Here is a 115,343-nt window from a genome sequence, read left to right on the forward strand (position 1 = left end):
TAATGCCGCATAGGGCACTTCATCCGCTGGAGCTTTGGCGGCATCTGCGGCAGCGGCTTCTGCAGCCATCGCCGCTTGCTCGGCCGCCTCTTCGGCGGCCTCTACAACGGATTGCCCATTTGCGGGGCTCACAGCCAAGGCAGCCGCGAAGACAATTGCATATTTGAGATTCATTCGACCAAGAAGCTCCCCTTTTGAGCTGGCGGTAGCCGACAGCTCCGATATTTACCCGATGCGTTTCGCAGTCCCAACCGCGATATTCAACAGGCGATTGCATGTAGCACTGTGCAGCCTTAGGGCAGCCTGAATGGATCTAGAACGCTCCCCGCTTGCCCTGCCCTTCCCTGAGATTCCCGCAATCAGCGGCGTGACCTTGCGCGTGGCGCGGGCGCGCTACAAAGAGTGGGACCGCTGTGATTTGACCTTTGTCGAGGTGGCAGAGGGCACTAGCGTCGCGGGCGTCTTCACCCAAAGCGCCTGCGCCTCATCCGAAGTGGAACTGGGCCGCGAGCAGGTCAAATCGGGCCACGCGCGCGCGCTGGTCGTCAATGCGGGCAATTCCAACGCCTTTACCGGCTATCGCGGACGCGAAGCGGTTGAAGCCATTCAGGCACAAGTCGCGCAGGGCCTGGGATGCGAGGCGGGCGAAGTGCTGGTTTCCTCCACTGGCGTTATCGGCGTGCCCCTACCCAAAGACCGCGCGCATGCTGGCGTCGAAGCGGCTTTGACCGCCGAGCCCTGCGGATGGGAGGACGCGGCCTCCGCCATCAACACGACCGACACGTTCAACAAGGGCGCTCACACTAGCGCCATTGTCGGCGGGACACGCGTGGAGTTGGCGGGTATTATCAAAGGCTCCGGCATGATCGCGCCCGACATGGCGACGATGCTGGGATATGTGTTCACCGATGCGGATGTCGCTCCGGCCTTCCTGCAAGAACTGCTGAGCGCTGCCAATTTGCAGACCTTCAGCTGCATTACGGTCGATGGAGACACCTCGACAAGCGACACGGTCTTGGCTTTTGCGACGGGCAAGTCCGGTGCGCCTCGGATCGAGAATTGGGACAGTCCCGGAGCCGACGCCTTCGCCGCTGCCCTCACCGATATGTGCCGCCAGCTCGCCCAAGCCGTGGTCCGCGACGGCGAGGGCGCCTCCAAATTCATCACCATCCGTGTTTCGGGAGCCGCCGACGATGACAGCGCCCGGCGCGTAGGTCTCGCAATCGCCAACTCGCCGCTCGTCAAGACCGCGATTGCAGGCGAAGATGCCAATTGGGGCCGCGTTGTCATGGCAGTCGGCAAGGCGGGAGAGCCTGCGGACCGCGACAAGCTCTCCATCGCGTTTGGAGGGGTGTGGGCCGCAAAGAATGGCTTACCGGTCGAAGACTATAACGAGGCACCCGTGGCTGAGCACCTTAGAGGTCAAGAGATCGACGTCGCCGTGGACCTGGGGATCGGCGATGGCCGCGCATCGGTTTGGACCTGCGACCTCACCCACGGTTACATATCGATCAACGCTGACTACCGGAGCTAAAGCGTGGCTGAACTCTCCGCCCTCGATGCCGAAATCCGCGACCTATTCCGCTTTGCCGCCGAACGTTCAATCATGCCGCGCTACAAGATGCTGAAGGCCGAAGAGATCGAGATGAAGGGCGAGAACGACCCCGTCACCATCGTCGACCGCGAGGTGGAGGCATTCCTGACCGATGCCCTCACCAAACTCGCGCCCGATGTGGCCGTGGTGGGCGAGGAAGCGGTGGCAGAAGATGCCAGCGTCATGGAGAAACTCTCCGGCCCGTGCTGGATCATCGATCCGATCGACGGCACCTCCAATTTCGCAAGCGGAGAGGGTCATTTCGGCGTGATGATCGCGCTGGCAGATGCGGGGGAAGCGGTTGCAGGCTGGATCTACGACCCGCAACGCGACCGGCTGTGCCATGCCCGGCGCGGTGAAGGCGCGTTCGTGGATGGAGAGAAGGTCACGGCCAAACCCTCCGGCGATAGCCGCGCAAACCTCGCCGCGATGAAGGGCTTCATGCCCGATGATGCCCGCGCGATTTTCGAGGCCGAGATCGAACCGCACTATTCCATCGTCCAGCCCCCACGCGCGGCGTGCGAGCAATATCCGCTCACCGTCTTTGGCGGGCACGACCTTGCGATTTACGAGCGCACCCTTCCCTGGGACCACGCCGCGGGATGTCTGTTCCTGAACGAAGCGGGCGGCGCGTGCCTGCGCCCCGATGGCTCAGCCTACCGGGTCGATGACGGACGCAAAGGAATGGTCGGAGGGGCGAGCCGCGCTCTGTTCGATGACCTCGCTGAGCGGCTTATCAAAGCGGGCTATATGCCTGCGGATTGACCTGCTACGGACCTGCGGCTGCCAAATGGCAGAGCAACGACAGGAGGCCATCATGGCACGCAAGACCAACGATTTGACCGACCTGCCCTGCTTTCGAGCGCACTTCTAAGCGCCGTCGGGGCTACCCTTCCGAAACAAACGTGAAGCGCGGTTTGCGCTTTGTGCACGGCGACAAGGAGTTGGTCGAAAAGCTCGGCCGCAACGATCCTTGCCCGTGCGGATCGGGAAAGTGCTTTCAAGAAATGCTGCCTTAAATCAGGCCGCTTTCGACGGGTCTGAGCGCCATGACTATTGGCGCTAACAAAAAAGGGGCGCCGCAATGGGCGCCCCTTTCATAATCCAGTGTGATCGGATCAGAGCTCGCTTTCGATCCAGTCTTTCAGCTGGCTCTTCGGCTTCGCGCCGACAGCACGGGCCACTGGCTCGCCATTCTTGAACAGCACCATCAGCGGGATCGACTGGACGCCCATTTCGGCGGGAATTCCGGTGTTTTCCATGATGTCCATCTTGGCGATAGTCACCGCCTCGCCCAGTTCCTCGCTGATTTCCTCAAGCGCGGGGGCGATCATCTTGCACGGGCCGCACCACTCGGCCCAGAAATCGACCAGCACGGGCTTGTCGCTGTCGAGCACATCGGATTGGAAGCTGTCATCGGTGACGTTGACGGTGGCCATTATGGCTTCTCCTGAAAGTTGGTCCCGCGTGGTTTCGCGGCTTGAAAGACAATTTAGCCCGCTTTGCGCATCACTCAAGACCTGTGGGCGCATAGTTATCCTGTGTCTGTCCCAAACGATCCTTGTGCAACTCCAGCATCGCCCAGGGGAATTCGATCAGAAGCGGCGTTTGGGTATAGAGGACGGCACATCGCACCGCCTTGCCCGGATAGATCGCGGCGAGCGCGGCGTGATAGGCAGCCATCTGGCGCTGAGTGCTGGACGGCACTTCTTCAAGGCTGCGCGGAGGGCGGCGAGTGGTCTTGAAATCGACCACGGTTACGGCGTCCTCGCCAACCAGCAAGCGGTCCGCGACACCGGTCACAACCACACCTCCTACAATCGCTGTGAGCGGCACTTCGGCAAGCGCTCCGGGCGCGAAGATGTCGGCAAAATCGGGGTGGTTCAGGGTCGCGAGAGCGCTCTCCAGCATTTCTGCTCGCACGCCGGCGCCCAAGTCCTGCGCCTGCCGCTCCAACCAGTTGTGCGCCGCTTCCTTTCGTTGGTCATTCGGGATGTCGGGCAGCCGCTCTAGCAGCCGGTGGATGAGCACACCGCGCCGCGCGGCGATACCAGCGACCGCTGGATCGAGTGGCGGGTCTGCGCCTTGCTCCTCCCCCGCATTGGACGGCGCGAGCGGCTTGGGCGGACGCGGCTCTTCACCAATCGCGGCGGTCGCCCATGCTGGGAGCTTGGCAGTCTCCGCCGGAGGCGCAGGCGCATCCGCCTCAAACATAGGATCGGCGCGCACGCCCCACTCTCGGACCGCGCCCCAAATGTCGTCTTCCAAAGGCGGTGTGTCGAAGACGGGCAGCAGTTTCGCATACCAACTGTCTTCGTGCGGCTCGCCCTTCTTCGCCTGCCGGGGCCCGAGCGATCCGCCGATGAACAGCGCCTCTTCCGCGCGCGTCATGGCGACATAGAGCAACCGCCAATGCTCCTGCATCGCCGCGATGTTTGCGGCTTCCTCAGCCTTGGCGACCGGGCCAACGCGCTCGCTGGCGGAGAGGTTCGGGAGCGGCACAAGCGGTGCCTTGTCACCCGCGATCTCCAGCGGATCATCTGGCAGTTCGAGCGATCCGCTCGTTCCCGGTTCACCCGTCGCATCGGCGAGGATCACGATCGGACGCTGCAAGCCTTTCGAGCCATGCACGGTCATCACACGCACCTGCGCATCGGCCTCATCCGCGTCGCGCTTTAGCTCTCCGTCGCCCGCGTCGAACCACTCGACAAAGCCAGCAAGGCTCGGCGTGTGGGCAGCTTGGTAGGCAAAGGCGGCGTTAACCAGCTCGTCTATCGGATCATTCGCCTCGCGCCCCAGCCGCGCGACCAGCTTGGCTCGACCTTGCCAAGGTCCTGTCAGCAGCCAAGCGAGCAGCGCCTGCGGGGTCTCGAAATCGGCGAGCCTCAAAAGCCCGCGCAAAGTGTCAGCGGTGGCTTGAACAAACGGATCGTCAGATGCGCGCAAATGGTCCCACAGCCGCACTTTGGGACCGCGTGGCACGAATTCCAGCAGATGATCCTGCGACCACCCGATCAGCGGAGAGGCGAGCAGGTTGGCAAGGCTCAGATCATCCAAAGGCTGCGCGGCAAAGCGCAGGGCCGCCATCAGGTCTTTCACCGCTAAGGGCGCTCCCAATCGCAACCGGTCGACACCCGCAACCGCGACACCGCGCGCATGCAGCTTGGCGACAATCTGATTGGCGAGATCCTTGCGCTTGCGGACGAGCACCATGATGTCCCCTGCGCCCGCATGGCGCTTGGTCCCTTTCTCCAGCACAAAGGGTTCGTGATGCGGGTTCTTCGGATCAACCCAGCGGCTGACCTGACGCGCAATGCGGTCGGCCATTTCGGTGTCGTGGGCAGGGAGCCAGTCTCTACTATCCTCGACATCAGGATCGTCCGCCGGGCCGATCACCGGCTGCCACAGGGCGACCAGCCCTGCGCGGTCATCGCCTTCATGCGGGTCCGGCGCTTTGGGCAGGCCAAATGCCTCAAACCCGAGCGCGTCGATCACAGCGTTCACAAAGCCCAAGACCGGTGCAGAGGTGCGGAAGGAACGGCCCAATTCCGGGTCGTCAAATTCGGGCAAGCGGCGGCTTTCACGCAGCTCGAGGGCATTGGCGCGTGCATCGCTGATCGCCGCCTGCACCCGGCCCTTGGCTCGCTCGAAATTGTCAGGACTCGTGCCTTGAAAGCCGAAGATCGCCTGCTTGTAATCGCCCACGGTGAAGATCGTACGGATCTTGTCCCCGCGCGCGCCTTCGCCGGAGAAGAAGTCGTCGATCAGTGCGAAGACGATGTCCCATTGCGCGGAATTCGTGTCCTGCGCTTCGTCAATCAGGATGTGGTCAAAGCTGCGGTCCAGCTTGTAGCGGATCCACTCAGCCGCCTCTCCCTTGCCTAGCAGGGTGGCCGCCTTGCGGATCAGGTCGTCGAAATCGAGATAGCCCTCCCGCACCTTAGCCGCTTCCCACCGGACCGCAAATTCGCGGCCCATCTCAAGCGCAGGGGTGAGGAATTCGGCGAGGTTCACCAGTGCAAGCCGGTCCTTGTACAACGCGACGGCGGCAGAGACCTCGTCCTGCCAGATCGGCAGCAGCGGCTCTGCGCGTGAGGGCTTGTCCATCTTTCGCGGAGCGCCGCTCTGGATCAGCACTGTCTTATAGAAATTCTCTACCAAATCAGTGCGCTGTGCCGGGTCGGCAGCAAGCCAGATCGGCAGAAAGTCGGCCGTCGCTTGCCCGTATTTGGTCTCCCAACCCTGCATCAACGGCAGCATTGCGCGCAATTGCGCATCAGAGAAAACATCCGGATGCAGGACCTCGTCCGCCCAGTCCTCCCCCGCATCTGCCGGGATGCCAAGCAGCCCAGCCACACGCGGAGCCATAGGCGGCGTCCAAGCCGCCGGTCCCTCCCACAAATGCGCAGCCCCAGCGCACCGCATCAACCATCCGCGCAGGGCATCTGGCTCTTTGACGCGGGCGAAGTGACTGACTTTGGCGTTGAGCGTCTCGTCGCCCTCCTCCAGCATCTGTGCCAGCACATCGCGCGCGAGTAACTCGCGCTCACGGTCCTCCATCGGGCGGGCGCCGGGGGTGAGTTCTGCTTCCTCGGGAAAGTTTGCCAGCAGCCATTGCGAGAAAGCGTGAATTGTATCGATCCGCAGGCCCCCTCCCGGACAGTCCAGCACGCTCGCAAACAGCGTGCGCGCATGGGCTTGGGTTTTCGGATCAATCGGAGCGCCAAGATACTTCAACTCCTTGGCGAGCGTCCCCGAATCCAGCCGCACCCAGCGCGCGAGCACCGCGTTGATGCGGTTGGCCATCTCCGCCGCGCCTGCCTTGGTGAAGGTGAGGCACAGGATCTGCGAAGGCTCGACCCCCGGCGTCAGCAACAGGCGCAAAACGCGCGCGGAAAGCACCTGCGTCTTGCCCGTGCCCGCTGAAGCCGAAAGCCAGATATTGTCGCGCGGGTCGGCCGCTTTCAATTGGTTGCCCTGAAGGGGGAAGACAGCGCCGCTCATGCGTCATCCTCCGGGCCTGCTTCGGAGAGCCTGATCTGCCATTCCTCGAGCCGCATCAGCTGGTCGTACTCGGCATAGCCGGGGTAATCCGGGTTCTCCTTCGCCGTGAATGGCGCGTCGCCGGTGAGGTATTTGGAGATCGCCGTGTGCAGGAACGCTTCGTGCTTGGGCAGGAATTCCTCAAGCGTCAGGCCCGAGGTTTTCCTGCCCGTCTTCAATGGCTCGTCCTTGTAGCCAAAATCGCCATCTTTTTTGGCGAGCGACCAATATTCGTAAGCCGCCGTCTCACCTTTTACGCGGCCATCTGCGAAACCGGCATCGCGAGCGATCAGGCCCAGCACGCCCATTTGCAGCGCATAGCCTGCCTCAACCTGTGCGGCCTTAGGCGGGCCGCCCGTTTTGTAGTCAACAATCGCGAGGCTGCCATCAGGCAAGCGGTCGATCCGGTCGGCGCGGCCAAAGACCTTGATCCCGTCGACCATCATCGCCCCGTCGGCCTCGGAGACCAGTACCTGACGCCCCTCCTTCGCCGCCTCGTCGATCCAAGCCTCGAACTTCTCGAGAGCCGCCAGCAGGCGCGGTTGCCACAGGCCTTTGAACAGCGGATGGACCTGCGCCTCAGCAAATTTTCGCGTCGCAAAGTCGCGGATTGGGAGAGCGGGATTGGCCTCGCGCGCTGTGTGCCATGCCTCAAGAATGTCGTGCACCAGAGTGCCGCGCAAAGCCGGGTCGCCGAACGGGTCTCCGGTCAGCGGATCAAGCGTCTTCAGCCCCAATATCTCACGCGCATAGAATTGGTACGGATCGCCCAGTAACCGGTCGAGCGCAGTGGCACTGATGGTCACATCCTTGCGCTGCGCCGCAGTTGGACGCGGTTTGGGGCGCGGATAGGCTGGCGCGGGCTCAGGCGCACGGTCGAGCGGACCGAGCATCGCAGGGATGCGCGTCTCCTGATGATCCTCAACCAGATCGCCGAGCAGCGCCTGCACACGCAGCAGGAATCGAGAGGGCAAAGTCGGACCATCGCTGTCACGCTGCGCTCGGCTCAGCACGACTTCGGGGGCACCCATCGCTCCGGCCAGATCATGCGCGGCAAGGCCGATGCGGAATTCTGACCCTGGAATGCCGAGCGCGCGCAGGATGCCGGGCGCGAGCAAAGCGTCTGCTCCCGGCGCTTGCGGCCAGCTGCCTTCGTTCAGACCAGCGCAGATGATGAGGTCCGCCCTCGCCATGCGCGATTCCAGCAGACCGTAAATCGCGACGCGCGGATGCCCGCCATAAGGAGGGCGCACCGCGACCGCCTCCATCGCGTCGCGCAAGACGCCGGCAATGTCAGCGCGCGAAATCGTGGTGCCAACGGCGCGGGCGTGGAGACGCAAATCCTCCACCAGATGCGCCAGCGCTCGCCCATCCTCACGCGCCCAAACCCCGTCACCCGCAAGCGCCTGTGCGCATTCGCTGAGGCAATCGAGCGCCTCCACCAGAGGAACGTCCTGCGGCATTTGGGTAAGCGGGGCGAGGATCGGTTCAACCTCAACCCACCATTCTCCAACGCCCGCCTTCTTCGCCGTTTCAGCGAGCGGTCCAAGCCCCGGCGCGAGCGTCTCGCGCCGCAATTGGCGGTCGAAGCGGCGCAGGTTCTTGAGCCAATCTGCCCGCGCCTCTCCCCCGTCCTGCAAACGCACCAGCGGATGGCCAAGAGCGGCCACCACCAGTGCGGGGTCGAGGCCATTGGCCGCGATATCCGCCAGCAACCCCATCAACCGCCCCGCTGAGGTGAGCGACAAGGCTCGCCCCGCCGAATCGTCCGCTTTGATCGACCAGCGATCGAGATGCTGTGCGACCCGGCGCGCCAAGGAGCGATCAGCGCTGATCACTGCGACACGTTTCTCGGGCGTCTCCAAAGCCTCCCGCACCAGCAGCGCGATGGCCTGCGCCTCCTCCTCAGCGGTGGCGGCTTCCATCAGGCGCAACCCATCGAGGCGGCGTTTATCGGGCTCCAGGTCAACCCAAGACCGGCTCGCCTTGGGCGGGAGGAACAGCGAGCTGATCGCGCGGCTGCGCTGTGGCGGCGCGGCTGTCATGCCTTTGCGATGCCAGGGGCGCACTTCCGCGCGCGCAATGCCCATGCGTTCGAGCAGTAATTTGAGGTGATATTGCGGATGGGTCAGCGCATCCTTCGCGCCGAATTTCTCCGCTCCCGGCTCCGGCGCAGCGCCTGCGCGGCCAAGCTCCTCCCAAGCTTCGTCCGACAGTTGCAGATCAAGATCGGGCAGCACCACCGCCCCGTTCTCCAGCTCCGCAATCGCGCGCAACATCCGGGCGAGCGCGGGCGAGGCGCTGGTCACACCGGCTGCGAGGATCGGTGTGGCGGGAGGTCGCTCGCGCCAGCGCTTTGCGGCTCGGTCGAACAGCATGTTGCGGCGCGTCGCAGCGTCGATCTCTCCGCGCTCTTCAAGCCGGGTGTTCCAGCGCGCCGCCACCCGCGCAAACAGTCGCAGCGAGTTTTGCCAATGCTCGGAAAGATCGTCCAGCGTATCAAGCACCGGCTCGCTGAGCAGATCAGCGGGAGTCCTCTCCTCCACCAGCAGCCGGTCCATTGTCTGAGCAATCTCGCGCGCGACCCTAAGCCGAGCTGCGCCGGGAAGCGTTGGTTGCTTTTGATCTGCACGCTCGGCCGCGATGAGTTCGGCGAGTTCGAGCCAGCGCCGCGTGGGCTCTGCCGCCGGAGGAATGTCGCTAGCGCCGAGCGGATCGAGCAGCGCACCCAGGCTCTCATCCAGATCAAGATCGCCGACCGTGACCATGCGCGGCATCAGCATTCCGCCAACGCCGCTTTCGCCCGAGTGGCGCACGAAGGCCTCGGACAAAGTGCGCGCGGCGCGGCTGCTGGGGACGAGCAAGGTCAGGCGCGCAAGGCCGACACCTTCCTCAGCGTATCGTGGCACAATTCCGGCGACGAGCGCATCGGCAAAGCCGCGATGCGCGGCGATGGAATAGATGTTCGGCCCCCGGGATTCAGACACGCTTCTCAGCCACGTCTAAGCGCGTCTTCGGTCGGCGCTATCGCTTGCGGAGTGCCTACCTCAAACCACTGACCGGTAAAGGCAATGCCAAACAATCGCTCCTCCTCAATCGCGCGATTCCACAGAATGTTGGTCGAAAACTTGCCCTCCGGCGCGTCGCGTAAGAGGCGGTGCGAAACCAACTGGATACCGGTGTAGATGAAAGGCGCGATCCGGCCCTGCGGACGACGCTTCAGCCTGCCGACCGGGTCCATGTAGAAATCGCCCTGCCCGCTGAAATTGGCCGCCTGCGCATGGCTCACCAGCAGCAATAGCGCGTCCATCTCGTCCGGGTTCCACCGCTCGGACAGGTCGGCAAAGGCGTTGCGCGGCCCCTCAAGCCAGATGTTGTCGGCGTTGAGGCAGAAAAACGGATCGGGCAGCTTGTCCTGCGCTTTGATCAACCCGCCGCCGGTTTCCAGCAGTGCATCCCGCTCATCCGAGATCACGACCTTAGGCGATGCACGCTCCAGCACATGCGCCTCCAGCGCGTCGGCGAGATAATGGACGTTGACCACGGCCTTCGTCACTCCAGCCTCGCCCAAGCGGTCGAGCGCGTGGTCGATCAGCGGTTTGCCCGCAACGCGCACCATCGGCTTTGGCGTAGAAGCGGTGAGCGGTCGCATGCGTTTACCCATGCCCGCGGCCATGACCATGGCGGTGTCGGAGACGAGTGTGCTCAAGGGATCGTCCCTCCGCCGCTTTGCCGAAGTTCGTCAGAAATGTTCGCGGCAAACCACTGCGCCACAGGCGCAAGCGCGGGGTGCGCCAAATCGCGTTCCATCGCCGCCCAGACGCGAGAGATCATACCCAGATATTTGGGCTTCCCGTCGCGCTTGGCGAGGCGCACAAAGATGCCGACGATCTTAGCATTGCGCTGCGCACCAAGGCGGGCATAGTCGGCAAGGAAATGCTCATCTGCGCCCGCTTTACTTGTGTAGTAGGCGAGCATCTCAGCCTCCAGCGACTCCGACACATCGCGCCGTGCATCTTGTAGTAGCGAGACGAGATCATAGGCCGGATGCCCGACCAGAGCGTCCTGAAAGTCGATCAGGCCTTGGCTCGCCGGGTCGGAGCCGGGCAGCATGATATTCTCGGCATGGTAGTCGCGAAGGACGACAACGCCGGGGCTTTGGCGCGCCTCGATCGGGGCCAGAACCTGCTCCCACGCCGCATCAAAGCCCGCCACATCAAGGTCGAGGCCCATGGCGGGCGCGTACCACTCCACCAGCAGCCGCGCCTCTCGCAGATAGACCGCCATGTCGTAGGGCGCGAAAGGACCGGCGGGCTTTGTGTGGAGGTCGCAAAGGGCATCGATTGCGGTGGTGTAGGCGATGCGCTCATCTGCCGGGTGCTCATCCAGCCACTCTCGCATGCGGTCATCGCCGAAGTCTTCGGTCAGGACCCAGCCCGCTGCAGCGTCCTCGCCAAGGATAGCGGGCGCGCGCAAGCCCTGCCCGGTCAGCCAATGTGCGACATCAAGGAATGGCTTGGGATCTTCCTGTGGCGGAGGCGCATGCATCAGCATCGCTGTCGCGTCGCCATCGCGCCGAAGTCGGAAATAGCGGCGGAAGGAGGCGTCTCCGGCCAGTGGCTCAATCGCAGCCTTGCCCCAACCGGCTTTGGTGACGAATTCGCGCAGACCTTCGGGTAGTTCGCTCATGGCAGACGGTCTAACCAATCCGCCCCTGCTTTCACAGTCGCAATCCGACCTTCTTCTTGCGTTTCCAACAGGATCGAGAGGCAGCTCGCCTCATGCCCGAAACCGCCCGCATGATCGGGCCACTCAGCAATCAGGGCCGCGCCCTCGCGATATTCGTCGAGGCCGATTTCCTGCGCCTCGTCGGGATGGTTGAGCCGGTAGAAATCGGCATGCACCACAGGCAGCCGTAATGGCGGCGCGTCGTAGGTTTCGACAATGGTGAAAGTGGGCGACGGCACCTCACCGTCATAGCCAAGCGCCGACAGGATCGCGCGCGCTAGGGTGGTCTTGCCCGCGCCGAGGCTCCCTTCAAGCGCGACGACATCTCCGGGACGCAATTGCGCTGCAATCCGCGCGCCAAGCTGCGACGTTGCCGCCAAGTCAGGCAGGGGGTGATGCGTCGGATCGCTCACGGAAGCGTAACGATCGCCTGCGTGCCGACGCCTTTCTCGCTTTCCAGTTCGAGCGTCCCGTCATGCGCTTCGACCAATTGCCGGGCGAGTCGGATGCCCAAACCGCCACCGGCCGCCTCTTCTGCACCAGTTCCAAGCGTTCCTTCGGCCCGCGCCAGCTCATCAGGCGTCATCCCGCTGCCATTGTCGGCGATGATAATCCGTCCACGCCATGGGTCGCCCTCGCTCGGTTTGGGAAGGTGGATTTCGATAAGGCCGCCTCTGGGCGTCCAGGCGATAGCGTTATCGAGCAAATGGCCCAGCGCACGCTCCATCTGACGCGGGTCAGCGTCAACCACGCGGCCACGTCGCCCCTTCAGGTCAAGTCCCATACCAGCACCGATAATGGTGTTCTCCCGCTCCCGCACCAGCTTGGTCATAAAGGCGAGGAGGTCGATTTCTTCCTTTTGCGTTGGCAGCAGGCCCGCTTCACTTTGCGACAGGTCGAGGACGTTTTCGACTTGCTCGGTCAAGCGCTCGACCGAGGCAAGGATCGCCTCGACATAGTCCTGCGCCGCCGGTTCAAGCTCACCCGCAGCGCCGCTTTGCAGCAGTTCCGCAAACCCTCCGATTGAAGTGAGCGGGGTGCGGAATTCGTAGGACATATTGGCGAGGAAACGCGCCTTCACCGCATCCGCCTCCTCCAATGCCACAGCACGTTCGCGCAAGGCCTTCTCCGCCTTTTGCGAGTCGGTAATGTCGAGGACGCTCAGCAGCCCATTGCCATCGGGCAGCGGGACTCCAGCAAAGCGAAGTGTGCGGCCATCGGCGAGCGCAACCTGCCCGCCTTGCTCACGCCGGTCGAGTGTTGCTGCACGCACGACCGCGCCGATCTGCTCTGCCTGTTTCGGGTCGACGAGATTGGCCGCGATTGCCTGCAGCAGCCCTTCCGCACTTGGGTGGGTATCGAGGAACTCCGCGTCGAGCCCCCAAGTGCCGGCAAAGCTGCGGTTCCATAGCTGCATCGACCCATCAGGTGCGAAGATCGCGAGCGCTTCAAACAGGCTGTCGAGCGTCGCGGTGCGGGTGCGCAAAAGCGTGTCGCGCGTGGCAGAGAGCGCAAGTTGCTCGGTCCGGTCCTCGGCAATGATGACGAGACCGCCGTCCGGCAATGGTTGTCCGACGACGCGCAGGTGTACACCGCCCGAAAGCGGCCAGTTCTCCTCCTGCATGTCGGAGGCATCGAACCACGCCGCGTGCTCGCGTCGCCATTCAGGGAAGTCGCGAACCTCTGGCGTGCTGCCATGGTCGCGCGCCTCGGACAGGAAGCGTTCAAAGGGGATGCGCGCCTCGACCGTTTCGTTGGTGAGGCCAAACTGGCGGCGGAAAGGTCGGTTGGCAAAGCTGAGCTTCTCATCCGCGCCGAATTGCGCGACGCCAACGGAAAGCTGGTCGAGCATCGCGCGCTGGGCTTCGCGGAACGCGCGGAATTCCCGCGTGACCTGCTGTTGCTCTTCTACATCGAAGGCGTATCCCGCCACACCGTCGCGTCCTAGAGGCAGGTCGGAAACACGCACGGAGCGGCGCTTCCCGTCGATCGTCACCGCATCGATCCGCTCCGCCTCTTGCTGCTTCTCCAGCGCCTCTCCCGCTATCTGCGCAGGCGTCCGGCCATCGCGCGGCTCAAGCAGTTCGATCTGTCCTTCGATCACCGCTTCGAGGCTCTTTGCCCCCACCGCCTCAACATAGGCGCGGTTGACGAGGCGCAGTTTCAGGTCGGTGTCGCGGAACCACATCGGCATAGGCGCGGCCTCAATCAGACCGATGAGCGCGCTGAAATCCGCCTGCGCGCGGTTTGCCACATCGGTTAGCCGGGCAAGCTCCTCCTGACTGTTGGTGAAGTCGAACACCCACACGATCGCCGCGCCTCCGGGCGAGACCTGCGGGTCCGCCAAGACGCCCTCCAACGCCAACGCCCGCTTCGATCCGGGAGGGGTCAGCGAGTGGGTGAAGGGCGCCGCGCTCGTCTGCGTTACGCGCACTTTCTCCCACACCTCATCGACCTGAGCCTGCGTCAGGCCAACACCCTTTTCGCCCGCCAGCTCACTCAGGTACTGAGGCATCGCCTCCAGCCCCAGCCAGCGGGCGAGACGCTCTGGCGCTTCGATCCGACCATCGACACGAACCAGCAAGGGAATCGCAGGCGCTGCGTCCAGCAAATGCTGCATACGCTTGAGAGAAGTACGCAAAGCCGTATTACGCCGCGCCTTCGCCCCCGCGCGCAGCACCAGCACCGCCGCAGCCACCGTCCAGGCGGCTAGGACCAGCGCTATCGCGATCAGTTGAATGGGCGAAAATTCCATGGCAGTGAGCTATTGCGAGTGGGCGGCACTTGCAACGGGTTTAGACACCAAAAGCCCCCGCAAATACGAAGCTTTGCGAGGGCTCTGGCGATCAGACGCAATTGCACGCAAAAGATCAGTAGCGATAATGGTCCGGCTTGAACGGGCCAGCCGCTGGAACACCGATGTAATCGGCCTGCTTCTGAGAGAGCTTCGTCAACTCCACGCCCAGCTTTTCGAGGTGCAGCGCGGCAACCTTTTCGTCGAGATGCTTGGGTAGGACGTAGACGTCGTTCTCATACTCATCCGACTTGGTGAACAGCTCGATCTGGGCCAGCGTCTGGTTGGTGAAGCTTGCGCTCATTACGAAGCTGGGGTGGCCGGTGGCGCAGCCCAGATTCACCAGACGGCCTTTGGCAAGGATCAACAGGTTCTTGCCATCGGGCAGCGTCACCATGTCAGTGCCTTCCTTGATCTCTTTCCACTCGTAATTGTCGAGCGCAGAGATCTGGATTTCGCTGTCGAAGTGGCCAATATTGCAGACGATGGCCATGTTTTTCATGTTCTTCATGTGCTCGCCGGTGATGACGTCTTCGTTGCCGGTGGCGGTCACAAAGATGTCGGCGCGCTTGGTCGCTTCTTCCATCGAAACGACTTCGTAACCGTCCATTGCGGCTTGCAGAGCGCAGATCGGGTCGATCTCTGTGACCATTACACGCGCGCCGCCATCACGCAGCGAAGCGGCCGAGCCCTTGCCCACATCGCCGTATCCCGCAACGCATGCGACCTTACCGGCCAGCATCACGTCAGTTGCACGGCGGATCGCATCGACCAGGCTTTCTTTACAACCATACAGGTTGTCGAACTTCGACTTGGTCACGCTGTCATTCACATTGATCGCCGGGAACGGCAGCTTGCCCTGCTTGGCGATCTGGTAGAGGCGCATAACTCCCGTTGTGGTCTCTTCCGAAACGCCTTTGATGTTCTGGACGCTCTTAGTGAGGTAGCCAGGCTTCGCCTTAACGTAGGCTTTGAGCGCGCGCTGGAATTCAATCTCTTCCGCGTTGGCAGGCGCAGGCAATTCCTCACCCGCTTCGATCCGTGCGCCCCAAAGCGCAAACATGGTCGCATCGCCACCATCGTCGAGGATGATGTTAGCGGTCAGATCCGGGTCAGCGTCGGTCGACCAGTCGAAGATGCGGCCGACATAGTCCCAGTAGTCCGCCAGCGTTTCGCCCTTCACGGCGAAGACCGGAATACCCTGCGCCGCGATCGCCGCTGCTGCGTGGTCTTGCGTTGAGAAGATGTTGCAGGTCGCCCAGCGCACTTCCGCGCCCAGAGCCACAAGCGTCTCAATCAAGACAGCGGTCTGGATCGTCATATGCAGCGATCCGGTAATCCGCGCGCCTTTGAGCGGTTGGGCTTCACCATACTCTTCACGCAGCGCCATCAGGCCCGGCATCTCGGTTTCGGCAATGGCAATCTCATCGCGCCCATATTGGGCCAACGAGATGTCCTTGATGATATGCTCTTGAGTGAGCGCAGCGGTCGCCATCAGTGTCTCCATCGGGGAAGTGAAATCGTTGTGCTGCCCTCTAGCGATGTCGTCACTGACAAGCAAATATAAAGTTATCTTTATATGTGTAACTGCGCAGTCATGCGTAGGGTTCAGCTGCGGGAAAATCGCCTGGCAAACAGGTCTTGCGCCGTCCTGGACAACTGCCAGCCATCCTGACTCGTAGCGAGGCTTAGAGTGACCTGCTTAAGGTCGGAACAGCCCAGCGTCGGATGCCCATCGCCATAAGCGTTCGCCATCGCCACCCCGATCCGGTCGAGCGCGCTGCGGCTACCCTCCTCCCCATGTTGCGCGACAAGCGCCTGGGTCAGCGTCTGGTGGGCCTGTTCCAAAGTGCGGCGATGCGCGCTTGCAAACATTTCATATTCGCGCTGGAAGTCATGGGCGGTCGCGCGACACCTTAGAGACGTCACCATCAGCATAATGTTGAGCCGCTGGATGTTCTCGGCATTGTCGGCGATGGAAAGGCGATCATCGGGCACCTCCAACACATCTTCGTAGGGCAAATGCATCGCGGCGGCGGCTTGCGGCGCGGCGAGCATGGCGGCGCCGGCCAGAGCAGCGAAAGAAAGGCGGAAAGCGGTCATAGTGGCATCTCCTTGAAGGGAGTGGATGGGCACGACCAACGCCTTTCTGGCCCCGCATGATTTACCGCTTCTTCAAGCCACGCAGTAAAGCGCAATTAACGACAAAGACCCTGAGTTGCACTGCAAGCATCGCTTAATCATTGCCCCCGTCCCAGCGGGCCCTATATCGGGAAGACAAGCGCTCAATCCGCCGTATGGATGAGCGCAAGCGACACAAATTGGAGTGACGAGCGATGACGATTTCGGTGGGTGACAAACTTCCAGAAGTGAACATGGTCAAGGCAACGGCGGAAGGCCCTCAGCCGGTTTCATCAGCTGAATATTTTGCCGGCAAGAAAGTCGCGCTGTTCTCCGTTCCTGGTGCCTTCACGCCGACTTGCTCGGCCAAGCATCTGCCCGGCTTCGTTGAGAAGGCCGCGGACCTCAAAGCCAAGGGCGTCGACGAGATCGTTGGCACCGCTGTCAACGACGCCTTCGTGATGGGCGCATGGAACGCTTCCGCGGGTTCAGACGACATCACCATGCTCGCCGACGGCAATGGCGACTTTGCCGAAGCGGTTGGCCTGACCATGGACGGATCAGGCTTTGGCATGGGCAAGCGCGGCCAGCGTTTCTCGATGGTGATCGAGGATGGCACCGTAACCCAGCTCAACGTCGAAGCGCCGGGTGATTTCAAAGTGTCGAGCGCGGAGCACATGCTCGGCCAACTCTAAACCCGCGCAAAACCAAGAAACGCAAAGCCGGCGTACCCCAGCGGTGCGTCGGCTTTTTTGCGCCCTCTTCACCACCTTGCAAGAAATGCAAGTTGATGAAGTGCATCCGCAGATCGCTGTATCTAGATGCGCCTGAACCAAACGCACGAAACCCCGCCGGGATGGGCGGGGTCGTGACAAGGCAGCTATTCGATTTTGAAAGAACGGACACCGCAATAGCAGGCAGATCTCATGTAGGAAAATCCGCCTGCGCTAATGGGTCCACCCCGACTTTCCGCTAGCCCTTGCGCCTCTGGCTTGGCATCAAGCCCATCATGACGACACAAACCGTAGCCATCCTGACCGCCGGAGGTCTCGCCCCCTGCCTGTCCTCTGCGGTTGCGGGATTGATCGAGCGCTACACTGAGGTCGCGCCGGATATCCGCATCCTTGCCTATCGCAACGGCTATGCCGGGCTGCTGACCGGAGACTTTGTCGAGGCGACGCCTCAGGTTCGCGCCGATGCAAGGCGGCTGCATGCCTTTGGCGGCAGCCCCATTGGAAACAGCCGGGTCAAGCTCACCAATGTCGAGGATTGCGTCAAGCGTGGGCTGGTGCAGCCGGGCGAGGACCCGCTCGCAGTCGCGGCCGAGCAATTGCAGCGCGATGGCGTCGATATCCTCCACACAATTGGCGGCGACGATACCAACACGGCGGCTGCCGACCTCGCCGCTTTTCTCGCCAAGAAGGCGATCAAGCTCTCAGTCGTCGGTTTGCCCAAGACGATCGACAATGACGTCATCCCCATTCGCCAGTCACTCGGTGCGTTTACTGCCGCCGAGCAGGGGGCGGTCTTTGCGCGCAACATTATCGCCGAATTCTCTGCCAATCCCAACATGCTGATCGTGCACGAGGTGATGGGACGGCACTGCGGCTGGCTGACCGCGGCGACCGCTCATGCGCATCACGAATGGGTCAAAACCGCGCCCTTTGCCGAGTGGGCCGACAATGCCGCCGCGTGCTGGGATGTGCACGGTGTCTATGTGCCTGAGGCCACAATTGACATCGGCGCAGAGGCCAAGCGCCTTCGCACCACTATGCAGGCGCATGGCGGCGTGAACTTGTTCATCTCCGAAGGCGCAGGACAGGACGAGATCGTCTCTGCCATGGAGCAAGCGGGCGAAGAGGTGCCACGCGACGCCTTCGGCCACGTCAAGCTAGACAAAATCAACCCCGGCCAATGGTTCGCCGAAAGCTTCGCTGAGGAACTCGGCGCCGAAAAGGTACTGGTCCAGAAAAGCGGTTACTTCTCCCGCTCCGCCCCCGCCAACGAAGCCGACCGCAGACTTATAGAACAATGCACAAGGCTGGCCGTAGACGCAGCCATTCGCGGTGAAAGCGGCGTTGTCGGAGAAGACGAAGAGCGCGGTGACGAACTGTCCGTGATCGGTTTTGAGCGGATCAAAGGCGGCAAGGCCTTCGACACAAGGCTGCCGTGGTTTGAAGCGCTGCTCAAGGAGATTGGGCAAGCCAAGGGATCGTAAGCAACCCGGAAGAGGGCAAGCAGAGGATTTGCTTGTATTGACGAAACTCAGAAAGCTGCCGCTCCTACCGCGTAAGAAGGGTTTCCAATTGCCGATTTATGTGCGCGAACGAGTCAATGACCCCGTCAAATACGTGATCAAGAGCGCGACCGTATCCTTCATTAATTACAGCGACTTCGAAGCCTAGCTTTTCAAGAAGTGCCAATGCTTCGCCCGCATGATGAGCGTCTGCAATCCGAAGATCATTGTTGATGAACAACGGAGCAATTGCCGTGTTGCGAGTTTTCAAATCGTCTTCTTCAGGCCCCGATGCGAAGGCTTCAAAGCTCTCACCGTCACGGTTCAAGCGCTCAAGGATGTTAGTGAGCGCTTGAAGCAACCTTAGGCTAGCAAAGTCTTTCACGTGATCGCCATCATGACCAGCGTGAATAACTAGCCTTCTGAGAAATGCGTTAGGTATCTCTTGCCAAAATTCGTGAACACTTTTGCATCGCGATAGGAAGGCTTGTTCAGTCATATCCAGGGGTGCAACTTGAGCAAGCCGGCTCAGTTCAGGATAATTAAGCCAGCCATTTGCGCGCAGTTCAGCACGAGAAATCGTGACAAGATCATTCGCACCCTCTGGCTCGCCTAGATCTTGCCCAAGAGCGGATAAGAGCTCTGCCAGTCGCAAAATTTGCTCCACATAGCGTCCTGTCTTTGCGACGATGTGCTCTTCATCCTTGTCGAACTCTTTGGCCTTTTGTGGATCAATCGCATACTTATGGGCGTGGACGATTTCTCGGTCTGGCTTGGGTTTGTAGAGCTCACGCATTGGCACCCAAATCATATTTCGTCCCACTCGTACGCAACCCGTGAAACTCCATTGTCCCCTGTAAGATGGGCTGCAACGCCAAGCCTGATCGACCTTCAGCGGCACCGTCTCGTAAAAGCCGCTTTGCTCATATTTTTCTAAGAACCGATCATCCAGATACATCGGTGTGATTGCCGTTAGCGCATTGGCTCTGCCATCTGTCATCGGCCCCTCGATGCCCGGCCAAAGGAGCCCACTGGCAGTTGGCTCGGCGCAGAGTTCTGGGCCAATCGCGTGGACAATCGCCCAAACTTGAATGAGCAATCCATCCTCATGCTCGCGAATATCGAGATCATACCAGCCCTTGTCCGGCGTTATTTTCGCGTGACGCTCTCCATTCATCAGATTTCTGATTTCTGGGCAGTCTGGCAGCAAAGACTGATAGAAGAACAAGCGAATGCCATATGATCCACGCATCCAGAGATATCGTCGAAGATACTCGTTCGACATCGACCAATTCACATTGCGTTTTGAAGTGTAGTGATACTCCGTCGAGACCTCGCCGTCTGCGACGCCAAATTCCGGAAGTGTCAGATCATCATAAACGAGTTTCTGATGCTCACCACCTAGCAAGCGGGGGGTCAGCCCTAAAGCTACCATTACCTTTTCGGCGAGTTGATACCCATAGTATGATCCGTCACCTCGCGACATTACAATGTAGTCGAGGCCCGAAACAGAGATATCGAAGTCGTTTAGACCACCGGCGTGTTCTATGAAGGGATTTGAGTGATAAACCACACCGTTGCCGGTCTCATCATATTGAGCAACGTTTCCTGGCCCAGACTTTGGATCGAGTGCCAGAATCATATGAACGTATTCACGCTCAGGCCCATAAGGATCAAACTCGAACCGCGTCGTTACATCGACGCGTAACTCTGGCCTGTTTCCAACTGGTTCAAGCAGCGAACGTAGACGAGGCGGCAGAAATGCAGAGTCAATAGGGAATTCATTTAGATAGTCGATCATTGCTCAATCTATGTTTGAAATTGGAGCTTGCACCAATGGCAAGCTATCCCCCCACTCACCCCGGCAACGCATACGTAACCGTCGACTGCGCGGCGATGTTCTCCGGTTCGTCCTGCCATATCCTGACATCGACTGTCGCCAGCCTGCGTCCAAGCTTGATGATTTGTGCATCGGCGTAGAAATCGCGCGAGGCGAGCCCTCGCAGGAAGCTCATATTGAGGTTGCTTGTCACCGCCATCGGCACGATGCCGATATGGGCGAGGATCACGGCATAGGCCGCGCGGTCGGCGAAGGCCATTTGCGTGGGGCCGGAGACGATTCCGCCGGGGCGCAACATCGCCGCTTCAGCAGAGTGTCTCAGCCGCATGAAGCCGGGCTTTAACTCGGTAAAGTCGTGAAAGCTGCGATCCTGCCCCGGAAACGCCTCAACAAAGAAGTCGGCGAGCTCTTGCGGAGTGAGGACGGGTTTGAACGATTGGGCCATGCGCGATCACATGGCCCGAAATCATTGCTCGCTCAAGTGACCGCTCAGTAGCCCATCAGGCCCAGCACTTCCTTGCGGCTTGCCGGGTCTTCAAGGAAGCAGCCCATCATGCGGCTGGTGAGCATCTCAACTTCGTGCACTTTCACGCCGCGGCCGGTCATGCAGCCATGCTCTGCCTCAATCACGACAGCGACGCCGCGCGGTTCGAGATTGTTCCAGATGCACTCTGCCACCTCAGCAGTCAGGCGCTCTTGCACCTGAAGGCGGTTGGCATAGCCGTGCAGCACGCGCGCCAGCTTGGAGATGCCGACGACCTTATTGTCGGGCAGATAGGCGATATGCGCCTTGCCCGTGATCGGTGCCATGTGGTGCTCGCAATGCGACTGGAAGGGAATATCCTTCAGCAGCACGATCTCTTCATAGCCGCCAACCTCTTCGAAGATGCGGCTGAGGTGGATGGCGGGGTCTTCCTGATTGCCGCGGCAATATTCCAACCACGCACGGCCCACGCGCTTTGGCGTGTCGAGCAGGCCTTCGCGGGTCGGATCATCGCCCGCCCAGCGCAGCAAAGTGCGGATCGCGTCCTGCACGTCTTCGGGTACGTCGGGCTTGTTCAAGGGATTGTCCGGGTCAAATTCATCAGCATCATGCGGGTTCATATAATTCACAGCATTACCTCTCTGTAGCCGTTTCCGGCCTATTCCTGGCAAGCAAATGGACCCGGTGCCGGTCCGACCTACTTCCTTGTCATTGATCCCAAGGATTAAAGCGCTGCGAGTTCAATGTGTTCCCTGCGAAATTTGCAACAAACACCTATGCGGTTGCAAGGAACGGAGCGTGCAGCCTCTCTCGGCCTCCCCATGGGTAGGCATATAGGGAAGTTTTCCAGATTTTGCATCCCCTTGCGCCGGAAATTGAACCGCGCCGGAGACAGAACCAAAAAAGGGACCACCCTCTTGGGGAATCCCTTTTTTGGCGCGCCAGGAAGGATTACTCCGCCGCTGGCGCGGCTCCGTCGTCTCCGCTGCGCTCCGACTCCGAAGTTCGCCTCCTCCCTATGACCCACCAAAAAAGCCCACACCTTGCGGTATGGGCTTTTTTGGCGCGCCAGGAAGGATTCGAACCTCCGGCCGCCTGATTCGTAGTCAGGTACTCTATCCAGCTGAGCTACTGGCGCGCATTGGAGGGCGGCTATTAAGCGGGTGAGAGCGGCTTGGCAATCCCCTGCGTGCCCTGTTTTGCGACTTTCGGTGCGATCACGCGAAAAGCTGGGCGGCTAACTTCGAATCAAGCGGCGGTTTGTCGAGCGATGCGATTCTTTCCTGCGCGAACCAATCAACCGCGCCGCCTTCCAACGCCTGCGGCTGCCCCACCCAATCGCTGATTCTGTAAAGCAGGATGACAATCGGCTGAGCGCCCTCTCGCCCGGTCTCTTCGGCGAAGGCGACGGGCTCACACGCCTCCTCTCGCACCGTGATCCCTAACTCCTCGTGCAATTCTCTTATCAAAGCTTTGACTGGAATTTCAGCATGTTCGACCTTGCCACCCGGAAACTCCCATAGTCCGCCATGCATCTTTCCATAGGGCCTGCGATGCATAAGCCAATCATCACCTGGCCCCTTCAAAGCACCCGCCACCACCCAGATCGGCTCACCACTCATGTCGGAATATTTTCCATCTCGATGCGTCTTCTCAACCTTTTCTTAACGTGGCCACGCGATTTTCATGGCTGTCAGTAACGTACACACGGAAGCCACCATGAATTTGATCACGTTCCTTAAGCACATTGGAAACGACGATTCGGGTGCCACTGCTGTTGAATACGGTCTGATCGTGAGTTTGATCGTCATTGCCATGATCGGTGCTCTCAACGGCGTAGCCAATGAGACTGTCGAAATGTGGAGTGAAGTCAGAACCGCGTCTGAAGAGGCAATGAACTAGAAAATTAGGAATTCCGAAAGCTTCGCAATTAGGAATTTCTCAACAGCTAGCCATTATCTCGATGAAAGTTCGCTCGAAAAGTTTGACGGCGGACACGGGTACCGAAGACTGAAACCAGGAGACTACAAATGAAATTCTTTAACAAGCTCGCTCGCGACGAACAGGGTGCAACTGCTATTGAGTACGGCCTGATCGCTGCTCTTATCGCTGTTGCTGCTATCACTGCAATGGGTTCGCTGGGCAACACCCTTTCGGACACTTTCTCGGAAGTTCAGACCGAAATGGCTGGCTAAGTCGAAAGACTAACCGAAAAAAGAGGCGGCGGGGTTTTCCCCGCCGTCTTTTTTTGTGCGTGCTGTGTTTTGCGGTGTGCCAGGCCACCCGCTCCCTAATCACCTACCGCGCACGACGAGCTTCACTCGCTGCCCTGCGATCAGCCCTTCATTCGGGCCCAGTCCATTGAGCACACGGAACCGCTCCACCTGCGCAGTATCATAGGCCATCCGCCTCGCAAGCCCGCTCACCGTATCCCCGCGCTGAACCGTCACAACGTCAATGACGCGCGGAATCACCTGTGCCGCTTCGCTCGAACTGATTCGCCGCATCGATTGGAACATCGCTGAAAACGTATTGCTGCGTCCCGCCGGGGTCACAGCCATGAAATGGTAGGCGCGATCATTCGCGAACTCATAGGCGAAGATCACCACATCAACCTGATTGCCGTTGTTGTTGACCCGGGCCGTCCCATAGGCTGCGGGCAAGCCATTGACTGTCGTGCGCTGAATACTCTCCGGCGCGAGGGTGCTGTTCTCACCTCCCGCTGCACGGAATTGCTGACGCACATAGGCATCGAGGTCGCCACTATACGATGCCAGCGTCAGCTGCGCTTGGCCGCCCTGCCCGTTCACACTCACCGCGCGGGTCGAGTTGATCATATAATAGCCCTGCGGCGCGTCGAATGTCAGACGCAGATCCGGATGGATGAAAGCATTGCCCTCAATCACGCCCTGACGCGGATTGTCGCCATAGATCATCCCGTCAATCTGAGAGAGAAATGTATCGCGATTCAGGCGGTTACCCGGCTTGTCACTAGCATAGGCATTGGCCAGACGGACGCGGGCGACAGGCTCTGGATGGGTGCTCGCCCAAACCGGAGGGCGTGCGTTCTCACGGCCTTGGAGCCGCGCGTCCAGCTCGACCTGAGCGGAAAGACGCTCCAGCAAAGTCGCCATGGCGCGCGGGTCGTATCCGCCGCTGCTGATAAAATCGATGCCGAGCCGGTCGGCCTCTTCCTCTTGCTCGCGAGAGTGAGCCAGCGTCAGATATTGCGGTGCCTGCAATGCGCCGCGCGTCAGGACATTGCCGACCTGACTGTCGCCCAGCAGGACGCTCGACAGGATCGCAACGCCAGTGCCCAAAATCGTGTTGCGCTGTGCCCGTGATTGCCTGCGCGCAGAGTGCCGCGCGACGACGTGACCAACTTCATGGCCCATCACCGCGGCGAGCTCAGCCTCGTTATCCATCAGGGAGATCAGCTGGCGGGTTGAATAGATGTAGCCGCCCGGCACCGCGAAAGCGTTGTTGACCGAGCTGTCGAGCAAAGTGACTTCGAAACTGTCGCGCGAATTGCCCGATTGCACGACCATGTCCTTGCCAACCCGCTCTACATAGGCAGCCAGCGGACCTTCAACCTCACCGCCAAATTCGGACACCAATTGCGGGTGATATTGCGCGCCTTGCTGCGCCTCTGTCTGCGTGATCGGAGTTGAGGCGGAGGGGATTGGTCCGCCCGCTCCCAAGCAACCGCTCAGCGCGAGGGCCAGCGGCGCAACGCCCAACATCCCGATTTTCTTGCGTGTCATGGTCATGGCTTCTCTCCCGCTAAAGCTCTGTTTGAGCGATAGTTAACGGGAAATCGCGACCTGCGAAAGCCCCGGAGGGCGCAATCCCGACGCAAACCAAGCGCAAGTCAGCCAGCTTTTACGACAATTTACGAAGGAGCGCTTTGCGCGCCTAACCGCCGATTTGGAGGAAGCGATCTTCGCGCATCTGGCGGATCGCATCGCTGTCCATTGCGCTCAACGTGTCGAGCTCCTCACCAATCGCTTTGCCGAGCAATCGGGCCATGCCCTGAGGATCACGATGCGCGCCGCCGACGGGTTCTTTGACGATCCGGTCGATGACTTTGAGGCGCTTCAAATGCTGCGCGGTGATCTTCATCGCTTGGGCCGCTTCGGAGGCCTTCTCCGCCGTGCGCCACAGGATCGAAGCACAGCCTTCCGGAGAAATGACTGAATAAACAGCATGTTCGAGCATAAGCACACGCTCAGCGCTCGCCAGCGCAACCGCGCCGCCAGAGCCGCCCTCACCCACAATCACGGAGACCATCGGCGTCGGCAATGCCAAACACGCCTCGGTAGAGCGGGCGATGGCTTCGGCCTGTCCGCGCTCTTCGGCTTCGATGCCGGGGAAGGCGCCGGATGTGTCCACAAGCGTCACAACCGGCAGGCCATAACGCCCAGCCAAGTCCATCAAGCGGATGGCTTTGCGATAGCCCTCAGGCTTGCCCATGCCGAAATTGTGTTTGATCCGGCTTTGGGTGTCGTTGCCCTTTTCGTGGCCAATCAGCATCACTCGCCGGCCCGGCTCGCCATCTTTGGTCTTCAGCCGCGCAAAACCGCCCATGATCGCATGGTCATCGCCATACAGCCGGTCTCCGCCCAAAGGCATGAATTCGGTGAAGGTATGCTCAATATAATCACGAAAATGCGGACGCTGCGGATGGCGTGCGACCTGCGTTTTCTGCCACGGAGTGAGCGAGGCATAGGTTGAGGCAAGCAGCTCTGCGCTCTTGGCCTCTAGCCGCTCAATCTCAGACGCGACATCGACCTGGTGATTGGCATCGAGCGAGCGCATTTCCGCAATCCGCTCTTCAAGGCTTGCAACCGGTTTCTCGAATTCGAGGTAAGAAATCATGGGTTGGCGCTAGTCTCTAGAGGCTCGCGCGGCAAGAGGGTGACGCGAATTTACGAGCTCCACAAGGCGGGCTGCATCCACATGGGTGTAGATTTGCGTGGTCGCGATATCCGCATGACCAAGCAGCGTTTGCAGGACGCGCAGATCCGCTCCGCCCTCCAGCAGATGGGTCGCAAAGGCATGGCGCAGGACGTGCGGGCTGATGCCTTTGGGGTCGAGATCGGCGCGCACCGCCAGCTCTTTCAGCATCTGGAACAGCCGCACACGGGTCAGGTGCTTGCCGCCGCGCGAGGGGAAAAGGAATTTGTTGGGCGGGTCGCTGGGGCGGATTTTGAGCCACGCACTCAAAGCCTCGCTCGCCCGGTCGCTGACCGGGACCATGCGGGCCTGCCCGCCCTTGCCCATGACGGTAATCAGCGGCGCATCGCGCGGGACAGCAGTGAGCGGCAGGCTGACAAGCTCTGTCGCGCGCAGACCCGATCCGTAGAGCATCTCTAGCAAAGCCAATTGCCGCACCGAGACGCGCGCGCCGGTCGACGCCTCTAGTTCCGCGCGTTCCAGCAGCGCCTCGACCGCGTCATGGCTGAGAACCTTGGGCAAAGGCCGACGCGTTCGCGGATTGGGCAGCGCGCCGGAGGGATCATCGCTGCGCCACCCTTCATCCACCGCAAAGCCAAAGAATTGCCGCAAGGCAGAGGCTTTGCGCGCCACCGTCGATGGGGCAAGCGCGGTCCATTCGCCCGCCAGTTTCGCGACCTGTGGGCGTGAGGCTTTGGCGAGGTCTCCGACCGCCTCCTCCGCGCCGTCCAGATCACGCCGATACGCCGCCAGAGTGTTCACCGCAGCGCCTCGCTCGGCTGCGAGCATATCGAGGAAAGCCTGGGTCGCTTGGGACATTTGCGGCGTTACCCGCGCGCGACCGCCTCTGCGGCGATCATACGGGCTTCGGCTTCGAGGCCGACGGCGGTAAGCGCGGAGGTGATGTGGTAGAGGTGGAGCGGCGTCATCTGCGACCAGCTCTCCCCTTGCATGCCCAGCCCGGCCAGCATTGCAACCAAAGCAGGATTGCGGACCTCAGCGGCGCGCGAAATCGCCCGCGTCCAGCGAGATTGCCGGGTCAGGTCAACGCCAGCGCGCTCGCCAAAGGCGTTTGCCGAGCCGCTTGGCAAACGACCAAGCCCTGCGAGGCCCGCAGCGAGAAACGCCGATTTGCGCTGCTCGGCGCTGTCATCATTGTCGAGGAACGCGTCAAAGCCCTCTTCGCTCGCTGCGATACTTTCGGGATTGCTGAGCGTCACGAGAGCCCATCCGAGCGAGCCTTCCTCAACCGCAGGCCTCCACGCAGCCGCATCGCGGTCGAGACCGGCGGTCAGCATCGACGCGATCAAATCGCCCGAGGCATCGCCATAATCGCTGATCGGAGGAATGCGCGCAGCGGCATAGGCGGTCAGGATCAGACCGGGAAATTGCGCACTCTCGTCATCAGACGATGTGCTCCAAATCGCGCGCATCGCTGCGATTCGGTTTTCTGGATTGGTTGCCGTGTAGGCCTCGCGCAGCAGCGCCGCCCGCTCGCTAACATCGCCGCCCAAAGCTTCGTCTGAATAGGCTTGGGAATACAGGTCGACCAAGGCGCTTGATGACAGCACGCCATAGCGCGCTGCGCTCTCTGCAAAGGCTGCGCGTTGGCCCAACGGCAGACCCGCTGCACTTGCGCCCGACAGCTTGTACAGCCGCGCGCGCGGTCCTTCCAAAGCAGCGCTCAACAATTCGTCGGGGATGCCCTCTCCCACAGCGTTGGCGATGGCAAAGCGCCATGGGGTGAGCTCTTCAACGCCCTCCCAACTGACCGTCGTCCCGCCACGGCCACGTCCTGCCGCCCCGGCAAAGCGTTGGGCCAGCAGAAGGTCGATCTCAGGCGCGATCTCCTCCGATTGCGCTGCGTTGAGCTGCGATCCTGCAAGCGCACCCTCGCCCGCATAGGCGTTGCAGATCGCTTGCAGCATGGTCCATTGCGCATCCTCGCGCAGATCGGGTTGGAAACGAACCGCCGGACACACGCCAACCAGATCATTGCCTGCGATATAAGACGTTAGCGCCTGCGCGGTCAGGTCAGCGTCCCAATTTCCGGTATCCACGTCCTGCAACAAAGCGCGAGCCACTGCATATTCGCCCATCGAATTGAGCACGCCCGCTCTCAGCGTCGCAAACTCAACCGGGTTCATGCCCTCAGGCGCGGTCAATCGGCTCGCCACAGCGCGGCGCATCAGAATATGGCCCCAGCGTGAGACAAACGGACCTTGCGTGCCATCCAGCACAGCGCGGACGAGGCTTTCCGGCTGATTGGCGAGCGAACCGGTCGGGAAACCCCCTTCCTCAGGGGCAAGCACGCCCACCCGCGACATGGCGCGACGGGCAGCGGGAGGAATGTCAAATTGCGGCTTCAGGCCGAGCAGGTCATCAAGCTCATCAATGGAAAGCTCTTCCAGCTCCTCCAATGTAGGCAACCCTTCTAGATCCGCCTCTGACACGCTCGGAACGCTGGGCAAATTGCCCGACGGCGGAGGCGTGGAGCTGCCAAAAGGCGGCGCATCGGGCGCTCTTGGCGGTGCAACGGCAGGGCCGGTCGGCGCAGTGGTCGGTGGCGGAGCGGGAGCCGGTGTCGGCGCGGGCGCTGGATCGTCAAAACCCGGCGGAAGCAGGCTTTCCGGCGCGTCTTGTGCGCTTGCGAGACCACTCAGAGTAGCCCCGCCAGCAGCGGCCACCAGTCCCAGAGCCATCGCCGATCCAAGCAGAAGGGACTTGCGCATCACGCCTCTCCCCCGCCGATCGCCACAGGCTGAGAGATCGGACGCAGCGGCTCTTCGCCTGCATCAATATAGGCCAGCGCCAACACGCCGATCACGGCCAGCCCGGCATAAAGCGGCCAGCGCCCGGCGCGGTTCTTCGCGTTATTGGCCCCCAATAGCACCGGGGAATGCTGCTTGCGTGAAAGCTTAGACATATTGCGCGCGCTCTACCCCATCTATAGGCCGTCTCGCAATGACTGCTGACACACACCCACACCAAAAGTCCACTGAGCAGATGGCCGAGCGGATCGATCGCCCGATCGTGCTGGTCGGGTTGATGGGTGCGGGCAAGTCCACGGTGGGCCGGCGGCTGGCAGCAATGCTGGATCGCGGCTTTGTCGACGCAGACGATGCGATTGAGGAGGCAGCGCAGCGCAGCATCCCTGAGATTTTCGAAGAATTTGGCGAGGCCTATTTCCGCGATGGGGAACGCCGCGTGATCGCTCGGTTGATCGAAGAGAACCATGGGATCATTGCAACAGGGGGCGGCGCTTTCGTCGATCCGGAAACCCGCGCGCTGATCTTGGACAAGGCCATCGCGGTGTGGATCGACTGCGATATCGACACTTTGGTCGAGCGCACGTCGCGCCGCGACACGCGGCCTCTGCTGCGCAATGGCGACCCGAGGCGAATCCTCACCGACCTGTATGAGCAGCGCGAACCTTTTTACAAACAGGCGCAGATCCGCGTGGGCAGCGATGACAGCCCGCACAATGACACAGCGCGCGCAATTATCGAGGCGATTGACCAATGGCTGTGATTGAAGTGGCGCTGGCCGGGCGCAGCTATGATGTGCGGGTTGGCGAAGGATTGCTGGGCGATGTGGCCGACCAAGCGCGCGCATTTCTTGAGCCCTATAAGGGACGCAAAGTGCCTATGGTCGCCGACGTCAATGCGCGCAAATTCCATGGGGAGACACTGGAGCAATCCTTGGCCAGCGATGGCTATGAGATTGCCTGGTTCGATGTCGCGGTGGGCGAGGGTTCGAAGAGCTGGGAGACCCTCTCCAAACTCACCGAATGGTTGCTCGCACTGGGCATCACCCGCTCCGATCATGTCTTTGCGCTGGGCGGAGGGGTCGTGGGCGACCTCACCGGCTTTGCCTGCTCGATCCTGAAACGCGGCTGCGGCTTTGTGCAATTGCCGACGACCTTGCTTGCCCAAGTGGATAGCTCGGTCGGAGGGAAAACCGCGATCAATGTGCCTGCGGGCAAGAACCTGATCGGTGCGTTCCACCAGCCCTCACTGGTTTTGATCGACACCGCCACGCTCGACACTCTGCCTGACCGCGAAATGCGCGCGGGCTATGCTGAGGTGATCAAATACGGCCTGCTTGGCGATCTGGCGTTCTTTGAGTGGTTGGAGGCGAATGGTGCCAAAGTCCTCGCCCGCGAAAACGAAGCGCTCACCCATGCCATCGCCACCAGCGTTGAAGCCAAGGCGCGGATTGTCGCCGAGGATGAGCGGGAGACTTCGGGCGTGCGCGCTCTGCTCAATCTGGGACACACATTCGGCCATGCGCTGGAGGCGGAGACGGGCTTTTCCGACCGGCTCCTACATGGCGAGGGTGTGGCGCTGGGCATGGTGCTGGCAGCACGCTATTCCGCAAGGCGGGGTGAGCTGACCGGACAGGATGCGGGCCGCGCGGCGGCGGCGATTGCTGCGTCGGGTTTACCGAGCGAGATCAGGGGGCTGGGCCTCACTTGTGACGGCCAGCGGCTGGTCGACCACATGCTCCACGACAAGAAGATGGAGAGCTCCGGCACCCTCCCCTTCCTGCTGCTCAAGGCCCTTGGGCAGGCCTACATGGCGCGCGATGTAGAGCTGGCGGACGTGGCGGCGTTCCTTGACGGTGAGTTGGCATGACCCGCTTCATCGACCTCTCGATCCCGATCACCAATGATGTGATCTCAGATCCAGACGTTATGCGGCCCAAGGTCACTTACATGACCCACGAGGACACGTGGGAGCAGATCGCGATGTTCTTTCCCGGCCTTGAGAAAGACGACCTGCCTGATGGCGAAGGCTGGGCGGTGGAGATGCTGGAGCTGTCCACCCATAACGGCACCCACATGGACGCGCCGTGGCATTTCCACTCGACCACCGATGCAGGCAAGAGCCCTGCGCCGAGCATCGACGAAGCGCCGCTAGACCGGTTCATGCGACCCGGCGTGAAGCTCGACTTCTCGCACTTGCCGCACGGCCATGTGGTGAACGCAGCTGAGGTTAAGGAGGCACTCGCCAAGATCGAATATGAGTTGCAACCGCTCGACATCGTGCTGGTGCAATCGGGCGCGGTTTACGGAACGGAGAACTTCACCGATCAAGGCGTTGGGCTAGGCGCAGAAGCGACCCTCTGGCTGACGCAGCACGGCGTCGAAGTCGTCGGCACCGATGCGTGGAGTTGGGATGCGCCTTTCAGCCACACAGCGAGGCGCTGGGCAGAGAAACGCGACCCTTCGATCATCTGGGAAGGCCACAAGGCCGGCCGCATCCGCCCCTATTACCAGATCGAAAAGCTCACCAATTTGGAGGCGCTACCGCCCTACGGCTTCACGCTCAGCTGCTTTCCGGTAAAGATCGAACGGGCCAGCGCCGGATGGATCCGGGCGGTGGCTCTTATCGAGGAATAAGCCTCAGCTCGCCTCGCGGCTTTGGAACTTGGGCAGTTTGCTGTCCATGCTGATGATCTTGGAATCGCCAGCCTTTTGCGCCTCGGCCAGCATCTCATCATGCTCTGCAAACAGGCGCTCTACATCGGCGCGCTTTTCAAGCAGGTGATGCGCGATACCGGGAGCCAGGCTCTCGCCATCGCCAATCTGACCAAACAAAGCGGCGAGATCGCTCTCGGTCGCCGCAATGGGCGTTTTGAAGAATTGACCTCTGCGGTCAAAGTATCCGGTGCCTTTATTCGCCACGATCAATAACCCTCCCGAGGTTCAAAATTGGGCCTGTGCCGACTCGGACAATCCAAATCGGATGCAACAATGTCCCCTACAAACGCGACTTTCGCCAAGCCATTTTGTGGACAATGCCGCTTTGAGACACATAAACGTCGGATTACTACAATTAAGCGCGAATTATCCAACGCAGCACTGGCGCAAAATTACTGACGCTTTTTAGAATCTTACGCCGCTATTAAGGATAGAAGCCTCTATTCCAGCTCAAGAATCACCGCATCGACCGGCAGACTCTCGCCTTCAGAGGCATTTATCTTTGCGATCGTGCCTTCCTTCTCTGCACGCAAGATGTTCTCCATCTTCATCGCTTCGACGGTGGCCAGCGGCTGTCCGGGCTGAACCTCTTCGCCCTCACCCACATGCAGCTTCACCAGCATGCCGGGCATCGGGCAGATGAGCATCTTGGAGAGATCAGGCGGGGTCTTCTCGATCATCAGGCTTTCGTGTTCCGCCAAACGCAGAGGGATCGCAAGCGCCCGCGTGGTCGCGCCGCGTGTGGTAATCTCCCAATGCGCGCCGTCGCGTTCAACGATCAGGCCGTAGGTCTCACCGTCCTTCGTCGCAGTCGCCTCGACCATGCCGGGCATCCAGTCGCAGTTCCCCTCTACCTTGACGCCATCGACCATCGCGTGGCCCTCGCCCAGGATCACTTCGTGGCGGCTAGCCTGTCCTGAGCCTGTCGAAGGGCCGATCTTGACGAGCCACTCGCTGGTGACCGGCACCGCCCCATCGAGCTGGCCGGAAATTTGCCGCGCGCGGGCTGTCCAAGTGAATTCGTTCCCCGCGCAGATCGCGGCGAGCATGCGCTGGAAGTCCTCAGAGATCGGCGCTCCGGTGAAACCTTCGGGATATTCCTCTGCGATGAAGCCGGTGGTCAGCTCGCCCGAGCGGAAGCGGTCGTGCTGCATGATCGCGCTGAGGAAATCGACGTTGTGGCCGAGACCCTTGATGCGGAAAGCGTCGAGCGCTTCGATCTGCAAATCCGCCGCCTCGTCACGCGTCGGCGCCCAGGTGATCAGCTTTGCGATCATCGGGTCGTAGAACATCGAAACCTCGCCGCCCTCGAACACGCCATCATCGACGCGAACGCCGCCTGTCCCTTGCGCGACGCCGCGGCGGTGCTTGCCTGCCACGTCCCCATCATCGGCCCATCCGGGAACGCTAGGCGAGTATGCGATCAGGCGGCCGGTTGAAGGCAGGAAGCCGCGATAGGGGTCTTCGGCATAGACGCGGTTTTCAATCGACCAGCCGTCGATGCCGATATCGTCCTGCGTCATCTCCAGCTTTTCGCCAGCCGCCACGCGGATCATCTGCTCGACCAAATCGATGCCGGTGATTGCCTCGGTCACGGGATGTTCGACCTGAAGGCGCGTGTTCATTTCGAGGAAGTAGAAGCTCTCCCCCGACTTGTCCGCGCCGCTCACTATCAGTTCAACCGTGCCTGCGGAGTGGTAGTCCACCGCGCGTGCCAAGGCGACGCATTGTTCGCCCATGGCTTTGCGCATTTTGTCGGTCACGAAGGGCGATGGCGCTTCCTCGACCACCTTTTGGTGACGGCGCTGGATCGAGCATTCGCGCTCGTTCAGATAGAGGATGTTGCCGTGCTTATCGCCCAGGATCTGGATTTCGATATGGCGCGGGTCTTCGATGAATTTCTCAATGAAAACGCGGTCATCGCCAAAGGAGTTCAGGCCTTCGCGCTGGGTCGCCTCAAAGCCTTCCTCGACGTCCTTGTCATTCCAGGCGAGGCGCATCCCCTTGCCCCCGCCACCAGCAGAGGCCTTCATCATCACCGGATAGCCGATCTTGTTCGCCCATTCGAGCGCTTCGGCTGTCGTGTCGATCGCATCGGGAGAGCCGGGGACGGTGTTTACGCCCGCATCTTTCGCGAGACGCTTCGATTCAATCTTGTCGCCCATCGCCGCGATGGCGTTCGCCGGTGGGCCGATAAAGGCGATGTTCTCCGCCTCCAGAGCCTCCACAAAGCTCGCACGCTCTGACAGGAAACCGTAGCCGGGATGTACGGCTTCCGCGCCGGTTTCCTTGCAGGCTGCTATGATCTTTTCAGGGATCAGATAGCTTTCAGCCGCAGGCGAAGCGCCGATATGCACCGCCTCATCCGCCATCTTCACAAACGGGGCGTTCTTGTCCGCATCGGAGTAAACCGCGACGCATTGGATGCCCATTTTGTGAGCGGTCTGGATCACGCGGCAAGCAATCTCACCGCGATTGGCAATCAGGATTTTGGAAAACATAGCTGCCCTGTTTAGTCCTCTTCTCGCACAGTCGCATAGCCTATTAGCGCCTCCGCGTAAGCCCCTATGCCGCGCCTTTCACCCTCGCCCCGCACAAGTGTTTGCACAGCGGTGGAAAGGCTTTGGAGATTGGCGGAGGTGAGCGCTGAGAGCGGCTCAACATAGATGCCGATAGTGAACAGGATTGCGCGTGTTTGCGGGAGCCTTCGCAGCGTCTGGCGCTCTGATCGCACGAACAGCGTCTCGCCCGCATTGTCCGGTGTGACATGGGCGAATTGCGCCTGCGGGTCGCCGTTTGCGAGCCAGCGCTTCTCACCCGTGGCGGCAATGAACCAGTTGCAGCGCCCGAAGATGGGGCCGGGTTTGAGCGTCTCCATAAAGCGATCCACTCCGGTCGCGAGCTGCTCCTCATAGCCTGCAATCGGCGCATGGAGCGCGCGTAAGGGCAGCCCGATCTTGTCCGCAGGGTGCCAGTCAGAGGGCCACGCAACCGCTGCTCCGATCAGGCGATATTGGTCGTCATGGGCCGAGCGGGTGAGGAGACACATATCCTCATGCGCAGCGAGAGCAGCTTCGGGCAGAGCGCCCTCCACGCCAAGCATCGCCGCCAATTCCGCACCCGGAGCGTCTGCCTCAGGCGTCAACTGCACACCCTCCGGCCAATCCGCAAACCCCTGCGCCCGCGCCTTCAACTCAGGCTGAGGCTGGAGCCACTCCTCCTCCGACAATTTGGCAAGCCCCATCCTGAGCTGCCCTCCCCCACGCGCCTTGGGAAGGAGGCCGTTGACGGAAAAACCGAGGGTCATTCAGCCTTGTGGCTCGAAGTGCACGAAGCCGAAGTCGTCGATCACGCCGTCCTCAAGATCATAGGGATCGAGGTCTTCGTCCTTTTTCAGATAGAAAATCCCGCTCTGGCCATCCTCCAGATTGTGATTGGGAAAGCCGCAATTGATCACTTCCGGGATGTAGAGGCGGTAGCGGCGCGTTCCTCTGTTAGTGTCCACATCGACGAAGCCGACCAGTGCGCGGTACTCCTCTTCAACGATCTCCTCTTCAAGTCGGAAGGTCCCGATGATCTTTTCGTCGCTCTCTTCAGCGAGATACTCCGACTTGTACCGCTCGTACTCTGCCAAGCCTTCCGGCGTCAGGGTGGTGCATGCATAGGCCGGTGTCGCGCCCGTGATCGCCATGAGCGCGGCGCTCGCCCCGAATAGCGTGCGCTTCAGCATTATTGCTCCAGCGCCTGCGCGAGGTCCGCCTTGATGTCCTCGATATTCTCGATCCCGACAGAGACACGGACCACATCCGGGCCCGCGCCTGCCGCCACCAGTTCCTCGGCCGAAAGCTGACTGTGAGTGGTCGAAGCGGGGTGGATGATCAGAGAGCGTGTGTCGCCGATATTGGCCAAGTGGCTGAACAGTTTGACGTTGGAGACAAGGCTGGTGCCCGCCTCGAAACCGCCTTTGAGGCCGAAGGTAAAGACCGCTCCGCCCTTGCCGCCGAGATATTTCTGCGCGTGGGCGTGATAGGGATCATCAGAAAGACCGGCATAGCTCACCCAAGCCACATCCTCGCGGGCCTTGAGCCACTCAGCGAGCGCCAGAGCGTTCTCACAATGCCGCTCCATCCGCAGATGCAGCGTCTCCATTCCGGTGAGCGCTAGAAACGCGTTCATCGGCGCCATAGCGGGACCAAGATCGCGCATGCCCAGCACGCGGCAGGCGATGATGAAGGCGATGGGACCGACCGGCTCCAGCGCATCGACCAGCACCGCACCGTGATAGGAGCCATTGGGTTTGGTGAGCGAGGGGAACTTGTCCCCTTGCGCCTTCCAGTCGAACTTGCCGCTGTCGACGATCACGCCGCCAATGGCGTTGCCGTGGCCGTTCAGGAACTTGGTGGTCGAGTGGACCACAACGTCCGCACCATGCTCAATCGGGCGGCACAGAGCGGGTGAGGCCATCGTGTTGTCGACGATCAGCGGAACGCCGCCTGCATGGGCGATATCGGCGATGGCGGAAATGTCGCTCACAACGCCGCCGGGATTGGCGAGGCTCTCGATGAAAACGCAACGCGTCTTGTCGTCGATGGCCGCCGCGACATTTGCGGGGTCGTCCGCATCGACCAGCCGCGCTTCCCACCCGAACTTCTGGATCGCCTCGGTCAGTTGATTGAGCGAGCCACCATAGAGCTTCTTCGCCGCAACGATATTGCAGCCCGGCTCCATCAGCGTGTGGAAGCACAGCAGCTGCGCCGCATGGCCAGAGGCACAACCGAGCGCTCCAACACCCCCCTCAAGCGCCGCAACCTTCTTCTCCAGCGCATCATTCGTCGGGTTCATGATCCGCGAATAGATGTTCCCAAACTCGGCCAGAGAGAACAGGTTCGCCGCATGCTCGGGCGAGTCAAAGACGTAGCTCGCCGTCTGATAGATCGGCGTGATGCGAGCGTTTGTCGCAGGGTCCGGCTGCGTGCCAGCGTGGACAGCAAGCGTTTCGGGGCGGGTTTCTGGGGGTAGGTCGGTCATCTATCACACTCCGTTCGCCCTGAGCCTGTCGAAGGGCTGTCCTTACTTCTTGACCGTCGTTCTAAAGAAGAACGGTGCTTCGACAGGCTCAGCACGAACGGTTTAAGTGTAGCTACTCCGCAGCCTCATCCAAAACGCTCTCCAGCGGGGGCATGTTGTGGCCGAGCAGGGTCAGGATATCCGCTGCGCATTCCACCACGTTGGAGCCGGGGCCGTAGATGCCCTGGACCCCTGCCTCGCGAAGGAAATCATAGTCCTGCGGCGGGATCACGCCGCCTGCGGTGACTTTGATGTCAGGGCGGCCTGCGTCTTTGAGCTTGTTGATCAGCTCCGGGATCAGCGTCTTGTGCCCCGCTGCAAGGCTGCTCGCACCGACGATGTCGACGTCTTTTTCAAGTGCCATTTTGCAGGCCTCATCCGGGGTTTGGAAGAGCGGTCCGGAGACCACTTCAAAACCCATATCGGCAAAGGCGGATGCAATCACATTCGCGCCGCGGTCGTGGCCGTCTTGGCCCATCTTGGCGACCATGATGCGGGGCTTGCGGCCCAAGCGGCGCTCCACTGCGTCGACCCCATCGGTGACTTGCGCCCAGCGCTGGTCGAACTCGTAGGCGCTCTTGTAGACTCCGGAGACCGGCTTGGGCGTTGCATCGTGGCGTCCGAAAGCGGCCTCCATCGCGGCGGAGATTTCTCCGAGCGTCGCATCGGCGCGCGCAGCCTCAACCGCTTTGGCGAGGAGGTTGACGTCGGCCTTCTTCTCCAGCTCCGCGATCTTCGATGGCGGGAGCGGAATGTCATTCTCGTCCCGGCCCGTCACAATCGCGGCGCGGTGGGTGGCGGGGTCGGTCTGAGCTGCTTCGGTCAGACCTTTCAGCGCAGCTTGGCACGCGGCTTCGTCCCGGCCCTCGCGGACCTTGGCGATGCGTGCGATCTGGCCTTTGCGAACAGCGGCATTGTCGATGTCGAGCGTGTCGATCGGGTCCTCTTCATCCTTGCGGTATTTGTTGACCCCGACGATCACCGTCTCGCCCTTGTCGATCCCGGTCTGCTTCTCCGCCGCCGCGCGTTCAATCGCGGCCTTGGGAGCGCCAGTGCCGACATAGGCGGTCATCCCGCCCGCTTCATCGACCTCGGCGATCAGCTTCTCGGCCTCTTCAACCAGCGTCGCGGTCAGAGCCTCGATATAGTGCGAGCCACCCAGCGGATCGACGACATTGGTGATGCCGCTTTCCTCTTGCAGCACCAGCTGTGTGTTGCGCGCGATGCGGGCGGAGAAGTCGGTGGGCAGCGCGATGGCTTCGTCGAGCGCGTTGGTGTGAAGGCTCTGCGTCCCGCCAAGGGTCGCGGCCATCGCTTCGATCGTGGTCCGCATGACGTTGTTGTAGGGATCCTGCTCTTGCAGAGAGACGCCTGAAGTCTGGCAGTGTGTGCGCAGCATTTTGGAGCGTTCCGACTGAGCGCCCAGCCCGTCCATGACGCGATACCACAGCGTGCGCGCGGCGCGCAGCTTTGCGATCTCCATGAAGAAGTTCATGCCGATGCCGAAGAAGAAGGAGAGGCGCCCCGCAAAAGCGTCGATGTCGAGCCCGGTCGCCATCGCGCGGGTCACATATTCCTTGCCGTCCGCAATCGTGAAGGCGAGTTCTTGCACCGCCGTCGCTCCGGCTTCATGCATGTGATAGCCGCTGATCGAAATACTGTTGAATTTCGGCATGTTGGCCGAGGTATATGCGATGATGTCCGAGATAATCCGCATGCTCGGCTCGGGCGGATAGATATAGGTGTTGCGGACCATGAACTCTTTGAGGATGTCGTTCTGGATCGTGCCGGAGAGCTTCTCTTGGGAAACGCCCGAACGCTCGGCAGCAACGATGTAGAACGCCAGCACCGGGATTACCGCACCGTTCATGGTCATGCTGACCGACATGGTGTCGAGCGGGATCTGGTCGAACAGGATCTCCATATCCGCGACGGTATCAATCGCCACGCCCGCCTTGCCGACATCGCCGACAACGCGCGGATGGTCGGAGTCGTAACCACGGTGGGTAGCGAGATCGAAAGCGACCGAAAGCCCCTTCTGACCCGCGGCCAGATTGCGGCGGTAGAAGGCGTTCGATTCCTCGGCTGTCGAAAAGCCCGCATATTGCCGGATCGTCCACGGACGCCCCGCATACATGCTCGCCTTAACCCCGCGCGTGAACGGGCCAAAGCCGGGAAGGCCAGGGTCCCAGCCCTCATGGTCTTCAGCCGTGTAGAGCGGCTTGATCGCAAAGCCCTCAGGCGTCTCCCAAGTGAGGTCGCGCCCCTTCACTTCCTTATCGGCAAGGGCTTTCCAGTCGTCGGGGGTCGGTTTTTCGGTCATGCGGGGCTCTATACACCATTGATCACCCGCGAGGAGAGTGCGGGGTTAAGCTATCCAACAAGTGAGAGAAGCTTAGGCTCCCTTGAACTCGGCCTTGCGTTTCTGGAGGAAAGCCATGCCGCCCTCCATCGCATCGGCGGTGGCTCCGGCGATGCGCTGCGCCTCGGCTTCGGCGAGCATCACGTCGGTGGCATTCCCGTCGAGGGCCAGGCCGATATTGCGCTTGATATGCTTGATCGCGACCGTCGGCCCATTGGCGAGCTTGTCTGCCAGCGTGCGCGCTTCGTCCATCAGCGCATCGTCGGCGACGCATTTGTAGACGAGGCCCCATTCCTCGGCCTGTTTGCCGCTGATCTTCTCGCCCAGCATCATCATCCGGGTCGCCCGCGCCCGGCCAATCGCGCGGGTGAGGAGCCATGTGGAGGCGCCATCGGGCACAAGGCCGATATTGACGAAGGCTTGCAGAAAGTATGCCCTCTCCGCCGCAATCGTGAAGTCCGCCGCCAGCGCAAGGCTGCACCCCACACCCGCCGCCGGGCCATTGACCGCGCAGATCACCGGCACCTCAGCGCGCAGGATCTGGCTGATCGCAGGGTTGTAATGCTGCGAGAGCGCCTGATGCGATCCGCCCTTTGATCCAAGAGCGCTTCCTTCGCCGCGCGCAGACAGGTCCGCGCCCGAGCAAAAGCCCTTGCCCTCCCCCGTGATCAGCACCGCACGAGCATCGCCAAGGTCATAGAACACCTGCCCGATCTCGTCCGCCATTTGCGGCGGCATGGCGTTCAGGCGATCCGGCCGGTTAAGCGTGATGGTGGTGAGCGGTCCGTCGGTTTCGACGCGGATGGTTTCGTAAGTCACTTCAGTCTCTCTCCGGTGGTATCTTGCTCAGTGGTCGCCTTTGGGCGTTTCCATGATCTCGGTCAGCATCCCTTGCATGTCCTTGGGATGCAGGAAGAAAATCGGCGTCCCGTGCGCGCCGGGAATGGTGGGGCCCAGGATGCGCTTGCCCTGCCCGTCAAACCATGCGCGCGCTTCGTCGATATCCTCGACCTCGAAACAGACATGGTGCTGCCCTCCCGCTGGGTTCTTGGCGAGGAAGGCGCTGATCGCGGTTTCGCCGGGGTTCAGCTCCTCAATCAGCTCGATCTGAGTGCCATCCATCCCTGAGTACGTCGGCGTATCGACAAACACGACTTTGAGGCCGCGGTCTTTCAGGATGATCTCGTCCGAAACAGAGGTTGCGCCCATCACATCGCGGTAATGCGCTATGGAGTCAGCAATCGAAGGGGTCGCAACCCCGACATGGTTCATCCGGCCCAATTTCATCGCGTAAAAAACCCTCGCCTTTACGTTTCGTCTCGCAACCCTTCCTTTGCCGGGAGGTGCGGGAAGGTCAAGGGTGCTGGCCCCATCCAAGCAGCCATACGATCACGCACACAGCTCCGACGGCCGCAAAAATGCCGAGGTCGAACCAGCGGTGAAAGGCAACTCGGCCAGTCTCATCGCTAAGATGCCAATTGTCCGGATTGCGCCACGTTCCCCAGGCCAAACTAGCGCAGATCAGCGCAATCAAAGCGAGGCCATAGGGAAGCAGCGTCGCAAGCATTCCCAGTCTCAGCGTTGGCCGTTCAAGGCTGCACGAAGACGGGCGTGAAGAGCAGGATCATCTGGTCCAGCTCGGCAATGCGCCGGTCGGTGAGGTGGTAGCGGCAGGACAGCGCGCGGTTCTCTCCGAGCAGCGAGACGCGCCCGTCGACTTGCCCGAGATATTCGCAATGGCGGTAGCGGTACTCGGCAAAGCGAGCCATGTCCGCCTCGAATTCAGAGACCTGCGAGTTGCGGTCCGCATCTTCTAGCAGTCGTCGATATTCCGTCTCGCGCAAGATCAATTGTTGCCCGCGCTGGGCAGTCGCCGTCCGCGCGCAGGTCCGATAACCCAGCGGCCCCTCGACCGACAAAGCCTCCTTGCACTCCGGAATCCAGAGTTCGGCATAAGGCGTCGAGGGCGTTTGGAGGATTAGGAGGAGCGCTGTGAGCATGGTTGTGGCCGATGAGTTGCTACTCGTCCTTGCACGAAAAGTTCGACTGTAAGACTGCAATAACTACTGTAGCAGCGGGCATATCAAGTGTGTCTGGCCGTTGCTCAGTGAAGTAGAGGAAGCGTAATCGCATTTTCTCAGCTGTGTCATCGCTCGAAAGACAGATTGTCTGCTTCTGCGCAAGGGCCACATTTAGGGTCATCGCAGCATCTGCGATCCCAGTAATTGCGCCCAAGCAATACCCGATCGACAATCTGCCGGCCTCGGTAGATTCGGAGGCCGCGCAATGTTCGTGCAGATCCCGCGCCACGAGAATTCTATCTGCCCTCATCCCCTCCTGCGCGATTGCGGGACAAGTAACGGCGACAACGGCACTGATCATCAGAAGTAGTCTAGCGAACATATCACCTCACAACGGAATATTATCGTGCTTCTTCCACGGGTTCTCCAGCTGCTTGGTCCGCAGCTTCCGTAGCCCCAGTGCGACCCGTTTTCGCGTCGCGTGCGGGTGGATCACTTCGTCGATATAGCCACGGCTCGCGGCCACGAAGGGGTTCGCAAACCGCTCTTCGTATTCCTTGGTTTTCTCGGCGATTTTTTCGGGGTCGTCGCGGTCTTTGCGGAAGATGATCTCTACAGCGCCTTTCGCGCCCATCACCGCGATCTCGGCGGTCGGCCAGGCGTAGTTCAAGTCTCCGCGCAAGTGCTTACTCGCCATCACATCGTATGCGCCGCCATAGGCTTTGCGGGTGATGATCGTGATCTTGGGCACGGTCGCCTCGGCATAGGCGAAGAGCAGTTTCGCGCCGTGCTTGATGATGCCGCCCAGCTCCTGGGCCGTGCCGGGCAGGAAGCCGGGGACGTCGACGAAGGTCACGATCGGAATCTCGAACGCATCGCAGAACCGCACGAAGCGCGCCGCTTTCTTGGAGCTCGCAATGTCGAGCACGCCGGCAAGCACCATCGGCTGGTTCGCGACAACGCCCACAGTGCGCCCTTCCACCCGGCCAAATCCGCAGATGATGTTGGCTGCATGGGTCGGCTGAACCTCAAAGAAGTCGCCTTCGTCCAGCGTCTTCGCGATCACCTCATGCATGTCATAGGGCTGGTTCGCATTGTCCGGGATGATCGTGTCGAGGCTCGGCTCCAGACGGTCCCACGGGTCGCTCGTCGGAATCTGCGGCGCATCCTCGCGGTTGGAGAGCGGCAGGTAGTCGAAGAAGCGGCGGGTCGCGAGCAGCGTTTCGATGTCGTTGTCGAAGGCGATGTCGGCGACGCTGGTCTTGGTCGTATGCGTGACTGCCCCGCCCAGCTCTTCCTGCGTGACTTCTTCGTTGGTGACGGTCTTCACCACGTCCGGCCCGGTCACGAACATGTAGGAGCTGTCCTTCACCATGAAGATAAAGTCGGTCATGGCAGGGGAGTACACTGCCCCGCCCGCGCACGGCCCCATGATGAGGCTGATCTGCGGGACAACGCCGGATGCGAGCACGTTCTTCTGGAACACCTCAGCATAGCCACCGAGCGAGGCCACGCCCTCCTGAATGCGCGCGCCACCGCTGTCGTTGAGACCGATGACAGGCGCGCCGACCTTCATCGCTGTGTCCATCACCTTGCAGATCTTCTCCGCATGGCGCTTCGACAGAGAGCCTCCGAAGACGGTGAAATCTTGGGAGAAGACATAGACCAGCCGCCCGTTGATCGTGCCGGAGCCCGTGACGACGCCGTCGCCCGGAATCTTCTGCGTCTCCATGCCGAAATCGACGCAATCGTGTTCAACGTAAGTGTCGAGCTCTTCGAACGAGCCTTCGTCCAGCAGCACGTCCAGCCGCTCTCGCGCGGTCAGCTTGCCCTTGGCGTGCTGGGCATCAATGCGCTTCTGCCCGCCACCCATCTCGGCGGCTTCGCGGCGGCGTTCCATTTCGGCGATATTGGCTGACATAGATTGTGTCTCTCAAATCTCTCGTGGTTAGGGAGGTCGTTGCCGCAGCTGCGGTGAAGCGTCAATGGGCGGATCGCCGCTCAGCGGTCAGACCTTCACGACGCCATGCTCGATCAGGCTCTTTGCGCAATCGAGGATGCTTTCCTCCGCCGGGCGCGTCTCCCAGCCCAGCCGCTCTTTCGCATGGCTCGCATCGCACACACGGCTCTTGCCAAGCTCGCTCTTGATCGAGCGGATGCCGGCGTTGAACAGGCCGAGGATGTGGACGAGGAAATTGGGCATGACCTTGGTCGGGACCTTTTTGGTGTGCTCGGGCGGCAGGCCCTCTTTCAGCACGCGCGCCACGTCGATGAACTTGTAGAAGCCGCCCGCGGCCATGAAGCGCTCGCCGTCCAGACCCGGTTCTTCGAGGCATTTGACATGCAACGCCGCCGTGTCGCGCGTGTCGACGATGGCAAATCCCAGATCGGGCGCCATGGGCACTTGCCCAGCCAGCAATTGCCGCACCGCCTCGACCGAGGGCGAGAAGTCAGGATCGTCAACCGGGCCAAGGACCATGGAGGGGTTCACAGAAACAAACTCCATCCCACTTCCGTTCTCCGCCATCCAATTGCGCGCGGCGCGCTCGGCGATGGTCTTGGACTTGATGTAGGGGTAGACGTCGGGATGGGTGATGTCGGTCCAGTCTTCCTCCGTCACCGTATAGTGCTTCTCGCTGCGGCCATAGGCGATGGCGGCAAGCGAGCTGGTCTGAACGAAACGCTGAACCCCCGCCTCTTTCGCGAAACGCAGCGCGCGCAGAGTGCCCTCGCGCGCCGGCACGATCATCTCGTTCTCGTCCTTGGGCACTGATGCCGCGATGGGAGAGGCAACATGGGCGACATGGCTGCAGCCCGCCACTGCTTCAGCCCAGCCCGCATCATCCATCAGCTCTGCCGGGAAGATCTTGACGCGATCCTCGCCCGGATTGCCGAGACGTTTGCGCAAGAGAGCCTCACTCTTGGGCGGATTGCGCACCGTGGTGTGCACGATCCAATCGCGCGCAAGCAGCTGCCGGATAAGCTCCCCAGCAATGTAGCCTGTGCCACCAGTGACGAGGACAGTCTTGGTCATGATCCCTCTCCTTTAAGCCGAGAGGCTAGAGCGATCAGTGGCGGTTCACAACTTACTTCATCAGCACCAGCTCTTCCGCCATCGTCGGGTGGATCGCGACAGTCGCATCAAAGTCCGCCTTGGTCAGGCCTGCCTTCACCGCGATGGCGGCGGCCTGCATGATCTCCGGCGCGTCGGGAGCGATCATGTGGATACCGACGATCTTGTCGTTCGCAGCGTCTACAATCATCTTGTAGAGGCCTCGCTCATTACGCCCTGCAACGACGTTCTTCATCGGGCGGAAGTCCGACTGGAACACCTTGATCGAACCAAGCGTGTTGCGTGCCTCGCCTTCGGTCAGGCCAACGGCGGCAATCGGGGGGTGGCTAAACACGGCGCTTGGGATGCAGGAATGGTCGACGCTGTAGGGCTCAACGCCTCCAAACACGCTGTCGGCAAAGGCCTGCCCTTCGCGGATCGCCACGGGGGTTAGCTGGACGCGGTCCGTCACATCGCCAACCGCATAGATCCAGTCGACAGAGCTCTTGGAGAACGCGTCCACCTTGACCTCTCCACGTTTGCCCAGCTCTACGCCGACCTCTTCAAGGCCCAGCCCTTCGGTGTTCGGATCGCGGCCTACAGCGGCGAGCACGACGTCAAATTCGCGCGGGTCATAGCCGGTCGTTTTGACCAGCAGAGTGCCATCATCCTGCTTCTCAATACTCTCAAAGGTTGAGTTGAAGCAGAACTCAATCCCCTTGGTGAGCGAGATTTGCAGCAGCCGGTCGCGCAAGGCCGCATCGTAATCGCGCAGGATCACGTCAGAGCGGTTGAGGACCGTCACCTTGCTGCCGAACTCGTTGAAGATACCTGCAAACTCGTTGGCGATATAGCCGCCGCCTGCGATCAGGATGCGCTTGGGAACTTCGTCCAGGTGAAAAGCCTCGTTTGAGGTGATCATATGCTCGGAGCCGGGGAACTCAGGCACGAAGGGCTTCGCGCCGGTGGCGACAAGCACATATTTGGCGGTCACGACCTTGCCGCTCGACAAGGTGATTTCGTGCGGACCGGTGATCGTCGCACGCTCTTTGTAGATCGTGACGTCGTGATTGCTGAGCGTCTCGGTATAGAGTCCCTCCAGCCGCGTCACGTCATTCAGCACATGGTCGCGCAGGCGAATCCAGTCGAATTTGGTTTCACCAACGTCCCAGCCGAACTGCTTGGCGTCCTCAAGATCCTCAGCAAAATGGGCGCCGTAGACCAGCATCTTCTTGGGTACGCAGCCGCGAATGACGCAGGTGCCACCCACGCGATACTCCTCTGCCGCCGCAACGCGCGCTCCGTGAGCGGCGGCAACGCGGCTGGCACGCGTGCCGCCGGAGCCTATTCCGATAGTGAAGAGATCGTAGTCATATTGCTGATCGGCCATGGTCGTTCCTCTTAGTCCGTAAGTGCCTATGCACACGGTTCGGGAGGATCGGCAAGCGGGTTACGCGCGCTTTTCTAGTCCGCGGTAAAGATCAGCTTTCGAGGAAGCGGCCATAGTCGCGCAGCAGCTCGAACGCTTTCATATTCTCAAGCGTAATCAGCCCCTCATCCGTAATCCCGGTGAGGCGATAGATGAGGCGCAAAATGGCTTTCTGCTGCGTCTCCGACACGTCGACCAGGCTGATCAGCATGTCGGGATTGTCGTGCTCCAGCTCGTCAAACAGCATCGCGACATTCATCGGATCAAAGCCAAAGCCGAGGAAGCCGAGGCGTTTGCCGCGACTCATCTCAGCACGCAGATAGGACTGGAACTGGCGTGATGCGCCCCGCTGGCTGGCGGTGAAGATGCGTTTGGAGAGGCGCACGATATTCTCTGGCGTCTCATTGCCCCAGGTCGCGCCGTTCTCCTCATCTCCCTGCCACGGAAGACGCCCTGCAACACCGTAAGGGTGGACGATGCGAAGACGGCCCGCGACCAGCTCGCACGCCTCTTCATATGTCATGCCGAAAGCGCGCTGGACGACCCATGGCAGGTAGTGCTCAATCGCGCGGTCATAGTTGAAACAGACGATGGAGAGTTTCTCGAACGCGTCTTCCGCCTTGGCGCGCGGGACGCCTTTCACGATCAACTGCCCCAACTGGTAGAGCCAGTTTTCGGTCCCACGCAGCGGCAGTTCGTCCTTTGCACGCGGAGCCTCTGCCAAAGTCGACTTCGATTCCGCCTGCAGCGTGTAATAAACAAGCGCCAGTTTGCCCGCAGCGAGCACTGCTGGATCGTGGCTGTATTGCTCCAGAATTGCGTCGATGCTGGTGCTGACCAGTGTCGCATCACGGATCGCCGTCGCGCCGCGCACCAGATCGTCATAGGTCATGCCCAGTTCGGGTGCGACTTTATCGAACAGCTGCGCCAAGTTGATGAGATCGCGCGACTTTACTTCAGATTCAAGCCGCTCAAACTCGAACCCGCCAGCGATTTTCGCGAGCAAATCCTGCCCATCGGGCATCTCAATCTCACGGTTCGCTCCGGCCCCGATAATCAGCGTGGTGTCGGTACGGATCATGTCGCTGGCAGCCCCTCGGTTAAAGTGAGCTGCCAGTTAGGCGCGGTATGCTTAATTTTCGCTTAGGGACGGCCCGGAAAAACGTAAAATTTTGTGAGCCTTGCGAGGCAATCAGCGTGAGCGCTGACCCTGCCCCCCACCACCAGAGCCACCACCAGCGCCGCCGCCCGAGCCGCCGGAGCCGCCACCACCGCCGCCACCGCGCCGGTTCTTGTTGAAACGCCGTGATCCGCCGCCCGGCTTTCCGCCAGGACGTCCACCGCCGCCGGGACGGCCATTGGGCTTGCCTTTCCGCGATGGATGCTTGCCACCGGGCTTCCTGGGCTTGGGCGCGCCCTCACCCTCTTGGGCACCAGCGGGTCTGCCTTTGGGAGCGCCTTTGGGTCCGCCACGCGGTTTGGCCTTGATCTTCTTATTCGACACACGCGTCGCGCCTCTGGGAGCAGGCTTGGTCGGGCCAACCCCTTCGACGACAGCGCGGAAATTATCAGGGAGCGGCAGGCGCTCCAGCTCGGCTGCGGTCTTGCGCTGAATGTCTTTCAGATAAGCGCGTTCATCCTCGGCACAAAAGGCAATCGCCACCCCGTCCTTGCCTGCACGCGCGGTGCGGCCGATGCGGTGGACATATTGCTCGGGCACATTGGGGAGCTCGTAATTGATGACGTGGCTGACACCCGGAATGTCGATACCGCGCGCGGCCACATCGGTCGCGATCAGGATGTTGGTCTTGCCCTTGCGGAATTCATCGAGCGCGCGCTGACGCTGCGGCTGCGACTTGTTCCCATGGATTGCGTTTGCGGGGATGCCCGCGCGCGACAGCTTCTTCACGACGCGGTCCGCGCCATGTTTGGTCCGAGTGAAAATCAGCACCCGTTCGATATCGCCAGGCACTTTGTGCCGGCCTGACAGGATCATTTCGAGCAGCGCCTGCTTTTCATCCTGTTGGACCATGAACAGATATTGCTCGATCCGCTCAGCCGTCGTGCTTTCGGGTGTGACGGAGACCTGCACTGGGTTGTTGCAATAGTTGGAGACCAGCTCCTTGATCGCCTTGGGCATCGTCGCGCTGAAGAACAAAGTCTGGCGGTCTTTGGGCACCAGCTTGTTGATCTGCCGCAGGGCGTGGATGAAGCCCAGGTCCAGCATCTGGTCCGCTTCGTCCAGCACCAGAACCTCGACAGAGCCAAGGTTGAACGCCTTCTGGTCGATCAGGTCGAGCAGACGGCCCGGCGTTGCGATCAGGATGTCGGTGCCGCGGTGGAGCTTGTTACGGTCCTTGTTGACCGATGTGCCGCCGACAATCGACTGCACCTTAAGGCCGGCAAGCGCGCCATAATCCTTGGCGCTTTCGGCGATTTGCTGCACCAGCTCACGCGTGGGGGCGAGCACCAGCATGCGGCACGATTTGAACGGGATGCGGTTCTCCGCCTCACGCAACCGGTCAATGCTCGGCAGCATGAAGGCGGCGGTTTTGCCTGTACCTGTCTGGGCAATGCCAAGCAGGTCGCGCCCTTCTAGGACGGGCGGAATAGCCTCCTCCTGAATCGGAGTGGGCGTGGAATATCCCTTCAGATCAAGCGCCTGAAGGACGGGCTGTGACAGCCCGAGTTGGTCGAATGAAGTCATGATAACTCGCAATATATGCGTGTCGCACGGGCACATCTGTGGCGGCCATGCAAAGCGCGGGGTTTAAAAACCACCCGCGTGAATAGGGAAGCTGTAGGGTTTGGGTCGAAACGCTGCCGGGGCGGTTGTGGAACAGAGCCGCCACTTCACGCTGGCAGGGTGCGTTTCGTGTTGACGTGCAGATGGATGCTGCAGCGCAAAAAGTCAATGACGGTGTGTTCCATCGCCTTACAATTGCCGGAAATTCAGGACGGCATTGAGCGCAAAAACCGCAAGTCCGGCAAACACCGAAACGATAACTCTAGCCACAAGATAGTGCATTGGGGTGAACTCGGTTAGCACCCAGAACAAGCTCACAGTCACGAGCAAGCCGACCATCGAGTTGGTTAGAAAAAGAGCATATCCGCTTGCAAGCTTTCTATCGGTCCCCGCGAAGATCCACGTACGGCCAAAGATATAGTGCACGCTATTGGCGAGCAGAAAGCTGATGGCAGTTGCGAGAACCTCATCGACCTCGCCCCAATCGACCATCAGCCACATGACCGCAAGCCCGCCCAAGAAAACGCCCGTGCTCACAACCGTGTTGCGCCAGAGCATCCATGCTGCGCGGCGATTGAAGAAGCGAGACAGCATTTAGGCGAACGATATTCGGCGAACCACCGAAGTCAGGCAGCCGCGAGTGATAGTGGACGCGGGCGCGGATTGTCTTCTCCTGCGTCCGCCCATTGTGTGCGACGCGGTGCTTTTGACCACAGAAATAACAAAGGCAACTTGATGAACAGCAGTTCTGAATGGATCAGGCGATCGATCCAGACTTCCCGACGATTGGGCTGTCGTCGCGCATTGGATGCCAGCCACTTGTCGTAAGGCAGGAAATGATCCGGCTCGTCCCGGTGGACGACCTCAAATATGCGCTTGAGTGCCTTGTCGGAATTTACGAAACGGTTTTCCAAAAGGATATCAACCTGTTTCAACCCCCGCTTTTCGGTCAATGATATGACCCGGCACAACCGTTCGAACAAATCCTCGCTTGCAATGATGGCATCTGTGTCGAGCCCATCGATGGATTGCCCAAACGTAAGCTCAATAAAGCGGTCAATGTGACCAAATGTCCGATCGACTTCGATCGGCATTTGCCCTCGCAACTCGAACCAGCGTTTGAACATCACGTAGTGTTTGCGCTCATCAGCACGGTGTTTCTCGACAGCCGCGATGAATTCGGTCGCTTCGGGGTGCCGCGCTTTGACCGCTTCGAGCACTCGATCAAGCGCGGTGTATCCGCGATGCTCGTTGTAAATATAAATCGACCCGAGAACGTCGAGATAGCGGCGGGCGAACCATTTCAGCATAGCGGAAGCATAGCACAAGCCGCCCTTTGCGTCACCCCAACCCAGCCGCCGCCATCAGCGCAGCTGTACTCGGATCAAAGTCGCCCTCGCCTGCGTCCATGTCCTTGGCCATTTTCTTGCCCAGCTCGACGCCGAACTGGTCGAAGGGGTTGATGCCCATAAGGACCGCTCCGGCGAAGGTGCGGTGTTCGTGGAAGGCGATCAGAGCGCCCAAGGTCGCTGCGTCGCAATCGTCGAGCAGGATCGTGGCGGAGGGGCGGTTGCCTGAAAAGGCACGCGCCGGGTCTTTACCATCCGCGCTCATATTGCCGCCCGCCATCAGTGCTGCGCCTTGAGCCAAGCAGTTCATCAGCAGCGATTTGTGGTGCGCGGGGTCGAGCTCGTCCCCCGGAGCGATGCTGGCGATGAAGTCGACCGGCACCAGATGTGTTCCCTGGTGGAGCAGCTGAAACACGGCGTGCTGCGCGTCGGTCCCCACCCCGCCCCAAGTGATCGCGGCAGTCGGCCCGTCGACAGGTTCTCCGGTTCTGGTAACGCTCTTCCCGTTCGATTCCATCTCCAGCTGCTGGAGATAGTCGGGCAGCAGCGCGAGCCGCTCGTCATAGGCGAAGACCGCTCGGGTCTGGCAGCCTCGGACGCGAGCGTAGTAAAGGTCGGCAAAGGCGGCGAGGAGCGGTCCGTTGGCCCTCCCCTCAGCCTCTCGGAAATGCGTGTCCATCGCTTGCGCCCCGGCGAGGAAGGCAGTGAAATCCTCCATGCCGACAGCCAGCGCGACCGGAAATCCGATGCTCGACCACAGGGAATAGCGCCCGCCGACGCTCTCCGGAAATGGCAGGACGCGGGTTTCATCCACGCCCCACTCGACCGCGCCTTCGGGGTTCGCGGTCAGAGCCACGACGCGCCCGCCGGGGTCATCGACGCCGTTTTCGCCCAACCATTTGAGCGCGCTCGCCGCATTGGTCATCGTCTCGGTCGTGGTGAAGGTCTTGGAGGCAATCGCAATCAGCGTCGTCGCCGGATCGCAGGCGGCAAAGGCCTGCTCCAGTGCCAGCCCATCAATGTTCGATACGACATGGACGTCCACCAGTTTGAGGTCGCGTGTCAGAGCATCGACCGCCAAATCTGGTCCCAGAGCCGACCCGCCAATGCCGATATGGATCAGGTGATTGACCTCACCCAGCGCGCCCTGATGGATTGCGTCAACCAGCATGCCCATCCGTGCGAGCAGAGCCTGCGCTTCCTCAACATCCACATCACGCCCGCTGCCACGCATCGCGCCGTGGGTTGCCGGGCGGCCTTCGGTCGGATTGACGATCCCGCCATTGAACAGAGCGTCGCGCGCTGCGGCAAATCCGCTTGCCTCAGCCAGAGCTTCGAACGCGGTCAGGACGTCGTCGTCGAGATGCGTCTTCGACCAATCGAGCAGCATCCCAACCGGCCCTGCCTCGCCCAAGTCAAACTCAAGCCGCTGGCTCAGCTTGCTGACCCGCTCTGGGTCGTTTGCGAACAGATCGGACAAGGTTGGCTGAGCGGCTTTTGCCAATTCATTCCACACGGATTTCACTGCGTCTTTGTCACTCATGAAAAGCAAACTCTCTTTGCGCTGGGAGGCTTGCCGAGTAAGGGGAGCGGTGATGGATGTTAAGACCCAAACTGAAACGGGCGGTGAAAACGCTCAAGAAGCCACGATGGATGCACCCTTGGAAGAGGCAGCCGAGGAAGAGCAGCAGGAGACTGTTGGCAGCTTCCTGCGCTTCCTTACTTTGCTGCTGATCGGAGTGCTGGCCTTTCGCATATTCGTGTTCGCGCCTTTCTCGATTCCTTCGGAAAGCATGCTGCCGCGTCTGATGAACGGCGACTATTTGCTCGCAAACAAGTGGTCCTATGGCTTCTCGCGCTATTCGGTGCCGTTCAACGCGCCGATCATTCCGGGGCGCATCTTCGCTGATGAGCCAGATCGCGGTGACCTCGTCATCTTCAAGCACCCGATTGACAAGACTGACTATATCAAGCGCGTTATCGGCCTGCCCGGCGACACGATTGCGATGGTGGATGGTCAGATCATGCTGAATGGAGAGCTGGTCGCGCGCGAGGCGATGCCGAATTTTGAGGTCAACATCTCCCCCAATACCAGCTGTTCGTGGGGCGGTGAGCAGACCACCAACGCAGACGGTGAGGAAGTGTGCAGCTACACCCGCTTCCGCGAAAAACTGCCGGGCGGTCGGCAGTACGAAGTGCTCGATTTCGGCACCACGCCCGCTGATGACTTTGCGCCCAAGATCATTCCCGAAGGCCACATGTTCGTGCTTGGCGACAACCGTGACAATTCGCGCGACAGTCGTTTCGAGGCACGCAGTGGAGACGCGGTTGGGATTGTCGAGCAAGACCTGCTGGTGGGTGAGGCTACTGTGATCATGTGGTCGACCGATGGCAGCGCGGAATGGATCAAGCCGTGGACCTGGTTCTCGGCTGCGCGCTGGGAACGGATTGGCACGGGACTTTGACGAAAGCCGTGAGCACCCTTCCCCCCGAAACGCGCGAATGGCTGATTGATGCAGGCTTCACCGTCAGTGATGAGCAGGTTTGGCTCGAAGCGCTGACCCATGGCAGCTACAATTCGACGGTGAGTGGCGCAGGCCAGCACGCGGCGGATTATCAGCGGCTCGAATTCCTCGGCGACCGAGTGCTGGGTCTGGCTGTCGCCGGATGGCTCTATCACGAAGGGACGCTTGACGAAGGCAGGCTTTCGCAGCGCCTCAACGCTCTGGTCAGTGGGCGGACATGCGCCCGGATCGCGCGCGGCATGGGGATGGCGGACCACCTGCGCCTTGGCAAACAAGCGCGCGAAGATGGCGGCGCGGACAGCCAGAACATCCTTGGCGACGTGATGGAGGCGTTGATCGGAGCGAGCTTCGTTGAAAACGGTTTTGAGGCCACGCGCGCCATCATCCTTTCGCTTTGGGAAAGCGAGCTGACGGGCGATGCGGGCAAGGCCAAGCATCCCAAAAGCGCTCTGCAAGAATGGGCCGCGGGCAATCGTCGGCGGATGCCACAATATGACGTGATTGACCGCTCCGGCCCCGACCACGCGGCGCAATTCACTGTCCGCGTCAGCATCCACAATGTCGGCGAAGCGGACGCAGAGGCGAGCAGCAAGGGCGAAGCAGAGAAGCTCGCCGCAAAGGCATTTCTGGAGAAATACGGGTGAGTGAGAACCCACAAAAATGCGGGATGGTGGCTGTAATCGGTGCGCCAAATGCCGGGAAGTCCACTTTGGTCAACCAGCTGGTCGGACAGAAGGTCGCGATCACTTCGGCCAAGGCGCAGACGACGCGGGCGCGGATGCTGGGCATTGCGCTGCATCCAGACAAGGACCCCGTGACGCAGATGATCCTCGTCGACACGCCCGGCATCTTTGCGCCCAAGACTCGCCTAGATCGGGCGATGGTCAGCGCGGCTTGGGAAGGCGCAGAGGCCGCGGATGCCGTGCTGCTGATCGTCGATCCGATCAAACAGCGGCGGCATGAGCTGGAGCCTTTGGTTGAGGCTTTGGAGGGGCGGCCAGAACGCAAGATCCTCGTGCTCAACAAAGTCGACAAGGCCAAGAAGGAGCCGTTGCTGGAACTCGCGCAGGAGCTGACGCAGCGGATCGGCTTTGACGAGGTGTTCTTTATCTCAGCCCTGACCGGCGATGGCGTGGCGGAGATGAAGGCGGCGCTGGCGGCGCAAATGCCCGAAGGCGTGTGGATGTACCCGGAAGATCAGGTCTCCGACGCCTCAGAGCGCCTGCTGGCAGCAGAGATCACGCGTGAGCAACTCTACAAGCAGCTCCACGAAGAGCTCCCCTATGACAGCGCCGTGCGCCCAGAGCAGTACAAGACGCGGCCCGATGGAAGCCTGGAAATCCACCAGCAGATCGTCGTCGCCCGCGACAGCCAACGCGGCATCGTGCTGGGCAAAGGCGGCCAGAAAATCAAAGCGATTGGAGCGGCGGCGCGAGAGGAACTCTCCGAAATCCTAGGCGTGAAGGTCCACCTGTTCCTGCATGTCAAACACTCCGAGGGGTGGAGCGACGACAAGGAAGTCTTCGAGGAAATGGGGCTGGATTGGGTGAAGTGATGCTGCTGAGCGGCCATTCACCGTCACCCCGGGCTTGACCCGGGGCCCCGCTTCCCTTTTCCAAAATGCCATGGATCACGAAGTATCAGGCGGCTGGGTCTACATCATGGCGGATCGCTATCGAGGCACGATGTATGTCGGCGTGACCTCTGAACTTGCGGCACGGGTGACACAGCATCGGTCCGGGACTGGGTCGGGCTTCTGCACCAAGTATGGATTGAAACGGCTTGTCTGGGCTGAGCGATTGGGCTCAATTGAAGACGCCATTGCGCATGAGAAGCGCGTCAAAAGGTGGCACCGGCAATGGAAGTTCGATCTCGTCGAGAAGGCAAATCCCGATTGGGATGATCTATACGGGCAACTCGTTTGATTGCGCACAAAGAATAGCGGGACCCCGGGTCAAGCCCGGGGTGACGGCAGGAACTACCCCCGCCCCAAACGGTCCAGTTTCGCGCGCAGGCCTGCTTCGTCGAACGGCTTCACGATGTAGTCATCGGCGCCGGCTTTGATCCCGGCGTGTACATCAGCAGCCTTGTTCTTGCTGGTGCAGAACATCACCGTCGGCTTGTTTGGCGTAGGGATAGCGCGGAGCTGTTTGACGAACTCCAGCCCGTCCATTTCCGGCATGTCCCAGTCGGTGAGGATCAGGTGCGGCATAGACTTTTTGCAGCGGGCGAGCGCTTCGAGGCCGTCTTGCGCCTCAATCGGGACATAGCCCATTGCCTTCACGATCTTGGTCGAGACTTTGCGGATTACACGGCTGTCATCGACGATCAGGCAGGTTTTCGCAGCGGCTTGCTGGACTGATTGCGGCGCGGTTGACTGGGGTGCAGCGTCACCGCGCATCGCCTTGGCCGCGCGCACGACACTATCGGTTGGCTCGCCCGTCACCGGGTCGATCAGGCCTTGGACGTCTTCGGGCGCGTCAACCGGCTTGCCCTGAGGCATTTCGGGACTGCGCACGGTCGCATCTTGAGCGGCCGGATGTTTCGGGCCGCCCTTGTTTGGACCTGTTGAGCGTTTGATCAGATGTTGAATGGTTCCGCCTCCCCGGCAAGGCTGGCGAAGGCTTCCTCGCCGCTCAAATCGTGCGCTTCGTCTTCGTCAAGTGGCTGCTCATAGGCAGGCTCGACTGGAACAGAGGCATCGACTTGGCCGGACAAATCGCCGCCAACAGACTCTTCAGGGGTCATGCAAACGTGGACATATGGCATCCAGATGTCGCCATACTCCGCCTTTTGATACCACACATCGAGAACGTCATAACTCGCCCACATTCCATCGGGTTCGCGCAGGCGCAGGCCTTCGCCAATCCGAGGCACTGCGGCAAAGCGGATACGCTCCTGGGTTTGGTGGGTCTCGTTCTGGACTTCGATTTCGATCACAGCATTGGTCCCTGGTCTCTAAGGACAGGGATACGGCACAATACTAAATGAATTATGAGCGTTGCAGGCCTGTTTAAACTACCGACCGGTCAGCTCTTCGCAGCCGCCTTCTTCTTGGCGCCGGATTTTGCTGGAGCCTTCTTCGCTGCAGCCTTCTTTTTGGGTGCTGCTTTCTTGCGCTTTTTCTTCGCCGGGCCTTTGGCGGCGCGGGCGTCGATCAGCTCAATGGCTTTGGCCGCTTCGATGTCTTCAGGCTTGATATCCTTGGGGATTGTCGCGTTGACATTGCCGTCGGTCACATAGGGGCCATAGCGTCCCGGCATGACCTTGATCTCTCCGCCAGAGGTCGGGTGTTCGCCCAAAGTCTTGATCGGTTCAGCCTTTGTGCGCCCGCCGCCTTTGCGGTTGGCGGCCTCTGCCAGCAGCGTCACAGCAGCGTTCATGCCGGTGTCGAACACATCGCGCGTGCTGGTGAGCTTGGCATATTTGCCATCGTGGCGCAGGTATGGCCCATAGCGGCCAATCGCAGCTTCGATCTCTTTGCCCGTCTCCGGGTGAGCGCCGATGATGCGGGGTAGGTCGAGGAGCTTGACCGCCCAATCCAGGTCGAAATCGTCGAGGTCTTTGGGGATCGAAGCCCGCTTTTTCTTTTCGTCCGCCTCCATCTCGACATAAGGCCCGAAGCGACCGGACTTGCGGTGGATCTCCGCGCCGGTTTCGGGGTGCGTGCCCATCAGGCCGTCTTCAGCAGGGTCGGAGCCATCGGCTCCCGGCTGCGCAAAGCGGCGGGTATATTTGCACTCGGGATAGTTCTGACACGCGATGAAGGCACCAAAGCGCCCTCCCCGCAAAGACAGTCGGCCATTCTCACGCCCCTCTTGCTCGCAAAGCGGGCAGTGGCGCGCGTCCTTCCCGTCTTCACGCGCTGGGAAGAGGTAGTCGGAGAGGTAATCGTCCAGCACCTCGGTCACTTCCGAGGGCAGCTTCTCCATCACCTCGTCGGCTTTGGGTTTGAAGTCTTGCCAGAACTTGGCGAGCAGCTCCTTGTAATCCTCGCGCCCGTCGGAAACCGTGTCGAGCTCGTCCTCCATCCCGGCGGTAAAGTCGTAGGCGACGTAGGTCGGGAAGAAGCGTTCGAGGAAGGCGGTGAGCAGCCGTCCGCTCTCTTCAGCAAAGAAGCGATTCTTCTCCATCCGCACATAGTCGCGGTCGCGCAGCGTCTGGATGGTCGAGGCATAGGTCGAAGGGCGCCCAATGCCGAGCTCCTCCAGCCGCTTGACCAGCGACGCTTCGGAGAAACGCGGCGGTGGCTGGGTGAAGTGCTGCGTCGCCTCGACATCTGTCTTGGCGGGCACATCACCGTCTTTCATCGACGGGAGGAGGCCGTCTTCGTCCTCTTCCTTGTCGTCGAAGCCTTCTTGATAGACCGCGAAATATCCCGGGAACTTCACCACCTGACCGGTCGCGCGCAGTTCATGCTGGCCGGTCGCATCGCGCAGAGTGACAGTCGTGCGTTCGAGCTGAGCGGTTGCCATCTGGCTCGCCATGGCGCGCTTCCAGATCAGGGCATACAGCTTCGCCTCGTCGCCTGATCCGGCGTGATCGCGGCTGAAATTGGTCGGGCGGATGGCTTCGTGCGCTTCCTGCGCGTTCTTCGCCTTGGTGGCATAGAAGCGGGGTTTCTCCGGCAGATAAGGCGCGTCGTATTTCTCGCCGATGGCGTCGCGGCAGGCGGCAATCGCGCTGCCATCCATTTGCACGCCGTCGGTCCGCATATAGGTGATCGCACCGGCCTCATAGAGCGACTGCGCAAGCCGCATCGTATGGCTGGCGGAATAGCCGAGCTTGCGCGCGGCTTCCTGTTGCATGGTCGAGGTTGTGAACGGGGGCGGAGGATTGCGCTTGAGCGGCTTCTTCTCGACGCCTTCGACCGTGAAGCGACCGCCTTCAACCGCTTCCTTGGCCTCCATCGCGATGCCTTCTGCACCCAGGCTGAGCTTGTCCAGCTTCTCGCCCTTGAAGCGCACCAGCCGCGCATCGAACGCGGTTCCGGCATGCTCCATCTTGGCGAGGACGGACCAATATTCGTCGGGCTTGAACGCTTCAATCTCCCGCTCGCGATCGACGATCAGGCGCAGGGCAACCGACTGCACGCGGCCCGCCGACTTTGCACCCGGAAGCTTGCGCCACAGGACCGGCGACAGAGTAAAGCCAAACAGATAGTCCAGCGCGCGGCGGCCCAGATAGGCGTCGATCAGCGGTTGATCGAGTTCGCGCGGTTTGGCCATCGCATCGGTCACCGCCTTCTTCGTGATCGAGTTGAACGTCACCCGGTCGACCTTGGTGGGCAGAGCTTTGCGCTTCTTCAGCAGCTCTTGAACGTGCCAGCTGATCGCCTCGCCTTCACGGTCAGGGTCGGTCGCGAGCACCAGGCGCGAGGCGTCCTTGGCCGCGTCGGCAATTTCCTTGAAGCGGCTCTGCTTGTCCCGATACAGCTCCCAATCCATCGCGAAATCTTCGTCCGGGCGCACGCTGCCATCCTTGGGCGGCAGATCGCGGACGTGACCGTAGGAGGCGAGAACCTTGAAGTCCTTGCCCAGATATTTCTCGATTGTCTTCGCCTTGGCGGGCGACTCAACGATGACTAGCTGCATGGGAGAGGTCTGATTTCCTTACGTGTGTACGTACGCGCGAGAGTGGGGTCGGCTTTTGCAAGCCGTCAAGAGGTCAGATGCAAAACCTTATGAAAAGGTCTCGACCAAGTCCTCCGGCTCGCGCTCGATCAGCCGATAGGCCGCGACGCCCAGCAATTGCAACCATGCGATTGAGATTGAGATGCAAAGGTTGATCCCGACAATAAGCAGGTAATAAGCCACATCATTGCCTGCCGCGTATGCTTCTTCCGATGCAAAACCTAGAACGACGAGGACTGCATAAGGCGCAAGAGCTGGAATCATGGCCAACGCCAGAGGCTTCTGGATCACAGCCGTTCGGTGCCAACTCCAGCTCATTGCCTCATTTACGCCGTTGCCACGTGCATAGAGCCGAGCAAAAGAAGGCAGCCAGCGCATCATCAAGTAAAGGCCAGGTAGGAGCAAGAAGACGAGGCCTACGCCAATCGCGAGACCGGTAATGATCCCAAGGCCAAAGTAAAGACCAATCCCGCCAGGCATTTTTTCGCCCTCAGACGCGCTCGCACGCATCAGCATGACAAGCAATAGATAACCGAAAATCCAACCGATAATCGAGGTTGTGAGGTAAAGGCCATTGCTTTCGGGCAAGAGAATGTCCGCGACTGAGTACATCGCCGATACTACGACGACGTAGCCAATAAGGGCGAGCGCGGCGGCGCGCGCAATCGCCTTTTGCTGTACCCAAAGGCTGTCTTGAGCTTCCATCCCGCCGCTCATTCGAATACCGAAACCAGTGAATTGTCTCCATCGCCCAGCGCGCGGTACGCAGCAACGGACAGGCCCATCAGCACAATCGGCAGAAGGTGCATCCCCACCCAGCCGATAGTGGAAAGGCTACCGGTTCCGCCCAGGGATGTGCCAAACCCATAGTCGAGCAGTCCTTGCCCCGCACCCACGAAAAAGACGAAGACAAAAGCCCAGCCAACCGACAGCACCGAATACACAACGGAAAGCGAAAGCAGGTTCTGATTGCTCGCCTCCCAGCTGTCTCCCATCGCTTGGAATAGGGTGCGGTCTTCGGCGACAAGGTAGGTCGGCGCCATGACCCACTTTGCGCCCAGAATGATGCCGGGGATAAGGAACAGGTTCCAACCAATCGACAGTATGATGCTGAGGAGTATCGCCATGAAGAACAGGCTGAACACCTTGAATTTGGGGTCGTAAGGGAGCCCCGCTCTTTCAAGCACGCGGCGGTAGAGCCAGTATTGCGCTGCAAAATAGCCGAAGAAACTCGCCGGGGCGATCAGGGCGTTTAGCAGGGGGGCGAAGTCAGCGATCAGCCCAGCCACGAAGAACACCGCGAGGTAGATGCCCACCTCTTTCTTGGCGGCTCGCAGGACATCGAAGGTGCCGGAGAACAGCTCTCCAACGCTCACCTGTCGGTTCTGGGCATACCCAGTTCGCGCATAGGCCATGTGTGAAATTCTACCCCTGATCTGCTCCGGCACCTGTGCTAATGCCTGTAAGGGCCACCGCCCCGCCTTCGCGTCGTTCAATCTCGCCCGCCAGCTCCAGCTCAAGCAGAGCCATATGCACCGCAGCCGGGCTTGCCCCTGATTGGCGGATCAATTCGTCCACCGCAATAGGCGCCGTGGAGAGCAGGCCTGCGACCGCCTCTGCGCCTTCTTTCGGGTCAGCCTCCTCCAGCTCGCTGTAGTCAAAGGCGCTGACGTCTTCAGCGACGCGATAGGTTGAGCGCGGGTTGCCGGTGAAGGTTTCGAGCAGTTCGATCACATCGCTCGGTTCATTCACCAGCACCGCCCCGTCGCGGATCAGCTCGTTGCACCCCGTTGAGCGCGTATCGAGCGGGGAGCCGGGGATCGCCATCACCTCGCGCCCAGCCTCTCCCGCCAGCCTTGCGGTGATGAGCGAGCCGGAGCGCGGCGCGGCCTCCACCACCAACGTGCCAGCGGCAAGCCCTGCGATGATGCGGTTGCGGCTAGGGAAATGCCGCCCGCGCGGTTCGGTCTGCGGGGGCTGTTCGGCAATCAGCAGGCCATCGCTTGCAATGCGCTCCTGCAAATCGGCATGCTGCGGGGGATAGGCGATGTCGATGCCGCTCGCGATGACGCCGATGGTCGCTGGGAAAGCGCCCTCATGCGCTGCCCCGTCAATGCCGCGAGCCAGCCCGCTGACCACGGTGTATCCTGCCTCCGCCAGCGCTTTCGCAAAGTCGCGCGCAAGGCGGGTTGCGGCCGCTGAAGCGTTGCGCGCGCCGACCATGGCAACGCAGGGATTGGAGGCGAGCGAGAGGTCGCCGCGGCAGGTGATAATCGGCGGCGCGCTGTCGAGCTCTGCGAGCAGTTCGGGATAATCCGGCTGGTCGTGGAAGAGGTACTTCGCCCCTGCCTTGCGGATTTGCTCAACCTCTTTTTCAACCCAACTGCGAGGTGCCGGGCGATAGGTCTTCTTGCCGCGCGATCCGAGCTCAGGCAGCGCGTCTAACGCGTCCCCCGCATTGCGAAACCGTGCGAGAAGTTGGCGATAGCTGACCGGACCAATATTGGGAGAGCGCAACAGTTGAATGCGCGCAAAAGCCTCGGCCTGGGTGAGCTTTGTCGGCTCGTCCTGCCTTGGTTGGTTGAGCTCTGGCTGCGACCCCGTGCTCATCAGGTGATAGACCTGTGTGTCATGTCTTACTGCCCCCCACTCTCGGTTCCTCGCCCTTCATCAGCCGCCCGATATTTTCCCAATGAAGATAGATAATCAGCGCCGCGACCGCAGCGAGGACCGGGAAGAATTGCGGATAGCCAAACAGAGGAGCGGCAGCAGCAGCGGCGACAACCGCGCTCATCCCGGCAAGGCTAGAGATGCGGAAGATCGCGAGCATGCTGATCCAGATCAGCGCATAGGCTCCACCAATCGCCCAGGCGAGCCCGAAGGCCACGCCAGCATTGGTCGCAACGCCCTTCCCGCCCTTGAATTTCAGCCAGACGGGATAGCAGTGGCCAATGACCGCTCCGCCCGCAGCGAAAGCCTTGGCCACGTCGCCGCTCTCGCCCGCCCAGATGATTCCGGCGGCAAAGACCGGCGCGAAGCCTTTGAGCAGGTCGAGCAGCAACGTGCCCGCCGCGAGGCCCTTATTGCCTGTCCGCAAAACATTGGTCGCGCCGATATTGCCGCTGCCAATCTGGCGCACATCGCCCATCCCCGCCGCTTTGGTCAGGACGAGGCCAAAGGGGATTGAGCCACAGAGATAGCCGAGCAAGGCGGCGAATAAGGCTTCCAAGTCAAAACTCCCTTCGCGCCTCAATCGACTGCCGACGCGACATCACTTGTGTGACGGTGATCTAAGAGTAAGTACGCATGTTCGACAAGGTTGCGTATGCAATCGGGCCAAGGGAAAGCTTCATTTTGACCCCAACTTCCCCAATTTTAATCCTCGACACAGGGCTTGGTGGACTGACGGTCTATGATGCGGTGCGCGATGTATTGCCGGATGCGCCGATCATCTATGCCGCCGATTTTGCGGGCCTGCCCTATGGCACCAAGACCGAGGCTCAAGTCGCTGCGCGCGTCTGCGGTCTGCTGGGCCGCATGAGCGAACGTTTCGCGCCGCGCCTAATCTGCATCGCCTGCAACACGGCCTCGACCATTGCGCTGGGCATGGTGCGCGATGTGCTGGAGGTGCCGATTGTCGGCACTGTCCCCGCTATCAAGCCCGCAGCGCTCGCAACGAAGAGCGGCACAATCGGCTTGCTCGGCACCCAGGCGACGATCCGCCAGCACTATGTGGACGAGCTTGAGCGAGAGTTCGCTTCCGGCAAGACCCTGCTGCGCCATGCCGCGCCCGATCTGGTCGACGAAGCCGAGCGCAAATTGCGCGGGGGCGAAGTGAACCGCGCAGTGATCGCAGCTGCGCTGGATGGGCTAAGCGACCATGACAACGGGCTATGGATCGACCACGTCGTCCTTGGCTGCACCCACTTTCCGCTGCTCGCCGAAGAGCTGCTGGACGTTGCTGTGGGCGATCTGGGTTGGTCTCCGGACACACGCTTTATCGACGGCGCGGCGGGGATAGCTCGTCGCATCGCCCATCTCCTGGACGGCCAAGAACTCTCCAAAACGCAGCCAAACCGCTTCGTCGTCACGGGCACAACGCGCTATAGCGAAGGGCTCGAAAAATTGCTTGCCGAGCGGGGTTTTGGGCCGCTCGAACAGTTCTAAAAACCTGCAAATCACTCGCAAAGATCGCGGTTTAAATACCAGCTCAGATTGCTACATAGTCGCCCCTAGACAGTGGCAGAAACTTTTGCGCACCTCGCGGGTTATATGCCCAGAACGCGCACTGGATTTGAGCAGAATTGGCAGAGTTGTGAACTACAATCAGATCTTCGACCAAGCGATTGACCGCCTGCATGAGGAAGGCCGTTACCGCGTCTTCATCGACATTCTGCGCAACAAGGGTGCCTATCCCAACGCGCGCTGTTTTCACGGTCACAATGGCCCGAAGCCGATCACCGTGTGGTGCTCCAACGACTACCTTTGCATGGGCCAGCACGATGTCGTCATCGGCGCGATGGAAGAGGCTCTGCACGATGTCGGCGCAGGCTCTGGCGGGACGCGCAATATCGGTGGCAACACCCACCTGCATGTCGAGCTGGAGAAGGAACTCGCCGACCTGCACGGTAAAGAGCAAGCGCTGCTCTTCACATCGGGTTATGTCTCAAACGACGCGACGCTTTCGACGCTTGCCAAGCTGCTTCCGGGCTGTGTGATCTTCTCGGATGAGCTGAACCACGCAAGCATGATCGCCGGAATCCGCAATTCGGGCTGCGAGAAGCGCGTCTTCAAGCACAACGACATGGCGCATCTGGAAGAGCTGCTTGCCGCTGAAGACCACAAAACGCCCAAGCTGATCGCTTTCGAGAGCGTCTATTCGATGGACGGCGATGTCGCCCCGATCCACGCGATTTGCGACCTGGCTGAGAAGTACAACGCCCTCACCTATATCGACGAGGTCCACGCGGTCGGCATGTATGGCGACCACGGCGGCGGCATTTCGGAGCGGGACGATGCCGCTGACCGGATCGACATTATCGAGGGCACTCTGGGCAAGGCGTTTGGCGTGATGGGCGGCTATATCGCGGCCGACACACGCGTCGTTGACTGCATCCGCTCTTATGCGCCCGGCTTCATCTTCACGACCTCGCTCTCGCCGGTTCTGGTCGCAGGCGTGCTCGCATCGGTGAAGCACCTCAAGAGCTCGAACGTAGAGCGCAACGCGCAGCAACAGGCCGCTGCAACGCTCAAGCTGAAGTTCGCCGAAGCGGGCCTGCCCGTCATGGACAGCGTCACACATATCGTCCCGCTGATGGTCGGCGACCCCGTGCGCGCCAAGAAGATCAGCGACATCCTGCTCGCCGAGTATGGCGTTTACGTCCAGCCCATCAACTTCCCCACTGTGCCCCGCGGAACCGAGCGCCTGCGCTTCACCCCTGGCCCGCACCACACCGAGGAAATGATGACCGAGCTGACCGAGGCGTTGGTGGAGATATGGGATCGGTTGGAGCTGGAGCTGCGCGAGGCGGCTTGATTACCAACCGGTAATTCCGCAAACTCTCCCCCGAGAGGGAGAGAAACATTGGCCACCACATTCGACCGGACGGCGCTGGATACCGGCGCGCTCAATATTCGTCCGATGACGCCTGCTATCGGGGCAGAGATATTCGGGATCGATCTGGGCGCGGCTGATATCACCGTCAGCATCCCGCAGATCCGCGCGGCTTTGCTGAAGCACGGGGTTATCTTCTTCCGCGATCAGGACCTGACGCAAGAGCAGCACATCGCCTTTGCGCGGCATTTCGGTGAGCTGGAAGTGCATCCCGCCACGCCAAAGGATCAGACCAATCCTGAAGTCCTGCGCATCGCCCATGGTCCCAAGAGCCGGGGGCAGGAAAATTACTGGCACTCCGACGTCACATGGCGCGAAGAACCCTCACTCGGTTCCATCTTGCTGGCGCGCGAAGTGCCGGAAGTTGGCGGCGACACTCTGTTTGCCAACATGCACCTCGCTTACGAGCGGCTGTCGGAGCAGATGCAGCGGTTTTGCGAGAGCCTAACCGCCGTCCATGACATCGCCCGAGTCTTTGCCAAACGCCTCGGCAAGCGACCCGAGGAACTGCATGGCAAATATCCGCCCATGCGCCATCCCGTGATCCGCACCCATCCCGAAACCGGCGAGCGAGTGATCTACGTCAACACCGCTTTCACTTCGCATATTGAGGGTCTGTCGGCAGAGGAGAGCCGCTGGCTGCTCGATCACCTTTACAAGACCGCAATGGACGCCGAAATCCAGTGCCGCTTTCGTTGGCAGAAGGGCTCCATCGCGTTCTGGGACAATCGCGTGTGCCAGCACCTCGCCGCCTCCGACTACTTCCCCGCACGCCGCGTGATGGAGCGAGTGACGATTGCAGGCGATAAGCCGTACTTCGATGCATAAATCGACCAAAAGCTACAATCAAAAATACTAGAAAGAACTAAAGTCTTGCCATAACAAAATATCGGGCCGTGTTGTGTTCCTCTAAAGATGGAGACGATTATGCCTGACCCCGATAAAAAAGAAGACGAAGAAAAGCCTGAAATCTCACGAGATCTTCAGAAAATACTTGATGCATTGAGCTCTGACGAGCTTAAGGCCATTCTCGACACTCTTAAGAGTCCAGAAGTTGAGGCGGTTAAAGAAGGCGCGAGCATCGTTATTGACCTCGTCAAATGGATTCTTGAGCCCGCCAAATACACCGAATGGGTCGAGACCAAGAACTCCAATATCACCGAAATTCCGCGTACCAAAAATGGGAGGCCAAAAGCCTACGCACCCTTCGTCAGCGCCAAGATCACTGATGTGGAGTGCATGAAAGATCAGAAGGGTTGGCTGAAGGTAACGATCGTGCTTTCGGCCCAATCGGGTCTTGATGACGATGAGATCAAGATGCTTCGCCTTCAGCTGCCATCGCGCGATTGCAACGGCTACCGCCCAGGCGGGATCAATGATTTGCCGCGCAAATTCTCCGGTGACAACGAAAGGGAGACAGCGACCTACACGATGGAGATCAAGTGCTCCGACCTGATCTCGCGCAACGATAGAAAAGTCGACGTCTTCATATGGGCGGAACTCTACGTGGCCGACGATGATGGCAATGAACGAAGGGTTTGGGTCAAGCTGGCCAGCCCAAAACTCGACAAGGTTGTAACGGAGTGCTGCACGACTGATGGCACCATACCGATCCAACCAGGCCATACACCGCCCTCAACACCTGCTCCGGCACCGGCACCGTCTGGACATTGATTGTAAGGAACGCGCTACGGCATCGCAGAGTCACACAGCTGATGCTCCGATGCCGTAGCGTCCTTTGCCTTGTCCCTTGGCTGCGCTAGCTCTCGCACAAACAAGATTCGGGAGAGACACGCGCATGTACGGCAATCCAGACCAGAAATATGACGAAGTGGTGCTCGGGCGGCGCTCGATCCGGGGCTATCTGGACAAGCCTGTCCCTCAGGAATTGCTCAAAGAGATCCTCGGTATGGCGATGCGCTCGCCGTCCTCGATGAACACGCAGCCTTATCACTTTCACGTCATCACCGGAGAGCCGCTCGACCGCATCCGCAAGGGCAACACTGAGCGCATTCTTGCCGGCGAGCCGGACAGCCGCGAATTCCGCAAGGGGCATCCGTTCCAAGGCGTTCACCGCGACCGGCAGGTGGGCTGCGCGATTCAGTTGTTCGAGGCGATGGGCATTGGGCGCGAGGATAAGGAAAAGCGTACAGACTGGGTGCTGCGTGGCTTCCGCCAGTTCGACGCGCCGGTCTGCGTGATCATCACCTATGACAAGGAGCTCTCCGACGCAGACGATACTGTCTTCGATTGCGGAGCGGTTACCACCGCCCTCGTCAACGCGGCTTGGTCACGGGGCCTTGGCTGCGTCATCAACTCGCAAGGGATCATGCAAAGCCCCGTCGTGCGCGAACACGCCTCGATCCCCGACGATCAAGTGATCATGAAAGCCGTCGCCATGGGCTGGCCGGATGAGGACTTCCCCGCAAACCCGGTGAAGATCACGCGGCGGAGCGTTGAGGAAGCGGCGACCTTTGTGGGGTTTGATTGAGCGTACTGTTTGGCAGGTCTCTACTTAGCTCTTGTGATCGCTGGATCGTGCAATTTGCACAATACTGCATTTACTAAGGGGCAGGACATGGAACTCGAAGTCAAACTCGAATCATTGATGGAAAAAGCCAACAAGCATCGTGAATTTCTTGAGACCGAGGAGGCAGCGAAGTTAGCGCTGGTTGTACCGTTCTTGCAGGCTCTAGGCTACGACACAGCAAACCCAGCCGAGGTTATTCCCGAGTTTACAGCAGATGTGGCAACTAAGAAGGGCGAAAAAGTAGACTTTGCGATCTGCATTGATGGCGCTGTCAGTATGCTGATCGAATGCAAACCAATATCACAAGAGCTAAATCTGAAGCACGCTTCTCAACTTTATCGCTACTTTAGTGTGACAGACGCTAAATTTGCTATTCTTACAAATGGCGCAACATATAAATTTTACTCTGATCTAGATGCAACAAACAAGATGGACGACAAGCCGTTTTTCGAGTTCGACATCTGTAAGTTGAAGAAATCTGACTTTCGTCACATTGCGAAATTTCAACGTTCGGGATTTGATGTTGAAGCGATTACTGAGACAGCTGCAAATCTTCAGATGGAGACGGCTGTCACAAAGACGCTCCAGAAAGAGATGGCTGAACCATCTGACGAGCTTGTAAGGCTGGTTGGATCACAGGTGATTGAGGGTCGCCTAACGGCAGGGGCAAAATCGGCAATAAAGCGGCATATCCCAAACGCTTTCAGTGCAATACTAAGAGAACGACTGAACGACAGACTCACATCAGCACTTGATGAGGGTGGCGAGGAAGAGCCTGCAAGCGCCAGCGAGTATGAGACAACCGCCGAGGAAATCGAAGGCTTTCAAATTGTTCGAGCAATCGCTTCCGAACTGGTATCCCCTGATCGCGTCTACATCAGAGACTCCAAGTCTTATTGTGCCGTCCTGCTGGATGACAACAATCGCAAGCCAATCGTAAGGCTTTGGTTTAACTCCGACTCAGTAAAATATGTCGGAACGTTCGACGAAAGCAAAGAGGAAACCCGACAGGCGATTACGTACGTATCCGATATCTATGGTCACCGAGAACTCATTCTCTCAAGAATACGTGCAATGCTTTGAGACCTTAAGACTAAGCCCTACCGCAAGTTCACCACATTGTCGGAGGCCTCGCGCAGGCGGCTGCCGTCGAACATGCTTGCCATGGGCTCGTCAGTGACGACCACCACTTCCGCGTCGCCAAAGCCGTTGAAGCCGGTCTTCATCGCCGCGCCATATGCGCCGAGCATTCCGATCTCGATGAAGTCGCCGGCCTGAATGTCTCCGGGCAGCGGGAACGGGCCGGCCATGTAGTCGGCATCGTCGCAGGTTGGGCCGAAGAAGGCGAAGTCCTCCATCGGGTCGCGCAGATCGTCCTCCAGCGCCACGACAGGGAAGCGCCAGGCAACATGGGCGGCATCGTAGAGCGCGCCGTAGGCTCCGTCATTGATGTAAAGCTCCGCCCCGCGGCGTTTCTCAACCCGCACGATCATGCTGGAATATTCCGCACACAGCGCCCTGCCCGGCTCGCACCACAGCTCTGCGTTGTAGGCGATAGGCAGCGTTTCGAAATGCTGCGCAATGAGCGCGAAATAGTCTTCTAGCGGAGGCGGCTCCATGTCGGGATAGATGCTCGGGAAACCGCCGCCCACATCAATCATGTCGATGACCACGCTGGCCTCACCAATCGCGGCGCGGGTGCGGTCCATGGCTTGGACGAAGGCGAAGGGCGTCATCGCCTGGCTGCCGACATGGAAGCACACGCCTAGCCAGTCGCAATGCTGGCGGGCCTGTTGTAGCAGCGCAGGCGCTTCGAGGAGGTCGCAGCCGAATTTTGCGGCAAGGCTCAGTTGCGCATATTCGCTTGAGACACGCAGCCGGACGCACAGGCGCAGATCACTGGCCGGTTCACCCGTTTCGGGGTCCGCGCAGGCCTCAACGATCTTCTCCAGCTCTTCGATGGAATCGAGCGAGAAGGTTTTGACGCCGTGCTGGTGATAGGCTTCGGCGATAGCGCGGCGGCGCTTGATCGGGTGCATGAAGCACAAGGTCGCATCCGGAAGAGCTTCGCGCACCAGACGCACCTCAGCAATCGAGGCGACGTCATAATGCGTCACGCCAGCATCCCACAGCACTTCGATCAGGTCAGGTGCAGGATTGGCTTTGACGGCATAGAGCACCTTGCCGGGAAACTTCTCGACAAAGAATTGCGCAGCCCGCCGCGCCGCATGCGGGCGGTTGAGGATCACGGGCTCTTCAGGTGCGAGCTCTCGCGCTACAGATTTTGCGTCAGGGTAGGTGTGCAACTCAAGGGACCCCCTAAAACGGTTCGTATAAACCGGAGCGTTTCAACAAGGCTGCCTTGCGGAGAGTCCCTTGGGGCAGAGCGTGGCCGTATAAGACATTTGTGGCGGCGTGCAACTCAAAAGCCGCTCGCCGCCACAATCATGTTTCAATACTAATCTTGACGGAAGGATCGGTTCCGCAGTTGCGCTTAGAAAGCGACGTTGGGCACCTGATCGACCGTACCACGCTCGGAATCGTCGAGCTTGTTGAAGTCGGCCTCAGCAAAGCCAAGCATGCCTGCAAACAGCACAGCGGGGAAGCTTTCACGCGCAGTGTTGAAGCGCGACACAGCCGCGTTCAGCGCACGGCGAGCAGCCGCCAGCTTGTCTTCGATATTGGCAAGTTCACCCTGCAATTCCTGGAAGTTCGCCGACGCTTTAAGGTCGGGATAGGCCTCTCCCAGAGCCAGCAGATTGTCGAGCGCGATCTTGAGTCCCTGCTCAGACCCGCTGTCCGGGTTGCCCTTGGCTGCGACGTTGCGCGCCTGAATAACCGCTTCGAGCGTGGTGGCTTCGTGGCCGGCATAGCCCTTCACCGTCTCGACAAGGTTCGGGATCAGGTCATGCCGCTGACGCAGCTGCGCATCAATGTCTGCCGTGCCCTGAAGCACATTCTGCCTCAAGCCGACGAGATTGTTGTAAATGCCGATCACCCCGACCAAGATCAGGACGACCACGCCAAGAATAATCCAACCCATGAAACCCATTTTGTGCTCCTCCTTTACCGAGCGGGACTATAATGGCAGGAATTCGTTAAGGAAAAGGGCACTTTTTAACGAATTTCGGCTAAACTGGCTTGTGTAAGCAGTTCGGGATAGGGTCTAAATGCAAGCGAACACGCAAAAACTGATGGACGGGGAACTGGGCCAGTGGCTCAATTCTCAGGAAGCCATGCGCGCGCAGGCCAAGGAAAAGGCCAGCACACGCTGGCTCTATGGCGGCATTGGCGCGGGGGTCGTGATTGCGCTGTTGATTGCCTTTGGCCTGCTGTTCTCAAGCATCGGATTGTTCGTTGCCATGGGTGCAGCGGGCGCGGCCTATGGCTGGGGCTACATGGTCATCGCCGAGGCGAAGAAGGAAGTGAAGACCGGCATCAACGCTGCCATCGCGCGTGACCTTGGCATCTCTTACGACCACGATGTCGAACCCGGTGAGGAATACCGCCATGCGCGCGTCTATGGTTTGCTCCCCAGCAATGACCGCAAGAATTTCGAAGATCGCTGGTATGGTGAGCTCGAAGGACACCGCTTCAACCTCTACGAAGCGCATCTCGAAGAGCGGCGCGGGTCGGGCAAGCATCAGCGCTGGGTCACGGTGTTTCGCGGTGCGGTGATCGATATGGGCTTTGGCCGCAATTTCCACTCGACGACGCTGCTCCAACGCAAGGGCAAGCATAAGAAATTCTTCGGCCTTGGCGGGCGCGCGGACCATGCGACTTTCGATGGCCACCGGCTCGATTTTGTCGATCAGGTCCATCCCGACTTTGAAGACGTGTTTGAGGTGTGGAGCGACGATCAGGTCGAAGCCCGCGTTCTGATCCACCCGTCCTACGTCGAACACCTGCTTTCCTTGGAGAAAGCTTTTGACGGTAAGGCCGTGCGCGCCCTCTTCCGACGCGGCGAAGTGATTGTGACGGTGGAGAGCGGCAATCTGTTCGAAAGCGGCTCCATGGACGCAAGCCAGGACCGCGCCATGGTCGCCAAGACGGCCGAGCAATTCGCAGCGATGGCGCGCCTCGCCACAGCGATCAACCAGAATGAGCGCGGACGGGTGCTGAACCAGCGTCCCGACAAGCCCACCACCAAAGCGCCTGAGATCACCGAAACAGCGCGGGAAACGGCCCGCCCTGCTCCGGGAGGATTCGGACGCAAGGGGCTTTAGGCGGTTAGCTCAGCCTGTCGCGGAAATCGGCATATTCGAAGCGCTTCACACATTCGAGCGCGTCGGTCTCTGAATCCCACATCCAGATGCTGGGTAGAGGCACGCCGTTGAAAGTGTTGGTCTTCACCATCGAATAATGCGCCTGATCGAGGAAAGCGAAGCGCGCGCCGGGCTCGGCTGGCACGGGCAAGCGATAGTCTCCGATGACGTCTCCGGCGAGGCAGGATGGACCGCCCAATCGGATCGGGATTTGGTCTTCGTCGGTCAATTCACCGAGCATGGCGGGGCGATACGGGGCCTCCAGCACATCGGGCATGTGGCATGTGGCGGAGATATCGGTGATGCCAAAGGGCACTTCATTGATGCCGCTATCGAGCAAGGTTCCAACCAATATCCCAGCATCGAGCGCAACTGCCTCTCCAGGCTCCAAGATGATCTCCGCGCCTGTGTCTTCGGCGGCATCGCGCAGGAATTCGATCAGTTCGTCGCGCTCATAGTCGGCGCGGGTGATGTGGTGCCCGCCGCCCATATTGATCCATTTGAGCTGCCCGAAATACGGCTCAATCGCGTCGAACACCCGGTCCCAAGTCTGGCGCAGCGGCTCAAAGGTCTGCTCGCACAGATTGTGGAAGTGAATGCCCTCCACACCCTCCATCGCCTCTTCAGTCAGCTGGTCGATGGGGAAGCCAAGCCGTGATCCGGGCGCGCTGGGATCGTATTTGGCGACCTCGCCCGTTGCGACCATCGGATTGAGGCGCAGTCCGACCGAGACATCGCCTCCAGTCGTTGCCGCGTGGTCGAGGATCAGCGCGGCGCGCTTCATCTGCGCGGGTGAGTTGAAAATCACATGGTCAGACAGGCGGCACACCTCCTCCAGATCCTCGGGCTTGAAGGCGGCGGAGTAGGTCGCGATCTCGCCATCGTAGAATTCGGACGCCAGCCGCGCTTCCCACAGCCCGCTGGTCGCCACCCCGTCGAGGTATTCGCCAATTAGCGGCGCTGCTGACCACATGGAGAAGGCCTTCAAGGCGCTGAAAACCTTGATCGACCCGCCATCGCTTGCCGCCTCGTCACGGATCTCGGCGAGGATCTGGCAATTGCGGCGCAGCTTGGCCGCGTCCACGACAAAGGCGGGGCTGTCGACACGCGACAGATCGAAGTCGGCAAAGGCGCCGGGATGGCCTGCTTTGGTTTCCATGGGGACCATTTAGTCGAAGTTTCGCCCATGTCATCGTCTGAAAGTGCGCTTGGCCCGCTTGTGATGCAGGCGCGCGTCTCTTAAGCCTCCGCCCGAGAGAGATTTTGGAGAGAGATATGCGCGCCCTGACTTCATCTTTGGCCCTGATTGCGGCTGCCCTAGGCACAGCGGCACAGGCGCAGGATGATCCACAATACGACGTCACAATCACGCGCACGACCTATAACATTCCACATATCCAGTCAGAGACATGGGGCGGTGTCGGATACGGGGTCGCCTATGCCTATGCGCAGGACAATGTCTGCATGTTGGCAGAGGAATTTGCGACGCTTGCCGGTACGCGCAGCCTCTATTGGGGGCCGGAAGACCGCTCGGTTCTTGGATTCACGCCGGTAGACAATCTCACCTCCGACATCTTCTTCCGCGCGCGGCTTGATGTGGAGGCTCTGCGCGCAGGCTGGTCCTCCCAAAGCGCGACATCGCGCGACCTCGTCGATGGATATGTCGCAGGCTACAACCGTTATCTGAGCGATGCTGGGCCAGAAGGCCTGCCCGAGGCGTGTCGGGGCGCTGATTGGGTCCAGCCCATCACCCGCGACGACATGCTGCGCCTCAACGAAAAGCAGATGCTGCTGGCAAGTTCGCTGGCGCTGGCTCCCGGGATTGCAGCGGCTCAGCCGCCCGGTTCTGAGGGCGAGGAGCTGGCGGTCATTATCGAACCGCATGAGGATCTCACCTATGGCTCAAATGGGTGGGCCTTTGGTGGAGATGCGACTGCCGATGGCCAAGGCCTGCTGATCGGCAATCCGCATTTTCCCTGGGCGGGCCCCTCGCGCTTCTGGCAGCTGCATGTGACCGGCCCGGATGGGTACGACGCAATGGGCACTGGCATTGCGGGCACGCCGATTGTGACGCTGGGCTTTAACAAGGACATCGCCTGGACCCACACCGTGACAGCCGCGCGGCATTTCACGATCTATGCCCTCACCCTCGCAAGCGATGATCCCACCGTCTACATCGTCGATGGCGAGCGGCGGGCAATGGTGGCGAAGACCGTCTCCGTACCCATGCCCGATGGCGCGCCAGCGGTGGAGCGCACGCTTTATGAGACCGATTTCGGCCCTGTCGTCACCCTGCCCGGCACGCCGATGGCTTGGGGCGAGCAGCTTGCCTTCACCTTGCGCGATGCCAATGCAGGCAATCAGCGCGCGATCGACACATGGGTCGCGATTGGTCAGTCGAGCAATGTGCAGGAAATTGAGGACGCGATCAGTGAGACCCTCGGCATTCCATGGGTCAACACCATCGCCGCCGACCGCGAGGGCAACGCTCTGCACGCCGACATCACCGCAGTACCGGGCGTGTCGGCTGAGTTTGCGGCAAGCTGCGGGACACCGTTTTCAGGGCTCGTCGCGGACCGAGTGACCCTGCTCGACGGGACACGTTCGCAGTGCAATTGGCGCGCAGCGGATGGCGGGTCTGCGGACGGGTTGCTGCCTGCCGAAGACCAAGCTTCGCGCATTCGCCGCGATTATGTCACCAACTCCAACGACAGCTACTGGATCAGCAATCCGGCCGAGCCATACCGCCAGCTCTCCCCCATTCTGGGCGATTATGAAGAAGCGCTGAGCCTGCGCACGCGTTCCAACTTCATCGAGACACAGGCGGCGCTGTCCCGCGGGATGATGGATCGATTTGGCGCAAAAGCGCTCGTCTTCGGTAATCACAGCCTCGCCGCTGACATGGCGGTCGATCCGGTGCTCGAGCTGTGTGAGGGCGCTCAAGGGCTGGAGGCTGCTTGTGCCGCGCTCGCTGGATGGGACCGTAAGTTCGAGATCGAGAGCAAGGGCGCCTATCTCTTCGCCGCCTTCTGGGAGAAGGTGCGCGGCAACAACAACCTATGGGCCGTGCCCTTCGACACAGCTGATCCGGTGGGGACACCACATACGCTCCGAACGGAAGGCGCAGCGGGAGAGACGCTACTAGCTGCCCTCTCCGAAGCCGCCAGCGATCTGGAGAACGCCGGCATTGCGCTCGATGCACGTTGGGGCGATGTGCAGGCCTACCGCGTCATCGACGCCGACGGAGAGCCGCGCGCCATCCCGCTCCATGGTGGACCGGGCGTTGCGGGCGTGCTCAACATGCAGCGCGGGCGATTGGTCGAGGGCGGCATCCACCCCGTCCACGGGTCGAGCTACATCCAGATCGTCGGCTTTGACGAGAACGGCCCGGTTGCTGACGCAATCTTGTCCTACTCCCAATCGACCGATCCAAACTCACCGCACTACTCCGACCAGACCGAGCTCTACTCAGCCAAGGAATGGCACCGCCTGCCCTTCTCGCCGGAGGATATCGCGGCGGCTCAGGTTGGCGAAGAGTTGCGGCTGACGGAGTAGCGTCCTCCTCCTATTCAGCGCGCGTCAAACCGGCTCTCGCTAGGCACAAAACGTTCGCAGACGCGTATCGTTTGTTGAACCGATGGCGCTTGTCTTGGAGCTTCCGCTCGCCTTCGCCTCCGCTCACGATTTTCTGTTCCGAAAGGTCCTATCTCCCATGACTAAGTTCCTCACCCGCTCGATCAGCGCTGCCGCACTCGCCACCGCGCTTTCGCTTGGCGCTGCTTCCCCTGCCTTCGCCCAAGACACCGCCGCGACCGAGGCCAGCGAACCCGCAGTGGATGAGCGTTATGTCTGGGACCTCACCCCATTTTACGCGACGATGGAGGACTGGGAGGCCGAGCTGGAGCGGCTCCGCGCTGAGACCGACCGGCTGGAGCCGTTCAAGGGCCGCCTTGGCGACAGCGCGGCGACCTTGCTGACCGCGCTTGACGTGAACTCGGATTACAACAAGGAATTGTCGCGCGTCTGGACCTATGCCTCCAACCTGCGCAACACCAATCTCGGCGATCCCAAGGGTCAAGAGATGGTGGGCCGCCTGCAAGCCGTCGCACAGGCCGCGAGCGCAGAGTCCAGTTTTATGGTGCCAGAGATCGTCGCAATCGGCGAAGAGCGTCTGATGGGCTTCATTGCCGAAGAGCCGGGTTTGGAAAAGCACGCCTTGTTCTTGCGCAATGTGATGCGCCAGTCCGAGCACGTCCTTTCACCTGAAACCGAGCAAGTCCTCAGCCTGATGGGCACCGCCTTGGGGGCATCGCAGAACGCACGCGACCTGCTCGCCAATGCGGAAATCGAGTGGCCGACGATCACTTTGTCCGACGGCACCGAGATCACGGTTAGCCAAGCGGGTTACGGCCTTTACCGCCAAGCTCCGAACCGCGAAGATCGGATTGCAGTCTTCGATGCCTTCTGGGGCACCTGGGCCAAGTATGAGAGCACTCTGGGCGCGAACCTCAATGGCGAAGTGCAGGCCAATGTCGCCGCCGCCAAAGCGCGCAATTACGACAACACGCTGCAATACTTCCTGTCCGGCGACAACATTCCGGAGGAAGTCTACCGCACCCTTGTCCAAGTCACGAATGACCGGATCGACGTCCTCCATCGCTATTTCCGCCTGCGCGCTCGCATGCTGGAAATCGACGATCTGGGCTATCACGACATCTACCCGTCATTGGTCGAAACCGACCTGACCTTCCCCATCGACGAAACCCGCGACCATGTGCTCGCTTCGATGGAGCCGCTGGGTGAGGAGTACACGCGCAAGTTTGCCGAAGCCTCGTTGGAGCGCTGGATGCATGTCTATCCGCAACCCGGCAAGCGCTCGGGCGCTTACATGTCCGGTGCAGCTTACGATGTGCACCCTCTGATCCTGCTGAACCATCAGGACGACTACAATTCCGCCTCAACCTATGCCCATGAATGGGGCCACGGGATGCACCAGGTGCTGACCAACGAGAACCAGCCCTATGAGCTCGCCGACTTCTCGATCTTCACCACTGAAATCGCCGCGATTGCAGCGGAACTGATGCTGCAAGAGCATATGCTGGAAAACGCCCAAAGCGACGAAGAGCGGCTCTACTATCTTGGCTCAGCTTTGGAGGCGATGCGCGGGACCTACTTCCGCCAGGTTATGTTCTCCGAATTCGAGCTCGCCATCCACGAAGCGGTCGAGCGCGGCGAGGCCCTGACCGGTACGCGCATGACCGAGATTTATGGCGAGATCCTCGAACGCTATCACGGCCATGACCAGGGTGTGATGACGATCCAGGACCGCGAGAAGGTCGAGTGGGCTTACATCCCGCACTTCTATTACAACTTCTACGTCTACCAATATGCGACCTCGATCGCGGGGGCGGCCTATTTCGTGGAGCAGCTCAATGAAAATCCTGACGAGGCGCGCGAGACCTATCTGGAGTTTTTGAAGGCCGGTGGATCGGACTATCCGGTCGACATTCTGAAGGATGCTGGCCTCGATATGACCACGCCTGCGCCCTATAACGCAGTGATCGACCGGATGGACGCTGTGATGGATGAAATCGAAGCCATCTTGGATCGGCGCGGCGAATGACCTAGAGAGCGGGTCGATACTGATCCGCTCAACAGGAAAACACATCATGGCACTGCAATTGCCTCAGCTTACCGTCAGAGGCACCCGGCACGAAATGGGCCAGCAATATGGCGCGCACTTTCGCGAGCTGATCGGCGCATTCGTCGAGAACCGCGTCTCGGCAGTGACGACCTATCTCGCCAATGCGGGCCATGCGGGTACGGACGAATTGTCCAAGGCCGGTGCGGCTTGCCTTGAAGTGGTCAAAGGCTTCGACCCCGCTGGCTATGAAGAGCATTTCGGCATTGCCGAGGGCGCGGGGATCGACCCCGTGCGGCTCTTCACCACCGCCAATATGACCGATGTGCGCGATGTCATCATCCTGCCCGGCGATCCGGTTGTGACCGAGGATGAAGGCTGCACCGCGGCTCTGATCCCTGCCGAGAAAAGCGCGACCGGCACCGCTCTGCAAGGCCAGACTTGGGACCTGAACGGGCCAGACGTGCAATATGTGGTCGCGATCCACTCACTGCCTGATGATGGTCCCGAGACATGGAGCGTCACTTGCGCAGGCTGTCAGACGCTGATGGGCATGAACGAGCATGGCGTGAGCGTCGGCACCACCAATCTTAAGACCTACGGCGCGAAGGTGGGCGTCCCCTACCTCTCGCTGCTCCACGCGGCCCTGCGCCAGCGGACTTTGGCCGAAGCGAGCAAGCTGCTTGAGACGACGCAGGTTGCGGGCAGTCACTCCTATTGGGCGGGCGATGAAACCCACGCTGTGGAGTGGGAACGCACGCCGGACAGCGCGCACATGCGCTCGACCATGGACGGACCGGTGGTGCGGACCAATCACTGCCTTGTCGATAGCAACTCAGCGCTCGAAACCGACCTCTCGCCCAGCACGTTTGAGCGGTTCGCGCGGATCAAAGCTCTGGTCGAGGCCGAGGACGCGCACACTTTGGAGAGCTTCAAAAGCCACTTTGCGAACCGCGATGACGGCCGCCTCTCGATCAACCGCTACCTCGAGGATGACAGCGGTGCGACCACCAACGCGGTCGTGGCAATGGACGGAGCCACCCGCACCTTCCTCGCCTGCCGCGGCCAGGCCGATCAAGGCGAGTGGGTTCAACTCGAATTCGAACGCGCAAGCGTCACGGCCTGAGACACTCTCAACCGATGTCCGAACCCGACTACGACGCCCTCCACGAAGCCGCCTGCGCGCGCGGGGAGCAGACCTATCCCGACCCGGCCACCGGCTATGTCGTTTTCACGAAGCTGTTCCATCTGGAACGCGGCAAATGCTGCGGCTCGAAGTGCCGCCACTGCCCGTTCGAGCATGTGAACGTGCCTGAGGGGCGAAAAGGCTAAGTAGAGGTCGACATGAGGAAGAGCGCAGGGGTGACCTGCTTGCGTCTGATCTATTCCGTTCTTGCCAATATTTCCAAGACCGCTGCAATTCCGGGGTCTGTGCCATCGGGCGCGGTATCGATAGGGCTTGTCGGGATTTTCGCGGTGTAGTCTTCCCGCGCAGTTCCATCCACATGGAATAAAGCCTCCCCACCAAAATCAACGCGAGCGCCGCTTGTCGGCAAGGTGCGGTTCCACAATCCACCCAGCAGGTCGCCCATGTTTGACCCGATCGTGGTTGCATCGGTGGCTGCATCCATACCGATGACGATCCCTTCCCCCATGCTGCCGGTCCATCGACCATGCAGCACAAACACCGGCCCGCCAAAATAGGGAGCACGCGGATAGACATATTCAACGAACTGCCGAGGGACCGAAAATTCGCGCTCAATCGCGGGAATTCGGTGCATTTGGTAAGGGCGCACTTCGGAAACAAAATGACCGATAATTGACCGGGCAACCTCAGTGTTCCCGCCGCTTGGTGTTTCGCGCATGTCGAGGATAATGGCTCGCGCGCCCTGCGCGTTGGCCATCGCATCATCAAAGGCCTTGATTGTGCTGTTATTCCCTAGCGAGTTAAGCAGACGTAAGACCGCGACATCATTGTTTTCGCCGACAAATTCGACAGATACAGGAGCCCTCTCCGAGAGCGAGCGGGCATATGTCAGCGTTGCCATGAGCTCTATAGACCGCACAGCGCCATCCGCGCTCCGCACTTCAACCAGCCTGTCTGATCCCCGCTTGCCATTGGCAGCTAGGGTCAAGCCATAATCGAGCTGAGCAGGATTGGGGTTGGGCAGCACTGGGCCGAAGGGTAATCGCGCCGCTTCCAACGGGCTCACGCCATCGATAGTGATCACCTCATCGCCGGGCCTGATACCAGCGTCAAAAGCAGGCGATACACGGCGAACATCGCGCACGATCGCTCGGGTACCATCAAAGCCCAAATCCATATCAGCCGCGCTCATTATGATCGCGTAGTCATCATCCGTGAACGGGCCGACGATCAGATGAGGATCCATGAATGTCAGCGCGGTTTGATGGATGATAAGGCGGAATGCGTCGGCATCTTCTGCCGCCACAGCTAGCGCCTCAGACCGTTCCAATTGCGCTTCCACATCGATGTCATCCCGGTCGATATAGGCATAGGCCCGACGCAAAAGCTGCTCGAACTCATCCCACGAGGATTGTGCATCAAAGCCCGGTGCCTCTTCAGCGGCTTCAACAGGATTTTCCTGACCCAGCGCCACTTGTGGAGCGGAAAGGAACGAAACGGCGCCTAAGGCCGTCAGGGAAAGTATGCGCCCCATCAAAACGCCACCGGCCCGTCCAGCTCTTTCACCTGCCATGGCAGGCCGTGGCGTCCAAGCATTTCCATGAACGGATCGGGGTCCATCTCTTCCATGTTGAAGACGCCGTCTCCGCTCCATTTGCCTGTCACCATCATCGCCGCGCCGATCATCGCAGGCACGCCGGTTGTGTAGCTCACTGCTTGGTTGCCGGTCTCTTCATAGGCTGCTTCGTGGGAGCAGATGTTGTTGATGTAGAAGGTCTTCTCGCCTGATCCGTCCAGAGCCTCTCCGGTTGCGATCACGCCGATATTGGTGTTGCCCTTGGTGGTTTCGCCCAGCGTTTCCGGCTTCGGCAGCACGGCGGCGAGGAATTGCAGGGGGATGATCTCCTTGCCCTGATACTTCACGGGATCGATCCGCGTCATGCCGACATTCTGCAGCACGGTGAGGTGCTTGATGTATTCATCGCCAAAGGTCATCCAGAAGCGCGCGCGCTCGATCTCCGGGTTGAACTTGGTGAGGCTCTCAAGCTCCTCGTGATACATCATGTAGGCGTTTTTGACGCCGACGCTCTCGAAGTCGAACTCGGTCTTGGTGGACATGGCGGGGGTCTCGACGAACTCGCCGTTTTCCCAATGCCGCGCAGGAGCTGTCACTTCGCGGATGTTGATCTCAGGGTTGAAGTTGGTCGCAAAAGCCTGGCCGTGATCGCCGCCATTGCAGTCGAGGATGTCGAGCTGGCGGATGGTCTTCAGCTTGTGCTTCTTCAGCCACATGGTGAAAACAGAGGTGACGCCGGGGTCAAAGCCCGAGCCGAGCAGCGCCATCAGCCCAGCTTCGGCAAAGCGGTCGTGATAGGCCCACTGCCACTTATACTCGAACTTCGCTTCATCCTTGGGTTCGTAATTGGCGGTGTCGAGGTAGGAGACGCCCGCCTCCAGACAGGCATCCATGATCGGCAGGTCCTGATAAGGCAGCGCGAGGTTCACGACGAGATCTGCCCCGATCTGCCGGATCAGGTTCACCATGGCGGGAACTTCCTCCGCGTCGATCTCGTAAGTGGCGATGTCGGCCCCGGCGCGCTCTTTGACGCTCGCCGCGATAGAATCGCACTTTGACTTGGTGCGGCTGGCAAGGTGGATTTCGGGGAAAATCTCGGCGTTGAAAGCCATCTTGTGGACACAGACCGAGCTGACCCCGCCTGCACCGATCACCAGAACTTTGGACATAAATGGGCCTTTCCAGATTCGTATATTGCGCGCTCACTAGAGGAATGCGCTAAGGGGGACAAATGATCCGAGAACCTTCGCATAAAGGCGTGCGCGCCGCAGCAGAAAGCATCGCTGCGATCCTACCCCCTACCCCGCTTCTGCCCGTGGAGATTGGCGGGGTGAAAGCCCATGTGAAGGCAGAGAACCTGCAACCTATCGGCGCGTTCAAGATCAGGGGCGGCTGGTGGCGTCTGTCTTCTCTTTCGGAGGCGGAGCGCACTGGCGGCGTCGTCGCGGTCTCCTCCGGCAATCACGCGCAAGGAGTGGCTTGGGCTGCGAGGAAGCTCGGGATCAAGGCCACCATCGTCATGCCCCGCAACGCGCCGGAGGTGAAGCTTGCGAACACGCGGGCGTTGGGCGCGGAAGTGGTGCTCTATGATAGACCGGGAGAGGACCGCGATGCCGTCGCTGCCAAGCTGATCGCGGAGAATGGCGGGACGCTGGTCCATGCCTTTGGCGACCCGTGGGTGATCGAAGGGCAAGGCTCATCCGGGATCGAAGCTGAACAACAGCTGGGACACACACCCTCCCGCTTCATCGCTTGCTGCGGCGGAGGGGGACTTGCGGCAGGCCTATCCCTCGCCTGCCCCGATGCGGCCGTGCATGTGGTCGAGCCGGAAGGGTGGGACATGGTCGGACAAGCGCTTGCTGCTGGCGCAATCGTTGAGGCCGCACCTGATGCGCCCGAGACGATCTGCGACGCGCTCCAGCCCACAGCTACCAAACAGCTCAACCTCGACATCCTGAAAGGGCGCGCCGAACCGGGCGTCACCGTGACCGATGATGAAGTGCGGACCGCGCAACGCTGGGCCTATGCGAATTTGCGGATGGTGATCGAGCCGGGCGGCGCGGCGGCTTTGGCAGCGGCGCTTAGCGGTAAGGTGCCGGTGGATGAAGGCACCGTGATCCTGCTCACCGGAGGTAATGCCGATCCGGCTGCCTATGCTGAAACGATTGGCGAGCGGGCCATCGAAAACGGCGCCTAGCGGGCTTCTCTACAGCCTCCAAACCGGTTGCATTTGACAATCGACCGACGCTCTCGCAGGAAAACCGCCACAAGAGAGGGGATCACCTGATGCAAGCTCAAATGCTCGCGCCTGCTGCCGTGTTGGTGGTGTGGACGCTTATCGTCCTGTTCTGGATTATCCCGCCGCGCTTTGGCAGCCTGGCAAAGGTCAAAGACAAGTCGAACCTTGGCAAGCTGGGCGTGCGAGGAAGCGATCTTGAAGGGGTCATTCCGGACAAGGCCAACTGGCCAGCGCACAATCACACCCATTTGCACGAACAACCGACGCTGTTTTACGCGGTCGTGATCATGCTGGCGATAGTGGGCGGCACCGGTCTCGATGTGTTGCTGGCATGGATCTATGTCGGCCTGAGGGTCATCCACTCGCTGTGGCAGATCCTCATCAACAAGCTCCCCGTTCGCATCACGCTGTTCTTGGCAAGCACAATTGTGCTGGTCATTCTGGCGGTGCGGGCAGTGCTGGCGACCGTGTTCGCCGACCCATCGCTCGCCCCGGCATAAAGAAGAGGCTCAAACCATGATTGGTATGGAAATCCTGCAACCGACCATCGCGCTGATGATCTGGACGATGATCATCTGGGCGTGGATGTACGCAACCCGTATCCCGGCGATGCAGAAAGCGCAGATGGACGCAAAGGGGCTGGTGGGCACAACCGGTGCCTCTTTACGCGCGCAGTTGCCTGAGAAAGTCAGCTGGAAGGCGGACAATTACAACCACCTGCACGAAGCGCCGACCCTGTTTTATGCGGTCGCGATCATCCTTGCGATCTTGGGTGCGGGCGATGGCCCCAATGCGTTCCTCGCATGGATATATGTCGGCCTGCGCATCGCGCACAGCCTAGTCCAAGTGACCGCCAACCGGGTGATGGTGCGGTTCGTATTGTTCGCGCTGTCGAGCGTTGTGCTGATCGTGTTGATCGCGCGGGCTGCTCTACTGGTATTTGCCTGAGAGTTTGTAGGCGGCTGAGGTCTACTCAGCCGCTTCCACTTCCGCCTCTACCGCGTCTTCCTGCGCAGCAAGGAAGCGCTCTCCGTCGAGCGCCGCCATGCAGCCCATACCGGCAGCGGTGACCGCCTGACGATAGACATGGTCGGTCACGTCGCCAGCGGCGAACACACCGGGAAGCGCGGTCTTGGGCGTGCCGGGTTCGACGTCGAGATAGCCACTTTCGTCCATGGCAAGCTTGCCCTTGAACAGCTCGGTCGCAGGCGCGTGGCCGATGGCGACGAAGGCCCCGTCCACTTCTAGAGTGGAGGTCTCTCCGGTCTGCGTGTCTTTGAGGACGAGGTGCGACAAAGTGCCGTTTCCACCCGCTTCAAAACTCTCAACCGTCTTGTTCCACTGGACGTTGATCTTGGGGTTCTTGAACAGTCGCTCAGCAAGGATCTTCTCGCTGCGCAATTCATCGCGGCGGTGGATCAGGGTCACGTCGTCGGAATGGTTGGTGAGGTAGAGCGCCTCTTCAACCGCGGTGTTGCCGCCGCCGATAACCGCGACCTTCTTGCCGCGGTAGAAGAAGCCGTCGCAGGTCGCGCAGGCAGAAACGCCCTTGCCGCCCAGCGCTTCCTCACCCGGAACGCCCAGCCATTTGGCCTGTGCGCCGGTGCAGATCACCACCGTCTCACCGATATATTCATCGCCGCTATCGCCAATGGCTTTGTAGGGAGGGCCGCTTTCCAGATCGACCGAGACAATCGTGTCCCACATCATGCGCGTGCCGACATGCTCAGCCTGCGCCTTCATCTCTTCCATCAGCCACGGCCCCTGCACCACTTCGCGGTAGCCGGGATAATTCTCGACATCGGTGGTGATGGTCAGCTGGCCGCCGGGTTGCAGGCCTTGAACCACGATCGGCTCCAGCATGGCGCGCGCGGCATAGATAGCGGCGGAGTAGCCGGCGGGGCCGGAGCCGATGATGAGCATCTTGGTGTGGTGGGTAGCCATAGTGTTGTCTCTTTAAGGTTCACTCTTCGTTGCGCACCGATATGGGGAGCGAAGGCGCGCTTGTCACGCCAGCAAGCGGTCTCGCAGGCGAGCTTTCCTTGTCTCATCCACACCTAATCTTTGCGCGAGGAAGGCATCGACCGATCCGTAGTCGCGCGTAACTTGCGCAAAGTAGGTTTCGAGGTATTCGGGATGGACGCCCATCAGGTTGCGGATCGCCTCAGGTTCGATGACGTCGTAATGCGCTTCCATGCGCGGGAGCGACTGGCGTTCGAGGATGTGCTGCGTGGGCGCATCATTGGTGCGCAGGAACTCTGTGATCACGTCATCCTTATGCGCGCCGAGGATGTGGAGCAGCAGGCTGGCCGCAACGCCCGTGCGATCCTTGCCTGCAAAGCAGTGGATCAGGCTGCCGCCATCGCGGGTTTCCAACGCCTCAAAATAGCGCGAGAACATGTCGATCATCGCGGGGTTGACTGGCATGCGAGTGTAGACGGCGATCATGCGGTTGAACGCCTTCTCGGCCGTCATATCCTCCTTGTCCCAGCCCCCTTCGTGAGGAGGTGAGCTGGTGGTCTCGCCATCATAGGCGATGACGTCAGCTGCAAAATCGGAGTGGCGGCGACAGGGAAAGCTGGTCCGCTCACTCTCCCCGCGAAAGTCGATGATGGTGCGGATATTGAGGGTCTGGATAAGGTCCAGATCCTCTTCGCTCGCCTCCATATGCTGGCCAGAACGATACAGCAGACCCGTCTTCACCCGCGCTCCATCGGCGGCGGAATATCCGCCATAGTCACGCAGGTTGTGAATACCCTCAGTAGGGAGGAACGGATCGGTGTCGCTGGCTCGAATCATGGGTGCATTCAGTGGCAGTGCGAGAGGGCGGGAGCAACCACAGAACGCGCATCGCAGCGCTCCCCTGCGCAAAACCCCTTAGGTGGTGGTGCGAGGGCGCTTACCAAGACGCATTTGGTAGAATGCGCGCTAAACCCTGCTCTCCTGATCAACTGCACGAGTGCAATTCCATGGCGCGTATTCTGATTGCCGATGACGATGATTTGATCGCCGAGCTGGCGTCGCAATCCCTGATTGATGCAGGCCATGCTTGCGGCTGGGTCACAAGCGGAGAGGCATGCTGGGATCTGCTGCAAACGCGCAGGCCCGACCTGTTGCTGCTCGATCAGGATATGCCAGGGATGACCGGCATCACCCTGCTGCGCAAACTGCGCCAATCGCCGACCTTTTATGATCTGCCGGTGGTCATGTTCACAGCAATGAACGGTGCGCAGGATGAGGCCAATGCGATCTATGCGGGCGCGAATGAGTATATCCGCAAACCCTTCGATCCCCGCCGTATGATGAGCGTCGTGCAAAAGGTCCTCGCCCAGCGCGAAGATCACCCCCAGCACACCGACTTGCAGACCTATCTTGCGAAAAGCTCAGGCTGGCATGTTGACGAGCATAAGCCGCGCCGCATGGTCTAAACGGGCAGTCGAGCCCTTATTCAGCGGCAAGGTCGCTGCAAAAGCTCTTCGTCCAATTATGGACATCCTCATCGCGCACAGTCGCCAGCATCGCTTGATAGCGGCTCTTGCGCTCTTCAAGCGGCATGTCGAGCGCCTTCTCAATTGCCATCGCAAGCAAGTCAGGGCTGTGCGGATTGACCAGCAACGCCCCTTCCCCGTCCGCGCCCAATTGCTGCGCGGCCCCGGCAAAGTCTGACAGGATCAGTACGCCGGGATCCTCTGGGTCTTGGGCGGCGACATACTCCTTCGCGACAAGGTTCATGCCGTCGCGCAAAGGCGTCACCAGACCAATCTTGGCCGCGCGGAAGAAGCCGTAGAGCTCTGCATGGCTATAGCCGCGGTTCACATAGCGGATGGGAACAATGTCCACCTCGCTTCTCGCGCCGTTGATCTGGCCGGTTTTCTGCTCAAGCAATTCGCGGATTTGCTGGTAGCTCTCCACATCCTCGCGGCTGGGCGGAGCGATCTGGATGAAGACGAGGTCGCGGGTGCGTTCGGGCGACTGGTCAAAAAAGCGCCCGATCCCGTCGATCCGTTCTGGCAGACCCTTGGAATAGTCGAGCCGGTCCACCCCAATCATCCCCGTGCGCCCCCGGATCGAGGCGAGAGAGCGTTCTTCCGCCGCCTTCGCCTCGTCACTTTCGCCCAGCGTCTGGAAGTGCTTCCAGTCAATCCCGATCGGATAAGCGCGGGCAATCGTGGTGCGGCCTTCATGAGTAATCTGGCCGGTGTCGTGATCGACTTTGGCCCCCAGCTCATTCTCACAATAATGGACAAAGCTGGAGAGCCACTCTGCGGTCTGGAACCCGATCAGGTCATAGGACAGCATGGTCCTCACCAGCCGCTCATGGAACGGCAGCGACGTCAGCAGCCGCGTCGGTGGCCATGGCGTGTGGAGGAAGAAGCCGATGCGGTTCTTTACCCCTCGACTGCGCAACCGCTCGCCCAAGGGGATGAGGTGATAATCATGCACCCAGATCAGGTCTTCACCCTCAACCAGCGGCATGACGCTTGTCGCAAAGCGGTCATTGACCCGCTCGTAACTCTCGCCCGTCTTGTTTTCGAAGCGCGCCAAGTCGATGCGGTAATGGAACAGAGGCCACAGGGTCGAGTTCGCATAGCCGTTGTAATATTCGTCGAGCTCGCGGGTGGACAAGTCGATGGTCGCTGTGGTCACGCCATCATTGCGCTGCAAGTCCATATTGCCGGAACGGTCGTCGCTCTCCTGCCCCGACCAGCCGAACCACACGCCGCCCCGGTCCTTCAACGCTGCATTGAGGGCGCCCGCCAATCCGCCTTGCGCACCGGCAACGCCGCGCGCTTTGGGCACGGCGACCCGGTTCGAGATGACGACGAGACGGCTTATCGCACTTCACTCCACGGTTTGGACAAAAGGCCAGCGCAGTTGATGACCCCCACCAGCGAATAGGTCTGCGGGAAATTGCCCCACAACTCGCCAGTCTCATAATCGAGGTCTTCGCTCAGCAAGCCCGACTTGGTCATATGGCTTAGCATGGTTTGGAACAGAGTGCGCGCTTCGTCGTCGCGGCCCGCCAGATGCAAGGCTTCGATCAACCAGAAGGTGCACACGTTAAAGGCGGTCTCCGGAGCGCCAAAATCGTCCTCGGCGGCATAGCGCAGCATGTGGTCGCCGCGCCTCAGATGCTTCTCGACCGCTGCGAAGGTCTGTTGGAAGCGTTCGTTATCGGGTGAGAGGAAGCGCAGTTCGACCATTTGCAGGAGGCTCGCGTCGAGATAGTCGCTTTCGTAGCTCGCGCCGTAGTGACCGCCTTCCCCGTTTTCCTTCCAGGCATTGTCCTCAATAGCCTGCGCGATGGTGTCGGCCCGCTCACGCCAGACTTTCGCACGGGTCTCCTTCCCGATGTGGGCGGCGACATTGGCAAGACGGTCGCAGGCAGCCCAGCTCATCACGGCGGAGTAAGTGTGGACCTCTTGCCGGGTGCGGAACTCCCACAGCCCTGCATCGGGCTGGTCATGCATCGCCCAAGCCATCTTGCCAACTTGTTCGAGGTTCTCGAAATCATGCTCGGTCGCAGGACGAAGGAGCCGCGTGTCGAAGAAGCCTTGCGCGCTCGGCAGCACAATCTGGCCATAGCAGTCGTGCTGGATCTGCTTGTAAGCCGCATTGCCGCGCCGCACCGGCCCCATCCCGCGATATCCGGCAAGGTAACTGGCGGTGGTTTCATCCAGCTCACTTTCGCCCATCACCGAATAGAGCGGCTGAATCTGCCCTCCCCGCGCACCGTCAACGATGTTGCGCAGATAGCCGAGGTATTTCTCCATCACATCCAGCGCGCCAAGACGGTTCAGCGCCTGCACCGTGTAATAGGAGTCCCTGATCCAGCAGTAACGATAGTCCCAATTGCGCTCCGAATGCGCAGCTTCGGGGATCGAAGTGGTAAGCGCAGCCACAATCGCGCCAGTCTCTTCATGCTGGCACAGTTTCAGAGTGATGGCGCAGCGGATGACCTCCTCCTGCCACTCCAGCGGCACAGCCAGCATCCGCACCCAATTCTGCCAATATTTGCGCGTCGATTGCTCCATGGAACGAAGTTGTTCGCGCAAGTTTCCGACAAAGGGCTCATCCGGGCCAAGGAAGAAATGCGTGTCACTCTCGACCCGGAAGGTGCGTCCTTCCTGAATGTAGCCGACCGGTGCATCGGTGGAAAGGCGCAAGGCTGTCGCGCCCGTAAGAAAGCGGATGTGGTTGGTCCCGTGGGTCGTATCGGCGACGCCTGCGCCATAATTCTTGGTCGGGTTGAGCACCACTTTGATGCGCGGCGTGCCGCTGATCGGGCGCACAATGCGAACATAGGCAACCGGGCGATACATCCGGCCAGAACGCTCAAACCGGGGGCAGAAATCGAGGATTTCAATCGCGCTGCCGTCCTTGGCCTCCAGTGTCGTCAGCAGATGCGGCGTGTTGCGGATGTAGCGTTGATGCGCCTTGGTCTGCCCTTCCAGCTCAAACCGCCAAATACCCGCATCGCGCTGATCACCGTTGAGCAAAGCGGAGAACACCGGATCGCCGTCAACACGCGGGACACAGCCCCAGACGAGCGCTCCGGTATCGTCGATCAGGCCAGAGACCTGACAATTGCCAATCGGCCAGAGTTCGAGGTTTGGGCCATTTGAACTAGGTGCGTGTGCCAAGGGTCCTAAAGCTCCAGCCAGGTGTGAACCGATGTGACATCGGGGAGGATGAATTGCGCAGCGCTGATGCGCGGATCGCCGACCAGTATGCCCGCCCCGCCTGCCGCATTGCAGGCCGTGAAACCGGCCTCGTCGGTAATGTCATCGCCGATGAAGACCGGACGCGCACCTGCAAAAGGAGGCGTCGCCATAAAAGCCTCCACCGCGCTGCCTTTGCTGGCGTCGGGTGCGACCAGTTCGACCACGCACTTGCCGGTCTGGACCTCCCAGCCGTGCTCAATTGCAAGGGTCCTAGCGAAGGCCATCGCCTTCGGGCCATCGTCGGGCGACTTGCGGAAGTGCAGCGCCCCGCCATGCGGCTTGTGCTCGTAATCGAGCGCTTCCAGCTCAGCGTATTCGCGCAATGCCTGCTCAATCGAGGAAGGAAGCACCTGTGGGCCATCGCCCAATGCCTCTCCCCCAGCGCTGCGGATGTCCGACCCATGCGAGCCGGCAGCTGCGATAGCGAGCGGGCCGATATGCCCCTCAATATCGCTGATCGCACGGCCACTCACGATGGCGCAGGCCCCGCCAAGGCGGCTCGAAAGCGCCTCCAGCCGCTGCGCCAGATCAGTCCTAGGCACGATCGCATCGGGACCCGAGGCAAGCTCAACCAGCGTTCCATCAAAATCGAGAAACAGCGCAACCGGTCCCTCAGCCAGCATCGCGGCGAGTTCTTGGCGGTTGGTCTGTCGGCGGCCCCTGATGCATCTTCACCATGCATAGAGGCTGCAATCAGGCGGTCAACTCATTGTGCTGCACTGCAACACGAACTTCGCAGTGATACTTAGCGGATCTCGAACCGCACGGTCAGCGTAAAATTGCCGCCCGCTTCCAGCGCACCGCTAGGCGTGACGCGGAAATCAGTGATGTTGCCATCACAGCCATCGCCTTCATCTGCGGGCTGATAGTTGAAGTTCAGACCATTGCTGCTTGAAAACTCAAGATCATCGGTCCCCACTTGCAAGTCGCCCGCAACACTGCCCGCTCCGCCATAGGAATAGGTCAGGCCAGAATTGTTCCCCGGATCAGAGAAGATCACCGGACCACCGCTGCGTGCCATGAGGCACATCTTCACGTCGGCGGGCGCATCATCCCAAACCTCCACCGTGCCCGGATCGGTCGCGCCAAGGCCGGTGTTGGTAACCGTTATGAGGTACTCGACGGTCGCGCCGGGGATGGCTTTGGGGCTGCTCGTCCCGTTTACCGGATCGGAGATGATCGTGCTGACCTTGCTGACTGAGATATTGGGTTCTGCTGGTGTGCAGAAGCTGAAGTCGTGGATCGCAATGCTTTGGTTTGACGGATTGGAAGGTGCCCCAGGTCCGTTGCCATACTCGATGACGATCGTGTCAATCGGATCGAGGAAAGTGAATACGCCCGTACCATTGGCGGTTGTGTCCCCCGCACCCGTGCTGCCAATGAGCGAAGGCCCATCGATTGTGTTGGCCGAACCCGCCGTCAGAATTGCGTTAACGCGCACACCGTCCAACTCGCCAAATACGGTGACTCGATCCTGGAATGTGCCCGAACGGTCGATGTCGAAGACAGAGAATTGCGCACCGGTAAACACGCGCGGCAGAGTAACGGTGGTGACGGCCTGCTGACTTGTGTTCGAGTTGTTCTGGTTGAAGGCAAGACCCAGTTCTGCTGGAGACAATCCACCCGAAATCGCGGAAGTCAGCAGCGGGATATCCCCACCAAACCGAGCGACGAAGTTGGCATTGCTCACGATGGAGAAGTTGATGTCGCCAAAGGTGCTGAGTGGATAGGTGTTGTTGAGGCTTCCTGCAGTCCAGCTGACAACATCCCAGTCAAAAACAGTCTCTCCCACCGGGCAAGGCAAAACCGGTGGCGTGCTGCCTGTCGGCGTGTTCGCGACGGTAAAGCTGTTGCTCGCAAAGTCATCCTCGCTTTGGACCGCATTGTTGGGTGTCGAGTCCGGATCAGGTGCGGAGCTTGAAGTGATCTCAGCGCTGTTGGTTATGACCGTGCCCGCACTCGCCGTTATCTCGCCAGCGATGTCGATTGATGCGCTTGCTCCGGGTGCCAGCGAACCAACAGTCCAATCGCCCGTTGCAGAGGCAAAGCTGCCCGTGCCGGTTGCGCTGTCGAACACAAAACCAGCCGGCAAAGTGTCGCGCACGACAATGCTGTTCGCCGTCACCTGAGACGCCGAATTGTTGGTCACAGTCAGACGCCACGTGGCAAAGTTGCCGGTCGAAGGGGCAGATCCCAGCAATTGCTTGTCCAGCGACAGATCCGCGCTGGGCAGGTCAAAGCTCAGGTCCGAGATTCCCATGAACTGGTCTCCCGGATCACCAGTCCCCGAATAGCTGAAATACACGATCTGGATGCGCTGAACTTCTTGCGTGCCAAAGTCGAACTGGATGTTGGCGTCGGTCGACGCAGTGGCCGATGGCGATGTTCCCGTCCAACCATTCAGCACAGCATCATTGGTGCGAGCGACAGTGTTGATCGTTGTCCAGAATGCGGTGTTGTCGGCCGCATTCGTGAATGCGCCGCTTGTGTCATCGTCGTAGTAAACCTCCACTGCATCGCGGAAGTTACCGGTATCGACATCGCTGAGCGCGACTTCAAAGCTTGTAACCGCGCGGCTCAGAGTGATGGTAATTATCACTCGATCACCAGGATCGAACGATGCGTTATTGAAGCCACTAAAAAGTGGTGACGGCGATGCACCAATCGTTCCGCTGAAAAAGCTTACAAAGGTTGGCGCGAAGGCTGGATTGAATGCGCCCGATCCCGAGGTTTGCGTCGTGAACTCAACCGTTGCCGTAGTGCCATCAGACGCTGTGACAGTCGTGGGTGAAGGCAAAGAACCTTGGCTCGCCGCCCCAGCGTTGGCCCAATCGACCGTCGCGGTTTGCGCGCGCGCCGTTTGCGGCATTGCCAGCAACACAACGGCTGCAAACAAGGCGAAAAGGGACAGGCTGCGGAAAGCCAGTAGAGCGCGACTGGTCATGCCATTCCCATAAGGCGACATGGTAAACAGCGCGTTTACCCTGTTGTGATCTGGCGAGAAATTCACGCTCATCGGCCCAGCCCCAGGAAGCTGAACGTATCGGTGTCGAACTTGAAGCGCACCGCCGCAAAGACGCCCTTGTCAGTGTTGCGTGCGGCTGAGAAGTCACCGTCTCGGAAGCCTTCGATGTTGTAGCCTACGGTCAGCAGCATGCCATCTGCCGGGACAAAGCCGATGGTCGGACCGTAAGAGAAGCTGGTCACATTGTCTTCAAGGTTGGCGCGCACGGTGCCGCTTGCGCCGATTTCGAAACGGTCGCCGATGCCGATGCGTGCGTCCGCGCCTGCCAGCACAGTCGTGCCGGAGAATTCGGTGCCTTCAAACTCATCAAAGTTATAGCGCGCGCCGACAAACAGAGTGTATTCGTCGCGGCGGGTCTGTTGGTCGATGCCAAACTCGTCCTCGTCCCAGCCGCGCGGGCTCCAATTGGTGGAGAGGCTTGCGACCAGACGGCGCGACACCGCATCGCCATCAACGATCAGCGCGCTGCGCCCTGCGCCAGCGGCTTCTCCAGCGATCCCGCCGGTAACAGCGTCGGAGCGATACTCCAGCTTGCCCAGCATCGCGACCTCAGAGTGATCCGGGCGATGCGCAAAAGCGATGGAAGCGTCGAAAATCTCGACCGTCGGGCCGGTCTCATCCTCGGCGCGGGTCCAGGTTGCGCCAGAGCCGACAATGCTGCCCTCGCCCAGCTGACGGATCGCGCCAAAGGTTGCGCCTATGCGGTCGGCTTGCTCGCCATCGCGATATTCGCCGCGGGCGGTGAGGCTCCAGCGATCTTTGCGCCAGGCAGCGCCGATTGTGGCTGCGGTGAAGTCCTCGAACTGTTGGTTGCCGGTCAGCTGGCCACCTGAAGCGGCAGGCTGGAGCGGGTTAACCAGATCGGTTATATCAGGTCCGCCATTCAGGGTGCGGTTGCCATCAAGCGTCGCATCCAGCGTGAACTCAGGCGAAACCTGCAGCGTCTGAGCAAGGCCGAAAGCGGCGAAGGTGCGATTGCCGAATTCACCAATCGTCTCTTGGCCAAGCGACGTAATGATCTGACCACCCTGCCACGGGTTCGCCTCAATCCCACCGCGCAGCTGACGCGAATTGAAGTTTTCGCCATCGGCGATCTCATAAGTGCCCACCAAACGCACGCTCTGAGTGATCGCATAGCGGACGCCAAAGCGGTGGCGCGCAGGCAGATCAATGCTCTCCGCCTCATCCAGCGCAATCGCACTCGCCGCCGAAAGCTCAAGCTTGTTGTCAGCAAGACGCTGCGTGATGCCAGCCTCCAGCACAGTCGAAGTGTTGGTCGTGCCATCGCTCAAACGGTCGTTAAAGTGCGACAGCCCAAAGCGCAGATCGGTGTTCTGGCGCGTCAGGTTCGCTTGTGCTTGAGCCGCACGGCGACGCGCGCTGTCTACCAGGCTGTCATCTTGCCACACGCTACCAACGACGCTCAGATTGTCGGTCAGGAATACGCGGCCATCGACGCCGAACTTGCGGCGACCCAGCTCAGCCCCGTTCTGCTGACCGATGCCGTAATCGTTGTCGAGCTGGCGGGCATAGGCGAGGATGTCGAGCGCGCCGGTCTGGTGCTGCACTTCTGCAATCCAGCCAGCGGCTACTTCGCCCTCGCTGCGGCTCAGCGCAAACTCACCGCGAACCTCTGTGCTGTCGCCGATGCGGGCGCGCAGGTCGAGCGAGCCAATGTCGGTGCGTGCGCCTTCGCCCTTATCTGTGATTGCGTTGGCGCCGATGCGGATACGGCCATCGCCGCTGGTCCAGTCGGTCCGCAGACCAACATTCAGCTCGCCCTCGCCAAAGCCGTCGGTTTCGTACTCGACCACGATGAATTGCGGGTTGAGGAACTCATCGCGGCTCAGGACCGGACGCGTGAAGGTAATCGTGCCTGTGAACAGGTCGATGTCGTAATCGATGAAGCGCGTCAGCGTCGTGGTCTCGACAATCTGCTCCGAACGGAAACGGTCGCGCACTTCGATGGTGACACGCTCGCTGTTCGCCAGAATGTTGCGATTGCCGAGTTGATAGGGGCCAGAGATGCCCTGCCCTTGGATCTCATCACGTTGCAGTCGCGAAGAGACTTCCGCTGCAAACCCGCTCGCCTTGAACTGGCCGATGCGAGCCTCTGCGCGAAGGCCTGTCGCGGTGCGGTTGTAGCGGGCAAGGCGGGTCTGATCCATCGCCGTCTCAAAGTCGCCGTAGAGCGCGTAGAAACTCGCAGTTTCGATCCGGACATAGAGATTTTCGCGGCTGGCGGCGTCGAAGCGGCGCGCAGAGCCGTCACCGAACACGGTGTAGTAAGCCTGCGGGTCAATCGTTCCGAGCAGACGTTGGTCGTCCTCCTGCTTGGCGCTGTCATAGGCCAGCGTCAGCAGATAGCGGCCCAGCACCCGGCCCTTGGCATAGAGCGCGACGCGCGCATCATCGCCAAGGTCGCTCTCAAAGCGGCCCGTGCGCTGCATGTTGTCGGCAACCGAGCGAGCACCGGCGGTGCCTTCGGCGAGACCCACGATGGTCCATTCGATATCACCCGGCTCAATCCAGGCTTCCAGCTGCTGCTCGCGCACCAACTCGCCGTCATTGAAGTCGAAATCGAGGCGCAGCGAGCCGCTGACCATGGTCGGGGCGAGTTCGATCCGCGCAATCCCATCGGTGCCTTCAACAACCCAGCGGGCCGAAGTCGGGGCGAAACCCGTCAGCTGGTTCAGCTGCTGGCGGTCAAGCTGCTCAGCGCTCTCATACGGTGCGTTGAGCGTGAAATTGCCAGACACACCAGCGCGCAGCGGGCGGTCATTGCGGTCGAGCACGCGGATCGCAACGACAGGACGCGTGCGGCCATCGGCGATCAGGTTCGACATCTCCGGCACCAGCTCAACGCGGGTCGGCGTGGTGGTGAAGAACACTTCGCGAGTGAAGGTCTTGGACACGCCGCCAAAGGAGTTGATCACGTCTGCTTCGAGCACAGTGCGCTCGTTCTGGAGCACGATACCGCGCCATGTGCTGACCGCGAAACGGCCCTGCGAAGGCGTGAGCGTTCCGTCGAAATTGAGGCCGCTCACTTCCTCTCCATTGACACGCAGAACGATGTTCTGACCACGGCGGTGACGGATCGCGACGCGAATGGAGGGAGCACGCGGGTTGGCAGAGACGCCAGGTGAGAGGAAGCCGTCCTCACCGTCACCCAGCGCAATCCAATCAGTGTTGGGAGCGTAGGATTGCTCAGCGGGCTGATCGGCCTCTTCGGCAGCGCGAGCAGTGCTTTCAAGCACGCCGCTTTCGGTCAAGCGCTGAGCGTTGACGGCGGCACCCTCGCCAAGCTCCCCTCCGCGAGCGATTGCGTCGACAGCGAGGGCACCTGCGCCCTCTGGCCGGGTCTCAGCGAAGGGAGCCGCCAGTTCAAGCGCGCCTTCGGGCACGACAGCGTGGAAATCGGCGACCAGCAGGCTGCCGCCCTGCCCGATCACGAAGCGCGAAGATGCACTGCCAGCGCTGCGCGTATCGCGGTGGCAATCGACGAGGCGCGCGCCCTCCGGCAGGGTCATTTGCGCGACAGCCACGACGTGAGTGCCGGGCACAACGCCTTCGAAGTGATAGCGACCATCAGCGTCGGTGATGGCGAAGCTGCCGTCCTGAAGCACAACACGCACGCCGGGAATGCCGCGACGCGGATCGTCGAGCGAGCATGGGCCAGCGGTCACGCGGCCAATGATCGTCATGCGGTCTGCGATAGTCTCACGCTCAATATCGACAGCAGCGCTTGCTCGCGCTGTTCGTTCAAGCGAATCAATGATTTGTGCGTCATTAAACGCTCTGCCTGGCGAAGCATTGGGGCGCACGCTCATCGCGTAAGTCACGCGGCGAGAGGCTCCCCCGGCGATGTCGCCAAGCGAAATTTCGATCACGCGGCCATCAGGGCTGATGTTGACCGCATCGGGATCTTCGACCCCATCCACGCGGATCGTATCAGGCCGCAAACGCAGCGAGCTGGACGGCGTATCGGTCAGAACAACATCGCGTTTGGGACGCGAGGGGTCATCGTTACTCGCTGTAATTGCGTAGAAAACTACGTCTCCGGGCTGCGCTCGATCGCGCGATGCAGTCTTGACGAGGCCAATGTCGAGGCTCGGCCGGTCGAGCGGGATGTCGACTTGCACGGGCGTGGGATCATCCAGCACAAATGGATCGCCAAATGAGGCGTCTAGAATGATAAATCCGCTGCCATCGGGAGCAGTCAGGCGCGCCAAGTTCTCGCGGCTCACGACTGATGGTGCGGAATAGGGATCTGGTGGCTCAATCTGAAGCCTGTAAGTGCCCAGGAACGTCAGCGGGAACCAGAACTCGCCCGGTCCCATCGTGGTAACATTCCCAGCTCCGTCGGTGATAGATTGGCCCGAAATAACCGTTGAAGGCCAAGAGGTTACGCCATCCTCGGCAAAGACCGTTGCAGGCTGCCCCGTGTTCACATCGATCAGCGTGACGACCGCTCCATCGACCGGCTCACCCGTTTCGCTGTCAAAAACGACACCAAAGGGATCAGCGAGGACGTCAACACTCGCCTGAACGATAGTGGTCAAGCCATCTGCGTCCACGGCAGTGATCGTGATCGTTGATCCGTCGACAATGCTAAGCCGACAATCGCCGGAAACAGGCGCGGGCGGCATGCGCACCGTGTCAAACTGGCCGATAAAGACGCCTGTATCGACGCCTGTCTCGTAAATCGTCTGAGTTTCGGTATCTCCGGTGGAGGTTGTAACCGTTATGGTTAGTTCATCCTGCGCATTCGGATCGAGATTGGCCTGAGCGGCGATAACTTCGAAAACGACGGTCTGGCCAGCGCGAACGATGCTGGAGCGCTCAATAAGGCTATCGAGCGGAGTAAGCTCGACAGCAGTGGGCGCCCCACCGCCACCTTGCGTGCCTTGTCCTACCGCCTCACAAAGTGGTGCGCGATAATCGAAGGTCACGCCGCCCGTAATAGCGGGACGGAATGTGCGGATTTCTGGAGGCGGCGCAATGACATCAAATGTCACCTCATTCGAAACCGTATCAAACTGACGGCCCGAATTCTGCCAGGACGCTTCGGCGATGTTGGTGATCGTCGCGATCACCGGATCATTGGTCGAAGCGTTATTCGTTTGAGCGTTGGCCCCCTCTCCAGACACGCCGAATGGCAGCAGCACTAGCAATAGTGCTGCTGCCAAGCGTCTCGTGAGAGAGGGGGCTACACGCAAAGCCTAGTTCCTTGTTACGATCTTAGTTGATCGTGACGCGGAAATAGAGCGAGCGCGTTGTGCTCGCCGGGATGTCGCTGAGCGTTCCCGAGATGAGGTCGAGGCCACCCGTTCCGCCACCAGCGGAGAAGGTTGCCGTGGTGCCCTCACCATCCGAACCACCCGAGCAGGTCGCGACCGGAGTTGCGCCCGAAGTGTCGATCGTCGCGGTGCCATCGACAAAGATGCCGAAGTCATTCGCAGTGAAGGTCACATCCGCAGGCAGGTCATCGGCCACGTTGACAGCGGTAGCTGTCGCCGCGTCTGCTGCGTTCGACACTGCAATGCAGTATTCGATAACAGCGCCCGGGATTGCCTTGGGATCGGTTGTGCCGTTGACCGGATCGGAGATGATGCTGCTCGACTTGACGACGCTGATGATCGCGCCGCCGACTTCGAACTGACCTTGGTCAGAGAAATCGCCGCCATTGTCACCTTCTTCACCGGTGCCGCCATTGCCGTCAGCAAGGACAGTGTCCACGCCAGCGGTGTTTGCGCCAGCAGTGGCAGTGATCTCTGCACCGAGAACACCCACGCCGCCATCTTCATGCGCATCAGCGACGAGAACGATGTCGAATGTGTCATCATTGACAGCGTCGGTCGAAATGTCAGCAACGACCAAGACCGAAATGGTCTCAGTGCCGGTGCCGTCATCGGCTGCGACTTCGTCAAGGAAGGTGATCGGGCCAGCGGCCAGTTCAGCTGCGTCCAGAACGCCGTCACCGTCAGCATCGAGATAGATCTCAATGTTGTCGATGTTAGCAACTGTACCACCGGTCAGAACGGTCGAAAGGTCAAGATCGACCACGTCGTTCGACAGGTTGGTCACGTCAAAAGCCAGAACCGCCTGGTCCTGACCCGGAGAGACGCTTTCCGGGCTGGTGCCGGTAAAGTTGACGTTGACGTCGATACGGCGGTCAACCGTGAACGTGTCAGTGTCAGTCACAGGCGTTTGAGTCTCGCCGCCAACCTCGAAGGTGACGGAGACGTTGTTGGTAATATCCGAGCCCGCGGTCGTTCCTACCGCCAGCGCCGGAGTGCTGGACATGGCAACAAGCGCTACCGCGCTCACCGCTCCCAGCAATTGGCTACTCTTTCTCATTTGAGTGGTCCTCTGCGTGTGCCCCGTGTCTTGAAAACCGCCCACAGGACTTGGCGGCTACCATCCGTTTGAAAAACGGAAGATTTCTTGGATTTGGTGATCAGCGAATTATCGCCGGATACTCGACCCGGCCGCTCTCACCCGGTTCAATCCGGGCCAGCGTCCAGCGAATGTGAGTGACATCGTCGTGGGTGGCGGCGCGTTCGCTTCCGTCCTCCCCTGTGACGGTGAGCGATGCGAGCAGGCCGAACGTCTCGCCGCCATCGACGGAGACAATCAGCTCAGGATCAGCGTCGCCGGCAAGACGAACAGCGGAGTGCACTTCGTTGGTGACGACGAAGTTCTCAGCCGGCTCATCGCCATTGTTGGCGTAGGAGGTGCCGAAAATCAGACGGTCGCCCGGCACGATGACCGAAGGCTCAACCAGCTTGGTGGTTTCGTTGCCGGCATCGTCCATGGAGGTTTCGACCGCCATCACGTCACCGTCCAGGGTTACAGGCGCTTGGGCCTGAACCGCTGCGGTCGCGGGCAGAGCTGCGCCAGCGATAAAGAGCAAGGGTGCGACAATTTTAACAAAGGGTTTCATGGGTTTGGTCCTTTGAGGGTGAATTCAGATCAATCGATCGTGACGTCAAAAGTGATGGAATGGACGACGCCGCCAGCAACGGTGCCGAGGTCAACGCTGATGCCGCTTGCATCAGACGCCTCGCCCGCATCGTCGCCGCTCGCATCAGTGAGCGCGCCGCTATCGAGGGTGAGCGAGCCGGGGACGTAGGTCGTGTCATCTGGAATGCCGTCGGTGACGATCAGGTCGCTGACAGAGCCGCTGCCCGAAACGGTCGCGGTGAGTGTGAAGGTCGCGATTGAGCCTGGGACCGCGCTGGTGCCGCCGAACGGGTCGGTGACGCTCACGGCTTTGGTCAGGTTGACCGTGGTGATCCCCACTATCAGCGAGCCAATCGCGTTGTCGTCCGCGCCGGTAGCGCCGACGATGGCATCGCTGCCATCAACGCCTTGGCCAGCAAATGTCGTGCCCGGAGCGCCAGTACCTGTGACCGCTTCGGCTGTCAGTTCAACGTCACTCGCCTGACCATCGGTCACGCCTGCGGGAACTTCGACGACAACGAAGACCGTAATGGCTTCATCGGCTGCGAGCTCTGGCGTGGTCTCAGGATCGGTCAGCTCCGTGTCGACGCCGGGGTCGAACACGCCATTGCCGTTGGTGTCGATGAAGATCGCGGTGATGGTCGTATCGAAATCGTTACCCGTGACGACGGGGTTTGCCGTCAGCTCGAAAGCTTCCGGGCCGTTGCCGGTGTTCGTGACCTCAAAAGTCAGCACTGCTTCGCCAGGCTCAGCGCCGATAGCGCCGCTGTCGAGCGAGGACACTGTCACGTCGAGTAGCTCGTCAACGCGCAAGGTGACCGTGTTGGAGTCCACCGTCTGCGTGCCCTCGCCATCGTCATACGTGGCGGTCGCTGTGTTCTCGATGAGTGTGCCTGCACTCACGCCCTCAGCGGCTGCCGGGGACGAAAGCGTTACCAAAGCCACAAAGCTCGTGGCCAAGATCGGTCGAATGAAAGTCTGCGTATCCATACCTAGGGCGGATACTGGAGAATGGTTATCAAGCTGTTAGCAAACGACCGGAAACCCGCGGTTTTACGTGGGTTTACAAGTTCATCTCACAGCAGAGTTAGGGTTAATTTAGCCACTCAGCTGACCAGCGGATTAGGCGCTAACGTTACGGAAACCGGGCGTTTTTTACCGACAGGTCAGACAGGGTTAGAAGCGTCTAAGCGGTCTTGAGCAGGGATTACCCGCGCCAAGAGTTTACAATCGTTTACGTTCCAGAAGGGCAAGCAGCGCGAAAGTTGCGAGCCAGTGCTCGCCCATATAGTCCCCCATCACATGTGACTGTGCGGCGTCAAAGTGGAGCTGCGCGCGTTCGCCAAGCAGCCTTGGCGCTGTGTCGCCAAGCGCTCGCTCAATACCCCACAGGCACCAGGCACGGCTCAGATTGAGCCCATCGAGATGCGCAATCTTGCCATCACTGCGGTCAGAGACCGTGACAGGATGACATTCCCGCTCAAGCCAACCATTGGCGATCACGAGGCTATCAAACCACGGTGCGAATTGCTCGGGCGGAAGGGTGCGCGACGCCAGCAGAGCGGATGTCAGCACCGGCGAGAGAAACTCGTCTCCGCCCGGCTCCCAACCTGAGTAATTTGATTTTTTTACAGTATGTTCAGCGGAAAACTTATCACATGATATCAAAAGTTCCGGGTCGTATAGCTCAGCCCATTCCCTTGAAAGCAGCAAGGCAAAGGCGGTGTTGTAATGAGTACCAACCGTGATCGGATACGTCATTATATTCAGATATTTGGACAGGCTCTCCGCAAGGAATTCTGCGAGCGGGCGCAAGGCCGCTCCCCAATCACGATCGCTGTGCCGTTCCGCTTCGTGGTGTAAGGCCATAAGCCACGCCCAGCCGTAAGGCCGCTCAAACCCGCTGGACTCTGGCCGCTGCGCGTAGGTCAGCTCAACCGCAAGCTTCGTGCGCGTCAGAGTGGTTTGGGCCAAGGCGTCGATCTCTACCGCTTCCGGCATGGCGGGGAACAAGCGCCGCAGCGTCAGCAGCATCCACCATGAATGGACGCAGGAGTGCCAGTCGAAGCTGCCAAAGAAGGCAGGGTGCAGATCACGCGGCGTGCGCGCATCAGCATCACTCGCCATCACGTGGTCAAGCTTGTTGGGATATTCGCGCGCCACATGGCCGAGCGCAATTCGGGCAAAGCGCCCCGCAACTTCCTCGGTCAGTTCAACGCTCATTCGTCCGCTCCATCACTTGCGGCCTTCCCAAATTCGCCCCCAAACCCGCCGCCACCGGGGGTCTGGATCACGAATTGGTCACCGCGCTCCATCTCAGCCGAGCTGGTCGCAGACAGCTCTTCACGGGTTCCATCGACACGCTCAACCCAATTGCGCCCTGGCTGCGCATCAGAGGCACCATTCAGCCCGCACGGAGCCACGGAGCGGCGATTGGCGAGCATATTGGCGCGCATCGGCTCCAGAAAGGTGATGGCGCGTTCCACTCCATCGCCCCCGCTGTGGCGCCCTTGCCCACCAGACCCCCTGCGGATCGCAAACCGATCCAACCGCACGGGCAAGCGGCTTTCCAGGATCTCAGGATCGGTCAGGCGGCTATTGGTCATATGGGTCTGCACGGCATCGGTGCCATCGTGGTCAATACCTGCCCCCGATCCGCCGCAAATTGTTTCGTAATATTGGTGCCGATCATTCCCAAAGGTGAAGTTGTTCATCGTCCCTTGCGAGGGCGCGAGCTGACCGGTCGCTGCAAACAGGGCATCGGTGACGACCTGACTGGTCTCGACATTGCCAGCAACAACAGCTGCTCCGGGCAACGGATTGAGCATTGAGCCTTCAGGCACAACCAGCTCTACAGGGCGCAGGCAGCCATCATTCATCGGGATGTCGCCGTCGATCAGCGTGCGCAGGACGTAAAGCGCCGCGGCTCTGGTAATTGAGCGCGGGGCGTTGAAGTTGCCCGATTGCTGCTCGCTGGTGCCGGTAAAGTCGAACACGGCAGAGCGCGTCTTCCGATCAATCCGAATGGAGACCGACACCTGTGCGCCGTTATCCATGGGATAGGAGAACGCGCCGGGTTCCAGCCGGTCGAGCAGCCGCCGAACGCTCTCCTCTGCATTGTCGAGGACATGGCCCATATAGGCGGCGATCACTGGCGCTCCCGAGGCTTTTGCCGCCCCAACAAGCAACTCCGCTCCGCGTGTGCATGCCGCCAGCTGAGCGCGCAGATCGGAAATGTTGCGATCAGGATTGCGAGCGGGATAGCGCGCTTGCCCAAGCACACGCCGCACCTCTGCCTCGCGAAAGGTGCCTTTATCGACCATCAACAGATTGTCGATCAGGACGCCCTCTTCCTCGATCGTCGCGCTGTCGGGCGGCATCGATCCGGGTGCAATCCCACCAATGTCGGAATGGTGCCCGCGAGCAGCAACAAAGGCGTCAGGCTCCTTTGAGCGCTCATCATAGAACACCGGCACAATCACGGTGATGTCGGGCAGATGCGTCCCACCGCGAAAGGGATCGTTCAGGACATAGGCATCGCCGCGCTGGAAACCGCGCCCGTCGCGCCCCCTTCCCGTTTCATCGACGCCCCTTGCCTCGATCACTCGCGCAATGCTGTCCCCCATCGACCCCAGATGGACCGGAATATGCGGCGCATTGGCGATCAGCGCTCCAGACGCATCAAACAAGGCGCAGGAGAAGTCGAGCCGCTCCTTGATGTTCACAGAGGTTGCAGTGGATTGCAGCACCACGCCCATTTCCTCAGCAATCGCCATGAAGAGGTTGTTGAATATCTCGAGCCGGACGGGATCGACCTCAGTTCCAATGGCTCGCTCTTGTGGCCGGGCCACCGCGCGGGTGAGGACCACGGTCTTGTCCGCGGCAAGATGCGCCTGCCACCCCTCTTCCACGACAGTCGTTGAGCCGGGATCGATGATCAAAGCCGGACCGGTCACCGCTTCGTCAGCCCGCATCGCAGAGCGTGCAAAGGTCGGCCATGAACCACTTGGCGCACCGGCAACAGGCGCGACATCGAGCTGCGCAGAACCCAGCCCTCCGGACAATCCATTGGCCTCAACACTCAGCGCATCGATAATGATCGCCGCGTCGGGATCAGTGTAACCGAAGCGCTGACGGTGGAGCGTGCGGAACTCGGCGTCCATCGTGTCCGGGTCGCTGCAAGCAATCGGCAGCACGCTGTCGCTGCCTTCAAACCTTAGCCGCGCCTGCGCTTTGGTCGTGATGTCATGATCTGGAATGTTCTGGTCGCGCACCGCATTGCGTGCCTCGTCCTCAAGCTGAGACAGTTTCTCAGAGAAGCTCTCAGATAAAGCTCTTAGAACACTGACTTCACGAATTATTTTTATCGGCGAAAGGCCAATTCCGTAAGCGGACAATATGCCAGCGAGCGGATGGATCAGAACCGTCTCCATGCCCAGCTCATCGGCAACCTTGCAGGCATGTTGCCCGCCCGCACCGCCAAAGCAGGCCAGCGCGTAGGTGGTGACATCATGCCCACGCGCCACGGAGATCTTGCGGATCGCATTGGCCATATTGTCGACCGCAATTGCGAGGAAACCCTCGGCAATGTCCTCAAGCGAACGGGGTTCGGGCAAGGCATCCGCCACCGCTTGCAACGCCGCACGCGCTGCCTCGATATCGAGCGGTTGATCGCCTGCAGGGCCAAAGACGCTTGGGAAGAAGGCCGGGTCGACCCTGCCCAAGGCTACATTGCAATCGGTGACGGTCAGGGGGCCACCCTTGCGATAACAGGCTGGACCTGGATCAGCTCCGGCGCTCTCTGGCCCCACCCTGAAGCGGGAGCCGTCATAGGAGCAGATCGAGCCTCCGCCGGCAGCGACAGTGTGGATCTGCATCATGGGCGCAGCCACCCTTACGCCTGCCACCACGCTATCCCCGGTCAGCTCATAGGCGCCTGCATAATGTGCGACGTCGGTGCTGGTCCCGCCCATGTCGAAGCCGATCAGCTTGTCGTAGCCCAGCGGCTCGCAAGCGGCGACCATGCCCACCACGCCGCCAGCCGGGCCAGAGAGGATCGCGTCTTTGCCCCGGAATGCCCCCACCTCAGCAAGGCCGCCATTGGATTGCATGAAGCGCAGTCGCTCTGCATGCGGCAGCTCAGCCTGCAAAGTGCGTGTGTAGCGCTCCAATACTGGGGAGAGATAGGCATCGACAACTGTCGTATCACCGCGAGGGATCAGTTTGATAAGCGGGGCCACTTCATGACTGACGCTTACCTGCGAGAAACCGATTTCTCTCGCAATTTCAGCAAGTTTTGACTCATGGCTAGAATGTTTCCAACCATGCATCAGGACAATGGCAACCGCATCAAAACCATCGGCGCGCAATTGCTCCAAGTATGCGCGCGCGCCCGCTTCATCTAAAGGCGTCAAGACGTCACCCTCAGCACTAACTCTTTCACTTACTTCTGTAACATTGTCAGCCAGTTGCTCTGGTAACTTAATGTGCCGTGCAAAGATATGTGGGCGCGCCTGTGTCCCGATCCGCAAGGCATCGCCAAACCCCTGCGTAATGACGAGAGCCAGCCGCTCTCCCTTGCGCTCGAGCAGAGCATTCGTGGCGACGGTTGTGCCAATGCGCAGTTCAGCAATCGGCGCCCCCTGCCCCTCACCCGCGTGGCGCGCGATCATCCGCCGCACCGCCTCGCTCGCCGCATCGGCATAGTGCGAGGGGTTTTCGGAGAGCAATTTGTCGGTGAGCAACCGTCCGTCAGGCGAGACAGCAACGACGTCGGTAAACGTCCCTCCGCGGTCAATCGCAAAGCGCCAGGCGGTCATTTCGAGTGGCTATCCAACGTGGCAAAACGGGCGGAACACCCCGCTCCAATCGCAAGCGCTGTCCGATCCGTCAAATGAAGCAACTGAGAAATCGGGGAAGCGTGATTCGCCTTAACGGATTGACGGATTAATTTGTCCTCAGAATTGCCGCCATCGGCGCGTTTACTCCGTCTTAATCCTCGTTAGCCGCAGTTTGCCTAAACTTGACGTCAAAACAGCCTCAAAGCGCTGCAATGACGTCAGGCCCAAACTTCTTAAAATCTTAACTATCCGCATCAACCGGAACCCCATTTCATGAAGCTATTCAGGGTGCAGAGAACGGTAATTCCACTTGCCGATAGAGTTTTAGGTAACGAGTATGAAGACGGTTTTGGCACACAGCACAGCAGGGTTCGCGCTGATGGCTTCGCTTATGGGGGCTGCCTCGACGAGCGCCCATGCGAGCGAGGGAACTCTCTATGAAGGTGATGCGCAACCAAGCGTGATGGCGGAAACCGTCGCGGCTTGGGATGCCAGCTTTGAGCGGGTTGAAACCGGCGCTGCTCTTGCAAATGATGCGGGCGACGACGTGGTCGGCCCAACCATCAACATGCTTTCAGGTGGCAACGCGCCAACGGTCACGATCAGCCCGGATGTGGAGCCGGCTGTTCCCAACGCACTGCTTGGCTCCCTTAACGCGCTCGACGGCAATGTGGATAGCCCGCTGAGTGCACCTTCTATTGTCGATCTCGAAACGCTCGACCCGAATGAAGTTGTGACCCTGCGCAGCGTTGACCCGCTGTGGGGCGATATCGACCCCTTCTATGGCGATATCAATCCGTTCTACGGCGACATTGATGCCTTCTGGGGCACGATCAATCCGTTCTACGGTGACATCAACCCGTTCTACGGCGACATCGATGCTTTCTATGGCGACATCAATCCGTTCTATGGCGACATCACCGCCTTCTGGGGCACGATCAATCCGTTCTACGGCGACATCGTAGCCTTTGAGAACGAGCTCTCTGGCCTCGGCAATTTCTGGAACGGCCATTTCCAGACCATCGAAGCGGTTGAAACGCGTTTCGACGCGATCAACTACAGTAGCAGTGGCGCCATTGTTCGCGATGGCAATCCGCAGCTGATGTTCAACGCTATGCAAGCCATGATCGCGGAAGGTCGCGCAAAGTTCGGGGCTGCCTACACTGCCAAGACCGGCCAGTCTTTCGATGTGCTTGTAGCCGAAGTCTTCGCAAAGTACGGAGCAGACGCGAATAGCCGCGCCACTCTCGAAGTCCTGACTGAGCGTGAGCGCGCGCGCCTCTATCTCGATTGGCACGATGCTCTGAACCAATATTCAGGCGTCGATATTGTCGATCACTGGATGACGGCGATCAACTGGACCCCTGCAATCACGCAGATCCAGGGCAGCGGCAATGACACGATCATCGGTATCGTCGATGGCAGCTTCACCAAAGACTCCGACCTGTCAGACAACATCATCTATGCTGGTGGCTTCGACAACTCGGTCGGCGGACACGGCGCTGGCGTTGCTGGCCTGATCGCCGGCGCGCATGATGGCGAAGGCGTCATGGGCATTGCGCCCAACGTCAACATCGCGACCTACAACCCGTTCAACTCCGTTGGCCAGTCGAGCTGGGGCTATGTGCTCACTGGCGTGCACGACCTGCTGAGCCGCGACTTCACTGGCATCAACCAGACCGGCCGCGTCAGCATCGTGAACCTGTCGCTGGGCACCAAGGGCTGGGCTCTGAACCAGAACATGGCCAATATGCTCGCGAACCCGCAGCTGCAGCCCTATCTCGACAGCACGGTCTTCGTGCTGGCTGCGGGCAATGGCGGGATCACGCAGGATAAGGACATCAACTGGAACTACGCGGTTGATCCGACCTTCATTCTGGTTGGCGCGACCAATCCGAATGGTGAGATCGCTCGCTTCTCCAACCGTCCAGGCAGTGCCTGCCTGCTGAACAACGGCGTGTGCCATTCGGGCAACGAGCTGTTCATGCGTACAGTCGTCGCGCCCGGCATGCTGCTCGCTCTGTCAGACGGTCAAGGCGGCGTGCACCGTGCATCGGGTACGTCGTTTGCGGCGCCGCTCGTCTCGGGCGCGATCTCGCTGCTGCATGACCGTTGGGAATGGCTCGCAGAGCATCCTGAGGAAACCGCTCAGATCATCTTCCGCACCGCACGCGACCTTGGTGCGCCGGGTCCGGATGAAGTCTATGGTTGGGGTATGCTCGACGTTGCGGCTTCGCAGTCGCCGATCGACTTCAACGCGATGGACTTCCGCCTGTATCAGCGTGTTGGCAGTTACTGGCAGGGCCAGACCATGAGCGCTTACCAGCTCGCCAGCATGGGTCTGCCGCAATGGTGGGAGACGTCGGACGTCTTCTTCACCGGCTATGAGAATATCGGCGACACCTATCGCGACTTCAGCATCCCGGCCTCTTCCTTCACTTACGGCAAGAGCACCAATGCTCTGGGTCGCGGGTTTGAGCGTCTGCAAGACTTTGTCGGGCATCGTTTCTCGACCTGGATCCGCAGCGGTGGCACCGACACGAATGGCGATGGCGCTCCCGGCTTCACTGAGACACGCAGCAACGTTGCGACGCTGAACGGCGACTGGGGCTTCAGCTACACCGCGATGGCTCCGCAATTCGACGCTGATGGCCAGGCCCGCATGGTCCATGGCGCAGCGACGCTGACGGAGCCTTCGGGCAAGATGTCCTTCACCTTCGGCCACGGCCAGGGTGCGATGGCGCTGTCGGGTTATCGCTTTGGCATTCAGAGCGACCACGATCCGCTGTCTGGCGGCGTGAACCCGCTCCTCGGCCTCGCTTCGGGCGACAGCTTCATGCAGGTGGGTTACCAGCTGTCCGCAAACACGAAGGTCAGCGTCGGCTATTCGGAAACGAATGAGCGCTGGGAAGATCGCTTCCAAGCAAACGCTCAAGATGCAGCCTTTGACCGCGCTGTGGGCGACCGCCCGGCAAACGCGTTCACGCTCGACATCGAGCAGCGTGTCAGCGACGAGTTCTCGGTCAACGCGCAGTATACGCGCCTGAATGAGGTCAACGCACTGCTCGGCACGCAAACGGCTGTCGATGCTCTGCTGGGCGGCGGCGCGCAAACCGATGCGATGACCGTATCGGCCAGCTTCGATGCAGGGTCTGGCGTCAGCTTCGACCTGTCGGCTACCGGCGCTCGCACGGATACTGCCCAGGATCAGCTGTTTACTAACAGCGGCTCAATTTGGAGTACGTCAGCGCAGTTCACCGCGACCAAGCAAGGCCTGTTTGCCAGCAATGACATGCTGCGTCTGACAGTCGCTCAGCCGCTTCAGGTCGAACAAGGCTCGGTGCAATTTGTCGCTGACGAAGTCGTCAACCGCGAGACCGGCGAGATCGGCCAAGTGACCCGCACGATTGGGATTGAGACCCAGCGTCGCATCACCGGCGAAGCAACTTATGCGCTGCCATTAACCCAATCTTCTGAGTTTGGTGTCTTTGGTCGCTACGTAAGCGATGGGGATGTGGCCGATGAAGCTGGCTTTGTAGTCGGCGGCAATATCAGCATGCGCTTCTAAGCTTTGATGCAGGCCCTCTGAGCCGTCCTTACCGGGCGCTCAGCAGGTAAACGGAGGTGAGGTTGATGAAAGGGAGTGTGCTTCGGCTTTTGACGCTGCTTGCTGCGCCCCTGACCTTGGGCGTCGCCTCCCCCGCGTTAGCCAACCACGACGCTGGATCGACTTACGACGAGTCGATTGGGCTGGCCAAATCGAGCATGATGGCGGATGCGGCTGCGGCATTGGAACATGCCCGCAGCGCCCGCGAGCAAGTGCACGGTGATGATGCCGACGCCGCTCAAGCGCGCCTCACCGCGCAGTGGCTTGAAGCCGAAGCGCTGATGCGCCTCAACCGCGCTGACGAAGCCGCTACGCTGATTGACGCGGCCCTCGACGAGGCATCGGTCCAGTTCAAAGGCTCCAAACTCCACGCCGACCTTCAGCGCTCCAAAGGCAGCCTAAGCGTCCATATGGGCGAATATGGGACCGCGCTTTACTCCTATCTTGAAGCCCACGAGCTGTATGAAGCTCTGGGCGAAGATCGCAGCCGCTCCATCGTGTTGCAAAACATCGGCTCGCTCTATTCCGATGCGCGCGACTATGAGCGCGTCCTGAGCTATTATCGCCAAGCGGGCGAGGCCTATCCGGAAGACAAGGCGCTGGCCCTTTCGGCACACAACAATATCGGCAACGCTTACAAAGAGCTTGGTCAGTATGCCGACGCAGAGGCAGAATTCATCCAAGCTCTCGCCGTTGCTGAGGAGATGGGGAGCCCCGTCCTCGAAGCGCGCATTCTGACCAATATTGCCTCCACGCAATATCTCTCAGGCGACAACGACAAGGCGGATGCGACCGTCCAACGCGGGCTTCGCATCGCCTACCAAAGCTCGCCAGAATGGCTGCCCTTCCTATACGGCGTGCGCGCTCAGATCGCTTTGTCGCGCGGCAATACAATGCGCGCGGCAGGCTATCTGGATCAGACCTTCGCCAATGAAGACCTGACGCAAACCTCGCCCTATTTCCGCGATTTCCACGATACGGCCTTCAACGTCTATTCGCGTGAAGGCAATGACAAGCTGGCGCTGGCGCACCTGATTGCCTTTCACCGCATCGACAACGAAGCGCTCGAAATTTCCGGTGCGGCCAACAATGCACTGCTGGCCGCGCGCTTTGACGCAGCCAATCGCGACCTGAAGATCTCGACCCTCTCAGCTGAATCTGAGGCCAAGGAAGCGCGTCTGGATGCAGCGCAAAACCAGGTCATTCTCCTCAGCGCCTCAGCCGCGATGGCCTTGTTTGCCTTTATCGCTGCCCTCTTTGTGCTGCGTACCGTCAACAGCAGCCGCCGCGGAATGGAGCGCGCAAACGAGAAGCTCAAATTCGTGATCCAGCACGATGCTCTCACCCAGTTGTTTTCGCGCGAACACTTCCGCGACAAGCTGGATGAAGTCGTGGCCGTTGCCGACCAGGCCAAAGACCCCGCAATCCTCGCTTTCATCGACTTGGACCGGTTCAAGCAGGTCAACGACGTATTCGGCCACGCGGCAGGCGACAAGCTGCTGATCGAAGTGGCAGAGCGCTTCCGCAAGACCGCCGGTGAGGAAACGATCATTGGCCGCCTGGGCGGTGACGAATTTGCGATGCTGATGCCCGACGGCATGACTTTGGAAGAAGCATGCGAGCTGGCTGAACGCATCATCGCCAAGGTGTCTGAGCCGTTCCAGATCGACGGGTTCGAAATCATGATCGGTGCGTCGATTGGTATCTCGCAAATCTTCGAGAGCAGCTCGACCAGCAACCACATGACCAACGCCGACCTCGCGCTGTATGCAGCGAAGGACCATGGGCGCGGAACTTACAAGGTCTACGAGCCGAACATGCGTGCCAAGCTGGAGGACCGCTCCAGCCTTGAAAACGACCTCGAAGACGCGCTTGAAAACGGCCAGCTTTCTGTTTGCTATCAGCCGATCGTGTGCAGCCAAGACAATGCCATTACCGGCATGGAAGCACTCATGCGCTGGACCCATCCCGAACGCGGTATTGTCCCGCCCAGCGTCTTTATCCCGGTGGCTGAAGAAGCCCGGCTGATCGAGAAACTGGGCGCATGGATGCTGCGCGAAGCTTGCGCTGAAGCAACGCGATGGCCCAGCGACATCAAGCTCAACGTCAACATCTCAACCTTGCAGATGAACGACGCGGGCTTCCTCAATGTCGTCGCACAGGCGCTCGCCGCCAGCGGTCTAGAGCCGCAGCGACTGATCCTTGAGCTGACCGAAAGCCTCGTCCTTGAAATGGATGAGCAGACCGAAGACCTGCTTTCAGGGCTCAAGGCTCTAGGCGTGTCCTTTGCGCTTGATGATTTTGGGCGCGGTTATTCATCGCTCAACTACATTGAGAAGATGGACTTCGCGATGATCAAGATCGACCGCGAGATCGTGCAGTCCGCCGCCGATGGCTCATCGCGCAGCCAAGCGGTTGTGACCGCGATCGTAGCCCTGGCGCAGTCGCTTGAAATCGACGTTGCCGCCGAAGGGATTGAACACGCAGAACAAGCCGATGCCATGCGCGAATTGGGCTGCACATGCTTCCAGGGCTTCTACTTTGGCCGGCCCGGCGTGGCTCAACAGCTGGTCGAGGAAGCAGCGCAAAAAGCCGCCGCCTAATCCTTCGCGTTCGCGCCTCAATCAGCGCGCGTCGTTGAACAGGTGCGAGATCAGATTGTAGCGCACGCCCTGCGTCGTCTCCTGCACCTCATGCAAAAGCGACGATGAAAACACCATCGCAGAGCCAGCGGGCACGCGGTATCCTCAATCAGCACCAGCCTTTGACCCAGCGGAACCTCAACAATAAGCGAATTCAGAAAGGTCGTCTTGCCTGTCGAGGTCCCACCCCACACCAAGATGTTCTTCCGGGCCAACATCACCTACCGCAAAGTTTGCGCAACTCACGACCCCGTGCGGCTCAAGCGATATTCGTTGCGGTTCTGAAACTCGCCTTCCTCAAACCGGACATCCTTGCGGATAGCAAAGGCGTTCTCCGCGATCACATAGGTCAGACGTATGGCGGCTGGTCGATTGTCATCCCTGCCGCTGCCTTCGGTAACAATCACAAGGTGCCCGTCGGCGTCGCGATATCGCTGTGTAATCGCATAGCCGTTGATCTGCTGCCCATCGCGGGAGAGGCGGATACGGTCGGAGGCGTTCTTGTCCTCCTCGCCCGGATATAGAAAACCATAGCGCACTGAGCGACCCGACGGCTCGCGTACCACCATGCGAACTGGGATCGTGCTGCGCTGGTCGCTGCCGTAGTTGAGATATTCCAGCTCTCCAGCCCAGTCATCACCTTCAAGAATGGCGAAGTCCGAAATGCTCGCCTGCGGCGCTTCCTCGGCGGTCTGGTTAGACGCCATCTGACGCTCGGGCAGCGCCATTGCCGCGGCTAAGGCCGGGTCAGTACCCTGCCGCAGGTCATCGACCGTCAATGGTGCGGAAATATCAGGTGTTAGGCCCAGACCTGCCTCAAAAGCGGCGACATTGTTGCGATAACGGAACAGCGGGATGCGGGTGCGGATACCGCTTTCCGGAAGCGTCAAAGTGAACAGCACTCCCGCATTTGGTCCCTCTGCGCTGCCGCCGGTTTTCTCTCCAATCAAAGTGGTACGGGATTGCTGAGCAAGGATGGCGAGTAGATTGGTGCTGCCAGAGGAATTGTTCCTGCTGGTCAACACCACCAGCTCGCCGTCAAACGCATAGTCAGCCGGAGCGATGACTTTGGTGTCATCCATGATCCCATCGCGCAAAGTGTAGGTGCCGTCGGGATTGGCGATAAAGCCGCGAGGGTCGGGGTTGAGTGCCCGCGCATCCCACGTCGTCAGGTGCTCTCGGATCCCTGACAGGTCGAGCGTCGCGACTTTTGCCGAGAGCTGCAGCGGCATCGCCTCTTCAATCAAGTAGGATGCCAAGCCTTGTGCAGCATCGGTGGACCCTCCCCCATTATTGCGCAGATCAAGGATCAGCCGCGTGCGGCCTTCTGTTGCGATGCTCTCAAAGATCGGAGCGAAAATCGTTTCCGGATCAACCGGCTGGCGATAATTTACGAAAGTATCGACCTTGAGATAGGCGGTGTTGTCTCCGACCCGCTCAAAAGAGACCGCGTCGGAAAAATTGGCCTGCCCCTCATCGCCAAGCGCGCTCCAACCTTCAAAGCTGATCCGGTCGGTGGTGATTGTGCGCTCGCTGCCATCGGCTGCGCGAAGCGTGAGCTGAACCTGCGGCGGGGCGCCCCAAAGCAACATACCGAAATGGTCAACTCCGCCACCCATGAATTCTAGCGATTGAGCAATTCCGCCGGCCTTTGCCCAATCGGTTTGCCCGTCCACGGGGATGTAAGCGCTGACCGTATCGACAATTTCTGAAAGAGGCCGCCCGTCAATCGCGATGATCTCCTCTCCGAACACGACCTGACTGTTTTCGGCAGGGTCGGTAATGATCCCCCGCCCCTCAACCAAGTCCCAGCGAAACGGCAGATAGAGCGGCTTTCCGGCGCGCGCCTCGCGCAATGAAGCAGGCAGTTCAGCCTTAGTATGATCGCAGCGAATATTGGTCAGGGCCAATTGAATAGCGAGATAGAAATCACCCACACGCATGCCGTTATCGGCCTCTGCCTGCCTCGCAATGCGTGCCCATGCTTCGCGCATTTCCTCGGCGCTTGCATAGCGAGAGTAACCGGGATGGATGCGGGAATAAGCCTCTTCTGCCAGCGAAAGATCGCTCAGGACTTGGGCCGTGGTCAGCCATTCATCGCGCGGGGCCTCTTCCTGCGCTGCACTAGGCGAGGCGATTGCAAGGCTGCTGGCAAAGACGAGCTTTGAAAGCAATTTGAAAGGCATTGGAAATCTCCTTCGAAATCGCCTTGTCTGATTGGCCAAGCGTTTGCGTTGCAAATGACGAAAATCGCTCGAGAATATATGATCTGCGACGCCTCAGTCTGCGATCTGGTCAGTGCGAAAGTCGCTGGGACTAAGGCCGGTCTGCTGCTTGAAGGCGCGATTGAAACTTGCCTTGGAGCCGAAACCCGCAGCCAAGGCGATCTCGATCATCGACTTGTCATCCAGGACAATCAGCTGCTTGGCATATTCAACACGAAGGCCATTAATGAAGGTGCTGAAATTCTCACCCAGCCCCTGATTGATCGTGCGGGAGAGATAGACCTGATTGGTACCAAACCGGCGCGCCAGACTCTGCAAGCTTAAACCAAACTCAAGGTGCCATTTGTTCTCCAGCACATGGGCCTTGAGCCGAGCGCCTTCGAGAACCCAGTCTTTACCTGTTGGGGCGTCGCGTTCTTCATCCTCAGCTGCTGCCTCGCGCATCTTGGGAAAGGGTTGATCGATACCAGCCAGCGCCTCAAGCGTGATGATGAAAACCGCGAACAGGGCAATAAAGTCCCACAGGAAGGTGTCGGAATAGCTAAAGTCCAGCAGGTACGCCGCGCTCACCTCTATCGTCCAGAACAGGCCGGCTGCCGCAGCGAGAGCAACCAGATGCGTCAACCAGTCCGGGCTGAAGCGATCATCATCGGACCGATTGTGCTTCAGCCATCCAAGATAACGCGTTCGCAAGCGCCAGACATAGGTCAAGCAGCCCGCCAACAGGGCCCATGTCAGCGTCATGGCAACCGGATAAATATAAGGCTCATGCACCGCATCGTTGAACGCCCATTTCGCCCGGTAATCGCCCAACCACGTGAAGGCCCAAAGCTGATAGGCAAGGTAGAATATGCCCGGTGCGAACAGCCACAAGGGCTGGCTATCCCGCATATCCGTCATCAGCGCGCGGGCATGCAGGACAAGTGCCGGGCCAAACAGCAAAGCGGTTTGCACAGGCAAGAACGTAAGCCCGGGCCACAGATCATATGCACCCGCAAAGCCGATCAGCATCGGAACAGCAGAGATATTGGCCGCAACAACGAACAGCGCCAGCCACGCAACAGCGCTTCGCTCCACCCCTCTGCGAAAGAGGTAAAGAAGTGCGATCAGCGAGCACAACATGGTCAGCCCTATGAGCGCTGACCGCCAATTCATTACCAGTCCTTCAAGCACAAATCTTACACCCTTTTGATCGACGTTCGAGCCTTTGGAGGATCGTTAGTCCGTGATCAGAAATGCGGCGTCTCAATTTCGATAAAAGCGCAAGCATAACCTAGAATTGTGCGTTCTGCATCGCACTGCCCCCCCCTTCTTTACGAAATCTGTTTCGCAACGCTGACGTCGCTCCCCCACAAGATCGGCGCTGCGCAATTTTTCGCATAATTTCAACAAGTCGCTTGCTATCGGCGCGTCCACGGATAGTCTGATCGCATGGGGCAAGGTGATGCGAGCAATGAGGCGCTGGTTGCGACCTTGGATATTGAGCTTGTCTCCGCGCTCTATCAGGCCGCGAGCGAGGCTGACACGTTCGACAGTCTGATCCAGACTTTGCAACAGCGCTATGCCCCCCAGGCCCCTGCGTCTGACACAAATCTTGGCGAGGCCGTATCGCGTCAGCTTGGAGCGATTGAGACGCTGATGGAAAGCCAACAGGTGTCGGTGTCGCGCGACCCGCTGGAACGCGCGGTTGAGGAAGTGCCCACGGCGGCCATCGTCTTCGATCCATCCTGCCATGTCATCGTCGCCAATGAGCTGGGCGAGGCACTATTCGCATCCAAGCCGGGACAGACCTTCCCCATCGCCTGCATCGACCCCAGCTATCGCGGCCAGTTTGAAAGCTTCCTGACGAGCGCGAGGCTGCGCGGGAACCAGCGGCGGATCATTGTCCGCCTCGATCCCGAAAAACTCTCCGGCGCCAATGAGCAACCGATCAAGCACGAATTGGCGGAGGGTCTGATCATCGACAGCCCGCACCGCGATCATGGCTGTATTGCCTTGCGGGCGCTGGAGATCCCATGGCCAGAGGCGCTCGCGCAGCAATTGCAGGAGACCTTTGGCCTTACGGAAGCGGAGTGCGGCATTGCGCGCGAATTCTATGAGCTGCGCGATACCAAAGCCGTGGCTGAGCATCGCGGGACAACGCTGCCCACGGTCCGCACGCAGCTCAAATCGATCTACGCAAAGTCCAACACCGGCAATCAGGCGCAGCTTTTGCAGCTCCTGTCACTGCTGGCAGCCCGCGCCTCGCTCGACAGCCGCAGCCGCAAGGCGCCGTGGTCCAACCCGCTGGGTCGCGAAGCGAGCTTTATGCGCAGCGATGGGCGCTCGATTGCCTATGCATGGCAAGGCGCGCCCGATGGCAAACCGGTGTTGGTCGTGCACGGACACACACTCGCCCACCTCTTCCCCCCCGAAGCAGACAGGATGTTCCGCGCGGCGGGGCTGAAGTTGCACATCCTTTCACGCCCCGGCTTTGGCCATAGCGAATACGATCCGGATACGAACGCGACCGATGACAGCGCCAGCGCAATCCGCGAGTTTTGCGCGATGCAGGGCATGCAGAATGTTCCAGCCATAGCGATCAGCAGCGGCCTCATCCCGCTTAGCAAAGCGATGGAGGAGGAGCCGGGCTTGGTCAGCGCGCTCATCAACACCGGCTATATCTGGCTGCCCGACATCGCGCTGCCCGACGATATGCGCCCGCATCACCGGATCGCTTTCAAGCTGGCTGCACATGCTCCGCGCCTGCTGCGCACCTTCACGCGGATCGCCTATCGCAATATGATCCGCGTGGGCGCCGACTGGTATATCGACCGTATTTTGGGCGAGGATTCCATCGACGCCCCCTACTTCCGCAGCGGCAACAATGCCGGGCTGATCCGAGCAGCGGCGCGGCACCTATTGGCTCAAGGATCGGACGTCTATTCGCGCGAGTTCACACAGTCGCGCGATCCCGTACTCGACCTGCTCGAAACGAGTGAGTTGCCGATGCTATTTGCGGTGCCGGAGGAGGACCAGGTCCATCCGATCGACGCCTACCGCGCAGCCTTGACCAATGGCACCAACCGCAGCTTCGAAGTCTTGCCTGGCACAGGCGAGCTCTATTTCTACCGCGCGGCTGAGCGTTTGGCGCAGCTCACCATCGGGCACATTGCCGAGCATGTTCCGGGCTATGAAGATTGCCTGGGCACGGTCACCGCCATCCCCGAATAGACTCCAGAAAAGCCGCAAAAAAGCGCTCTCATACCCCATCGGGTGTATGACAGCCCGGCGGCCCTGCGCCAGCACATCCCCACAAACCAGCAAATGGTCGCACACGACATTCAACGTTTGGTTCAGGGGAACACTCATGAAGAAATCCGTACTTTTCGCAGGCACCGCCGCGCTCGCCATCATCGGCTCGACGGCGCTCACGCCAGAGCAAGCCTATGCTGAGGACTGTTTGCTCGATCGCAATGATAATGGAGTCGCGGATGATGGAGTCGACGATGATGGCGCGGCGCAGTCTCCAGACGACGACACTATATTGGCCTGCGGGGTCGGCGCTGATGTCGCGGCGCCCGATGGTACAGCGCTAGGGGCCAACACAACTGTAATTGGTCAAGGCGACACCGCTGTTGGTCAAAGCGCCTTTGCGTTCAGCGCGACCACCCCTTTCGGTATCGCCGACGGAGCGCAAGGACGCCGCAATCAGGATGCCGCTGTCGCTGTTGGCGATTCCGCTATCGCGGCAGGCACCTCCTCCGTTGCCATAGGTGCAGCCAGCGAAGCGGGACTGGTAACGGAAGTGAATGGCCTCCTGAACGTTGATCCGCGCAATGGCGCAACGGCAGTTG

97 protein-coding genes, 1 tRNA gene and 1 pseudogene (2 of these 99 only partly in view) are annotated in these 115,343 nt (G+C 60.2%); 33 read left to right on the forward strand and 66 right to left on the reverse strand.

What is annotated here, in order from left to right:
* Nucleotides 1–174, reverse strand: the beginning of a protein-coding gene (locus AC0V6X_RS06850; protein WP_486183833.1) for an energy transducer TonB. Its footprint begins 597 nt before the window's first position; 174 of the gene's 771 nt are visible here — the first part of the coding sequence; it begins with the start codon at nucleotides 172–174; the stop codon falls past the left edge of the window.
* 133 nt (nucleotides 175–307) lie between these two features.
* Between AC0V6X_RS06850 and argJ the strand changes: the two genes are divergently transcribed.
* From argJ to AC0V6X_RS06865, 3 genes are all read left to right on the forward strand, one after another.
* A complete protein-coding gene (argJ, locus tag AC0V6X_RS06855; protein ID WP_486183834.1) occupies nucleotides 308–1,534 on the forward strand; it encodes a bifunctional glutamate N-acetyltransferase/amino-acid acetyltransferase ArgJ in 1,227 nt (408 codons plus the stop codon).
* A 72-nt stretch (nucleotides 1,535–1,606) separates the two neighbouring features.
* Complete coding sequence (locus AC0V6X_RS06860) at nucleotides 1,607–2,359, forward strand: inositol monophosphatase family protein (RefSeq protein WP_486185529.1); 753 nt, start codon at nucleotides 1,607–1,609, stop codon at nucleotides 2,357–2,359.
* Between the two features lie 161 nt (nucleotides 2,360–2,520).
* Nucleotides 2,521–2,613: an SEC-C metal-binding domain-containing protein gene (locus AC0V6X_RS06865; RefSeq protein WP_486185530.1), complete on the forward strand. Its 93-nt coding sequence runs from the start codon at nucleotides 2,521–2,523 to the stop codon at nucleotides 2,611–2,613.
* Nucleotides 2,614–2,712: 99 nt separating this feature from the next.
* On the opposite strand, the gene trxA is transcribed toward AC0V6X_RS06865, so the two are convergent.
* The 9 genes from trxA to AC0V6X_RS06910 form a co-directional block, all read right to left on the reverse strand.
* Nucleotides 2,713–3,033, reverse strand: a complete 321-nt coding sequence (gene trxA / locus AC0V6X_RS06870) for a thioredoxin (RefSeq protein WP_486183835.1) — start codon at nucleotides 3,031–3,033, stop codon at nucleotides 2,713–2,715.
* A 70-nt stretch (nucleotides 3,034–3,103) separates the two neighbouring features.
* The gene (gene addA / locus AC0V6X_RS06875; RefSeq protein WP_486183836.1) at nucleotides 3,104–6,598 is read right to left on the reverse strand and encodes a double-strand break repair helicase AddA; all 3,495 of its coding nucleotides are present in this window, start codon (nucleotides 6,596–6,598) and stop codon (nucleotides 3,104–3,106) included.
* The gene (locus tag AC0V6X_RS06880; RefSeq protein ID WP_486183837.1) at nucleotides 6,595–9,624 is read right to left on the reverse strand and encodes a PD-(D/E)XK nuclease family protein; all 3,030 of its coding nucleotides are present in this window, start codon (nucleotides 9,622–9,624) and stop codon (nucleotides 6,595–6,597) included. Before AC0V6X_RS06880 ends, addA begins: the two co-directional genes overlap by 4 nt.
* Before the next feature lie 5 nt (nucleotides 9,625–9,629).
* A complete protein-coding gene (locus AC0V6X_RS06885; RefSeq protein ID WP_486183838.1) occupies nucleotides 9,630–10,346 on the reverse strand; it encodes a nucleotidyltransferase family protein in 717 nt (238 codons plus the stop codon).
* On the reverse strand, nucleotides 10,343–11,326 hold the full coding sequence (locus AC0V6X_RS06890; RefSeq protein WP_486183839.1) for an aminoglycoside phosphotransferase family protein: 984 nt from the start codon (nucleotides 11,324–11,326) through the stop codon (nucleotides 10,343–10,345). The genes AC0V6X_RS06885 and AC0V6X_RS06890 overlap by 4 nt, the downstream gene beginning before the upstream one ends.
* On the reverse strand, nucleotides 11,323–11,778 hold the full coding sequence (gene tsaE, locus AC0V6X_RS06895) for a tRNA (adenosine(37)-N6)-threonylcarbamoyltransferase complex ATPase subunit type 1 TsaE (protein WP_486183840.1): 456 nt from the start codon (nucleotides 11,776–11,778) through the stop codon (nucleotides 11,323–11,325). The genes AC0V6X_RS06890 and tsaE overlap by 4 nt, the downstream gene beginning before the upstream one ends.
* Nucleotides 11,775–14,120, reverse strand: a complete 2,346-nt coding sequence (locus AC0V6X_RS06900) for a PAS domain-containing sensor histidine kinase (protein ID WP_486183841.1) — start codon at nucleotides 14,118–14,120, stop codon at nucleotides 11,775–11,777. Before AC0V6X_RS06900 ends, tsaE begins: the two co-directional genes overlap by 4 nt.
* A gap of 115 nt (nucleotides 14,121–14,235) precedes the next feature.
* A complete protein-coding gene (gene ahcY / locus AC0V6X_RS06905) occupies nucleotides 14,236–15,654 on the reverse strand; it encodes an adenosylhomocysteinase (RefSeq protein WP_486183842.1) in 1,419 nt (472 codons plus the stop codon).
* A gap of 113 nt (nucleotides 15,655–15,767) precedes the next feature.
* On the reverse strand, nucleotides 15,768–16,262 hold the full coding sequence (locus AC0V6X_RS06910; RefSeq protein WP_486183843.1) for an S-adenosyl-L-homocysteine hydrolase: 495 nt from the start codon (nucleotides 16,260–16,262) through the stop codon (nucleotides 15,768–15,770).
* A 233-nt stretch (nucleotides 16,263–16,495) separates the two neighbouring features.
* Here AC0V6X_RS06910 and AC0V6X_RS06915 point away from each other — a divergent pair, with 233 nt between their 5' ends.
* Both AC0V6X_RS06915 and AC0V6X_RS06920 read left to right on the forward strand, forming a co-directional pair.
* A complete protein-coding gene (locus AC0V6X_RS06915) occupies nucleotides 16,496–16,975 on the forward strand; it encodes a redoxin family protein (protein ID WP_486183844.1) in 480 nt (159 codons plus the stop codon).
* A 314-nt stretch (nucleotides 16,976–17,289) separates the two neighbouring features.
* Nucleotides 17,290–18,498 (forward strand): pyrophosphate--fructose-6-phosphate 1-phosphotransferase, encoded by a 1,209-nt coding sequence (locus AC0V6X_RS06920; RefSeq protein WP_486183845.1) that lies wholly within the window; start codon nucleotides 17,290–17,292, stop codon nucleotides 18,496–18,498.
* A 64-nt stretch (nucleotides 18,499–18,562) separates the two neighbouring features.
* Here AC0V6X_RS06920 and AC0V6X_RS06925 read toward each other — a convergent pair whose 3' ends face one another.
* The 5 genes from AC0V6X_RS06925 to AC0V6X_RS06945 form a co-directional block, all read right to left on the reverse strand.
* Nucleotides 18,563–20,317 carry a hypothetical protein gene (locus AC0V6X_RS06925; protein ID WP_486183846.1) on the reverse strand — a complete coding sequence of 585 codons (1,755 nt, stop codon included), beginning with the start codon at nucleotides 20,315–20,317 and terminating at the stop codon, nucleotides 18,563–18,565.
* A gap of 55 nt (nucleotides 20,318–20,372) precedes the next feature.
* Nucleotides 20,373–20,801 (reverse strand): PaaI family thioesterase, encoded by a 429-nt coding sequence (locus tag AC0V6X_RS06930; protein WP_486183847.1) that lies wholly within the window; start codon nucleotides 20,799–20,801, stop codon nucleotides 20,373–20,375.
* Nucleotides 20,802–20,845: 44 nt separating this feature from the next.
* Nucleotides 20,846–21,460 carry a GTP cyclohydrolase I FolE gene (gene folE, locus AC0V6X_RS06935; protein WP_486185531.1) on the reverse strand — a complete coding sequence of 205 codons (615 nt, stop codon included), beginning with the start codon at nucleotides 21,458–21,460 and terminating at the stop codon, nucleotides 20,846–20,848.
* A gap of 441 nt (nucleotides 21,461–21,901) precedes the next feature.
* Nucleotides 21,902–21,978 (reverse strand) — tRNA-Arg (locus AC0V6X_RS06940).
* 79 nt (nucleotides 21,979–22,057) lie between these two features.
* Nucleotides 22,058–22,462: an NUDIX domain-containing protein gene (locus AC0V6X_RS06945; protein WP_486183848.1), complete on the reverse strand. Its 405-nt coding sequence runs from the start codon at nucleotides 22,460–22,462 to the stop codon at nucleotides 22,058–22,060.
* A 97-nt stretch (nucleotides 22,463–22,559) separates the two neighbouring features.
* Between AC0V6X_RS06945 and AC0V6X_RS06950 the strand changes: the two genes are divergently transcribed.
* Together AC0V6X_RS06950 and AC0V6X_RS06955 are read left to right on the forward strand one after the other, a co-directional pair.
* On the forward strand, nucleotides 22,560–22,742 hold the full coding sequence (locus tag AC0V6X_RS06950) for a Flp family type IVb pilin (RefSeq protein WP_486185532.1): 183 nt from the start codon (nucleotides 22,560–22,562) through the stop codon (nucleotides 22,740–22,742).
* A 128-nt stretch (nucleotides 22,743–22,870) separates the two neighbouring features.
* Complete coding sequence (locus tag AC0V6X_RS06955; protein WP_407874041.1) at nucleotides 22,871–23,035, forward strand: Flp family type IVb pilin; 165 nt, start codon at nucleotides 22,871–22,873, stop codon at nucleotides 23,033–23,035.
* A gap of 99 nt (nucleotides 23,036–23,134) precedes the next feature.
* Here AC0V6X_RS06955 and AC0V6X_RS06960 read toward each other — a convergent pair whose 3' ends face one another.
* The 5 genes from AC0V6X_RS06960 to AC0V6X_RS06980 form a co-directional block, all read right to left on the reverse strand.
* Nucleotides 23,135–24,604, reverse strand: a complete 1,470-nt coding sequence (locus tag AC0V6X_RS06960; RefSeq protein WP_486183849.1) for a M48 family metalloprotease — start codon at nucleotides 24,602–24,604, stop codon at nucleotides 23,135–23,137.
* 151 nt (nucleotides 24,605–24,755) lie between these two features.
* Complete coding sequence (locus AC0V6X_RS06965) at nucleotides 24,756–25,718, reverse strand: acetyl-CoA carboxylase carboxyltransferase subunit alpha (RefSeq protein WP_486183850.1); 963 nt, start codon at nucleotides 25,716–25,718, stop codon at nucleotides 24,756–24,758.
* Nucleotides 25,719–25,727: 9 nt separating this feature from the next.
* Nucleotides 25,728–26,615: a tyrosine recombinase gene (locus tag AC0V6X_RS06970; protein WP_486183851.1), complete on the reverse strand. Its 888-nt coding sequence runs from the start codon at nucleotides 26,613–26,615 to the stop codon at nucleotides 25,728–25,730.
* Nucleotides 26,616–26,623: 8 nt separating this feature from the next.
* Nucleotides 26,624–28,528, reverse strand: a complete 1,905-nt coding sequence (locus AC0V6X_RS06975) for a hypothetical protein (protein ID WP_486183852.1) — start codon at nucleotides 28,526–28,528, stop codon at nucleotides 26,624–26,626.
* Nucleotides 28,528–28,722, reverse strand: a complete 195-nt coding sequence (locus AC0V6X_RS06980; RefSeq protein WP_486183853.1) for a hypothetical protein — start codon at nucleotides 28,720–28,722, stop codon at nucleotides 28,528–28,530. The genes AC0V6X_RS06975 and AC0V6X_RS06980 overlap by 1 nt, the downstream gene beginning before the upstream one ends.
* Before the next feature lie 38 nt (nucleotides 28,723–28,760).
* Here AC0V6X_RS06980 and AC0V6X_RS06985 point away from each other — a divergent pair, with 38 nt between their 5' ends.
* The 3 genes from AC0V6X_RS06985 to AC0V6X_RS06995 are packed head-to-tail and all read left to right on the forward strand — an operon-like array spanning nucleotide 28,761 to nucleotide 31,200.
* Entirely contained in the window at nucleotides 28,761–29,327 is a 567-nt protein-coding gene (locus AC0V6X_RS06985; protein ID WP_486183854.1) for a shikimate kinase, read from the forward strand.
* Nucleotides 29,318–30,433, forward strand: a complete 1,116-nt coding sequence (gene aroB / locus AC0V6X_RS06990; RefSeq protein ID WP_486183855.1) for a 3-dehydroquinate synthase — start codon at nucleotides 29,318–29,320, stop codon at nucleotides 30,431–30,433. The genes AC0V6X_RS06985 and aroB overlap by 10 nt, the downstream gene beginning before the upstream one ends.
* Nucleotides 30,430–31,200 (forward strand): cyclase family protein, encoded by a 771-nt coding sequence (locus tag AC0V6X_RS06995; protein ID WP_486183856.1) that lies wholly within the window; start codon nucleotides 30,430–30,432, stop codon nucleotides 31,198–31,200. The genes aroB and AC0V6X_RS06995 overlap by 4 nt, the downstream gene beginning before the upstream one ends.
* A gap of 3 nt (nucleotides 31,201–31,203) precedes the next feature.
* Here the strand turns inward: AC0V6X_RS06995 and AC0V6X_RS07000 are convergent, their stop codons facing one another.
* The 19 genes from AC0V6X_RS07000 to pgi all read right to left on the reverse strand — a co-directional run bounded on the left by AC0V6X_RS07000 (nucleotide 31,204) and on the right by pgi (nucleotide 50,850).
* Nucleotides 31,204–31,485 (reverse strand): hypothetical protein, encoded by a 282-nt coding sequence (locus AC0V6X_RS07000; protein WP_486183857.1) that lies wholly within the window; start codon nucleotides 31,483–31,485, stop codon nucleotides 31,204–31,206.
* A gap of 236 nt (nucleotides 31,486–31,721) precedes the next feature.
* Nucleotides 31,722–33,782, reverse strand: a complete 2,061-nt coding sequence (locus tag AC0V6X_RS07005; protein ID WP_486183858.1) for an ATP-binding protein — start codon at nucleotides 33,780–33,782, stop codon at nucleotides 31,722–31,724.
* 11 nt (nucleotides 33,783–33,793) lie between these two features.
* Complete coding sequence (locus tag AC0V6X_RS07010) at nucleotides 33,794–34,588, reverse strand: heme-dependent oxidative N-demethylase family protein (protein ID WP_486183859.1); 795 nt, start codon at nucleotides 34,586–34,588, stop codon at nucleotides 33,794–33,796.
* Nucleotides 34,589–35,011, reverse strand: coding sequence for a hypothetical protein (locus AC0V6X_RS07015; protein WP_486183860.1), 423 nt, complete (start codon nucleotides 35,009–35,011; stop codon nucleotides 34,589–34,591). It lies immediately after the preceding gene.
* Nucleotides 35,011–36,309, reverse strand: a complete 1,299-nt coding sequence (locus AC0V6X_RS07020; RefSeq protein ID WP_486183861.1) for an O-acetylhomoserine aminocarboxypropyltransferase — start codon at nucleotides 36,307–36,309, stop codon at nucleotides 35,011–35,013. The genes AC0V6X_RS07015 and AC0V6X_RS07020 overlap by 1 nt, the downstream gene beginning before the upstream one ends.
* A gap of 112 nt (nucleotides 36,310–36,421) precedes the next feature.
* A complete protein-coding gene (gene scpA, locus AC0V6X_RS07025) occupies nucleotides 36,422–38,671 on the reverse strand; it encodes a methylmalonyl-CoA mutase (RefSeq protein WP_486183862.1) in 2,250 nt (749 codons plus the stop codon).
* Nucleotides 38,672–38,743: 72 nt separating this feature from the next.
* A complete protein-coding gene (locus tag AC0V6X_RS07030) occupies nucleotides 38,744–39,529 on the reverse strand; it encodes an enoyl-CoA hydratase-related protein (protein ID WP_486183863.1) in 786 nt (261 codons plus the stop codon).
* Nucleotides 39,530–39,556: 27 nt separating this feature from the next.
* Nucleotides 39,557–39,997, reverse strand: coding sequence for a VOC family protein (locus tag AC0V6X_RS07035; RefSeq protein WP_486183864.1), 441 nt, complete (start codon nucleotides 39,995–39,997; stop codon nucleotides 39,557–39,559).
* A 67-nt stretch (nucleotides 39,998–40,064) separates the two neighbouring features.
* The gene (locus AC0V6X_RS07040) at nucleotides 40,065–40,277 is read right to left on the reverse strand and encodes a hypothetical protein (RefSeq protein WP_486183865.1); all 213 of its coding nucleotides are present in this window, start codon (nucleotides 40,275–40,277) and stop codon (nucleotides 40,065–40,067) included.
* Nucleotides 40,278–40,299: 22 nt separating this feature from the next.
* The gene (locus tag AC0V6X_RS07045) at nucleotides 40,300–40,710 is read right to left on the reverse strand and encodes a hypothetical protein (RefSeq protein ID WP_486183866.1); all 411 of its coding nucleotides are present in this window, start codon (nucleotides 40,708–40,710) and stop codon (nucleotides 40,300–40,302) included.
* Between the two features lie 19 nt (nucleotides 40,711–40,729).
* Nucleotides 40,730–41,113 carry a Rap1a/Tai family immunity protein gene (locus AC0V6X_RS07050; RefSeq protein WP_486183867.1) on the reverse strand — a complete coding sequence of 128 codons (384 nt, stop codon included), beginning with the start codon at nucleotides 41,111–41,113 and terminating at the stop codon, nucleotides 40,730–40,732.
* Nucleotides 41,114–41,119: 6 nt separating this feature from the next.
* The gene (locus AC0V6X_RS07055; RefSeq protein ID WP_486183868.1) at nucleotides 41,120–42,652 is read right to left on the reverse strand and encodes an acyl-CoA carboxylase subunit beta; all 1,533 of its coding nucleotides are present in this window, start codon (nucleotides 42,650–42,652) and stop codon (nucleotides 41,120–41,122) included.
* An 87-nt stretch (nucleotides 42,653–42,739) separates the two neighbouring features.
* A complete protein-coding gene (locus AC0V6X_RS07060) occupies nucleotides 42,740–43,765 on the reverse strand; it encodes an NAD-dependent epimerase/dehydratase family protein (protein WP_486183869.1) in 1,026 nt (341 codons plus the stop codon).
* Nucleotides 43,766–43,817: 52 nt separating this feature from the next.
* Nucleotides 43,818–45,173, reverse strand: a complete 1,356-nt coding sequence (gorA, locus tag AC0V6X_RS07065; RefSeq protein WP_486183870.1) for a glutathione-disulfide reductase — start codon at nucleotides 45,171–45,173, stop codon at nucleotides 43,818–43,820.
* Nucleotides 45,174–45,264: 91 nt separating this feature from the next.
* A complete protein-coding gene (locus tag AC0V6X_RS07070; RefSeq protein WP_486183871.1) occupies nucleotides 45,265–46,293 on the reverse strand; it encodes a hypothetical protein in 1,029 nt (342 codons plus the stop codon).
* A gap of 111 nt (nucleotides 46,294–46,404) precedes the next feature.
* Nucleotides 46,405–47,919, reverse strand: a complete 1,515-nt coding sequence (locus AC0V6X_RS07075) for a DEAD/DEAH box helicase (protein WP_486183872.1) — start codon at nucleotides 47,917–47,919, stop codon at nucleotides 46,405–46,407.
* A gap of 228 nt (nucleotides 47,920–48,147) precedes the next feature.
* The gene (locus tag AC0V6X_RS07080) at nucleotides 48,148–48,552 is read right to left on the reverse strand and encodes a GtrA family protein (protein WP_486183873.1); all 405 of its coding nucleotides are present in this window, start codon (nucleotides 48,550–48,552) and stop codon (nucleotides 48,148–48,150) included.
* Between the two features lie 32 nt (nucleotides 48,553–48,584).
* Nucleotides 48,585–49,268 carry a ferritin-like domain-containing protein gene (locus tag AC0V6X_RS07085; protein WP_486183874.1) on the reverse strand — a complete coding sequence of 228 codons (684 nt, stop codon included), beginning with the start codon at nucleotides 49,266–49,268 and terminating at the stop codon, nucleotides 48,585–48,587.
* Nucleotides 49,269–49,299: 31 nt separating this feature from the next.
* Complete coding sequence (gene pgi, locus AC0V6X_RS07090; RefSeq protein ID WP_486183875.1) at nucleotides 49,300–50,850, reverse strand: glucose-6-phosphate isomerase; 1,551 nt, start codon at nucleotides 50,848–50,850, stop codon at nucleotides 49,300–49,302.
* A 52-nt stretch (nucleotides 50,851–50,902) separates the two neighbouring features.
* On the opposite strand from pgi, the gene lepB reads away from it, so the two are divergent.
* The 4 genes from lepB (at nucleotide 50,903) to AC0V6X_RS07110 (ending at nucleotide 53,757) form a co-directional block, all read left to right on the forward strand.
* The gene (gene lepB / locus AC0V6X_RS07095; protein WP_486183876.1) at nucleotides 50,903–51,772 is read left to right on the forward strand and encodes a signal peptidase I; all 870 of its coding nucleotides are present in this window, start codon (nucleotides 50,903–50,905) and stop codon (nucleotides 51,770–51,772) included.
* Nucleotides 51,773–51,780: 8 nt separating this feature from the next.
* The gene (gene rnc, locus AC0V6X_RS07100) at nucleotides 51,781–52,476 is read left to right on the forward strand and encodes a ribonuclease III (protein ID WP_486183877.1); all 696 of its coding nucleotides are present in this window, start codon (nucleotides 51,781–51,783) and stop codon (nucleotides 52,474–52,476) included.
* A gap of 23 nt (nucleotides 52,477–52,499) precedes the next feature.
* Entirely contained in the window at nucleotides 52,500–53,387 is an 888-nt protein-coding gene (gene era / locus AC0V6X_RS07105; protein WP_486185533.1) for a GTPase Era, read from the forward strand.
* A gap of 70 nt (nucleotides 53,388–53,457) precedes the next feature.
* The gene (locus tag AC0V6X_RS07110) at nucleotides 53,458–53,757 is read left to right on the forward strand and encodes a GIY-YIG nuclease family protein (RefSeq protein WP_486183878.1); all 300 of its coding nucleotides are present in this window, start codon (nucleotides 53,458–53,460) and stop codon (nucleotides 53,755–53,757) included.
* A gap of 53 nt (nucleotides 53,758–53,810) precedes the next feature.
* On the opposite strand, the gene AC0V6X_RS07115 is transcribed toward AC0V6X_RS07110, so the two are convergent.
* The 7 genes from AC0V6X_RS07115 to plsY form a co-directional block, all read right to left on the reverse strand.
* Complete coding sequence (locus AC0V6X_RS07115) at nucleotides 53,811–54,350, reverse strand: response regulator (RefSeq protein WP_486183879.1); 540 nt, start codon at nucleotides 54,348–54,350, stop codon at nucleotides 53,811–53,813.
* Nucleotides 54,351–54,412: 62 nt separating this feature from the next.
* Nucleotides 54,413–54,772, reverse strand: coding sequence for a hypothetical protein (locus AC0V6X_RS07120; RefSeq protein WP_486183880.1), 360 nt, complete (start codon nucleotides 54,770–54,772; stop codon nucleotides 54,413–54,415).
* A gap of 89 nt (nucleotides 54,773–54,861) precedes the next feature.
* Nucleotides 54,862–57,426: a type I DNA topoisomerase gene (topA, locus tag AC0V6X_RS07125; RefSeq protein WP_486183881.1), complete on the reverse strand. Its 2,565-nt coding sequence runs from the start codon at nucleotides 57,424–57,426 to the stop codon at nucleotides 54,862–54,864.
* 87 nt (nucleotides 57,427–57,513) lie between these two features.
* Nucleotides 57,514–58,170, reverse strand: a complete 657-nt coding sequence (locus tag AC0V6X_RS07130; RefSeq protein WP_486183882.1) for a hypothetical protein — start codon at nucleotides 58,168–58,170, stop codon at nucleotides 57,514–57,516.
* Between the two features lie 8 nt (nucleotides 58,171–58,178).
* Entirely contained in the window at nucleotides 58,179–58,880 is a 702-nt protein-coding gene (locus AC0V6X_RS07135) for a hypothetical protein (protein WP_486183883.1), read from the reverse strand.
* Between the two features lie 10 nt (nucleotides 58,881–58,890).
* A complete protein-coding gene (gene dprA / locus AC0V6X_RS07140) occupies nucleotides 58,891–60,075 on the reverse strand; it encodes a DNA-processing protein DprA (RefSeq protein WP_486183884.1) in 1,185 nt (394 codons plus the stop codon).
* 19 nt (nucleotides 60,076–60,094) lie between these two features.
* Nucleotides 60,095–60,694, reverse strand: a complete 600-nt coding sequence (gene plsY, locus AC0V6X_RS07145; RefSeq protein ID WP_486183885.1) for a glycerol-3-phosphate 1-O-acyltransferase PlsY — start codon at nucleotides 60,692–60,694, stop codon at nucleotides 60,095–60,097.
* Nucleotides 60,695–60,819: 125 nt separating this feature from the next.
* Here plsY and murI point away from each other — a divergent pair, with 125 nt between their 5' ends.
* From murI to AC0V6X_RS07175, 6 genes are all read left to right on the forward strand, one after another.
* On the forward strand, nucleotides 60,820–61,632 hold the full coding sequence (gene murI, locus AC0V6X_RS07150; RefSeq protein WP_486183886.1) for a glutamate racemase: 813 nt from the start codon (nucleotides 60,820–60,822) through the stop codon (nucleotides 61,630–61,632).
* A 148-nt stretch (nucleotides 61,633–61,780) separates the two neighbouring features.
* The gene (hemA, locus tag AC0V6X_RS07155; RefSeq protein ID WP_486183887.1) at nucleotides 61,781–63,001 is read left to right on the forward strand and encodes a 5-aminolevulinate synthase; all 1,221 of its coding nucleotides are present in this window, start codon (nucleotides 61,781–61,783) and stop codon (nucleotides 62,999–63,001) included.
* Between the two features lie 48 nt (nucleotides 63,002–63,049).
* Nucleotides 63,050–63,907 (forward strand): TauD/TfdA dioxygenase family protein, encoded by an 858-nt coding sequence (locus AC0V6X_RS07160; RefSeq protein WP_486183888.1) that lies wholly within the window; start codon nucleotides 63,050–63,052, stop codon nucleotides 63,905–63,907.
* Nucleotides 63,908–64,006: 99 nt separating this feature from the next.
* Nucleotides 64,007–64,753 (forward strand): hypothetical protein, encoded by a 747-nt coding sequence (locus AC0V6X_RS07165; protein ID WP_486183889.1) that lies wholly within the window; start codon nucleotides 64,007–64,009, stop codon nucleotides 64,751–64,753.
* A gap of 124 nt (nucleotides 64,754–64,877) precedes the next feature.
* Nucleotides 64,878–65,570: a nitroreductase gene (locus AC0V6X_RS07170; RefSeq protein WP_486183890.1), complete on the forward strand. Its 693-nt coding sequence runs from the start codon at nucleotides 64,878–64,880 to the stop codon at nucleotides 65,568–65,570.
* 87 nt (nucleotides 65,571–65,657) lie between these two features.
* Nucleotides 65,658–66,692, forward strand: a complete 1,035-nt coding sequence (locus AC0V6X_RS07175) for a type I restriction endonuclease (protein WP_486183891.1) — start codon at nucleotides 65,658–65,660, stop codon at nucleotides 66,690–66,692.
* 17 nt (nucleotides 66,693–66,709) lie between these two features.
* Here the strand turns inward: AC0V6X_RS07175 and AC0V6X_RS07180 are convergent, their stop codons facing one another.
* Together AC0V6X_RS07180 and AC0V6X_RS07185 are read right to left on the reverse strand one after the other, a co-directional pair.
* Entirely contained in the window at nucleotides 66,710–67,915 is a 1,206-nt protein-coding gene (locus AC0V6X_RS07180) for a type III PLP-dependent enzyme (RefSeq protein WP_486183892.1), read from the reverse strand.
* A gap of 188 nt (nucleotides 67,916–68,103) precedes the next feature.
* Nucleotides 68,104–68,661 (reverse strand): LemA family protein, encoded by a 558-nt coding sequence (locus AC0V6X_RS07185; protein ID WP_486183893.1) that lies wholly within the window; start codon nucleotides 68,659–68,661, stop codon nucleotides 68,104–68,106.
* A 118-nt stretch (nucleotides 68,662–68,779) separates the two neighbouring features.
* Here AC0V6X_RS07185 and AC0V6X_RS07190 point away from each other — a divergent pair, with 118 nt between their 5' ends.
* Nucleotides 68,780–69,835, forward strand: a complete 1,056-nt coding sequence (locus AC0V6X_RS07190; protein WP_486183894.1) for a DUF3137 domain-containing protein — start codon at nucleotides 68,780–68,782, stop codon at nucleotides 69,833–69,835.
* 4 nt (nucleotides 69,836–69,839) lie between these two features.
* Here AC0V6X_RS07190 and AC0V6X_RS07195 read toward each other — a convergent pair whose 3' ends face one another.
* Nucleotides 69,840–71,033, reverse strand: a complete 1,194-nt coding sequence (locus AC0V6X_RS07195; RefSeq protein ID WP_486183895.1) for a carboxynorspermidine decarboxylase — start codon at nucleotides 71,031–71,033, stop codon at nucleotides 69,840–69,842.
* A gap of 116 nt (nucleotides 71,034–71,149) precedes the next feature.
* Between AC0V6X_RS07195 and AC0V6X_RS07200 the strand changes: the two genes are divergently transcribed.
* From AC0V6X_RS07200 to AC0V6X_RS07215, 4 genes are all read left to right on the forward strand, one after another.
* Nucleotides 71,150–73,429 carry a penicillin acylase family protein gene (locus tag AC0V6X_RS07200; RefSeq protein WP_486183896.1) on the forward strand — a complete coding sequence of 760 codons (2,280 nt, stop codon included), beginning with the start codon at nucleotides 71,150–71,152 and terminating at the stop codon, nucleotides 73,427–73,429.
* Between the two features lie 157 nt (nucleotides 73,430–73,586).
* On the forward strand, nucleotides 73,587–75,497 hold the full coding sequence (gene pepF, locus AC0V6X_RS07205) for an oligoendopeptidase F (RefSeq protein WP_486183897.1): 1,911 nt from the start codon (nucleotides 73,587–73,589) through the stop codon (nucleotides 75,495–75,497).
* A gap of 46 nt (nucleotides 75,498–75,543) precedes the next feature.
* Nucleotides 75,544–76,641 carry a C45 family autoproteolytic acyltransferase/hydrolase gene (locus AC0V6X_RS07210; RefSeq protein ID WP_486183898.1) on the forward strand — a complete coding sequence of 366 codons (1,098 nt, stop codon included), beginning with the start codon at nucleotides 75,544–75,546 and terminating at the stop codon, nucleotides 76,639–76,641.
* A 14-nt stretch (nucleotides 76,642–76,655) separates the two neighbouring features.
* Entirely contained in the window at nucleotides 76,656–76,847 is a 192-nt protein-coding gene (locus tag AC0V6X_RS07215; RefSeq protein ID WP_486183899.1) for a C1orf53 family protein, read from the forward strand.
* 50 nt (nucleotides 76,848–76,897) lie between these two features.
* Here AC0V6X_RS07215 and AC0V6X_RS07220 read toward each other — a convergent pair whose 3' ends face one another.
* A complete protein-coding gene (locus AC0V6X_RS07220; protein WP_486185534.1) occupies nucleotides 76,898–78,235 on the reverse strand; it encodes a S41 family peptidase in 1,338 nt (445 codons plus the stop codon).
* Nucleotides 78,196–79,407 carry a saccharopine dehydrogenase family protein gene (locus AC0V6X_RS07225; RefSeq protein WP_486183900.1) on the reverse strand — a complete coding sequence of 404 codons (1,212 nt, stop codon included), beginning with the start codon at nucleotides 79,405–79,407 and terminating at the stop codon, nucleotides 78,196–78,198. Before AC0V6X_RS07225 ends, AC0V6X_RS07220 begins: the two co-directional genes overlap by 40 nt.
* A gap of 62 nt (nucleotides 79,408–79,469) precedes the next feature.
* Between AC0V6X_RS07225 and AC0V6X_RS07230 the strand changes: the two genes are divergently transcribed.
* The 3 genes from AC0V6X_RS07230 (at nucleotide 79,470) to AC0V6X_RS07240 (ending at nucleotide 81,425) form a co-directional block, all read left to right on the forward strand.
* Nucleotides 79,470–80,435: a threonine ammonia-lyase gene (locus AC0V6X_RS07230; RefSeq protein ID WP_486183901.1), complete on the forward strand. Its 966-nt coding sequence runs from the start codon at nucleotides 79,470–79,472 to the stop codon at nucleotides 80,433–80,435.
* Between the two features lie 89 nt (nucleotides 80,436–80,524).
* On the forward strand, nucleotides 80,525–80,977 hold the full coding sequence (locus AC0V6X_RS07235) for an MAPEG family protein (protein ID WP_486183902.1): 453 nt from the start codon (nucleotides 80,525–80,527) through the stop codon (nucleotides 80,975–80,977).
* Between the two features lie 16 nt (nucleotides 80,978–80,993).
* Nucleotides 80,994–81,425: an MAPEG family protein gene (locus AC0V6X_RS07240; protein WP_486183903.1), complete on the forward strand. Its 432-nt coding sequence runs from the start codon at nucleotides 80,994–80,996 to the stop codon at nucleotides 81,423–81,425.
* Between the two features lie 21 nt (nucleotides 81,426–81,446).
* Here the strand turns inward: AC0V6X_RS07240 and trxB are convergent, their stop codons facing one another.
* Together trxB and AC0V6X_RS07250 are read right to left on the reverse strand one after the other, a co-directional pair.
* The gene (gene trxB, locus AC0V6X_RS07245; protein WP_486183904.1) at nucleotides 81,447–82,421 is read right to left on the reverse strand and encodes a thioredoxin-disulfide reductase; all 975 of its coding nucleotides are present in this window, start codon (nucleotides 82,419–82,421) and stop codon (nucleotides 81,447–81,449) included.
* A 63-nt stretch (nucleotides 82,422–82,484) separates the two neighbouring features.
* On the reverse strand, nucleotides 82,485–83,276 hold the full coding sequence (locus AC0V6X_RS07250; protein WP_486183905.1) for a tyrosine-protein phosphatase: 792 nt from the start codon (nucleotides 83,274–83,276) through the stop codon (nucleotides 82,485–82,487).
* Nucleotides 83,277–83,446: 170 nt separating this feature from the next.
* On the opposite strand from AC0V6X_RS07250, the gene AC0V6X_RS07255 reads away from it, so the two are divergent.
* Complete coding sequence (locus AC0V6X_RS07255) at nucleotides 83,447–83,905, forward strand: response regulator (RefSeq protein WP_486183906.1); 459 nt, start codon at nucleotides 83,447–83,449, stop codon at nucleotides 83,903–83,905.
* Nucleotides 83,906–83,921: 16 nt separating this feature from the next.
* Here the strand turns inward: AC0V6X_RS07255 and AC0V6X_RS07260 are convergent, their stop codons facing one another.
* The 10 genes from AC0V6X_RS07260 to AC0V6X_RS07305 form a co-directional block, all read right to left on the reverse strand.
* A complete protein-coding gene (locus AC0V6X_RS07260; RefSeq protein ID WP_486183907.1) occupies nucleotides 83,922–85,238 on the reverse strand; it encodes an alpha,alpha-trehalose-phosphate synthase (UDP-forming) in 1,317 nt (438 codons plus the stop codon).
* A 71-nt stretch (nucleotides 85,239–85,309) separates the two neighbouring features.
* On the reverse strand, nucleotides 85,310–87,121 hold the full coding sequence (locus AC0V6X_RS07265; RefSeq protein ID WP_486183908.1) for a glycoside hydrolase family 15 protein: 1,812 nt from the start codon (nucleotides 87,119–87,121) through the stop codon (nucleotides 85,310–85,312).
* Nucleotides 87,122–87,126: 5 nt separating this feature from the next.
* Nucleotides 87,127–87,825 carry a trehalose-phosphatase gene (gene otsB / locus AC0V6X_RS07270; RefSeq protein ID WP_486183909.1) on the reverse strand — a complete coding sequence of 233 codons (699 nt, stop codon included), beginning with the start codon at nucleotides 87,823–87,825 and terminating at the stop codon, nucleotides 87,127–87,129.
* A 122-nt stretch (nucleotides 87,826–87,947) separates the two neighbouring features.
* Nucleotides 87,948–90,146, reverse strand: a complete 2,199-nt coding sequence (locus tag AC0V6X_RS07275) for a DUF11 domain-containing protein (RefSeq protein WP_486183910.1) — start codon at nucleotides 90,144–90,146, stop codon at nucleotides 87,948–87,950.
* A gap of 68 nt (nucleotides 90,147–90,214) precedes the next feature.
* Nucleotides 90,215–95,416, reverse strand: a complete 5,202-nt coding sequence (locus AC0V6X_RS07280) for a hypothetical protein (protein ID WP_486183911.1) — start codon at nucleotides 95,414–95,416, stop codon at nucleotides 90,215–90,217.
* 52 nt (nucleotides 95,417–95,468) lie between these two features.
* Nucleotides 95,469–96,587 (reverse strand): hypothetical protein, encoded by a 1,119-nt coding sequence (locus AC0V6X_RS07285; protein ID WP_486183912.1) that lies wholly within the window; start codon nucleotides 96,585–96,587, stop codon nucleotides 95,469–95,471.
* Nucleotides 96,588–96,687: 100 nt separating this feature from the next.
* A complete protein-coding gene (locus tag AC0V6X_RS07290) occupies nucleotides 96,688–97,173 on the reverse strand; it encodes a hypothetical protein (protein WP_486183913.1) in 486 nt (161 codons plus the stop codon).
* A 29-nt stretch (nucleotides 97,174–97,202) separates the two neighbouring features.
* Nucleotides 97,203–98,183 carry a hypothetical protein gene (locus AC0V6X_RS07295; protein ID WP_486183914.1) on the reverse strand — a complete coding sequence of 327 codons (981 nt, stop codon included), beginning with the start codon at nucleotides 98,181–98,183 and terminating at the stop codon, nucleotides 97,203–97,205.
* Nucleotides 98,184–98,417: 234 nt separating this feature from the next.
* On the reverse strand, nucleotides 98,418–99,416 hold the full coding sequence (locus AC0V6X_RS07300) for a DUF2891 domain-containing protein (protein WP_486183915.1): 999 nt from the start codon (nucleotides 99,414–99,416) through the stop codon (nucleotides 98,418–98,420).
* On the reverse strand, nucleotides 99,413–103,012 hold the full coding sequence (locus AC0V6X_RS07305; RefSeq protein WP_486183916.1) for a hydantoinase B/oxoprolinase family protein: 3,600 nt from the start codon (nucleotides 103,010–103,012) through the stop codon (nucleotides 99,413–99,415). Before AC0V6X_RS07305 ends, AC0V6X_RS07300 begins: the two co-directional genes overlap by 4 nt.
* Before the next feature lie 400 nt (nucleotides 103,013–103,412).
* Here AC0V6X_RS07305 and AC0V6X_RS07310 point away from each other — a divergent pair, with 400 nt between their 5' ends.
* On the forward strand, nucleotides 103,413–106,601 hold the full coding sequence (locus tag AC0V6X_RS07310; protein ID WP_486183917.1) for a S8 family peptidase: 3,189 nt from the start codon (nucleotides 103,413–103,415) through the stop codon (nucleotides 106,599–106,601).
* A 65-nt stretch (nucleotides 106,602–106,666) separates the two neighbouring features.
* Nucleotides 106,667–109,243 carry a putative bifunctional diguanylate cyclase/phosphodiesterase gene (locus tag AC0V6X_RS07315; protein WP_486183918.1) on the forward strand — a complete coding sequence of 859 codons (2,577 nt, stop codon included), beginning with the start codon at nucleotides 106,667–106,669 and terminating at the stop codon, nucleotides 109,241–109,243.
* A gap of 137 nt (nucleotides 109,244–109,380) precedes the next feature.
* On the opposite strand, the pseudogene AC0V6X_RS07320 reads toward AC0V6X_RS07315, so the two are convergent.
* From AC0V6X_RS07320 to AC0V6X_RS07330, 3 genes and pseudogenes are all read right to left on the reverse strand, one after another.
* Nucleotides 109,381–109,491 (reverse strand): annotated as a pseudogene (locus AC0V6X_RS07320) (P-type DNA transfer ATPase VirB11); the annotation flags it as partial.
* A 33-nt stretch (nucleotides 109,492–109,524) separates the two neighbouring features.
* Nucleotides 109,525–111,468, reverse strand: a complete 1,944-nt coding sequence (locus AC0V6X_RS07325) for a S41 family peptidase (RefSeq protein ID WP_486183919.1) — start codon at nucleotides 111,466–111,468, stop codon at nucleotides 109,525–109,527.
* Nucleotides 111,469–111,561: 93 nt separating this feature from the next.
* On the reverse strand, nucleotides 111,562–112,662 hold the full coding sequence (locus AC0V6X_RS07330) for a helix-turn-helix domain-containing protein (protein ID WP_486183920.1): 1,101 nt from the start codon (nucleotides 112,660–112,662) through the stop codon (nucleotides 111,562–111,564).
* 276 nt (nucleotides 112,663–112,938) lie between these two features.
* Here AC0V6X_RS07330 and AC0V6X_RS07335 point away from each other — a divergent pair, with 276 nt between their 5' ends.
* The gene (locus tag AC0V6X_RS07335; protein WP_486183921.1) at nucleotides 112,939–114,720 is read left to right on the forward strand and encodes a bifunctional helix-turn-helix transcriptional regulator/alpha/beta hydrolase; all 1,782 of its coding nucleotides are present in this window, start codon (nucleotides 112,939–112,941) and stop codon (nucleotides 114,718–114,720) included.
* 136 nt (nucleotides 114,721–114,856) lie between these two features.
* On the forward strand, nucleotides 114,857–115,343 hold the 5' end (the start) of the coding sequence (locus tag AC0V6X_RS07340; protein WP_486183922.1) for a beta strand repeat-containing protein. 4,364 nt of this gene lie beyond the right edge of the window; only the first 487 of its 4,851 coding nucleotides appear in the window; the start codon lies at nucleotides 114,857–114,859; its stop codon lies off the right edge, out of view.

It is taken from the genome of Erythrobacter sp. S267 (assembly GCF_057365045.1).

Excerpts from the sequence above, each read along its gene's own strand:
- argJ (WP_486183834.1), top strand. The coding sequence starts at position 308 with ATGGATCTAGAACGCTCCCCGCTTGCCCTGCCCTTCCCTGAGATTCCC.
- AC0V6X_RS06860 (WP_486185529.1), top strand. The coding sequence starts at position 1,607 with ATGCCGCGCTACAAGATGCTGAAGGCCGAAGAGATCGAGATGAAGGGC.
- trxA (WP_486183835.1), bottom strand. The coding sequence starts at position 3,033 with ATGGCCACCGTCAACGTCACCGATGACAGCTTCCAATCCGATGTGCTC.
- addA (WP_486183836.1), bottom strand. The coding sequence starts at position 6,598 with ATGAGCGGCGCTGTCTTCCCCCTTCAGGGCAACCAATTGAAAGCGGCC.
- AC0V6X_RS06890 (WP_486183839.1), bottom strand. The coding sequence starts at position 11,326 with ATGAGCGAACTACCCGAAGGTCTGCGCGAATTCGTCACCAAAGCCGGT.
- AC0V6X_RS06900 (WP_486183841.1), bottom strand. The coding sequence starts at position 14,120 with ATGGAATTTTCGCCCATTCAACTGATCGCGATAGCGCTGGTCCTAGCC.
- ahcY (WP_486183842.1), bottom strand. The coding sequence starts at position 15,654 with ATGGCGACCGCTGCGCTCACTCAAGAGCATATCATCAAGGACATCTCG.
- AC0V6X_RS06910 (WP_486183843.1), bottom strand. The coding sequence starts at position 16,262 with ATGACCGCTTTCCGCCTTTCTTTCGCTGCTCTGGCCGGCGCCGCCATG.
- AC0V6X_RS06915 (WP_486183844.1), top strand. The coding sequence starts at position 16,496 with ATGACGATTTCGGTGGGTGACAAACTTCCAGAAGTGAACATGGTCAAG.
- AC0V6X_RS06920 (WP_486183845.1), top strand. The coding sequence starts at position 17,290 with ATGACGACACAAACCGTAGCCATCCTGACCGCCGGAGGTCTCGCCCCC.
- AC0V6X_RS06925 (WP_486183846.1), bottom strand. The coding sequence starts at position 20,317 with ATGATCGACTATCTAAATGAATTCCCTATTGACTCTGCATTTCTGCCG.
- AC0V6X_RS06930 (WP_486183847.1), bottom strand. The coding sequence starts at position 20,801 with ATGGCCCAATCGTTCAAACCCGTCCTCACTCCGCAAGAGCTCGCCGAC.
- folE (WP_486185531.1), bottom strand. The coding sequence starts at position 21,460 with ATGAACCCGCATGATGCTGATGAATTTGACCCGGACAATCCCTTGAAC.
- AC0V6X_RS06945 (WP_486183848.1), bottom strand. The coding sequence starts at position 22,462 with ATGAGTGGTGAGCCGATCTGGGTGGTGGCGGGTGCTTTGAAGGGGCCA.
- AC0V6X_RS06950 (WP_486185532.1), top strand. The coding sequence starts at position 22,560 with ATGAATTTGATCACGTTCCTTAAGCACATTGGAAACGACGATTCGGGT.
- AC0V6X_RS06955 (WP_407874041.1), top strand. The coding sequence starts at position 22,871 with ATGAAATTCTTTAACAAGCTCGCTCGCGACGAACAGGGTGCAACTGCT.
- AC0V6X_RS06960 (WP_486183849.1), bottom strand. The coding sequence starts at position 24,604 with ATGACACGCAAGAAAATCGGGATGTTGGGCGTTGCGCCGCTGGCCCTC.
- AC0V6X_RS06965 (WP_486183850.1), bottom strand. The coding sequence starts at position 25,718 with ATGATTTCTTACCTCGAATTCGAGAAACCGGTTGCAAGCCTTGAAGAG.
- AC0V6X_RS06970 (WP_486183851.1), bottom strand. The coding sequence starts at position 26,615 with ATGTCCCAAGCGACCCAGGCTTTCCTCGATATGCTCGCAGCCGAGCGA.
- AC0V6X_RS06975 (WP_486183852.1), bottom strand. The coding sequence starts at position 28,528 with ATGCGCAAGTCCCTTCTGCTTGGATCGGCGATGGCTCTGGGACTGGTG.
- AC0V6X_RS06980 (WP_486183853.1), bottom strand. The coding sequence starts at position 28,722 with ATGTCTAAGCTTTCACGCAAGCAGCATTCCCCGGTGCTATTGGGGGCC.
- AC0V6X_RS06985 (WP_486183854.1), top strand. The coding sequence starts at position 28,761 with ATGACTGCTGACACACACCCACACCAAAAGTCCACTGAGCAGATGGCC.
- aroB (WP_486183855.1), top strand. The coding sequence starts at position 29,318 with ATGGCTGTGATTGAAGTGGCGCTGGCCGGGCGCAGCTATGATGTGCGG.
- AC0V6X_RS06995 (WP_486183856.1), top strand. The coding sequence starts at position 30,430 with ATGACCCGCTTCATCGACCTCTCGATCCCGATCACCAATGATGTGATC.
- AC0V6X_RS07005 (WP_486183858.1), bottom strand. The coding sequence starts at position 33,782 with ATGTTTTCCAAAATCCTGATTGCCAATCGCGGTGAGATTGCTTGCCGC.
- AC0V6X_RS07010 (WP_486183859.1), bottom strand. The coding sequence starts at position 34,588 with ATGACCCTCGGTTTTTCCGTCAACGGCCTCCTTCCCAAGGCGCGTGGG.
- AC0V6X_RS07015 (WP_486183860.1), bottom strand. The coding sequence starts at position 35,011 with ATGCTGAAGCGCACGCTATTCGGGGCGAGCGCCGCGCTCATGGCGATC.
- AC0V6X_RS07020 (WP_486183861.1), bottom strand. The coding sequence starts at position 36,309 with ATGACCGACCTACCCCCAGAAACCCGCCCCGAAACGCTTGCTGTCCAC.
- scpA (WP_486183862.1), bottom strand. The coding sequence starts at position 38,671 with ATGACCGAAAAACCGACCCCCGACGACTGGAAAGCCCTTGCCGATAAG.
- AC0V6X_RS07035 (WP_486183864.1), bottom strand. The coding sequence starts at position 39,997 with ATGAAATTGGGCCGGATGAACCATGTCGGGGTTGCGACCCCTTCGATT.
- AC0V6X_RS07040 (WP_486183865.1), bottom strand. The coding sequence starts at position 40,277 with ATGCTTGCGACGCTGCTTCCCTATGGCCTCGCTTTGATTGCGCTGATC.
- AC0V6X_RS07045 (WP_486183866.1), bottom strand. The coding sequence starts at position 40,710 with ATGCTCACAGCGCTCCTCCTAATCCTCCAAACGCCCTCGACGCCTTAT.
- AC0V6X_RS07050 (WP_486183867.1), bottom strand. The coding sequence starts at position 41,113 with ATGTTCGCTAGACTACTTCTGATGATCAGTGCCGTTGTCGCCGTTACT.
- AC0V6X_RS07055 (WP_486183868.1), bottom strand. The coding sequence starts at position 42,652 with ATGTCAGCCAATATCGCCGAAATGGAACGCCGCCGCGAAGCCGCCGAG.
- AC0V6X_RS07060 (WP_486183869.1), bottom strand. The coding sequence starts at position 43,765 with ATGACCAAGACTGTCCTCGTCACTGGTGGCACAGGCTACATTGCTGGG.
- gorA (WP_486183870.1), bottom strand. The coding sequence starts at position 45,173 with ATGGCCGATCAGCAATATGACTACGATCTCTTCACTATCGGAATAGGC.
- AC0V6X_RS07070 (WP_486183871.1), bottom strand. The coding sequence starts at position 46,293 with ATGATCCGTACCGACACCACGCTGATTATCGGGGCCGGAGCGAACCGT.
- AC0V6X_RS07075 (WP_486183872.1), bottom strand. The coding sequence starts at position 47,919 with ATGACTTCATTCGACCAACTCGGGCTGTCACAGCCCGTCCTTCAGGCG.
- AC0V6X_RS07080 (WP_486183873.1), bottom strand. The coding sequence starts at position 48,552 with ATGCTGTCTCGCTTCTTCAATCGCCGCGCAGCATGGATGCTCTGGCGC.
- AC0V6X_RS07085 (WP_486183874.1), bottom strand. The coding sequence starts at position 49,268 with ATGCTGAAATGGTTCGCCCGCCGCTATCTCGACGTTCTCGGGTCGATT.
- pgi (WP_486183875.1), bottom strand. The coding sequence starts at position 50,850 with ATGAGTGACAAAGACGCAGTGAAATCCGTGTGGAATGAATTGGCAAAA.
- lepB (WP_486183876.1), top strand. The coding sequence starts at position 50,903 with ATGGATGTTAAGACCCAAACTGAAACGGGCGGTGAAAACGCTCAAGAA.
- era (WP_486185533.1), top strand. The coding sequence starts at position 52,500 with ATGGTGGCTGTAATCGGTGCGCCAAATGCCGGGAAGTCCACTTTGGTC.
- AC0V6X_RS07110 (WP_486183878.1), top strand. The coding sequence starts at position 53,458 with ATGGATCACGAAGTATCAGGCGGCTGGGTCTACATCATGGCGGATCGC.
- topA (WP_486183881.1), bottom strand. The coding sequence starts at position 57,426 with ATGCAGCTAGTCATCGTTGAGTCGCCCGCCAAGGCGAAGACAATCGAG.
- AC0V6X_RS07130 (WP_486183882.1), bottom strand. The coding sequence starts at position 58,170 with ATGGAAGCTCAAGACAGCCTTTGGGTACAGCAAAAGGCGATTGCGCGC.
- AC0V6X_RS07135 (WP_486183883.1), bottom strand. The coding sequence starts at position 58,880 with ATGGCCTATGCGCGAACTGGGTATGCCCAGAACCGACAGGTGAGCGTT.
- dprA (WP_486183884.1), bottom strand. The coding sequence starts at position 60,075 with ATGAGCACGGGGTCGCAGCCAGAGCTCAACCAACCAAGGCAGGACGAG.
- AC0V6X_RS07165 (WP_486183889.1), top strand. The coding sequence starts at position 64,007 with ATGCCTGACCCCGATAAAAAAGAAGACGAAGAAAAGCCTGAAATCTCA.
- AC0V6X_RS07170 (WP_486183890.1), top strand. The coding sequence starts at position 64,878 with ATGTACGGCAATCCAGACCAGAAATATGACGAAGTGGTGCTCGGGCGG.
- AC0V6X_RS07175 (WP_486183891.1), top strand. The coding sequence starts at position 65,658 with ATGGAACTCGAAGTCAAACTCGAATCATTGATGGAAAAAGCCAACAAG.
- AC0V6X_RS07185 (WP_486183893.1), bottom strand. The coding sequence starts at position 68,661 with ATGGGTTTCATGGGTTGGATTATTCTTGGCGTGGTCGTCCTGATCTTG.
- AC0V6X_RS07190 (WP_486183894.1), top strand. The coding sequence starts at position 68,780 with ATGCAAGCGAACACGCAAAAACTGATGGACGGGGAACTGGGCCAGTGG.
- AC0V6X_RS07195 (WP_486183895.1), bottom strand. The coding sequence starts at position 71,033 with ATGGAAACCAAAGCAGGCCATCCCGGCGCCTTTGCCGACTTCGATCTG.
- AC0V6X_RS07200 (WP_486183896.1), top strand. The coding sequence starts at position 71,150 with ATGCGCGCCCTGACTTCATCTTTGGCCCTGATTGCGGCTGCCCTAGGC.
- pepF (WP_486183897.1), top strand. The coding sequence starts at position 73,587 with ATGACTAAGTTCCTCACCCGCTCGATCAGCGCTGCCGCACTCGCCACC.
- AC0V6X_RS07210 (WP_486183898.1), top strand. The coding sequence starts at position 75,544 with ATGGCACTGCAATTGCCTCAGCTTACCGTCAGAGGCACCCGGCACGAA.
- AC0V6X_RS07215 (WP_486183899.1), top strand. The coding sequence starts at position 76,656 with ATGTCCGAACCCGACTACGACGCCCTCCACGAAGCCGCCTGCGCGCGC.
- AC0V6X_RS07220 (WP_486185534.1), bottom strand. The coding sequence starts at position 78,235 with ATGGCAGGTGAAAGAGCTGGACGGGCCGGTGGCGTTTTGATGGGGCGC.
- AC0V6X_RS07225 (WP_486183900.1), bottom strand. The coding sequence starts at position 79,407 with ATGTCCAAAGTTCTGGTGATCGGTGCAGGCGGGGTCAGCTCGGTCTGT.
- AC0V6X_RS07230 (WP_486183901.1), top strand. The coding sequence starts at position 79,470 with ATGATCCGAGAACCTTCGCATAAAGGCGTGCGCGCCGCAGCAGAAAGC.
- AC0V6X_RS07235 (WP_486183902.1), top strand. The coding sequence starts at position 80,525 with ATGCAAGCTCAAATGCTCGCGCCTGCTGCCGTGTTGGTGGTGTGGACG.
- AC0V6X_RS07240 (WP_486183903.1), top strand. The coding sequence starts at position 80,994 with ATGATTGGTATGGAAATCCTGCAACCGACCATCGCGCTGATGATCTGG.
- trxB (WP_486183904.1), bottom strand. The coding sequence starts at position 82,421 with ATGGCTACCCACCACACCAAGATGCTCATCATCGGCTCCGGCCCCGCC.
- AC0V6X_RS07250 (WP_486183905.1), bottom strand. The coding sequence starts at position 83,276 with ATGATTCGAGCCAGCGACACCGATCCGTTCCTCCCTACTGAGGGTATT.
- AC0V6X_RS07255 (WP_486183906.1), top strand. The coding sequence starts at position 83,447 with ATGGCGCGTATTCTGATTGCCGATGACGATGATTTGATCGCCGAGCTG.
- otsB (WP_486183909.1), bottom strand. The coding sequence starts at position 87,825 with ATGCTGGCTGAGGGACCGGTTGCGCTGTTTCTCGATTTTGATGGAACG.
- AC0V6X_RS07275 (WP_486183910.1), bottom strand. The coding sequence starts at position 90,146 with ATGACCAGTCGCGCTCTACTGGCTTTCCGCAGCCTGTCCCTTTTCGCC.
- AC0V6X_RS07285 (WP_486183912.1), bottom strand. The coding sequence starts at position 96,587 with ATGAGAAAGAGTAGCCAATTGCTGGGAGCGGTGAGCGCGGTAGCGCTT.
- AC0V6X_RS07290 (WP_486183913.1), bottom strand. The coding sequence starts at position 97,173 with ATGAAACCCTTTGTTAAAATTGTCGCACCCTTGCTCTTTATCGCTGGC.
- AC0V6X_RS07295 (WP_486183914.1), bottom strand. The coding sequence starts at position 98,183 with ATGGATACGCAGACTTTCATTCGACCGATCTTGGCCACGAGCTTTGTG.
- AC0V6X_RS07300 (WP_486183915.1), bottom strand. The coding sequence starts at position 99,416 with ATGAGCGTTGAACTGACCGAGGAAGTTGCGGGGCGCTTTGCCCGAATT.
- AC0V6X_RS07305 (WP_486183916.1), bottom strand. The coding sequence starts at position 103,012 with ATGACCGCCTGGCGCTTTGCGATTGACCGCGGAGGGACGTTTACCGAC.
- AC0V6X_RS07310 (WP_486183917.1), top strand. The coding sequence starts at position 103,413 with ATGGCTTCGCTTATGGGGGCTGCCTCGACGAGCGCCCATGCGAGCGAG.
- AC0V6X_RS07315 (WP_486183918.1), top strand. The coding sequence starts at position 106,667 with ATGAAAGGGAGTGTGCTTCGGCTTTTGACGCTGCTTGCTGCGCCCCTG.
- AC0V6X_RS07325 (WP_486183919.1), bottom strand. The coding sequence starts at position 111,468 with ATGCCTTTCAAATTGCTTTCAAAGCTCGTCTTTGCCAGCAGCCTTGCA.
- AC0V6X_RS07330 (WP_486183920.1), bottom strand. The coding sequence starts at position 112,662 with ATGAATTGGCGGTCAGCGCTCATAGGGCTGACCATGTTGTGCTCGCTG.
- AC0V6X_RS07335 (WP_486183921.1), top strand. The coding sequence starts at position 112,939 with ATGGGGCAAGGTGATGCGAGCAATGAGGCGCTGGTTGCGACCTTGGAT.